The organism is Shewanella sp. SM20 (genome assembly GCF_025654545.1).
Lineage (GTDB): Bacteria > Pseudomonadota > Gammaproteobacteria > Enterobacterales > Shewanellaceae > Shewanella > Shewanella oncorhynchi.
The window spans coordinates 1-85,243 of the sequence record NZ_JAKKRK010000018.1; the positions used below are offsets into that span (position 1 = coordinate 1).

71 protein-coding genes and 3 pseudogenes are annotated in these 85,243 nt (G+C 45.6%); 38 read left to right on the forward strand and 36 right to left on the reverse strand.

The annotated features are described in order from the left end of the window. Both L5M18_RS09305 and L5M18_RS09310 read right to left on the reverse strand, forming a co-directional pair. The coding region (locus L5M18_RS09305; RefSeq protein WP_263196282.1) for a transposase domain-containing protein at positions 1 to 161 on the reverse strand (161 nt) is incomplete at its 3' end. An 83-nt stretch (positions 162 to 244) separates the two neighbouring features. Then, positions 245 to 1,615, reverse strand: a pseudogene (locus tag L5M18_RS09310) (toxin-antitoxin system YwqK family antitoxin); the annotation flags it as partial. Between the two features lie 180 nt (positions 1,616 to 1,795). Here L5M18_RS09310 and L5M18_RS09315 point away from each other — a divergent pair. Next, positions 1,796 to 2,113 (forward strand): cupin domain-containing protein, encoded by a 318-nt coding sequence (locus L5M18_RS09315; protein WP_263196678.1) that lies wholly within the window; start codon positions 1,796 to 1,798, stop codon positions 2,111 to 2,113. Positions 2,114 to 2,132: 19 nt separating this feature from the next. Here L5M18_RS09315 and L5M18_RS09320 read toward each other — a convergent pair whose 3' ends face one another. The 4 genes from L5M18_RS09320 to L5M18_RS09335 form a co-directional block, all read right to left on the reverse strand. Beyond that, entirely contained in the window at positions 2,133 to 3,305 is a 1,173-nt protein-coding gene (locus L5M18_RS09320; protein WP_263196679.1) for an AAA family ATPase, read from the reverse strand. Positions 3,306 to 3,388: 83 nt separating this feature from the next. Then, positions 3,389 to 4,555, reverse strand: a complete 1,167-nt coding sequence (locus tag L5M18_RS09325) for a dipeptidase (protein WP_263196681.1) — start codon at positions 4,553 to 4,555, stop codon at positions 3,389 to 3,391. 176 nt (positions 4,556 to 4,731) lie between these two features. After that, the gene (locus tag L5M18_RS09330) at positions 4,732 to 5,178 is read right to left on the reverse strand and encodes a SufE family protein (protein ID WP_173246655.1); all 447 of its coding nucleotides are present in this window, start codon (positions 5,176 to 5,178) and stop codon (positions 4,732 to 4,734) included. Between the two features lie 69 nt (positions 5,179 to 5,247). Further along, on the reverse strand, positions 5,248 to 6,597 hold the full coding sequence (locus tag L5M18_RS09335; protein ID WP_131523710.1) for a cysteine desulfurase: 1,350 nt from the start codon (positions 6,595 to 6,597) through the stop codon (positions 5,248 to 5,250). Positions 6,598 to 6,944: 347 nt separating this feature from the next. Between L5M18_RS09335 and L5M18_RS09340 the strand changes: the two genes are divergently transcribed. The 5 genes from L5M18_RS09340 (at position 6,945) to L5M18_RS09360 (ending at position 12,159) form a co-directional block, all read left to right on the forward strand. After that, a complete protein-coding gene (locus L5M18_RS09340) occupies positions 6,945 to 8,645 on the forward strand; it encodes a methyl-accepting chemotaxis protein (protein ID WP_263196683.1) in 1,701 nt (566 codons plus the stop codon). Positions 8,646 to 8,925: 280 nt separating this feature from the next. Continuing rightward, positions 8,926 to 9,765 carry a MipA/OmpV family protein gene (locus L5M18_RS09345; RefSeq protein ID WP_173497927.1) on the forward strand — a complete coding sequence of 280 codons (840 nt, stop codon included), beginning with the start codon at positions 8,926 to 8,928 and terminating at the stop codon, positions 9,763 to 9,765. A gap of 9 nt (positions 9,766 to 9,774) precedes the next feature. Next, the gene (locus L5M18_RS09350; RefSeq protein WP_173497302.1) at positions 9,775 to 10,164 is read left to right on the forward strand and encodes a DUF3019 domain-containing protein; all 390 of its coding nucleotides are present in this window, start codon (positions 9,775 to 9,777) and stop codon (positions 10,162 to 10,164) included. A gap of 1 nt (position 10,165) precedes the next feature. Then, positions 10,166 to 10,870, forward strand: a complete 705-nt coding sequence (locus L5M18_RS09355; protein WP_105250123.1) for a response regulator transcription factor — start codon at positions 10,166 to 10,168, stop codon at positions 10,868 to 10,870. Then, positions 10,867 to 12,159 (forward strand): ATP-binding protein, encoded by a 1,293-nt coding sequence (locus L5M18_RS09360; protein WP_263163808.1) that lies wholly within the window; start codon positions 10,867 to 10,869, stop codon positions 12,157 to 12,159. The genes L5M18_RS09355 and L5M18_RS09360 overlap by 4 nt, the downstream gene beginning before the upstream one ends. A 261-nt stretch (positions 12,160 to 12,420) precedes the next feature. Here the strand turns inward: L5M18_RS09360 and L5M18_RS09365 are convergent, their stop codons facing one another. From L5M18_RS09365 to L5M18_RS09375, 3 genes are all read right to left on the reverse strand, one after another. Next, a complete protein-coding gene (locus tag L5M18_RS09365) occupies positions 12,421 to 12,879 on the reverse strand; it encodes a CC0125/CC1285 family lipoprotein (protein WP_219234438.1) in 459 nt (152 codons plus the stop codon). Between the two features lie 21 nt (positions 12,880 to 12,900). Next, entirely contained in the window at positions 12,901 to 13,674 is a 774-nt protein-coding gene (ompV, locus tag L5M18_RS09370; protein WP_168824821.1) for an outer membrane protein OmpV, read from the reverse strand. Between the two features lie 352 nt (positions 13,675 to 14,026). After that, positions 14,027 to 15,067 (reverse strand): NADP(H)-dependent aldo-keto reductase, encoded by a 1,041-nt coding sequence (locus tag L5M18_RS09375; protein WP_263196688.1) that lies wholly within the window; start codon positions 15,065 to 15,067, stop codon positions 14,027 to 14,029. A 454-nt stretch (positions 15,068 to 15,521) separates the two neighbouring features. Here L5M18_RS09375 and L5M18_RS09380 point away from each other — a divergent pair, with 454 nt between their 5' ends. The 6 genes from L5M18_RS09380 to nqrF all read left to right on the forward strand — a co-directional run bounded on the left by L5M18_RS09380 (position 15,522) and on the right by nqrF (position 21,453). Next, entirely contained in the window at positions 15,522 to 16,895 is a 1,374-nt protein-coding gene (locus tag L5M18_RS09380) for a Na(+)-translocating NADH-quinone reductase subunit A (protein WP_105250119.1), read from the forward strand. Next, the gene (locus L5M18_RS09385; RefSeq protein WP_028759366.1) at positions 16,895 to 18,127 is read left to right on the forward strand and encodes an NADH:ubiquinone reductase (Na(+)-transporting) subunit B; all 1,233 of its coding nucleotides are present in this window, start codon (positions 16,895 to 16,897) and stop codon (positions 18,125 to 18,127) included. Before L5M18_RS09380 ends, L5M18_RS09385 begins: the two co-directional genes overlap by 1 nt. Further along, a complete protein-coding gene (locus L5M18_RS09390) occupies positions 18,117 to 18,923 on the forward strand; it encodes a Na(+)-translocating NADH-quinone reductase subunit C (protein ID WP_131523704.1) in 807 nt (268 codons plus the stop codon). Before L5M18_RS09385 ends, L5M18_RS09390 begins: the two co-directional genes overlap by 11 nt. After that, positions 18,920 to 19,540: an NADH:ubiquinone reductase (Na(+)-transporting) subunit D gene (locus L5M18_RS09395; protein ID WP_028761892.1), complete on the forward strand. Its 621-nt coding sequence runs from the start codon at positions 18,920 to 18,922 to the stop codon at positions 19,538 to 19,540. The genes L5M18_RS09390 and L5M18_RS09395 overlap by 4 nt, the downstream gene beginning before the upstream one ends. 9 nt (positions 19,541 to 19,549) lie before the next feature. Then, on the forward strand, positions 19,550 to 20,158 hold the full coding sequence (gene nqrE / locus L5M18_RS09400) for an NADH:ubiquinone reductase (Na(+)-transporting) subunit E (RefSeq protein ID WP_105250116.1): 609 nt from the start codon (positions 19,550 to 19,552) through the stop codon (positions 20,156 to 20,158). Between the two features lie 77 nt (positions 20,159 to 20,235). Further along, positions 20,236 to 21,453 carry an NADH:ubiquinone reductase (Na(+)-transporting) subunit F gene (gene nqrF, locus L5M18_RS09405; protein WP_105250115.1) on the forward strand — a complete coding sequence of 406 codons (1,218 nt, stop codon included), beginning with the start codon at positions 20,236 to 20,238 and terminating at the stop codon, positions 21,451 to 21,453. 99 nt (positions 21,454 to 21,552) lie between these two features. Here the strand turns inward: nqrF and L5M18_RS09410 are convergent, their stop codons facing one another. Continuing rightward, positions 21,553 to 21,945 carry a hypothetical protein gene (locus L5M18_RS09410; RefSeq protein ID WP_263196690.1) on the reverse strand — a complete coding sequence of 131 codons (393 nt, stop codon included), beginning with the start codon at positions 21,943 to 21,945 and terminating at the stop codon, positions 21,553 to 21,555. Between the two features lie 355 nt (positions 21,946 to 22,300). Here L5M18_RS09410 and L5M18_RS09415 point away from each other — a divergent pair, with 355 nt between their 5' ends. Next, on the forward strand, positions 22,301 to 23,497 hold the full coding sequence (locus L5M18_RS09415; protein ID WP_263196692.1) for a serine hydrolase domain-containing protein: 1,197 nt from the start codon (positions 22,301 to 22,303) through the stop codon (positions 23,495 to 23,497). A gap of 118 nt (positions 23,498 to 23,615) precedes the next feature. Here L5M18_RS09415 and L5M18_RS09420 read toward each other — a convergent pair whose 3' ends face one another. The 3 genes from L5M18_RS09420 to yjjX all read right to left on the reverse strand — a co-directional run bounded on the left by L5M18_RS09420 (position 23,616) and on the right by yjjX (position 27,931). After that, positions 23,616 to 26,078, reverse strand: coding sequence for an ankyrin repeat domain-containing protein (locus L5M18_RS09420; RefSeq protein WP_263196694.1), 2,463 nt, complete (start codon positions 26,076 to 26,078; stop codon positions 23,616 to 23,618). A gap of 238 nt (positions 26,079 to 26,316) precedes the next feature. Further along, complete coding sequence (locus L5M18_RS09425; protein ID WP_263196696.1) at positions 26,317 to 27,366, reverse strand: bifunctional helix-turn-helix transcriptional regulator/GNAT family N-acetyltransferase; 1,050 nt, start codon at positions 27,364 to 27,366, stop codon at positions 26,317 to 26,319. Between the two features lie 4 nt (positions 27,367 to 27,370). Continuing rightward, positions 27,371 to 27,931, reverse strand: coding sequence for an inosine/xanthosine triphosphatase (gene yjjX / locus L5M18_RS09430; protein WP_028761642.1), 561 nt, complete (start codon positions 27,929 to 27,931; stop codon positions 27,371 to 27,373). A 258-nt stretch (positions 27,932 to 28,189) separates the two neighbouring features. On the opposite strand from yjjX, the gene L5M18_RS09435 reads away from it, so the two are divergent. Then, the gene (locus L5M18_RS09435) at positions 28,190 to 30,754 is read left to right on the forward strand and encodes an acylase (protein WP_263196697.1); all 2,565 of its coding nucleotides are present in this window, start codon (positions 28,190 to 28,192) and stop codon (positions 30,752 to 30,754) included. A 451-nt stretch (positions 30,755 to 31,205) separates the two neighbouring features. Further along, positions 31,206 to 32,501 carry an aromatic amino acid transport family protein gene (locus L5M18_RS09440; protein WP_263196699.1) on the forward strand — a complete coding sequence of 432 codons (1,296 nt, stop codon included), beginning with the start codon at positions 31,206 to 31,208 and terminating at the stop codon, positions 32,499 to 32,501. 109 nt (positions 32,502 to 32,610) lie between these two features. Here the strand turns inward: L5M18_RS09440 and L5M18_RS09445 are convergent, their stop codons facing one another. Then, on the reverse strand, positions 32,611 to 33,054 hold the full coding sequence (locus L5M18_RS09445; protein WP_105250107.1) for a GNAT family N-acetyltransferase: 444 nt from the start codon (positions 33,052 to 33,054) through the stop codon (positions 32,611 to 32,613). A 213-nt stretch (positions 33,055 to 33,267) separates the two neighbouring features. Here L5M18_RS09445 and L5M18_RS09450 point away from each other — a divergent pair, with 213 nt between their 5' ends. Together L5M18_RS09450 and L5M18_RS09455 are read left to right on the forward strand one after the other, a co-directional pair. Further along, positions 33,268 to 33,564, forward strand: a complete 297-nt coding sequence (locus L5M18_RS09450) for a hypothetical protein (protein ID WP_113939800.1) — start codon at positions 33,268 to 33,270, stop codon at positions 33,562 to 33,564. A gap of 209 nt (positions 33,565 to 33,773) precedes the next feature. After that, positions 33,774 to 35,108, forward strand: coding sequence for a dicarboxylate/amino acid:cation symporter (locus tag L5M18_RS09455; RefSeq protein WP_028761637.1), 1,335 nt, complete (start codon positions 33,774 to 33,776; stop codon positions 35,106 to 35,108). A gap of 72 nt (positions 35,109 to 35,180) precedes the next feature. On the opposite strand, the gene L5M18_RS09460 is transcribed toward L5M18_RS09455, so the two are convergent. Continuing rightward, positions 35,181 to 35,597: an META domain-containing protein gene (locus L5M18_RS09460; protein WP_263196701.1), complete on the reverse strand. Its 417-nt coding sequence runs from the start codon at positions 35,595 to 35,597 to the stop codon at positions 35,181 to 35,183. Positions 35,598 to 35,669: 72 nt separating this feature from the next. Between L5M18_RS09460 and L5M18_RS09465 the strand changes: the two genes are divergently transcribed. Next, positions 35,670 to 35,900 carry a hypothetical protein gene (locus tag L5M18_RS09465; protein ID WP_263196703.1) on the forward strand — a complete coding sequence of 77 codons (231 nt, stop codon included), beginning with the start codon at positions 35,670 to 35,672 and terminating at the stop codon, positions 35,898 to 35,900. 36 nt (positions 35,901 to 35,936) lie between these two features. Here L5M18_RS09465 and L5M18_RS09470 read toward each other — a convergent pair whose 3' ends face one another. Continuing rightward, positions 35,937 to 36,953, reverse strand: coding sequence for a GGDEF domain-containing protein (locus L5M18_RS09470; RefSeq protein ID WP_263196705.1), 1,017 nt, complete (start codon positions 36,951 to 36,953; stop codon positions 35,937 to 35,939). Positions 36,954 to 37,121: 168 nt separating this feature from the next. On the opposite strand from L5M18_RS09470, the gene L5M18_RS09475 reads away from it, so the two are divergent. Next, positions 37,122 to 37,664, forward strand: coding sequence for a GNAT family N-acetyltransferase (locus tag L5M18_RS09475; RefSeq protein ID WP_263196707.1), 543 nt, complete (start codon positions 37,122 to 37,124; stop codon positions 37,662 to 37,664). Positions 37,665 to 37,744: 80 nt separating this feature from the next. Next, positions 37,745 to 38,095 carry a hypothetical protein gene (locus L5M18_RS09480; RefSeq protein WP_263196709.1) on the forward strand — a complete coding sequence of 117 codons (351 nt, stop codon included), beginning with the start codon at positions 37,745 to 37,747 and terminating at the stop codon, positions 38,093 to 38,095. A gap of 38 nt (positions 38,096 to 38,133) precedes the next feature. Here L5M18_RS09480 and L5M18_RS09485 read toward each other — a convergent pair whose 3' ends face one another. After that, the gene (locus L5M18_RS09485) at positions 38,134 to 38,523 is read right to left on the reverse strand and encodes a GNAT family N-acetyltransferase (RefSeq protein ID WP_263196711.1); all 390 of its coding nucleotides are present in this window, start codon (positions 38,521 to 38,523) and stop codon (positions 38,134 to 38,136) included. A gap of 158 nt (positions 38,524 to 38,681) precedes the next feature. Between L5M18_RS09485 and L5M18_RS09490 the strand changes: the two genes are divergently transcribed. Continuing rightward, a complete protein-coding gene (locus L5M18_RS09490) occupies positions 38,682 to 41,096 on the forward strand; it encodes a TonB-dependent receptor domain-containing protein (RefSeq protein WP_263196712.1) in 2,415 nt (804 codons plus the stop codon). Positions 41,097 to 41,233: 137 nt separating this feature from the next. Here L5M18_RS09490 and L5M18_RS09495 read toward each other — a convergent pair. The 3 genes and pseudogenes from L5M18_RS09495 to metK form a co-directional block, all read right to left on the reverse strand. Then, positions 41,234 to 41,559: pseudogene (locus tag L5M18_RS09495) on the reverse strand (transposase); the annotation flags it as partial. A gap of 77 nt (positions 41,560 to 41,636) precedes the next feature. Further along, the gene (locus L5M18_RS09500; RefSeq protein WP_263196713.1) at positions 41,637 to 42,122 is read right to left on the reverse strand and encodes a hypothetical protein; all 486 of its coding nucleotides are present in this window, start codon (positions 42,120 to 42,122) and stop codon (positions 41,637 to 41,639) included. 156 nt (positions 42,123 to 42,278) lie between these two features. Continuing rightward, a complete protein-coding gene (metK, locus tag L5M18_RS09505) occupies positions 42,279 to 43,430 on the reverse strand; it encodes a methionine adenosyltransferase (RefSeq protein ID WP_028761631.1) in 1,152 nt (383 codons plus the stop codon). A gap of 445 nt (positions 43,431 to 43,875) precedes the next feature. Here metK and tkt point away from each other — a divergent pair, with 445 nt between their 5' ends. The 6 genes from tkt (at position 43,876) to nhaD (ending at position 52,247) form a co-directional block, all read left to right on the forward strand. Beyond that, positions 43,876 to 45,870, forward strand: coding sequence for a transketolase (gene tkt, locus L5M18_RS09510; protein ID WP_263196715.1), 1,995 nt, complete (start codon positions 43,876 to 43,878; stop codon positions 45,868 to 45,870). A gap of 116 nt (positions 45,871 to 45,986) precedes the next feature. Further along, positions 45,987 to 47,003, forward strand: coding sequence for an erythrose-4-phosphate dehydrogenase (gene epd, locus L5M18_RS09515; protein ID WP_105250098.1), 1,017 nt, complete (start codon positions 45,987 to 45,989; stop codon positions 47,001 to 47,003). 134 nt (positions 47,004 to 47,137) lie between these two features. Continuing rightward, positions 47,138 to 48,313 carry a phosphoglycerate kinase gene (locus tag L5M18_RS09520; protein ID WP_168824858.1) on the forward strand — a complete coding sequence of 392 codons (1,176 nt, stop codon included), beginning with the start codon at positions 47,138 to 47,140 and terminating at the stop codon, positions 48,311 to 48,313. Positions 48,314 to 48,535: 222 nt separating this feature from the next. Then, positions 48,536 to 49,603, forward strand: a complete 1,068-nt coding sequence (fba, locus tag L5M18_RS09525; protein WP_028761627.1) for a class II fructose-bisphosphate aldolase — start codon at positions 48,536 to 48,538, stop codon at positions 49,601 to 49,603. 205 nt (positions 49,604 to 49,808) lie between these two features. Further along, positions 49,809 to 50,546 carry a YdiY family protein gene (locus tag L5M18_RS09530; protein ID WP_263196716.1) on the forward strand — a complete coding sequence of 246 codons (738 nt, stop codon included), beginning with the start codon at positions 49,809 to 49,811 and terminating at the stop codon, positions 50,544 to 50,546. A gap of 231 nt (positions 50,547 to 50,777) precedes the next feature. Further along, positions 50,778 to 52,247 carry a sodium:proton antiporter NhaD gene (gene nhaD, locus L5M18_RS09535; RefSeq protein ID WP_173246601.1) on the forward strand — a complete coding sequence of 490 codons (1,470 nt, stop codon included), beginning with the start codon at positions 50,778 to 50,780 and terminating at the stop codon, positions 52,245 to 52,247. Between the two features lie 193 nt (positions 52,248 to 52,440). Here the strand turns inward: nhaD and L5M18_RS09540 are convergent, their stop codons facing one another. Both L5M18_RS09540 and L5M18_RS09545 read right to left on the reverse strand, forming a co-directional pair. Further along, on the reverse strand, positions 52,441 to 52,959 hold the full coding sequence (locus tag L5M18_RS09540; protein ID WP_113939812.1) for a hypothetical protein: 519 nt from the start codon (positions 52,957 to 52,959) through the stop codon (positions 52,441 to 52,443). 10 nt (positions 52,960 to 52,969) lie between these two features. Continuing rightward, positions 52,970 to 53,791 (reverse strand): cytochrome C, encoded by an 822-nt coding sequence (locus L5M18_RS09545; protein ID WP_168824862.1) that lies wholly within the window; start codon positions 53,789 to 53,791, stop codon positions 52,970 to 52,972. A 429-nt stretch (positions 53,792 to 54,220) separates the two neighbouring features. Here L5M18_RS09545 and L5M18_RS09550 point away from each other — a divergent pair, with 429 nt between their 5' ends. The 3 genes from L5M18_RS09550 (at position 54,221) to L5M18_RS09560 (ending at position 57,016) form a co-directional block, all read left to right on the forward strand. Further along, complete coding sequence (locus L5M18_RS09550) at positions 54,221 to 54,970, forward strand: transcriptional regulator (protein ID WP_105250092.1); 750 nt, start codon at positions 54,221 to 54,223, stop codon at positions 54,968 to 54,970. Further along, entirely contained in the window at positions 54,963 to 55,517 is a 555-nt protein-coding gene (locus L5M18_RS09555; RefSeq protein WP_113939813.1) for a hypothetical protein, read from the forward strand. Before L5M18_RS09550 ends, L5M18_RS09555 begins: the two co-directional genes overlap by 8 nt. Positions 55,518 to 55,612: 95 nt before the next feature. Beyond that, positions 55,613 to 57,016, forward strand: a complete 1,404-nt coding sequence (locus L5M18_RS09560; RefSeq protein ID WP_028761621.1) for a hypothetical protein — start codon at positions 55,613 to 55,615, stop codon at positions 57,014 to 57,016. Here L5M18_RS09560 and L5M18_RS09565 read toward each other — a convergent pair. The 6 genes from L5M18_RS09565 to L5M18_RS09590 form a co-directional block, all read right to left on the reverse strand. Then, positions 56,997 to 59,234 (reverse strand): PAS domain-containing protein, encoded by a 2,238-nt coding sequence (locus tag L5M18_RS09565; RefSeq protein ID WP_173246598.1) that lies wholly within the window; start codon positions 59,232 to 59,234, stop codon positions 56,997 to 56,999. The genes L5M18_RS09560 and L5M18_RS09565 overlap by 20 nt on opposite strands. A gap of 190 nt (positions 59,235 to 59,424) precedes the next feature. Next, entirely contained in the window at positions 59,425 to 60,132 is a 708-nt protein-coding gene (locus L5M18_RS09570) for a TatD family nuclease-associated radical SAM protein (RefSeq protein WP_263196718.1), read from the reverse strand. 228 nt (positions 60,133 to 60,360) lie between these two features. Next, a complete protein-coding gene (locus L5M18_RS09575; RefSeq protein ID WP_219250351.1) occupies positions 60,361 to 63,552 on the reverse strand; it encodes an efflux RND transporter permease subunit in 3,192 nt (1,063 codons plus the stop codon). After that, positions 63,552 to 64,763 (reverse strand): efflux RND transporter periplasmic adaptor subunit, encoded by a 1,212-nt coding sequence (locus L5M18_RS09580; protein WP_263196720.1) that lies wholly within the window; start codon positions 64,761 to 64,763, stop codon positions 63,552 to 63,554. The genes L5M18_RS09575 and L5M18_RS09580 overlap by 1 nt, the downstream gene beginning before the upstream one ends. Before the next feature lie 362 nt (positions 64,764 to 65,125). After that, complete coding sequence (gene srmB / locus L5M18_RS09585; protein ID WP_263196722.1) at positions 65,126 to 66,385, reverse strand: ATP-dependent RNA helicase SrmB; 1,260 nt, start codon at positions 66,383 to 66,385, stop codon at positions 65,126 to 65,128. A gap of 236 nt (positions 66,386 to 66,621) precedes the next feature. Beyond that, positions 66,622 to 67,338 carry a tRNA1(Val) (adenine(37)-N6)-methyltransferase gene (locus L5M18_RS09590; RefSeq protein WP_263196724.1) on the reverse strand — a complete coding sequence of 239 codons (717 nt, stop codon included), beginning with the start codon at positions 67,336 to 67,338 and terminating at the stop codon, positions 66,622 to 66,624. A gap of 528 nt (positions 67,339 to 67,866) precedes the next feature. On the opposite strand from L5M18_RS09590, the gene brnQ reads away from it, so the two are divergent. From brnQ to L5M18_RS09620, 6 genes are all read left to right on the forward strand, one after another. Then, positions 67,867 to 69,279 carry a branched-chain amino acid transport system II carrier protein gene (brnQ, locus tag L5M18_RS09595; RefSeq protein WP_263196726.1) on the forward strand — a complete coding sequence of 471 codons (1,413 nt, stop codon included), beginning with the start codon at positions 67,867 to 67,869 and terminating at the stop codon, positions 69,277 to 69,279. Between the two features lie 120 nt (positions 69,280 to 69,399). After that, positions 69,400 to 70,302 carry a site-specific tyrosine recombinase XerD gene (xerD, locus tag L5M18_RS09600; RefSeq protein WP_263196728.1) on the forward strand — a complete coding sequence of 301 codons (903 nt, stop codon included), beginning with the start codon at positions 69,400 to 69,402 and terminating at the stop codon, positions 70,300 to 70,302. A 140-nt stretch (positions 70,303 to 70,442) separates the two neighbouring features. Next, entirely contained in the window at positions 70,443 to 71,168 is a 726-nt protein-coding gene (gene dsbC, locus L5M18_RS09605) for a bifunctional protein-disulfide isomerase/oxidoreductase DsbC (protein ID WP_105250085.1), read from the forward strand. Between the two features lie 94 nt (positions 71,169 to 71,262). Continuing rightward, a complete protein-coding gene (gene recJ, locus L5M18_RS09610; RefSeq protein ID WP_263196730.1) occupies positions 71,263 to 72,987 on the forward strand; it encodes a single-stranded-DNA-specific exonuclease RecJ in 1,725 nt (574 codons plus the stop codon). An 11-nt stretch (positions 72,988 to 72,998) separates the two neighbouring features. Next, the gene (locus L5M18_RS09615) at positions 72,999 to 73,334 is read left to right on the forward strand and encodes a hypothetical protein (protein ID WP_263196732.1); all 336 of its coding nucleotides are present in this window, start codon (positions 72,999 to 73,001) and stop codon (positions 73,332 to 73,334) included. Between the two features lie 34 nt (positions 73,335 to 73,368). Continuing rightward, on the forward strand, positions 73,369 to 73,809 hold the full coding sequence (locus L5M18_RS09620; protein ID WP_113939821.1) for a GNAT family N-acetyltransferase: 441 nt from the start codon (positions 73,369 to 73,371) through the stop codon (positions 73,807 to 73,809). Between the two features lie 72 nt (positions 73,810 to 73,881). Here the strand turns inward: L5M18_RS09620 and ahpF are convergent, their stop codons facing one another. The 4 genes from ahpF to L5M18_RS09640 form a co-directional block, all read right to left on the reverse strand. Then, complete coding sequence (ahpF, locus tag L5M18_RS09625) at positions 73,882 to 75,453, reverse strand: alkyl hydroperoxide reductase subunit F (RefSeq protein ID WP_263196734.1); 1,572 nt, start codon at positions 75,451 to 75,453, stop codon at positions 73,882 to 73,884. Between the two features lie 161 nt (positions 75,454 to 75,614). Continuing rightward, a complete protein-coding gene (gene ahpC, locus L5M18_RS09630; protein WP_105250080.1) occupies positions 75,615 to 76,184 on the reverse strand; it encodes an alkyl hydroperoxide reductase subunit C in 570 nt (189 codons plus the stop codon). 392 nt (positions 76,185 to 76,576) lie between these two features. Further along, the gene (locus L5M18_RS09635) at positions 76,577 to 78,112 is read right to left on the reverse strand and encodes a leucyl aminopeptidase (RefSeq protein ID WP_198573862.1); all 1,536 of its coding nucleotides are present in this window, start codon (positions 78,110 to 78,112) and stop codon (positions 76,577 to 76,579) included. Between the two features lie 89 nt (positions 78,113 to 78,201). Beyond that, positions 78,202 to 78,945 (reverse strand): spermidine synthase, encoded by a 744-nt coding sequence (locus tag L5M18_RS09640; protein ID WP_168824883.1) that lies wholly within the window; start codon positions 78,943 to 78,945, stop codon positions 78,202 to 78,204. Positions 78,946 to 79,051: 106 nt separating this feature from the next. Here L5M18_RS09640 and L5M18_RS09645 point away from each other — a divergent pair, with 106 nt between their 5' ends. Next, on the forward strand, positions 79,052 to 79,597 hold the full coding sequence (locus tag L5M18_RS09645; RefSeq protein WP_106651494.1) for a mechanosensitive ion channel family protein: 546 nt from the start codon (positions 79,052 to 79,054) through the stop codon (positions 79,595 to 79,597). Between the two features lie 148 nt (positions 79,598 to 79,745). Here L5M18_RS09645 and L5M18_RS09650 read toward each other — a convergent pair whose 3' ends face one another. The 3 genes from L5M18_RS09650 to L5M18_RS09660 form a co-directional block, all read right to left on the reverse strand. Continuing rightward, positions 79,746 to 80,522 carry a PepSY domain-containing protein gene (locus tag L5M18_RS09650; RefSeq protein WP_263196736.1) on the reverse strand — a complete coding sequence of 259 codons (777 nt, stop codon included), beginning with the start codon at positions 80,520 to 80,522 and terminating at the stop codon, positions 79,746 to 79,748. Continuing rightward, entirely contained in the window at positions 80,519 to 81,184 is a 666-nt protein-coding gene (locus tag L5M18_RS09655) for a peptidase (RefSeq protein WP_317629893.1), read from the reverse strand. Before L5M18_RS09655 ends, L5M18_RS09650 begins: the two co-directional genes overlap by 4 nt. Positions 81,185 to 81,313: 129 nt before the next feature. Continuing rightward, complete coding sequence (locus L5M18_RS09660) at positions 81,314 to 84,028, reverse strand: TonB-dependent receptor (RefSeq protein WP_263196739.1); 2,715 nt, start codon at positions 84,026 to 84,028, stop codon at positions 81,314 to 81,316. Between the two features lie 324 nt (positions 84,029 to 84,352). Here L5M18_RS09660 and L5M18_RS09665 point away from each other — a divergent pair, with 324 nt between their 5' ends. Beyond that, positions 84,353 to 84,505 (forward strand): hypothetical protein, encoded by a 153-nt coding sequence (locus L5M18_RS09665; RefSeq protein WP_263196741.1) that lies wholly within the window; start codon positions 84,353 to 84,355, stop codon positions 84,503 to 84,505. A 504-nt stretch (positions 84,506 to 85,009) separates the two neighbouring features. On the opposite strand, the pseudogene L5M18_RS09670 reads toward L5M18_RS09665, so the two are convergent. Beyond that, positions 85,010 to 85,243, reverse strand: a pseudogene (locus L5M18_RS09670) (IS4 family transposase); the annotation flags it as partial.

An 85,243-nucleotide genomic window follows, 5' to 3' on the forward strand; every position in this document is an offset into this window, starting at 1 on the left:
CAAATCATCGCGTCCATCGGCAATTTACGCCGTCTTAACGTCGCAACGCCCTGAGAGTCTAGACAAGATTGAATTAACTCAGGTTCTAACACATCTGCTAAGCAGGTGAATTCGGTTAGGCGGGTAATATGAGTACGGGCGAGTGCTTCTGAGAGTTGCATAAAAAATCCGATGACATGAGGTCATCGGATTTTGATCTTTTCAGCGAGATCGTCAAGCGATCTGTCTTAACTGATCGGCATTAGGCTACCGAGAGGTTATTTTTATATTGGCCTTCGGCCGAAAGCACGCCACTTTTATAATAGCTTCTAAATAGACCTTCCCTGAGTCCCTTTTCAAGATAGATCTCAAGGGCGAGTTGACCATTGTCATGATACCAAAGGGCCATGCCTTGTTCTTTACCATCCTCAAAATAGATTTTTTCTTCAATTTGACCATTGGGATACCATTTTACATGTTCGCCATGTAATTGGCCTTCGGTATTGAAGGGTTCACGCCATGCAGGCTTACCTGAGTCGTAAAATTCTTCAATGACTTTGCCCGTCACATCGTTAAACACTTTTTGTTTAATCGCTCCATTGGGATGATACCAAACGGCTTCATATTCATAGCCTTGGTTGTAATATCTTTCAGCTTCTAGTGAACCATCAGGGTAATATTGTTTTTCAATTCCGTGGATAACATCTTGCACTAAGGGCCGGATCAGCTGTATTTGTCCAGATTCATAGTAGCGAGTTAACGTATTGATATAATAGCCATTGCTATCTTGTTCGGCGGTTTCTTTAAGCTGACCATTGCCATAAAAGTATTGAATAAATTGACCTTGGGGATGGCGATCTTCTATTTGATTGATCTTGCCCTCATGGTCATACCACGTTTGTGTTCCAAGTTGCTGATCATTAATAAAGTTGCCTTCAAATAACAGGGTACCTAGGGCATTAAATTGGCGGGTCACGCCATTACGTTCGCCAAAATAGTTTGAATCGACGGCTTGGGTAAGCCCTGGGCTTTGGGTGATGATTCTAAGTATACCCGCACCATCTTCAGCAGTGAGTTGGTGAAAAGTGCGGTGCAGTTGGCCTGTTAGGCTGGCGTAATCTTGAATATCGCCTTGCACTATATTGTCAGCATCGAGGGTAAAGTGGCTTATCAATAATGCATCGAGATTGTTAAGCTCAACTTGCCACAACGCCTTTATTTGGCTGTTCTTTTTGGGGGTGATACTGCACACTTTTACCTTGTCGAGCCAAAAGTGCTGCTCGGGGAAAGGGAATTGATTGCTGATTTCGAGGCGGTCGAATTCGGTATGGTGGAATTCGCAGCATTCATTGGCGTTTTCCCAGCCCAAGAGTTCTATGACTTGGGGCGTATCGTAGTGATAGAGAGTTAAGCCGTGGTCGGCATTTTCTTCGCAAGAAGCTGCGTCTGCCTTTGTCGCATGGATTTTTAAGCTGAAGTAGCGCTGGAATAGCGGTGCAGCGACTGACGGCTCCTGCGTTAAATCTTGTTCTTGGCTGAGTGTTTGTGATTCAGTTTGAAGATGAATGTCTTTTGGATCGCGGCTAGTTTGGTTTGAGGGAAATAACTTGGCTTTGAGTGCGCGAAACAACGACATTGGGGGAAATCTCCATATCCATATGTAAAACGATAGGCTTATCTGAGGGATACTCATGGCAACTGAGTATTTCTGTGCGCATATCATAGCGGTTTATGGATTCGTTTCTCAATGCTTGATTGCTCAAAATACCGTTTAATCAGAGTGGCACATTAATAAAAGCAGAGGAATAAAGACAAAATGCTTGATAACTTTTTTGCAAAATTACCCACAGATTTATCGGCCGAAGTGTTTGAAAAACTGGCGGGTAATGACACTGTGACCGTAGAACGCATCGTTTCCAATGGGCAAGCTACGCTCGAAGCTCAATGGTACGATCAAACTCAACATGAATGGGTGATGCTGCTCAAAGGCGAGGCGACGCTTGAATTTGAACAAGGTGAACCCGTTACGCTAACTCCAGGTGACTATTTAACGATTTCGCCACATCAAAAACATCGAGTCGCTTCGACTTCTATAAGTTCAGAAACCCTATGGCTCGCGGTATTTTACGATTGATGAGGGTTAAGGCTACAGGTTAACGATTCTGCCATAGCCAACTGGGCGTATTGAGTAAGTCTTGGCCTTGGATCTGCGTTTGGCCTAAGGTTTTGTCTAAGGCCAAGGTATTGCAGTGTTCAAATTGGCTTAAGGCATTAATAAGCCGATTTGCATGGGAAACCACCCACAACTGGCACTCTTCCGATACCTTAGCGATTAAGCGTGCAAGCGCAGGTAATAAGTCGGGATGTAGGCTAGTTTCTGGCTCATTTAACACCATAAGCTCTGGCGGTCTTGGGGTCAGTAGGGCGGCGATTAACAGCAAATAGCGCAGGGTGCCATCCGACAATTCACTGGCATTGAGTGGCCTTAATAAACCATGCTGATGAAATGCGAGCACTAAAATGCCGCCCTCTTGAGGTTCGATTCGAACCTCAGCACCGGGAAACGCATCGCTGACCGCATGATCAAAAGCCGTTTTATCACCTATCTCAAAAATGGTTTGAATTGCTGATGCAAGGTCGCGCCCATCGTGGTGCAATACTGGCGTGGCTGTACCTAATTGTGGACGACGGGCAGGCGCTTCTGCATCGGTTCTGAAGTGATCGTAAAAGCGCCATGCGCGGATACTATCGCGAAGCTTTAGCACTTCAGGGCAGTGCTCTGGATCGGCAAGTTCGGTAAAAATACTGTCGCCGTTTTGCAGGTGTGCGCCTAAGGTTATCCAGCCTTGTCCGTCAGCAGTGCGACTCTTTACCATAGGACCACGGCGCTCAACCAATACAGTTGAGGGCCGATACTTAGGCCCGTTCCAAATGGCTTCGCGCTTGATTTGTGGATCTAAGCCAAACAGCGTGGTGGCGTCGGGTTTGGGTAAACCGAGTTCAATAAGATAGCTAAAATCTTCGCCAGCAAATCCAAGCTTTAGGCGTTTTGGCGCTTGCCTGACGGTGGCTTCAATGGCGGTGTCGCCCGCTAGCATACTTTTGGTGGGGTTTTCTGGTCCCGCCCAAAAGCTGGAGTCGAGTCCGCCTTCTTGGGCTAAAGCATTGACAACGCCGCCTTGCGCCGTTTGTGCGAGTAAACGTAGTGCCTTGTATAGATTCGATTTACCACTGCCATTTGCCCCTGTGATCAAATTGAGTTGCCCTAGGGGCAAGACGATTTCACGCAGAGAGCGATAATTGAAAATAGCGAGTGTGGTCAGCATAGAATATCCAAGACTGAAATGAGCTGATAAGCCAGTAAATTTATCGACAAAGTAAATTAAACATGACGATAAAACAATGGCATTTACAGTAGCACTTTGTTGAGCACTCTTTGCCAGTTACCACCCATAAAACGGTCGCGGTCAGTAGATTTAAAGCGCGCCTTGGCTAAGGCATCGTCGATACGGCTCATGCGATCGATATGATTCAGCTCGGGGATCACTACATGTCTGGGCTCTGCATCAAAACCTAGCACGCCTTTCGCCCTCAGGCTGTACCACCATTCTTGATATTCTTTAATGCCTTTGGCGTTGTCATTACCCAGTGCCAGTAGGTTTTCTTGGCCTCGGAGCGGGAAGTCATTAGCGATTGCCACGCAGTCCACTCCACCAACACGCATAACGTATTCCAGTTGTCGAATATAATCATCAATCGTGGGCACGGCATTATTGGTAAGCCAGAAACTCATCATAAATACGCCGAATACGCCGCCGCTATCGCCGATGGCGCGGATCACTTCATCGGGGGAACAACGGGCATGGTTTACTATACCGCGCGCTGCGCCGTGGCTTTGCACTATGGGTGATTTAGTGATTTTTGCGATATCTAAAGCGGTTTGAGCGCTGGAGTGACTCACATCGACTAAGATATTGGCGTGATTGAGTTTGGCGATAAGCTCGTGCCCGTGGGCCGTGAGTGGTTTATTGAGTCCGCCACTGGCATCATTATCTAAGGCGCCACCGGCAAAGGTATTGCCGTAATGGTGGGTGAGTTGCAGTACGCGTAGCCCTTGTTGATGAAACTCATCTACCCGCGCCCACTGGTTAGCTTCACTGTCTTCTTCGACACAATCTGCGCCTTGGATTTGAAAGTATACCGCAGTGCGCTGGCTGTCGCGGGCACGTTGAATATCTCGTCCCCTCAGGCCTTGCAACAAAATATCGGGATGATCGCTCACCCGTTTAGCGGCCTGCTTAATGCTTTCCATACAAGCTTTATAAGTGCGTTTGTAGTTTTGAGTGCCATCGGCTTGTTCTATGGTCTCAATAGCCGAAATATCGCAAAGATAGGCATCGAGCTTAGCGGCGGTTACATCACTTAAGTCATCGGGTAGGAAAGATAAACCATCGACATATATCCGCCTTTGTTGGGCGGCAAAGCTAGGTAAACTGGCGAGTGGACTTAACAGAGTTGCTGCGCCAAGACCTTTAAGGAGTGTACGACGGTAGTGATTGACTGCCTTGATGGGCATGCTCGGTTCCTATCAATAACGCAAATGTAACTTCTTTATACCTTTTTAGGGCGTAGAAGTCTTTGATTAAATCCCTTTTTTGGCCTTTGCCCCTGAGCTAGAGTTGTGATTATTTGTTGTTGCCGAGTGGTTTCAATTATCGCTTGTCGCAGTAAATGAAAACCCTCGGGTTATGATTATCGAGTGGCTTCAACCATTGCTTTTGCCAGTGAGTTAAGGCCGTTGGTGCGTGATGGGCTGAGCTGACCTTCTAGGCCCAATTGTTTGAAGTAAGCTGTAGGATCAAATGCTTGGATTTCAGCGCGACTTTTGCCATGGCAGGCACCAAGCAATAATCCGATCAATCCCTTAACGATGCGGGCATCGCTGTCGGCTAAATAATAGTGCCTGCCAGCCTGTTCTAGATGATAAATCCACGCATCACTCTCGCAGCCTTTGACCTGAGCGGCCTCGATGCGAAGCTCAGGGCTTAAACTTGGTAAGTCTTTCCCTAGCAACATAATTTGGCGATATCTTTCCTGCCAGTTAGGTGCATTGGTAAAACGCGCCAGTAAGGTTTCGGCATCTTGCACTAAATAGTGAAAATCGGCCTCATTTGGCATAGGCATGATTGAATCTGTCATAGGGCTAAATCCTGTCTCACTTATTTTGAGCATCGTATGAGTTGGGTAGAGCAGTGGCTAAATGCTGGATTACAGCAGCAAGTCTTTTACCGAGGCTAACGCGGCAATAAAGCGGTCGATATCGTCTTTATTGGTGTAGATACCGATAGAGGCACGGCAACAGCCCTTAAGATTCAGGCTCTGCATTAATGGCATGGCACAATGATGGCCACAACGAACGGCAACCCCTTGTTGGTCCAGCAAAATGCCTACATCTTGGTGATGTTCACCGGCAAGATTAAAGGCGACGACGCCGATATTGTCATCAAAGGCGCCGTATAAATGCACTTCACCGAGCGCGCGCAATTGGCTTTGTAAATAGTTAACTAGTTCAGCTTCATAAGCTTGAACCTGCGGCATGAGTTCGGTTTGTAAAAATGTAATGGCCGCACCCAAACCTATGACTTCAGCAATCGGCGGCGTGCCCGCTTCTAAGCGATTCGGCAGGTTGCCAAATTCTGTCGCTTCAAAACTCACGCGTTTAATCATCTCGCCGCCAGTTAATAGTGGCGCGAGACTATCTAACGCGTCGAAACGGCCGTAAAGCACGCCAACACCAGTGGGACCATACATTTTATGCCCTGAGAAGACGTAAAAATCACAATCGATTTCAGTCACATCCAACGTTAAATGCGCAACTGCCTGTGCGCCATCAACTAAGGTGATAGCACCTTGTTTTTTCGCTAACTGCACTAGCTGAGCCACGGGATTGACTGTACCTAGGGCGTTGGAAACATGGCACAGGGCGACGATTTTAGGCTTTAACTCGAGCAAGGTTTTATAGGCGTTGATATCTAAGCGGCAATCCTGACAGAGCGGGATTGGTTTAATGATTGCCCCTGTGCGTTTCGCCAGTTCCTGCCAAGGCACGATATTGGCGTGGTGAGCGGCGGCGTCGATTAATATCACATCGCCAGCATTTAATTGGGTAGTCAGCCCAAAGGCGACTAAGTTGATTGATTCTGTGGTGCCGTGGGTAAAAATGATTTCTTCGCGGCGTTTTGCCTTCAAAAATTGCTGCAACTGATCGCGCACTTTCTCATAGCTTAAGGTCGAACGCGCTGATAACTGATGCGCTGCACGGTGCACATTGGCATTGTCGTTGGTGTAAAACTGTGCCATGGCATCTAACACCATTTGCGGCTTCTGGCTGGTGGCTGCTGTGTCGAGATAACATAGGGGATAACCATCAAGCATTTGATTTAACGCTGGGAATTGCGACCGAATCTGAGCATTTTGCTGATATGCTTCAGATGAGCCAAGTGTCACTGTGGTATCAGGCATAGCATTCGCCGAGGCATGGGATGTTTCAATGTCAGCCATTGTATTCGTCGCTGTGTTAGTCACAGTATTTGGCGTAGGCGATGCAGGTTGAGTCATGGGCGAGGCTAAGGGCAATGAAAAAGGCCATGGGATCTTCTGTGATCTGCCATGTGAATGCAAGTTTTAGCGGTTTGTTGAGGCGTTGGTATCGGACAGTGGTATTGAACGCCTAATTTCACTAAGGTCTGTTCAAACTGTTGCCTAATAGATATTTCGCACGCCTTAAACGGTTTTAGACTCTAACGCATCATTGAGCTTAGCTATGATGCGATTTTTCTAATGTTTAAGTTTTTCTTTTAAATTCAGCTAATACTTTACGCTTAATTCATCCACCGAAAGTTAAAACTCCGACTATCCTAAATTGGACGTCCTTCGTTGTCAGTGTTTTGCTGGAGAGTAGTTTTATGGTGAAGCTTTTAAAAGACTTACGGATTAAACATAAGATGATCGCCCTCGTTGGGGTGATGTTAGTGCTGATCTTGATTTTGTCTGGATTTAGTTTGTTGAAGATGCAGCGTGTATCGGAGGAAATTCAAGCCATTGCAGAAGAGAATCTTCCGTTAGTGAGATTATCAACTGACGTCACCATTAAGCAGCTTGAAAGCTCTGTCATTTTAGAAAAAGCGTTTCGTGCCGCGGACATTGAAACCGCATCGAGCCAGCAAATTTTAGTGGCTTTTATTGCGGATGTTATCAAGCACAATGAAGACATTAGCAAGGAGTTACTCTCGACTCAGTCTATGCTCAATGAGGCATTAAAAGAGGCTGAAAATCCGCAATTACATGAAAAAACTCAGCAGTTAAATCAAGAGATTGGCACTATTATTCAACGTTTTGGTAATTATGAAGCCCTGCTTACCACTGTGATTACTGGAATACAGCAAAAAGAAGAACCTGCAGCCTTGGCTAAGCGGGTTGAATCTTTAGAGATTGCGCAAAACGAATTTAATACTGAGCTGAGGCAATTCGTTGAGCGTTTAGAGCAAATGACCCAAACTGCGGTTTCTGTGACTGAGGAAGAAGAACTCAGGGCGATTTATGGCTTAACGATTATTTCGATAGTGTCTTTAGTCATAGGATTATTGATTGGCATCGCTTGCAGTCAATACATGGTCAAATCTATCAATCGGTTACGTAATTCTGCCGCCATGATGGAAAAGGGCAACTTTAACCAAGAGTTACGTGTCGATTCCAAGGATGAATTAGGCGAACTTACCGTCAGTATGAATCAAATGGCGTGGACCTTAAGTAAAACTGTTGGCCAAGTGATTGCTCGAAGTGAAGAAATTGCCTCTATGGTGACTGAGCTTAATGCGGTGGCCGAGAATAATCGTGAGGCTATGTTGAGGCAGCAGGATAACACTGACCAAGTCGCCGCCTCTATGACCCAAATGGCAGCAACGATTACTGAAGTGGCGAGTAGTGCAGAAACCGCTTCGTATTCAGCGGGACAAGCCGAGCATAAAGTGAAAGAAAGTTGTGAAGTTGTCGATGCGAGCGAAAAAATCTCGAAGCAGTTGGTTGCCAGCGCCCAGTATTCAAATCAACTTATTCAACAGGTTCAGGCAAGTACGGGAAAAATCCTCAACTTTGTTTCAGTGGTCGATGCGATTGCGGGGCAGACGAACTTATTAGCTTTGAATGCATCGATTGAAGCGGCACGGGCGGGAGATCAAGGTCGTGGTTTTGCTGTCGTTGCCGAAGAAGTGCGGGCATTGGCAACGCGCAGTCAAACGGCCACGCAGGAGATCAGCGATCTTATCCAAACACTCGTGAAAGATGCCAAATCTTCAGTCGAATCCTTCGCCAATAACGATAAGCAAATCAGTGAGTCATCACTGCTCGTTAATCAAGCCAAGCAACACTTATTTGAGATTTTAGATGCGTTGACTGAACTGACTCAGGCTAATACTCAAGTCGCGACCGCCAGTGAGGAGCAAGCCGTGACCGCCGAAGATATTAGTGAGCGCATTAATGCGATTCGTGATTCGGGTGAATTGGTACTCAGCAGCGCTAACGAAACCGCGAAAGCCAGCGAGTCACTGTCTAAGCAGGCGAATTCATTGAGGGAAACGATGCAGCAGTTTAAGGTGCGAGTTGTTTAAATGTATTTGCCCATAATTCAGTGTGCCAACGACTGACAGCGGTTAACTTAACTGCGCCACTTCATCTTAGCTTGAGCCTCATTTGTGTCTTAACTCAATGTGAGGTGTGTGTATCCCCAAACAATTTGAAGATGCAGGATTCAAGTTGTTTGGGATATAGGTCTCTCTTGTTATCCGACACACAATTGCCGTAAAAATGATACTGGTTGTGCAGTGACTTGCAACAAACTGTTGTAATATGTAGCGCTAAATAACGACTAAAAATGTGAATTAAATGGGCATGCGTATTCTTTGGCTTCTTGTGTTAACGCTGAGCATTCTTCCTAGAACCGCTGCAGCATCAGATATTGCGAGCAGTGTTACTGGAGGAGCTAATCGCCTTGCAGACGGCGGTGATTTTGAGCTGGGCATGAGTGTTTACGGAATTAATCAAGTCGATGTTCGGCAAACGGATTCAGGTTCTGCACAGTTGTCGCTGTTAGTCAGTGGCATGTACCAGTACAAAGGGCTGTTTGTTGAGATGATCCATCAATCTCAAGATGGCATTAATTTGGGATTTAATCTTTGGAGCTCAGAGGATTGGTCATTAGAACTGCTATTGGCTAACTTGCAAGGTTCATGGTCCCGTCCTGATGTGGATCCCAGTACGCTGGATGAAGCTGGCCGCAATGCTTATCTACTATCGGAAGATTCTCTCTATATTGGTGCCGGTTTTCGTGCCACACGTTATTGGGGCGATAACTATGTTTTTCAGTATAGGTTAGTATCTGATTATTATGATGATCAAGGTATTCAAAGTTCTGCAAGATTGGGTAAGTCCTGGCAGGTTCGTAATTGGAATTTTCACGTATTGGGGAGCGTAGGTTACTCATCTGCCACCTTGAATCGCTATCTTTTTGGGATCAGTAAGGAAGAAGCCACTGAACGCTTTCCTGAGTATCGGCCGGATAGCTCTTTCAGTTACGGCATGGAGTTAGGAGTTGCTTATCCGCTGAGTGAAAATTTTGTCTTTCGGGCTATGTATCGCTTCAATGTGTTATCCCAAGAAGTGACCGACAGTCCCTTCAATCAAGCGAGTTATACATCGTATTTTAATGCTTCTCTTAGCTATGTATTTTAGGAGGAGGGCATGAACCGATTTAATCCATTGTTAGCGGTAGTGATGCTGAGCGCGCCTTTTTTGGCTTGGAGTCAGGATGATGCCGTTATTTTTACCGCAACCCCAGAACGCTGCATTGCACTGCATAAAGGGCAAACTTGCTATCAAGATGTATTGTTCCGATGGCAGACACCCGCGAGCGGCGAGTACTGCCTCATACTGACAGACCGTCAGCACCAGTTAACCTGCTGGACTGGCAAAGCTTTGCAAGAATATCAATATAGTTTTGAAGGGGATAAAACGGCGACTTTTAGTCTTATCCGTAATGATGATGTGCAACCGCTCGCGCAAGTTAAAGTGGTCGTGACATGGGTTTATAAGGCCCCTAAACAGAGTCAGTCTGGTTGGAGGTTATTCTAATATGTCAGTTGCAAAGCATATCTTAGTCGTAGAGGACGATACCTCACTGGCAGAGTGGATCAGTGATTATTTACTGGATCACGGTTACGGGGTGACGGTTGCCAGCCAAGGCGACTTCGCCTTAGAGATGATAGCCGATGAGATGCCTGACTTAGTGCTACTCGACGTGATGATGCCCGTTAAGAATGGCTTCGATGTGTGTAAGGAGGCCAGGGCATTTTATACTGGGCCCATTTTATTTATGACCGCTTGCGTTGAGGACGGCGATGAAATCCGCGGGTTAGATGCCGGTGCTGATGATTACCTCACTAAGCCGATTCGACCACAGGTGCTGTTAGCGCGGATAAAGGCCCTGTTACGCCGAGTGAGTGATGAGGAGCAAAAGCAGCAATTAGTGTTTGATTCTTTAGTGTTAAATGCGACGGCAAAGTCAGTCACCATTGATAAACAGCCGCTGGATTTGAATGCCAATGAGTTTGATGTTTTGTGGCTGCTGGCATTGAAGGCGGGCACGATAGTGAGTCGCAATGAATTGGTGGCTCAACTGCGGGGCATTGAATACGATGGCCTAGACCGCTCGGTGGATATTCGCATATCGCGCTTACGCAAGAAGTTGCAGGAAGCGTTGAGTCAGCCCTATAAAGTCAAAACCATTCGTGGCAAGGGATATTTGTTTTGCCGCGATGAGGCCGAGCAAGCTTTATGAAGAAGTTAATGACTTCTCTGGTGCTGGTCGTGCTGGTGGCCATTGCCAGCCTAGGCTGGTCGATAAGTGAGTTTGCAACACTTATTGATCCTGATAATGAAACGCCTAGCCCAGCAACTCACCTCGCGGCATTAAAACTGCTGGGCGGTTCACTGGCGCAAACGTTAGATAACGATCCCGCCCCTAATAATGCGTTTATAGACAACTGGAATCAGCGAAATGCAGATCAATTGTCTTTGGTGAATGAAGCGGATTTTGTCTTACCTTCAGCCCTAAAAACAGAGTTTTATTCAGGGGAATCATTACTGCTGGAGTCCGATGATGGCATCTCTTTGCACTATTTATTGCCTAAAACGGGTCAGGTGCTGAATATCAATACCCAGATAGTGACGCCAGCCGATGTGAGTTTTAACGCGAATAAGCTGTATACCATGCTTTTTTATGGCGGTGTGGTGGTGATTTTATTGGTGTGGGTGTCTCCTTTAATCCGCCAACTGGTTAATCTCAGTAAGGTGACTCAAGCATTTGGTATGGGAGAATTACAGCAGCGAATTGTGGTCAGTAAAGCGTCCTATATAGGCACAATAGAAAGCGAATTCAATCGCATGGCAGATCGCATCCAGCAATTGATCGATGACAATAAATTGCTTAGTCGGGCAGTTTCCCATGATTTAAAAACTCCGATTGCGCGGCTGCGATTTGGTATTGCGGCGTTAGAAGAAACCCAAAGCGAACAACTTAGGGTGAAGTATTTTCAGCGATTGAACCGCGATCTGGACACTATGGAAGAGTTGGTCATGACACTGCTCAGCTATGCCCGTCTCGATGAGGCGAATATCCAACCTGATTGGCAACCTATTGAGCTTAATACTTGGTTGCTGGAAAAGTATCAAGGCCAAGTATACTCAGGGTTTTCAGTGGAACTCATCACCTGCCCAATACCGTTGAACATCAAAACAGATCCTAAGTACTTGTCAATGCAGGTGAATAACTTGCTCAGTAATGCGCTGCGTTTTGGCCGTGCCAATATCCGGCTGATGTTGGCATCGGAAGATGGGATTGCGTGGTTACACGTTGACGATGATGGCCCTGGCATAGATGAACAGGAATCTGCTCAAGTGATTAAACCTTTTGTGCGTGGTCAGCATAGCCGCGGAAATTCCGGTCATGGCATGGGTCTGGCGATTGTCGATAGAATTGGTTGTTGGATGGGTTCCCCATTACGTATTGGCCGTGCTCCTGACTTGGGTGGGGCTCGCATGTCACTAAAATTCAAGGCTGAAGTTTAAAGTTGGGGTTTAATACGATTGGTGTAATGCGAGGTTTGAGTCGTTTTTGTCTGTTTCTTTAACATGAGCTGAAGCGAGCAATGCGGCTAAATCTGCGTCATCTAATCTGCTGTGTTGATTTAGAGACAGAGGCGGAATGACTCAATTCACTATACGAATGAGTGCCTAACGAATTGGTGCTAAACAGGGGGGATTTATAAATAAAACGCACCAGCCTTGATACCTAACGAGAATCTAGACTGGTGCATTTTTGATGAGCAATTAACTTTTCACATTGACATTGTTAAGTATGTAATCTGTTTCATAGATGCGGGAATTCGCATTTTCTGGCTTGCTATGTAAACCTGTGACTTCGACCATGACAGAGGTTTCTTGATTCATCGTCGAACTCCCCCACAAGATATCCTTACTCGCGCTCGCTCCTACTCCAAACTGGCCAATTGCATCACGATCGGTTTGTTCGTGAGTAAAAGTGAAGTAGTTATAACCCGCTTGTTTGCATAACTCTGCTGACTTACGCATGACGTACTTTCGGGCCAATGCGCGGTCAGTGTTGGTATTGCCAACAAAGCTTATCTGCCAGCTATCGGGTGCAATCTGTGCGGTTTCAAATCCTTTACCGAAAGACCAAAATTGCTTTTCGGTATCGTAGGAAGTGGCACAAGCTGAAAGCATCAGAGCTAATCCAGCACATAAAAACGTTTTTCTGATAAGTGTCATGGTCTTGTCTCGTCAGGTTGTTTAGAAGCTATAGTTCACGCCCAGGGTAGTAACCCACTGGTTGTTACTGTCTATTAGCGGAGAGTCAGCCATGTTGGCACCTATGTGCGAGTAACCAGTGGCTTGAGTAATATCTAAATGCTTAGTGACTGGAATAACCAAAGCGTAGCCTAGCTTATATGCAAAGGTGCCGTCGGCTTGATAGGCAGGACGCTGCGCCGTAGCTTCAGATGATGTCACACCTGTGTAGTAGTTTGCGAAGTCTTTACTGAAGTAGTGCACACCTGCATAAGGCACCAGATCACCGAAGCCTACATTTATTGGATGGTAATAGGTGATATCAGCCTGAAAACCATCATAAATATTGGTGACATCGTGTTGGAATTTAGTTGATAGCGTGCCATTTCCTAAATGAATGTCGGCGTTTAAACCCAGATCGCCACTGAACTTGCGATCCTTCATGCCCGTTAAAATATCCGCATCATCGGCATCAAAGCCAGGATTGGCAACGGCAAAGATACTGAAATTAACGGCACTATCGTTCGTGCCTAAAAAGCGGTAGTTGATGCCGGACAGATCGGCGTTGAAGTCTTCACCGTGGTAGCCGCCATTGAGGTAGGCACCTGTTTGGTGATCTTGACCCTTATAAAACTGACTACCAGTAGCAACACCTGCGCCAGCAAAGAACTGATCTTGATGACTATAGATATTACCGTTACGAATGTAGGTATTGCTTTCAGCAAGAGCGTGGCTTGACATCAAAACACTTGTGATTACAAAGCAAAGTTTTTTCATTTTTTGATCCTTAAGACATCTGTCTAGTGACTGTGATGCCACTATATTTCACTTCTTAAAAGGACTCTGTATCCGAATGTAACCTAGACCATGTATCGCAGCCTTCTCGCATCGTCTGGCGCTGGTGAGCTCGTGGAGCTGAAGACAATGACCTTTTGCTAAGCCGGAGGGATAAGATAAACAAGACTAGGTCATAGATAGCTTTGATTGAATAGAGGAGAGGGGGCAGTGATGAGGTGATATAAAGGTAAAAAGTTATGCCTCTAAAGCTATTTGAAATCAATAGCATCAGGGGGATTTGACCCGATGCTATTGGTAGTCATTCAAACACCTCGCCGACTAAGCCTAGGGGCTAAGGACAAGGTAATCTAAATTGATCGGACAGTTGGTTTAATCGCACTAATAGCTCTGGCGATAAGGTGACTTTTAAACTGTCGATGTTTTCTTTCAGTTGATATAAGTCGGTGGCGCCTATGATATTGGAGCCGACAAACTTACGTGAGTTAACAAAAGCTAACGCCATTTGTGCGGGCGTGAGTTTGAACTCGCGGGCCAAATCTACATAGGCTTTTGTTGCCTCCAGAGCCATTTGCGAACCTGTATAGCGGGCGAAACGCTTAAACAAGGTCAGGCGCGCGCCTTCAGGCCATTGGTCGTTGCAATATTTTCCCGTCAAGGCGCCAAAGGCCAGTGGTGAATAGGCCAGTAATGGCAAGTTTTCGCGGTGACTGATTTCGCTCATGCCGACTTCGAAACTGCGATTAAGCAAGTTATAGGGATTTTGCACACTCACAATACGCGGCAAGCCATGTTTTTCGGCGAGTTGCAGGTACTTCATCAAGCCCCAAGGCGTTTCGTTCGACACCCCGATATAGCGCACTTTACCTTGGCGGATCACTTCGGCTAGCGCTTCTAGGGTCTCGAGGATCGGCGTTTGATGCTCATGCTCTTGTTGATCGTAAAACAGTTCACCAAAGAAATTGGTATTACGGTCAGGCCAATGGATTTGATAAAGGTCGATAGTGTCTATTTGGAGACGTGCTAAAGACGCATCGACCGCTTGGTGGATGTTGTTCCAGTCCAGCGCCATATTTTTGCGAATGTAATCACTTTTACCCCCCGGTGCGGCAATTTTAGTGGCGATCACTAAGTCGTCTCGGTTACCGCGGGCCTTAATATATTGCCCTAGGATACGCTCGGTTTCCCCTTGGGTCTCCGGCTTAGGTGGTACGGGATACATTTCCGCCGTATCGATAAAGTTGATGCCATTGCCTATGGCGTAGTCCAGCTGTGCAAACGCTTCGACTTGGGTATTTTGTTCGCCCCAAGTCATAGTGCCCAAACAAATTTTACTGACCTCAAGATTAGAATGCGGTATGCGTCTGTATTCCATCTATTTCTCCTACGGAAACTCTCTTAGTTTGAGGCTACCAAGCTTTTGCTGTAAAGCAAAGGTTAAACCATAGGTTGAAATGTTAGTGCGCTAAAAATAGCCAGCAAGTTTAGCCATCCTGCCCCATTTTGAGGCATGCCATTGGTTGAAGTTTGTTCGCTGAGTTGCTCTTTTAACGGTTTTAGCGCTTTACTGCACTGAAATGGAGATTTTTGCTTATTTTTGTAAACCTTAGGTACTACTAAATCAGTAATGACGTATTTATGAATAAATTGTTATAAAACTACATTTGCAGATTACAGTAAGTAAGGATGTGAATCTGCGTCACAAAATTGCGTAAATTTACGTATCTAACTTACGAATTTGCAGCGGAATGTGACGCCAATATCGGAATCTGCGTTAACAAATCTCTACCCTAAATTTATCTAAAAATTTTTCATGGTTGATATTTGTGATGGCAGATTTTTCAAACCAAATTGTAACGATCAAAAAAGGCCTCGACTTGCCGATTGTTGGTGAGCCGCGACAGGTCATTGAACTCGGTGCTAAGCCATCCCAAGTGGCTGTTCTGGGAGAAGAGTTCGTTGGGCTTAAGCCGACGATGTTGGTCGAAGAGGGTGATTTTGTTCAAAAGGGCCAAGCCCTATTTGAAGACAAAAAAACGCCTGGAGTCTTGTTCACTGCACCTGCTAGTGGCCAAGTCGTAGCGATTAACCGCGGCGAGCGTCGAATTCTACAATCAGTCGTCATTCGTTGTGATGACGGTGAAAACCGCGATGGGCAGATTTCTTTCGATATCCATCAAGACATTGCCGCTCTCCCTCGACCAACCGTTCAAGACCAGTTGGTGAAGAGTGGTCTATGGACTGCCCTGCGTACTCGGCCTTTCTCGCGCGTGCCTGCGCTCGATAGCACGCCAGCAGGTATTTTCGTCACCGCTATCGATACTAATCCACTGGCCGCAGATCCCCGTTTGATTATCGCCGAGCAAACCGAGGCTTTTAAAGCTGGCTTGCTGGTGTTGAGCCGCTTAACCGAAGGCAAGGTTTACCTGTGCCAGGATAAGGGCGAAGCGATTGTTAAAGAAGCATTACCACAACTTGAGGTGCGCCGCTTTGATGGTGTTCATCCTGCGGGTTTAGTGGGCACTCATATTCACTTTACCTTGCCAGTGAGTTTAGAACGTCAGGTATGGCATATCGGTTATCAAGATGTGATTGCCTACGGCAAGTTATTCCAAACCGGTGAGTTGTATACCGACCGCATCGTCGCCTTAGGTGGCCCGAGCGTGCTGAACCCGCGTTTACTGCGCACTCAATTGGGCGCTGAGCTAAGTGCCTTAGTGAGTGATGAAATCAAACCTGGCCATAACCGCGTGGTATCGGGATCTGTGTTATCTGGCCATACCGCGGCGGGCGTACATGACTTTTTAGGCCGATTCCACAACCAAGTGTCAGTGTTGAGCGAAGATTCACAGCACCATGTTCTTCCTTGGGTGCGCGGTGGTTCTGACAAATTCTCCATCACTCGTGCCGTAACATCACGTCTGTTTGGTGCGACTAAATTGTTCGAGTTTACGACTCATCAGGGCGGTTCAGCTCGCGCCATGATGGCTTTTGGTCAGTTAGATCGCGTGATGCCACTGGATATTTTACCCACCTTACTCGTTCGAGACTTAGTGGTGCGTGATACCGACGAGGCGCAAGCCTTAGGTGCATTGGAGTTAGATGAAGAAGATCTGGCGCTGTGTACCTTCGTATGTCCCGGCAAATATGACTTTGGTAAAGAATTACGTGCCTGTCTAGATGTTATTGAGAGGGAAGGTTAATGACCAAACAAGTGAAAAAACCTGATTTACAGGACGCCTCTGATTTACAACAAGAGTACTACGCAACGGGTAAGTCGATGAAGGGCTTTTTGCGCTCACTCGTCATTGCCAATGGTCGTAGCACTAAGGGCCAAGTGCATGTGCGTGACGCGATTGACGTGAAACGTACCATGACGCTAGTCGGTTTGTGTTTACTGCCCGCCATTTTATTCGGTCTATATAACATTGGCCTACAGGCACAGCTTGCGCTCGCGGGCGGATTATCGACCCCAGATATTTGGAAGTTAGAAATCTTTAATACCCTGTTTGGCAGCCTTAGCCAAGATACTGGGATATTAGGTTTATTCCTCTATGGTCTTAGTTTTTATCTGCCGATTTACCTGACAGCGCTGCTCACCAGTTTGTTTTGGGAAGTGGTGTTTGCGCGGGTTCGTGGTCAAGAGTTGCACGAAGGCTTCTTCGTGACGGCCCTGCTGTTTACCTTAATCTTGCCAGTATCGACACCGTTGTGGCTGGTGGCCATGGGGATTTCCTTTGGTGTGGTCGTGGCTAAAGAGCTATTTGGTGGCATGGGATATAACTTCCTTAACCCTGCGCTGGCGGGCTTGGCTTTTATCTACTTCGCCTATCCATCTGAAGTTTCAACCATTAAACAGCTCGTTGCCGTTGATGGTTTCTCTGGTGCAACAGCGCTGGCACAAACCGCAGCGGGCAAGTTGAGTTTTGCCGATTACTCTTGGTTTAGCGCCTTTAGCGATCCTAACTGGTGGAACAACTTTTTTGGCTTTACCGTGGGCGCGATTGGCGAAACCAGTACCTTAGCGATTTTGATCGGCGGTTCATTATTGCTGATCAGCCGCTTAGCGGATTGGCGCATTGTGCTCGGTGTGTTGCTGGGCATGATAGCGACTGCAACGTTGTGTAATTACATCGGTTCTAGCAGCAATCAAATGATGGCAATGCCGTGGACTTGGCATCTGGTCACTGGCGGTTTTGCGCTAGCAATGATGTTTATGGCCACCGATCCTGTAACCACTTCGTACACTCGCCAAGGCAAGTTTGCCTACGGTGCTTTGATTGGTTTTATGACTGTGCTTATCCGTGTCGCTAACCCCAAAATGCCTGAGGGCGTGATGTTAGCCATTCTGTTCGCCAACCTTTGGGCGCCGCTGTTCGATTATCTGGTGGCCCGCGCCAACATCAAACGGAGATTAAAACGTCATGGTATTTAAGAAAGATACTGTGGTGGGGACCATGATCTTCACCATCACGCTCTGCCTCCTGTGCTCTTTTATGATCACAGGCACAGCAGGCATATTGAAAGAACGTAAAGTCGCCAAAAAACGTGACGAAGTGCAGCGCTATGTGTTGATGGCCGCCGATGTGAACTTAGGTCAGGGCAATGAGTTTAGAGAGATTTTTGCTAAATCTGTTAAGCCATTATTGATCAACCTAGACACAGGTAAGGTGGACTCAGACGCTAACGTCCTCGATTTCGATGAGCGTATGGCGGCAATTAATCCTGAGACTTCAAGTGCGCCGAAAAAAGATATCGCCAAGATTAAAACCCGTGCGAACGATGCCCGCGTGTTTAAAGTGCTCGATGCCAACGGCAAGTTAGACAGCGTGGTTGTGCCTTTCTATGGCAAAGGTCTGTGGTCGATGATCTACGGTTATGTGGCGGTTGAACCCGATTTCAACACCATTAAAGGGCTAGTCGTGTACGAGCACGGTGAAACCCCTGGTATCGGCGACTTTGTGACCGATCCCCATTGGTTATCGTTGTGGAAGGGTAAGCAATTATTTGATGAAAAAGGCAAATTTGCGATACGTCTTGTAAAGGGTGGCGTTAAAGAAGGCGATCTTCACGGTGTGGATGCGGTGAGTGGCGCGACCATGACGGGCCGCGGCGTGCAGCGCGCAATGGAGTTTTGGTTTGGCGTTGAAGGTTTTCAAACCTTCTTCAACCAGCTGAAAGCGTCGGCAGCGCAGGGTGAATTGCAAGGTGAGTTGGGAGAGGCAAAATGAGCAACACTTTATCCATGCGTGACATGTTAACGGGGCCAGTGTTTGCCAATAACCCCGTCGCAATGCAAGTGCTGGGCGTATGTTCGGCACTGGCGGTCAGTAACTCAATGCAAACCGCTGTGGTGATGACACTGGCAGTGACCTTTGTGTTGGTGTTTTCTAACCTGATTATCTCTGCCATCCGTAACTTTATCCCGACCAGTGTGCGGATTATCGCGCAGATGACGGTTATCGCCTCCTTGGTGATTATCGTCGACATGGTTCTGCAGGATGTAGCCTATGAGTTATCTAAGCAACTTTCTGTATTCGTTGGGTTAATTATCACTAACTGTATCATCATGGGCCGTGCAGAAGCTTTCGCCATGAAGTATCCACCGCATTTAGCGGTCGTCGATGCGCTCGGTAATGCGACAGGTTATGGCTTGATTTTGATCAGTGTCGCCTTTGTACGCGAGCTGTTAGGGACGGGTAATTTATTCGGTCACCCTGTGTTCACCACCATCGAAAATGGCGGCTGGTACTTGCCAAATGAGATGTTCAAGTTACCACCGAGCGCCTTCTTCCTGATTGGTGTGTTGATCTGGACTATCAATGTGATCCAGCGGAAACGGGGTTAAGGAGCAGATATGGAACACTATATAAATCTATTTTTGCAGGCCACTTTTATCGACAACATGGCGCTGTCGTTCTTCTTGGGCATGTGTACTTTCTTGGCCGTGTCTAAAAAGGTGTCAACCGCCTTTGGTTTAGGCGTTGCCGTGATTGTGGTGATGACCTTAGCCGTGCCGTTAAACCAGCTGATTTACGTCAAAGTGCTCGCACCTGGCGCACTGTCTTGGGCGGGATTACCCGGTATCGATTTAAGTTACCTGCAACTGATCACTTTCATTGGTGTGATTGCGGCGTTAGTGCAAATCCTTGAAATGTTTTTGGATAAGTACATTCCTAGCCTGTATGACTCCCTTGGGATCTTCTTACCTTTGCTCACAGTGAACTGCGCGATTTTTGCAGGGGTGATCTTTATGGCGAACCGTGATTACAACTTCGGTGAGTCAGTGGTGTTTGCGATGGGCTCGGGTCTTGGTTGGGCGGTGGCGATTGTACTGCTGGCGGGACTGCGCGAAAGAATGAAATTCAACGCGATTCCCGAAGGCTTACAAGGTATTGGTATCACCTTTATTACTACAGGCTTGATGGCGCTGGGCTTTATGTCTTTCTCAGGGATCTCGCTGTAACGCTACAGTGGGCGAGCCAAGAATTGAGAAAGTGAAACCAGATTCTTTTTAGAAAAGAGCTAGAAAAGGGTAATACGATGGAAATGGCAATTGGCATAGGCATGTTCACGCTAGTGGTCTGTCTATTGGTGATAGTGATTCTAATCGCCAAAAAGAAATTAGTGGCTACGGGTGAAGTGACGATCAGCATCAACGAAGATGCCGAAAAAAGCATTCAAGTTGCCGCGGGTGACAAGTTACTCGGCGCTTTGGCGAGTCAGAGTATTTTTATTCCGTCTGCCTGTGGTGGCGGCGGAACCTGTGGTCAGTGCCGAGTGAAAATCAAATCGGGCGGCGGTGACATTCTGCCGACTGAAATGGGCCATATCACCAAGAAAGAGGCTAAAGAAGGTTGTCGTCTCGCCTGCCAAGTCTCAGTGAAAACCGATATGGAACTTGAGCTCGACGAAGAAATCTTTGGGGTGAAGAAGTGGCAATGTCAGGTGATCTCTAATGATAACAAGGCAACTTTTATCAAAGAGCTATTGCTTGAGTTACCCGAAGGTGAAGATGTTCGCTTTAAAGCGGGGGGTTATATTCAAATTGAAGCACCAGCCCATGTGGTGAAATACGCTGACTTTGATATTCCTGAAAAATACCGTGGCGATTGGGACAAATACGGCCTGTTTGACATTGTCTCTACCGTTAATGAAGAAGTGTTGCGCGCTTACTCTATGGCCAACTATCCCGATGAAAAGGGCCGCATTATGCTGAACGTGCGGATTGCGACGCCGCCATCGGCCAATGTGCCAGCGGGCAAGATGTCATCTTACATCTTCAACCTGAAAGCGGGCGATACAGTGACCATTTCAGGGCCATTCGGTGAGTTCTTTGTGAAGGAAACCGATGCGGAAATGGTGTTTATCGGTGGCGGTGCCGGCATGGCACCTATGCGTTCACACATTTTCGATCAGCTTAAGAGTAAGAAAACCACACGTAAAATGAGCTTCTGGTACGGTGCTCGTTCGACCCGTGAAGTGTTTTATCAAGCGGATTTCGATGCTCTAGCGGCCGAGAATGACAACTTCGTTTGGCATGTGGCGTTATCTGAGCCATTGCCTGAGGATAATTGGACTGGCTACACTGGCTTTATTCATAATGTGATTTATGAGAATTATCTTAAAAATCATAAGGCACCAGAAGACTGCGAGTACTACATGTGTGGTCCTCCAATCATGAACTCTTCAGTGATTAAGATGCTTGAAAGTCTAGGCGTTGAACCAGAAAACATCCTACTCGATGACTTTGGTGATTAGCCGTTAAACTTAAGCTAGAACTTAATCAGAGCTTCAATTAGCGGTTAAAGCTTGAAACTAAAAACTCGCGTTAAGGCAACTTAACGCGAGTTTTGTTTATTACTTGTTAGCGTTTTTAAGTTCAAAGCCTCTAACAATGACATATGCGATAAGGGCAAATATAAATACGATAAGATACATCCATGCGATACTTTGCAAAGTTTCAATAATTGTCCGATAGATCTCAATAGTCCAACGTTCTAGAGTTAGCTGTAGAATTTCAACATCTTTATGTCGAGCGGTAATGTAGCGTTCTAAATCATAAATTCTAACTCCACCAGAAATACCCACAACGTATGTGGCAAAAATAATATATTTTTGCCAAGCGGCACTGATTGAATCTTGAATTATTCGAGAAAATATTTCTCCTAGTGGTCTTTTGAAAATCGAAACAACTAGAAATGAAACGGTTATAGATAGTGCAAATGTAATAAGCAGTAATGTAAAGAACATGCTCTCTCCTTAGAACAGATAATCAAATCGACAATTTTACCAGTCATTTAAAATCAACAACATAATCTGCTTTCGGCTTACGTTCAAGTGAATAGTGATTGAGATCGCTTTAAGGATAGGTGCCGAGTGGGTGTCAATATTTGTGAATGACTTTGCATTTAAAAACAATCAAACGAAGTTTGAAAAGCATAAAGTCGCCTCCTAGTTATCAGTCTGTACTGGTCAACTCCATTCACTTTTAAAGGCTCAGTCCAGACTGTCATTCCAAATTTCAAACACAGCAACACTAAAAAAACTTGTGATATGCTTGCCGCTTTCAAATCTGGCCATTGGCCAATTACGTTAAGGATAACCCATGCGTTTGAGTGTTATCAGTACCCTGTTGACTGGTTTTTTATTATTCCTAAGTGCCAATAGTTTTGGTCTGTTATTAGAAACAGGTGCTGAACAAGAGCAAATCGGGCAAGGCATTAACTCTATTGCCGTTGAAAGCCAAACCGCATCTTCAGTATCGAAGGTGGCGGAGATTAAGACCTTAATCCAAGCCGCGATAAAGGATTCGCCGCAGCCATTTAGTGGCAGTGTTATCCTGCTTGAGCAGGGCAAGCCGCAGCTTGAACTGCAAAAGGGCGAAGGTATTAGTCAAGATTCGCGCTTTGTAATGGCATCGCTCTCTAAACAAATTACCGCAACGCTAGTGTTGCAGGCACTTGATACGGGGAAACTCGATTTAAATCAAACGCTAAATCATTACCTTTTTGGCGATCTTGACGTGGAAGCTAGGGGGCTAAAAGCCACTGAAGCGGCCACAAATACGAGTGTTTTGAACCCCAGTCGTTATGACGCGCGGATTACGCTGCATCAACTGCTGACTCATACATCGGGTGTCGATAAACTGGGTAAGCCCAATCGATTCGAGCCCGGGAGCCAATTTGAATATTCCAACTTAGGTTATTCGCTTTTAGGTCAAGTGCTTGAAAAGATAAATCAGCAATCCTTTGCCAAGCAAGTAGCGCAGTTTGCAACGCGATACCAGCTTAATGGCTTGAGTGCTGAGCTTGGCAGTATTGAGGCGATTCACGCCAAAGTGCCTTCACTCGCCGTAGGTTTACAGGAAAGCGAGGTGATTGCCCCTGCTGACTTAGTGCTTGATGAAGCTTTGTTGCCCGCAGGGGGATTAATTGCTTCAGCGCCAGCTTATGCCGCCTTTCAGCATCTATTACATTCTGGCAAGTTGATGAGCGCAGAGAGTTATCAACGTATGACTATGGCGTATACCGAGATCCAATTCTTATGGCCGAATATGCGCTATGGCTATGGGGTGAGGATCAATAAGGACGATGGCCTCGTCGAATACAGTCACACGGGCTATTTATCTGGTTATATGTCGATGACACTGCATTATCCCGAATTTAATTTGGATCTGGTGATGCTGGAAAATCTATCGCTAAATCTTAATGATCGCGCTCGAGTATTTGAACTGCATAATCAGATACGTCAAATCATTCGTAGCCAGTTACTGCTTGTTAAAGCGTCTAATGTTAAGCCTTAAGTCTCTCCATTATGTTGGCTAATAGGCGGCTAAGTCAGATGGTGTGAGTCTCGAAAGCATAAAGCCCCAAAGTTAGGGCTTTATGCTTGGTACTCGTTGGCAGTTAAGGTGCTAATCGTTACCAAAAGCGCTTTCTAAGTGCGGTCTCGATATCAATCTCAACCCTAAAGTACTGCAAAATCGTCCAAACGGAATCGACTAAGGCTTCGGTAAGCGCTGGATAATCATCCTCGATAATTCCGTTAATTTCTTCGACGGTTTCATCGATATATTCCTGAACACCTTCCTCAAATTCGGTCTTTGTCGCTTGATTGCGGAAAAAGCTAAAGTTGTCGAGCTTTTCTATCAATTGATCAATAAGGACTCTCACTGAATTGAGTTGCTCAACTGTGATCGTCGGATCGGTGGCGATCAGTTTAAAAAAGCTCTGCACTTTGGTTTTGAGATCGAATAGCGTTGGGATTTGATCTCGATTTGCCGCCGCATTACTCACCTCTAATTTGGTTTGCTTGACGGGGGCAGGTATTACATTCACCTCAGATGCTTGCGGTTTGGCCGTCATAGGATCGGCATTGCTCGAAGCTGTTGCTGGTATTGCGCGATTGTGGGCTATGGTTGTGGGGGCTGGCGGTATCTCGCGCCCCAGTGTTTGTAGCAGGCGGCGCTGGAAATAGCTTTGCGGCAGGGCTTTGCTGAGTGCTTGCTCAAGCTGAGTTTCACTGTAGGAGGCTATTTGCAGCAGCGCTTCGAAAATCTCTTTATATTCTTGCTCAATAGCCGCTATTAGCGGGCTATTGCCTAAGCTATTGGTCACGGTTAAGTCGGCGCCATATTGCTGCAAAAGTCTTAAGATCCGCACCGCCGTTGATTCAAAGCGGGGGAACTCGATTGAACTGCCGCCTATCACAGCGCAAAGGGCAGGAGTGGTGTCTTCGGCATTGATGGCATTTGGGTTGGCGCCATGTTCGAGTAGCACCTCTACGCAGGACTGTGCGCCGTAGTAACTGGCGCACATTAATGGTGTAAATTGCTCATCTACTGAGAATTCTTCTAACTTTGCACCATGGCGCAGTAAGAGTTCTACGGTTTTTCGCCGCATAGGGCCGGTAATTTCATCCCACCAATAGGTCGAAATCGCCTTGTGTAGAATGGGTGAGTTATCGTGACCGCAATGGGTAAAAATATCCCCGCCTTGATTAATAAGCCATTCAAGTAGTTGGATTCGACAGGAGATGGCCGCCGCGGACACATAGTTAGTGTTGTAGATATTGGTGAGGCTTAAATCTAGCCCCTTGGTGAGCAGATATTCCATCACTTGGATAAGTGTGGCTTGATCTTCTTTCCCTGAACCACGCTGGCATAGGGTGAGTAAGGTTGGTTCATCCACCGCCCCAAATTTTTTATTGATATCCATACCATATTGCAGGAACAGATCGAAAAACTCGGGCAGAAAGGTTTTCTTTTCGACCATTGGATAAACCAATAGTCGTAAATTCGACCAGACTAACATCTCATAGGGTTTACCCGTATTCACAAATTCGGCATTTGGATTAGCGCCATATTTGAGCAACAGTTCAAGGGCTTGGTAGATGTAGCTCCGTTTATTCGGATCGGTAAATTGGGCATTATTAATATATTGGTTGAGCAAGGGTGAATGGTCGGCATCAGGCGGTGTCATCCTATAGATGCGATTGATATCGACGGTGGCCTTAATCAGTTTTTCGATAATCCTAAGGTCAAATTCTGAGGTCAATGCCGCATAGACCAAACTTTTAGCGTGGGAGTCGGCTTTGAGCTGCGGATAATGGTCTAGCAGATATTCAGTATATTCTTGTGATTTAGCATAAACACAAAGCTCGAGTAAATTGGCATCGTCCCAGAAGCTACTGTCATTTGCCATAATATAACGGGACTTTTTATATTCAGGAAAGCATTTTACTAAAGGAGCAAAGGCTTCAGTCCCCCAAAATTCGCTCGAAGAAATAATGTTTTCAATTAGGCTTAATTTGCCTATGTCTAATGGGATATCTTTATTAATGATATGCAGGAACAGATCTTTATTGCGTTCATCATATAATATTTCTAGTGGGTGATTTAATTCACCATTGGTCCAGAAACTCACCGGTTTATTGATATCTAAGTTAGCTGCAAGTAGAAGGTCGATCATGTCTCTACGTTGATGGTCTTGATAGATATATTGCGGATTAGGATGAAATAGATAGTTGAGCCAGCAATTATTATATTGATTTTGAAAGTAAAGATTGGCACTGGAGTCTAGGTATAGGGTAACGAGTTCTGAGTTGTTATATTCAATAGCCGAATGCAAGGCACTGAAACCATTACATTCGATTTTAGCACCTTTGCTGAGCAAGTATTTTATAAGCACTAAATCGGACTGAGGACTGCAAGATAGGGGAACTAATATATTGCAGGGCGAAACATTGAGATCAATAAAGTTGAGATCTCCACTATCGGCAAGAAATTGATCAACTTTCTTTATTTTAGCCGAGGTCGAAAGCGTGTTATCTAGGCATATTTCCCGAAGTGTGAGTTTCTTATCACTAAAAATCCAACTGAGCATAATGTTCCCTATTTAATGCCGTTAACAAAATGGTATCAAACGCCTTTCAATTTATTAAAAATTGAGTGAGGTAAATTGCCATATTTTAATGCATTTAAGTTAAGAAAAACTATGCCCTAAGACTGATAATTAAAATCATCTTGCTGAATAACATTTGCTGATACAAATTGATAATGCCAAACAAGTTTAATCATGGCTGTTTGGCATTGTTACTTTGATTGGAATTCTGCTTCATATCCTATTGATTAAGATCTAGCAGCATCGGCATTTCGCAGGCGTCGTGGCCTGTGTTCCCTAGGGGAGCCGACAGATGTACAAAGCCTAATTTCTCATAGAGTTTTACGGCTTCATTTAGTACAGCGGTGGTTTCTAAATAGCAGCCTTGATAACCCGTTTCGCGGGCGAAATCGAGTGCCATTAACGCTACGCGTTTTGCGAGTCCTTTGCCGCGGATTTCTGGCATAAAGTACATTTTTTGCAGTTCGCAGACGCCATCATTGTTAGCTAAAGGCGCAATACCGGCGCCGCCTAAAATGCGGCCCTCTAATTCAATAATCCAATAGTTGGCGCCTGCTTGGGAGTAGATCTGGCTTAGGCAATCTAAGGTCGGGTCTGCCACGCTATAGCCTTTATCCGCGGTTAAGCCGTATTCGGCCGAAACATCGCGGATGACTTTGGCAATTGCGGCATCATCTTGGGCTGTGGCTTGGCGAATGTGGCAACCACTTTGCTGCTTGGCGTTATGTACGGCTTGGTTATATAACACGAGGGCCTCTTCGATTTGTGAAGTTTGCAATGGAGTCAGTTGGGCTAAGATCCCTTGGAATAATTGATTCTGCTGAGTATCCAATTTAACGAGTAACTTCTTACCCGCAGGTGTCAGTTGCACAACTAAGCAGCGACTGTCCCGTGGATGTACCTGACTCTGGGCAAGATGTTTATCGATCAAATGCTTGATAGCGCGGCTCGCATTGGACTTATCTATGCTGAGTTTGCTTGCAAGCTCTTTGATGGTCAGGGGCTGCTTGCCTATCTCAAACAGGGCATGGGCTTGCACGGGCGAAAGGGGTAAATCCCCAAAGGCGGCGTTGAGCATGCCTAAATTTCTCACCAGATAGCGAGATAAATGCCTGAGTTGGGCGGATGAGCCTGACTCAGTCGTTTGCTTAGTTTGAGTCACAGGCTTCGCGGGATCTTGAGCCAATGGTGCGTCTGTTTGAGCCATAGTCGAATAAGTTTGGTTGCATGTCACAACTAAGTTAGCGGGCTTTAATTCCTCTTGCAACATATTACTAACAATCTACTGTGTAAATATCAGGATTCAATAATGGCGCCATGGCGAGAATAATCGCTTGGGTGTAATTACTTTCACGGGTCGCATGGCCGTGGGTGAGTAAACCTATGGCACCGCCTTTTTGCTTAATATTGATTGTATTGAACAACCTATCCATGACATCCCCGAGTTCTTCTCCCGCTTCTAATGCCCGATAAACTTGCATTGGTAAAGGTAAAATCGCACTGCGGCCAATGGCAAGCTGGTCTTTATGGCCAATCGCGATATAGGCGAATGTGGCTGGGCCAAAGTCGAAACAATCGACACCGCCTTCCATCGCAAAATAGTAGTCGGCTTTAGTCTCTTGCGGGTCCTGCTGTTGACAATAGCGCACCCGATTTATCGCCCCTTGGCGAGTGTCGAGATCTGTCATTGGCTGCGCCGCAACACCTGAAGGCGCATCCATACCGCTGGCTTCTATGATGCTCTCAGGGAACAGCTGTGCCATGGCGTTAGTTGCCGCGTTGATTTTTACTGGGTTTTTAGAACCCACTTTTATCTTAATAATGTTTTGTTGCATATAAGTTATTTATTTTGGATTTTAATGTGGACGCTCGTTTGAATCATTGCTTAAATGGTCTGAGGTGTCTAAGCGTTTGGGTTTTCTATTCTGCCACAGTCGTCGGCGAAGCTCAGTAAAAAAGCCAACAGTAGGGGAGGCAATAGCCAGCCTTAGGGACTAGGAAGCGACATGCAACTATTGCTCCTTCAGTAATTTGGGCTGGAATAGGCAGTAAGGCTATGTCATTGAAGGAACCAAAACCAAGAGATAATAATAATGAAATTCAACAAACTCGTGATTGCTATGGGAATGGCCTGCGGTGTAATACTGACCGGCTGTAACGATAGCGAAGATAGCACTACGCCTACTGAACCTGAAACTCAACTGCAAACTTTTGCCCCCAATGGTTTACTCAAAGCCAGTATTCGCCGTACTACCTATGGCGTGCCGCATATCCAAGCTGACAACTTAGAAAGTTTAGGTTTTGGCAGCGGTTATGCGCAGGCACAGGACAACTTATGTGTATTAGCCGATGGTTTTATCAAGGCGAACTCACAGCGTTCTATGTACTTTGGTCCCCATGCGTCGATTGACTTCACTACGGGTCAACCCACGGCGGAAGATAACGGTAACCTTATCTCAGATTTTGCCTATAAAGCGCTAAAGATCAGAGCGCAAGCCGAAGAAAAATGGCCGAAATTTAGTGAAAATTCTCGGGCACTTATCCAAGGTTTTACCTCTGGTTATAACCAATATCTTGCTGATGTCGAAGCGGGAACACAAACGGCAGAACCTTTCTGTGGCGGTCAGCCTTGGGTGAAACCCATAGTGCCAGAAGATGTGGTGACTTATTTGTTTTCTATCGCCTTATTACCGGGCGCAGCTAACTTTCTCGATCTGATTTTTTACGCTCACCCAGGAGATGCACAGGAATACATGCCGCGTATCGTTGGGCCCGCGCCTAGCCAAGACCAAACTGCGTTTGTGGCCGATATGCAGTCTAAGTTGATTGCCCGCGCGGCTCGTATCACGACACCAGAAACCAATCCCCGCGATTTAGGTTCAAATGGTTGGGGTTTAGGCAAGGATAAAACCGAAAATGGTAAGGGCATGGTGCTAGGTAATCCGCATTTCCCGCATACGGGTAACCTGCGTTTTTGGCAATCCCATATTACGATCCCAGGGCATTTAGATATGATGGGCGGCTCGTTAGTGGGTATGCCTGGACCGATTAATATTGGTTTCAATAAAGATCTCGCTTGGACTCATACCTTCTCTACCGCTGAGCATTTTGTGATGTTTAACCTTGAGTTAGTCTCGGGTGATCGGATGCAGTATTTGTTTGATGGTAAACCTATGCCGATCACCAAAGAGACGGTATCGGTTCTAGTGAATGCAGGTCCTGCGGGCATGCTGGTCGCCGAGAAAGATATTTATACTACGGCCAAAGGCCCTATGGTCGAAGCTCCTCCCGCTTTAGCGCCTTTTGGTTGGGATGATGGCAGTGCCTTTATGATCCAAGATGCCAATATGGGGACTATGGACCCTGTTGACCATTGGTTAGCCATGAACATGGCCACGAACAAAGAACAGTTCCAACAGGCATTTAAGGACTACGATGGTGTCATCTTCAATAACACTATGTACGCCGATAAAGAGGGCAATGCTTTCTATATCGACGACTCAACTGTGCCAGGATTATCTGAATCGGCAGTTGTGTTGTTAAAAACCTCACCGGATATTAAAGCGGCTAAGGCTAAGGCCGGATTTACGATTTTACCCGGCAACACTTCACTGTTTAGCTTCGATGGTCCAACGCCCTATGAGCGTGCGCCCAAGCTTGAGCGCAGCGACTTTGTGCAAAACTCCAATGACTCCTTTTGGTCGACTAACTTGAATGAACCGCTGACTTACTTCTCGCCTATGTACGGCGCAGAGGCTGGACAGCTATCACTGCGGACACGGATGGGCTTGAGTTTAATGCAGGACGCCGCGGGGGCTGATGGCAAGTTCAGCTTGGAAGAACTCGAAGCGGCTGTGCTGTCGAATCGCAGTTATCTCGCCGAGTTAGTGCTGCCTGACTTGATTGCCCAGTGTGATGCCCAAGGCAGTACACCTGTGGTGGTGTCGGCGAGTTTATCTAAGGATGTCTCTTCGGCTTGTGCGGCATTAAAGGCGTGGAACGGTAAGCAAGATAACGACAGTAAAGGTGGTGCTTTACTACGTGAATTTGCCCATCTATTCAGCCAAACAACCATGTTGACCCAAGGATTCGATCCCGCTAATGCGGCAACGACACCTAAAACCTTGACTACGGATGGTAGTGCCTTAAAGGCCTTGGCGCACAGTGCGCTTAACCTTGAGGCCGCAGGCTTTGCCTTAGATGCGCCATTAGGGGATGTGCAATTTGTGGAGAAATCGCTGCCAGATGGAACGCCAAGCGGGTCGCGTTTACCTTGGCCGGGTAGCCATAATGCTGAAGGTGGATTTAACGTGTTTTCAACCAGTTTGTCGGGGGATGACACTTTGATCCCGCAGCACAAATACGCTGCTGTGATGGATGTGGTCACTGGCAAGGCAATGAGTTCTGGCTTAACGGCGAAAGGGTACCAAGTGCGTTACGGGTCGAGTTGGATGATGGCGGTGAACTTTACCGACGAGGGGCCTGTGGCGCGGGGGATTTTAACTTACTCTGAGTCGAGTAATATCTTAACGCCTGCGTTTGCCGATCAAAGTATCTTGTACTCGAGCGCTAAAAGCTTCCGTCCTTTGTTGTTCAAAGAGTCTGACATCGCCCCTGCTGTAGTATCGACAACGGAGCTGACACTACAAAAACCATAAGTCAGATTTTGCGCTTTAATCGTTAGCGGCTCACTTCGGAGTTGAATCTGGATGAGCCGTTTTTTATGCGTGTTTGCGACTGATAGCGATTTGTAAAAATTTAACATTAATGACTGTGATCTCGATCTACCTTAGGTGTGAGTATGCGGCGACTAGTCTCGTTTTGTTGATTTTTGTGATGCATGCCCGGTTAGCTGTTTTTCTCGGCGCTTATGCGATGTCACTGGATTTGGCTTGAGGTGAATATCTTGTATTTTTAAGTGGCTTTTTATGTATATGTTTTGATGCTGCATTGAAAACTTATTACATTAAATCAGCGATCTAGATCTCAATATCAGTTTATTATGAAATTCCCTTACATAAAGCCGTGTCAGATCAACTTTTATGGGCTTTTTTTGGTTATCCTTAGCGCGAATTTATTATGCTAGTCACACCGTAAGGTAACTTTTATATGCAAAAAGATGCGACCAGTGTTCTTAGAACACCTCAAAGCACACAGAATCTAGATTCAACGAAACACTTACCTTGGACTCGCCAAGACACGACTTGGATGTTGAGTTTGTTCGGCACTGCCGTTGGCGCTGGAATTTTATTTTTACCTATCAATGCGGGCATGGGCGGCTTTTGGCCTCTTGTGTTAATGGCAGTGATCATTGGTCCTATGACCTATCTTGCCCACCGTGGTTTATCTCGTTTTGTTTGTTCATCAAGCATTCCTGGTAGCGACATTACTCAAGTAGTTGAAGAGCATTTTGGTGTTGGCGCGGGTAAAGCCATTACCGTACTGTATTTCTTTGCTATCTACCCGATTGTATTAATTTACGGTGTAGGTATTACCAACACTGTTGATAGCTTTATCGTCAATCAGTTAGGCATGGCATCGCCACCACGCTTCATTCTATCGGGTGTATTGATCCTCGGTATGATGGCTGTCATGGTCGCAGGTGAGAAATTCATGCTCAAAGTGACACAATTGCTGGTGTATCCGCTGGTGGGTATTTTGGCCTTTATGTCTATCTACCTGATCCCTGAATGGAAAATGGATGCTTTACTCGTTGTACCAGAGGCGGGTGCATTTTTAGGCACAGTTTGGTTAACGATTCCAGTTTTAGTGTTTGCCTTTAACCATTCTCCAGCGATTTCACAGTTTTCTGTGTCATTGAAACGTGACCATGGCGCGAATGCTTCTCGCAAAGCTGATGTTATTTTACGTAATACTTCCATGATGTTAGTGGGCTTTGTGATGTTGTTTGTGTTTTCTTGTGTGCTGTCATTATCGCCAGCACAATTGGCCGAAGCGAAAGCTCAGAATCTACCGATTTTGTCTTATCTTGCCAACGTGCATTCAAGTGGTTTTGTGAGCTACTTTGGTCCATTAATCGCCTTTATCGCGATTGTGTCTTCTTTCTTTGGCCATTACATGGGCGCGACAGAAGGCATGAAGGGGATTATTGTTAAGCAGCTAGACACGAATAAAAAAGGTATTTCAGAGCAAAAAATCAACAAATTTATTCTGGTGTTTATGTTTGTGACGATTTGGGCCGTGGCAATCAAAAACCCAAGTATTTTGAATATGATTGAAGCTTTAGGTGGCCCAATTATCGCGGCTATCCTGTACTTGATGCCTATGTACGCTGTATATAAAGTGCCAGCATTAAAAGCGCACCGTGGTCGCATCAGCAATATCTTCGTGGTTATAGCGGGTTTATTGGCAATGACGGCTATTCTGTTTGGCTTCTTTCGTTAAGTTTTAATCTTAGTAGGAACGCGGTTTGAATGTGAATCGTGAGTCGTAAAAAGAAAAGGATCGGGCCATTGGCCCGATCCTTTTTTATTATGTATAAGATTTGAATCGCTTATTTTTCTTCGTACATTAAGTAGTAGCTCTGCTTCATCCCTAACGCTTGATAGGTCTGCTGTGCGGCGAGATTTTCTTGCTCGACATATAAACGGAAGCTTGCGGCACCACCATTGGCTTCGGCCAGTTGTTTGACTTCGCTGTAGAGTTTGGCATATATGCCTTGGCGACGATTTTTCGGGCGAATATACACACTCTGGATCCAGTAATAATCCTTCGCACGCCAATCGCTCCATTCAAATGTCACCATGAGCGAGCCGACTAGCTCACCTGCGATTTCAGCGACCAGGTAAAACCCTTTTTGCGGGCTCTCAAGTAGCGTGCCCACACCTCGAGTCAGTGTCGCTTCATCTAAGGCTAGGCCTTCGGTTTCTTGGGCCATGGCCTGATTAAACTGCACTAAGGCGATTAGGTCTTGAGCCTTAGCTTTACGAATCAACATACTACAACTCCTAGGCGGTTATTTGGCAATACCGCTCTTGTTTAGTAAACAACATTTTGTGATTCACTTTATCATGGAACGACGAGGGATAACGAGTTTGGCAGTGGCAGGTTAGGCACTGATATTATTTATTGCTGTGGATATTTGTACGACTAAAGTCTTATCTGCTAGGCTTATCTCTAGTGTCCTTTCGCTGAACTAAGTGAGTTAATGATGGGATTTATTAAGTCTACTCGCCGCTATAAACTTAAGATTTTACCCGTCTATGATATTGCTGCTGATGAACAGATAAATCATCGTCTGCATTTTATTTTAACGCTGTTGAGCTTCGGTTTATGGGGTTTAGTTTGGTGGTGGTTGGTCTTAAAAGCTAACGGTAAGTCCGACTTTATTTTCAGTGGTTTTGATGACGATTATTGGAGTTATTTGATTGAGCGTGAGCAACCGCCTGCGTCGCTTTATCGTCAGCAAATAGCACCAAAAAAAGTCACAGAATATTTTGATGCTTAAGCAGGAAAACTAACATCTCAGCGGCCAATTTAACAAAGTTGGTTTGGTTAATATTACTGATTTTAAGGCGGTTTAGCTCAACGTGATCCAGATCATCCCTCGATTAAAACCCCTCTGCTAGACTCGGCGATTGCCCCATTTAGACTGAGAAACTAGCGCGCTAGTTTTGGTCTTTGCCCCATCATAGTTTCGAATTCAAGGTTATCAATATGACAAAACAAAAGTCGTCAGCATTAGGCCGTGTTTGGTCTCGCTGGATGTCAGTGCCGCTGTGGCTGCAAATTGTTATCGGTATGGTGCTAGGTATTTTAGTGGGCATCATCTTCGGCGAGCAAGCGACTCACTTAAAACCGATAGGCACCTTGTTTGTTAATTCCATTAAGATGTTGATTGTGCCATTGGTGTTTTGCTCACTGATTGTAGGCGTCACTTCGATGCAAGATACGAACAAGATGGGGCGTATTGGTTTTAAATCTTTTGCGTTTTATCTCTTTACCACGGCTATCGCGATCACTATCGGTTTGATTGTCGGTTATGTTCTTCAACCCGGTGCAGGTTTAGGTTTGTCATTGGCAGATGGCACGGCTCAAACTGCCAAAGAAATACCTTCTTTAGTCGATACTTTGATCGACATAGTACCGACGAACCCTATTGCGGCTTTAGCAAGCGGGCAAATTTTGCAAGTTATAGTATTTGCGATTGTTTTAGGTATCGCCTTAGTGCTGATTGGCGAGCATGGAAAACCTGCAATTAAAGTGTTCGAAAGTTTAGCTGAGGCCATGTATAAAATGGCCGACATGGTGATGAAGCTCGCACCCTACGGTGTATTTGGTCTAATGGCTTGGGTAGCGGGGGAGTATGGGATTGATATGCTCTGGCCACTGATCAAAGTCATTATTGCTGTGTACCTTGGCTGTATTATTCATGTGATTGGATTCTATAGTTTTTTACTGCGCGGATTTGCGAAGTTAAGCCCGCTGCAGTTTTTTAAAGGGATTAGCAATGCCATGTTAGTGGCGTTTACCACGTCGAGCTCTGCGGGCACGCTTCCTGTGAGTATGAAGTGTGCGAGTGAAAATTTGGGAGTTCATAAGAAGATCTCTAGCTTCGTGTTACCGCTAGGCACCACAATCAATATGGATGGCACAGCGTTATACCAAGGGGTCACAGTGCTGTTTGTGGCACAAGCGTTTGGTATCGACCTGACTGTCGTCGATTATCTCACCATTATTTTAACGGCGACGTTGGCCTCTATTGGTACTGCGGGAGTGCCCGGTGCGGGTTTAGTGATGTTGACTTTAGTACTTACAACCGTAGGGCTTCCCTTAGAAGGGGTGGCATTGATTGCGGGAATTGACCGTATTTTAGATATGGTGCGTACTGTGGTAAACGTCTCCGGTGACTTAGTGGCGACGACTGTCATTGCAAAGTCTGAAGATGAGCTGGATATGGCGCATTATAATGCCGACATAGATCAAAGCGCCGTAATAGCCGAACAGAATATCGCCCTCGAAATTGCAGCGGCTAAGAGTGTCAAAGCATAGGGAGCTTTTATTGCTAGTTCGTTAACTAAAAAACCGCCATTGGCGGTTTTTTTATGCTGACAAGTTTTATGGTTACTTCATTTGGCTTAACACTAACACTGGCTTGTCGTCGCTGTTAAGTAAGGTAAGTCGACCTTGTACTAATTTTGCTTTGGTAACTAATGGCATAGCTTGCATCACTTTGTGCTCTTGCTGCATTAGGGCATCCACGCAGGCTTTCATTGTGCTACCGGCAGGAGATAGCTTAAGCTCTTCGCCTTGCTGAGTATATTGACCGAAAAAGTTATTGCAGCTGTTGTTGCCGTGTAATTTACCTTCGGCCTCAAAGGTGATTTGCGCTGGGCTGTAATCGATAGTCGGTTGGCCTTGGACCATTTCAATGTGCCAGCGGCCTTCTAATGGAATGGTATCATTTGGGGTGATATCGGCACTTTGGCAGGCTGTGATGCCTAAGAGTAATGCACCTAAGATGAATGTTTGTTTTAACATCGTTGCGGTTCCTTTTTTCCATGATTATGGCCATAGTGTGACAAGTTTTTCGTAAGATCTAAAGAGGTTTATATGACAGGCTCATTTAAAAGTACTCTGAATTTGTTGAAGTTTTTACATTGGTTAGGTGTATTGATGCTAGTTTGTGGACTTGGGTTTTATATGTTGACGCAATGGAGTCTAGAGATAAGCGGCATGTTATTGATCTCAAGTCTGATTGGTTTAGGATTAGTCTTAATGTCGCCCTATCCTGTGGTGCTGTTTATCCAATGGGCGAAGCGCCAAGATGAGCATCCCAAGTAATTTTGTACTGCCTAATTAAGTCTAAATTTCATTAAATCAAAGCTTTGCCGAATCTGCGGCGGGATTATCGTACAAGCTTGAGTCAATGGCGGGTTCTACTGGCGTGTCTGCGGCTTGGGATACAGGTGGGCGCATTGAATCGAGTTTACCCCGTGCGAGTTCCATCATAGGTGCAAGTTTGGCGCTGGATTCTGGGGTAAAAAAACTGTAGCTCACATCGAGTTTTAGCTGATGGTTTTGTTGTTCTAGCTGCTTTTCTACTCGCTTCATAATATGTAGAACATCCCGTTCACCATCCACAAAGGCCAGTACCACAAATTGAGTGCTGTTGTAATGGGCGGCAACGTCAGCGGTTCTTATCGTATCTTGGATTAACTTGCCTAACAGTCTGTGGTGATTATTTTCGAGTGGTATTGGAGTGTTATCCGTGCTCAGTAATTCAAAGAAGATGATACCTGCATGGGCGCCAAAGCGGCGGCCTAAATTGAGCTGTCTTGGCGCCATCATCAAGAAGCCGTAATGGTTGAGCATGCCCGTTTCTTGATCGCGCATCGAAAGGGATTCAATTCTATGGTTCTGACACAGAAGGGATAATTCCTGTTGCAGTAAAATCTGAAACGGTTCGAGCATAGCGGCATTGACTAGTGGCTCTGTTATATGCGGGTTGAGTACACACAGGGCACCAAATTGGCTACCATCCGGCCAAGCGATAGGACGTGAGAGAATATACTGAATACCATCAAAATCCCTTGGTAAATCCTCTAACATAAAGCTGCCGAGGTTTTGATATAAAACATCAGGTTGGCTGTTTTGTATCTGTGTAAAAAGTTCGAGTTCTGCGGAGTACAAAGTGCCCGCGGTAAATTGTGGTGTTTCAGTGATTGCGCTGACAATGATCTCAAATCCTGCGCTGGTCTTTTGGAATATAAAAACCGTGTTAGCGTTGTAATAGCTTTTGATGAGCTCACATTGGTGCATCCAGCGAGTGAGATTCACTTGTTGATTGTCGCTATCAAGTAAACTCAAGTTGGGATTAATGGTTTCTGGCAACATACAAACGCCTAACTATGGCTAAATATCCATTAAGTTTGGGAAATAAAAGGATATTTAGCAAATCAAAGCCCTAAATATTGCCTTGTTCTTGCTGTGCCTATTAACCCAACCGAGTATACTGGCGGGCTGAAATTGGGCCAAAAGCAGAAATAATGCTGTGAGAATACTGTGAAAATTAGACTAGCCTTACCCCAAGATGTTGATTTATTAGCGATGCTAGAGAAAAAACATCTTAATGATGAATTAGCTTCCGCCAGTATGGGGTTACAAGGGCAAGCTTTTTCCCACGGTGAACTGAGCGAATTAGTGCAGCATCATTGGGTCGTAGTGGCACTGGTAGAACAGCAGATCGTCGGTTATGTGATTGCAGGCCGTTGGGGATTTTTCGAACATTGGCCCATTTACCGCACTTTGTTGAATCGTTTAGGGCAACTCGATTGGGATGGACCTAAATTAACTAAGGTCAATTCTTGCCAATACGGGCCGATATGGGTGCAGCAAGCCTACCGTGGGCAAGGGATTTTCGAGGCATTAGTCCATGAAATTCGTCGCCAAGTTGCTCCGCATTTTAGCTATATGTTGACCTTTATTGCTGAAGATAATGAACGTTCCTTTGCCGCTCACTCGGGTAAAGCGCACATGCAGGTGGTGGATTTTTTCACTGTGTCGGCGCGGGATTACTATTTAATGGCGGCAAAGACCCAAGCTTAGTTGTTCGATGATAGAAATTAAGGATTCAATCTCTACTGTGTAAATAACCCGAGTTCAGGTTAAATAACGGAGATAAATACATGCATGTACAATTTGTTGAGTCACTATTAACGGTCTATGCCGAAGTCAATTTATCGGCTTGGGACAACTTGAGATTGGTCCTATCTGAGTGCACTCACCATGAATGTGAGGCGAGGGGATTTGAAGTCGAGTTTTTATCTGACTTAGGTGCATTGCAGCATTATTGGGTACAAGTGGGGAACATTTGGCTCGATTGTGGCCGAACCAATGCCTATTCAGCGACGTTAACGCAACTGACGGATGAGCAAGTCAGCCGCGCGAATACAAAAAAGGCGCTGGAGTGCGCCATTTTATCCCAAGAGCAAATTGGTCTACTTTGCATGCAAAACGCCCATTTCGACCATTGCTAAGGGCGCTTATTCAGCCAGTTTCTCAATCGCTTTTTTGATCAATACTTCTTCATCAGAAAGATGCGCTGAGGGGTAGTGGTGACTGTGCCTATGATCTCAACCCCTTGTTTTTCATAAAACACAGGTGCTTGAATCGATAAGGTATCCACTTGAGCTACCAAGCAACCCCGCTGTTTCGCCTCAGCTTCGGCAAGTGCCATCAGTTTATGCCCAAGCCCAGAGCCTCTGGTTTGGTCATCAACCCAGACAACATTGATTAAGAAGTTTTTATAGATAGTCCGGCCACCCACACCACCAATCAACTTGCCATTTTCATCACGTGCTATGACAGTCAAAGGCACTGATTGCCCAGCATTAAATTGCCAAACGCCGTCTACCAGCGCATCCACAATCGCGATATTTTCTTCACTAATAACTTCAAAGTTCATGTCAAAAACTCTTTCTGGAATGTGATTACTTTATAAACGTAAATGTTATTTCTGTTGTATTCAACTTTTGATTGATCTCACTAATGTTAATCATTATCATTCGCGAAATCATTTATAAGTTACATTTGTAAACTAAGTTTACTAAACAGGAGAGGTTTATGTTATTTCGTCAAACTTGCTTGGCAGTTGCCATTACCGCTGTATTTACGGGTAATTTTGTCCAAGCCGAAGAGGCTCCCGACAGAAAAATGGAAGTTATGGTTGTTACTGCCTCTGGATATGAACAGAAATTGGTTGATGCACCAGCCAGTATTTCTGTTATCACCCAAGAAGATTTGATGATAAAACCTTATACCACTCTCCTAGATGCAGTGCGTGATTTGGAAGGGGTTGATATTGGTGAAACCCGTGATAAAACAGGGCAAGGTACCATCAGTCTACGCGGTATGGGATCTGACTATACCTTAATCCTTGTCGATGGTAAGCGTCAGAATAACCATGGTGATATTTATCCAAACAGTTTTGGAGGCAATCAATTTGGTCATGTACCACCACTTGATGCTATTGATCGAATTGAAGTTATTCGCGGGCCAGCATCAACGTTATACGGTGCAGATGCTCTCGGTGGTGTGGTGAACATCATCACTAAAAAAGTGGGCGACGAATGGTCTGGCTCTATCACTCACAGCCGAACTCATCAAACCAATGATGCCTATGGCGAAGATATCACTACCGATTTCAGCGTGATGGGTCCCCTCATTAAAGGCGTTCTTGGGTTATCGATTCATGGCAGTATTTATGATCGAATGGGGTCTACACCAGAGTACGCACCAGTAGATTATCCTAATGGAGAAGTACGCACTCGTTCACTCGGTTTTGGTGGTGGCGGTAAAACCGTCGATAACGAAAATCATATGTTAGGTGGGAGTTTAAGTTGGACGCTAAATGAACATCACAAAATTTGGTTTGATTTAGATTCCTCATCTCAAGATTATGATAATACGCCACTGATCAATGATAACGGTGAACGCGAGTATCCGCTTGGTACAGTTGATAATATCGATAGTCTCTGGATTGCCAGTAACTTCTGTAAAGGCGGCGTAGGTTCCCGTGAGGCTGCTTGTCTAGCCAGCGGTGGTGAATGGGCAAGACGCTCAAATCCGCGAGCGGGTTACAGCGAGACTCAAAAATTTACCCGTGATGCTTGGGCGTTAACCCATGAAGGTGCTTGGGATTTTGGTACAAGCTTTGTGTCACTATCCTATGTCGACACACAAAATAATGGCCGCACACTGCCATTTACCACTGCTGAGCGAGTATTACTACTGCAGATGATTGATGGTAAAGGGGATTACATCGGCATGACTGAAGCCGAACGTAAAGCGATTGCTGAATCCACTTTCCTGCCTAGACCTAAACGCGAAATGGCAAGTAATCAATATACGCTTGATATGAAACTCGATATTCCATTTGAAGCTGCAGGAAATCATGTCGCAGTGACGGGGGCGCAGGTGATTCGTGGTGAGTTGAAAGACGGTGTATTTGGTATGGAAGAAGGTACGCCGGGCGCAGTACAAGAACACAATATGTGGTCTGTTTTTGCTGAAGATACATGGAGCATGACTTCTGATTTATCTGTTACTGCGGGTTTACGTCATGATGATCATGAAATATTTGGCAACCAACTCAGCCCACGTCTATACGGCGTTTACACCATTAATAATGAGTGGACTGTAAAGGGTGGGGTGAGCACAGGTTTTAAAACACCTAAAACCACACAATTGTATGATGGTGTCGTTGGCTTTGGTGGCCAAGGAACCTCACCGCAATTTGGTAACCCAGATCTCGAAGCTGAAACCAGTGTGTCCAGCGAAGTCGCCCTGTATTGGTCCCATCCAGATGGCCATAATTTTAACGTCACTATCTTTAAAAATGACTTTGACGATAAGATTGCTTCACAACCCTGTGGTAAAGGTACGAGCATAGAATGTTCCGATGCGGGTGAATATGCTGATTTAGGTTATGCAGTCAGTAGCAAAACAGTCAACATAGATAAAGTTACTATTCAAGGTGCTGAGCTCGCGGGACGTTGGGAAATTCTAGATGCCTTAACGTTAAATGCTAATTATACCTACACAGATAGCGAGCAGAAAAGCGGTGCAGAGCAAGGCCGTCCACTCGGGAACAGTGCCAAGCATATGGCAAACGCGACATTAAAATGGGAGTTGACCGACTCATTTAACGTATTCTTGACCTCAGAATACCGTGCTAAACGTTATCGCTCTTGGGATATCATTAATGATGCTGCACTTTACTATAAAGGTTATGACGTGTTCCATCTTGGTGGTTCTTATCAGGCGAGTGAGTTTGTCACCTTCAACATGCGAGTAAATAACTTATTTGATAAAGATTTTACTTCATACGATATTGTCTTCACCGAATGTAGTGACACTAGCACCACTTGTGTCTCTGACGATAATGGCCAAAACGGATACACAGCATCTTACGTTGATGATTTTAATAACAAAGATAAGGCCCGTAACTTCTGGGTTGGTATGAATGTACGTTTCTAAACGAATACCCTGTGCATTAGCCATTATTTGATATTCATGGGCGATAGATAAAACTGAGAGTTACCCGTTTGATAAAGGTATCCACTATCAATTAAACAATAGGGTAACTCTCATTACTCATTACTCATTACTCATTACTCATTACTCAGTGCACCTGCACTGTGCTGGTGAGTCCGCACTATCGAGCCATCAATAAAGACCCATTCCGTGTCGGCCATTTTCACTAAAGCTTTGAGTAAATAGGCCTGAATGTCTTTTTAGACCATAAATGAAACCCTCTAAAAACCGTACTCCAATGGCCCAACTCTTTGGGTCAATCTTGCTAAGGGGGGCCTGCTAGAAGGCGGTAAAGAATGCCTTCGAATGTTTATCTATGTTCAGGTTTATCATAAACACGGCCTGTGCTGTTCATTAAATGAAATAGCGTTTCCCTGCGTGCATTGGTTAGTATCAATCTTGGCATGCTCTCTAAAAATCATTCTCGAAAGCTCAATAGACCCTAGATGAAGTCAGAAAAATTAAAGGTGCTAGCGTATAAGCCTACAGAATGAGCCATTGCCCGTTTGGGTAAGTACCAATATAACCAAAGGGGATTCTTCCACAGAGATACCAAGATAGGCGTTCACTCGTAAAGGCTGAAAGTTTAACGTCAGCTAGGAGCAGTGTTGCGAGCGTATTAGCGTCATCGGATGTCTGCGCGCATATTTCTGCAACGGGAATAATTTTCCAAGTGGAGAGGTAAGCTGACTTAGCAATTTCATCGACTTCGCTGTCAGAAATCCAAGCATGCACATCATTTACTACTGCCTTTGTTTTTAACGAATTTGCCAAGTCATGATCTGTTACACACAGGCTTTCATAGTGGATTTCGTAAGGTGTTTCAAAAAAGGCTTCAGGATCGGATTCAAGAAAAGCGGCGATCTCCTCTAATGTGCCGTATGTCTTTGCTGTTTCCTCTGGCAGACCTACGTTGGCTGCCCATGCACAAGATTGAAGTTGCTGTAATAAGATGGCGTTATCGGTCATGGGGTCTGTGCACTCTAATGGTCTGTGTATATGCTGCTTTTTATCTTGCCATATTTGTCTTAGCACTATTAATCTAACTAAATGTCAGACATAAAAAAACCGCTGGGTAGCGGTTTTTTTATGGGTCTTAAGTGTAAAAATTGAAATGAATTAAGACTATAGACCCGCGTCAGCACGTAATATTTCGGCTTTATCAGTCGCTTCCCATGGGAATTCGCTGCGACCAAAGTGGCCATAAGCGGCGGTCGCTTGATAAATTGGACGTGCTAAATCTAGCATGGCCGTTAAACCGTATGGGCGCAGTTCAAAGTGTTGACGGACTAACTTGATCAGCACTTCTTCAGACACCTTACCAGTACCGAAGGTCTCGATGCTGATAGAGGTCGGCTCTGCCACACCAATAGCGTAAGACACTTGGATTTCACAGCGATCAGCAAGACCTGCTGCAACTATGTTTTTTGCCACATAACGGGCAGCGTATGCTGCGCTACGGTCCACTTTTGATGGATCTTTACCAGAGAATGCGCCACCACCATGACGGGCCATGCCGCCGTAGGTGTCAACGATGATCTTACGACCCGTTAAGCCGCAATCACCTACTGGACCACCGATAACAAAACGGCCAGTTGGATTGATAAAGAACTTAGTATCTTTGTTTAACCATTGAGCTGGTAATACAGGCTTGATAATGGTTTCCATCACGCCTTCAATTAAGTCGGCTTGTGAAACGTCATCTCTGTGCTGAGTCGATAACACGACTGCATCGATACCGACAATTTTGCCATCATCATAGGCAAAAGTGACTTGGCTTTTCGCATCTGGGCGTAACCAAGGTAGCGTGCCATTTTTACGCACTTCAGACTGACGTTTCACTAATGCGTGAGCATAGGTGATAGGTGCAGGCATCAGAATGTCGGTTTCGTTGTTGGCATAGCCAAACATTAACCCTTGATCGCCAGCACCTTGCTCTGCAGGGTCTGCGCGGTCTACACCTTGATTAATGTCGGGTGATTGCTTACCAATGGCGTTTAATACTGCGCACGAGTCTGCATCAAACCCCATATCTGAATGGGTATAACCAATTTCACGCACCGTTTTACGGGTGATTTCTTCAATATCAACCCAGGCAGAGGTAGTGACTTCACCACCTACTAATACCATGCCGGTTTTGACATAAGTTTCACACGCTACGCGTGCTTTTGGATCTTGAGCCAGAATTGCATCTAGCACAGCATCAGAAATCTGATCTGCAATCTTATCGGGATGACCTTCTGAGACCGACTCAGAAGTAAACAAGTGCTTTGCCATAGTAGGAAAATCTCGTCGTTAGCATTCAAACGTGTAGAAGCATCTACATCTAGACGGCTATTTTAGTTTAAATCCGATTGCCGATCACCCCCGATAATAAAAAATCCTCTCAGATTGTGACCTGAAAACGACTACGCTCTGCCATAAATAGGTTATTTTACTTATATTTCATGGCATTAAGTTTACTATGTTTTTGAGAAATTTATTTCTCCATTATAAGTGATCCTTGCTATGCCCTCTCAAGTAAATGCGAGCAAAGTGACTAGCTTATTTCTGCGACTTATATACTCAAGCGACCAGAATCCTGCATCTTCAGGTTGTTTGGGTACATATTCGCCCATCTTTTGCTGAGTGAATGGCAATTTTAGTTTGCGTCACACTGGCATGTAGGGGAAAATATGCATCCAAATTGCCCGCTAGACCCCACAAACAAGCAGGAGAGAGCATGTCTTCCCGTAAAGTACTCGCAAACGCAATCCGTGCGTTAAGTATGGATGCAGTTCAAAAAGCAAATTCAGGCCATCCCGGCGCCCCAATGGGTATGGCAGATATTGCTGAAGTGCTGTGGAATGATTTCCTTAAGCACAACCCGAACAATCCGAAATGGGTAGATAGAGATCGTTTTATCCTCTCTAACGGTCACGGTTCAATGCTGATTTACTCTTTACTTCACCTGACTGGTTATGAATTACCAATTGAAGAGCTAAAACAGTTCCGTCAATTGCATTCTAAAACCCCGGGTCACCCAGAATACGGTTACACCCCAGGTGTTGAAACCACAACGGGTCCACTCGGTGCGGGCATAAGCAACGCTGTCGGTATGGCGATTGCTGAGAAAACCTTAGCGGCACAGTTTAACCGTGATGGTCACGATATCGTTGATCACTACACTTACTGTTTCCTCGGCGATGGCTGTTTGATGGAAGGTATTTCCCACGAAGCCTGTTCATTAGCCGGTACTTTAGGCTTAGGTAAACTGGTCGCATTTTGGGATGATAACGGTATTTCTATCGATGGCCATGTTGAAGGCTGGTTCACCGATGATACGCCAAAACGTTTTGAAGCTTACGGCTGGCATGTGATTGCCGGTGTCGACGGTCACGATAGCGCGGCAATCCGTGCTGCTATCGAAGCGGCTAAAGCCGTTACCGATAAACCAACAATGATTTGCTGCAAAACCATTATCGGTTTTGGTTCACCCAACAAATCTGGCAGCCACGATTGTCACGGCGCGCCACTAGGCGATGCAGAAATCGCAGCCGCCCGTGAATTCCTTGGCTGGCCACATGCACCATTTGAAATCCCTGCTGACGTTTATGCCGGTTGGGATGCCAAAGAAGCCGGTGCGGCCCGTGAAGCAGCGTGGAACGAGAAGTTTGCAGCATATCGCGCTGCTCACCCAGAACTGGCTGCTGAATATGAGCGTCGCGTTCTGAAAGGTGAATTACCGGCCGATTTCGAAGAAAAAGCGCAGGCATTTATTCAAGCATCACAGGACAAAGCCGAAGGTATTGCGAGCCGTAAAGCCTCACAAAATGCCATCGGTGCATTTGGCGCTATGTTGCCTGAACTGTTAGGTGGCTCTGCTGACTTAGCGGGTTCTAACTTGACACTGTGGTCAGGTTCTAAAGGTATTCAAGACGATCCAGCTGGTAACTACATTTACTACGGCGTGCGTGAATTCGGCATGAGCGGCATTATGAACGGTGCTTCGCTGCATGGTGGTTTCATCAACTACGGCGCAACGTTCATGATGTTCATGGAATATGCTCGTAACGCAGTCCGTATGTCGGCGCTGATGGGTATTCAAAACATCTTCGTTTATACCCATGACTCTATCGGTCAAGGTGAAGATGGCCCAACACATCAACCAGTTGAGCAATTAGCTAACCTGCGTATGACGCCAAATATGGCCGTATGGCGTCCATGTGATGCGGCAGAAACGGCAGTTTCTTGGAAAGCTGCGATTGAGCGCCGTAATGCACCTACGTCACTGATCTTCAGCCGTCAAAACCTGAAAGCTCAAGCGCGTACCGCTGAGCAATTAGCCAACGTGGCTAAAGGTGCTTATGTACTGCAAGACTGTGCGGGTACACCAGAACTGATCCTGATCGCAACTGGTAGCGAAGTACAATTGGCAATGGATGCAGCCGCTGCACTGACTGAGCAAGGTAAACACGTTCGCGTCGTCTCTATGCCATCGACAACTGAGTTCGATAAGCAAGATGCCGCGTATAAAGAATCTGTATTACCACGTGCTGTGACTAAACGTGTGGCTATCGAAGCGGCGCATACCGATTTCTGGTACAAGTATGTCGGTTTTGAAGGCACAGTTGTGGGCATGACTACATTTGGTGAGTCTGCGCCGGGTAACGTGCTATTGAATCACTTCGGTTTCACCGTTGAAAATGTGCTGAATGCTGCAAAATCATTGGGCTAATCGCTCAAGGGATTAGATTCAATACAAAAGGTTAAACTTTTTAAGTGTTAATCTGTATAATGCGGCCTGCAATCGTTTGCAGGCCGTTTTTGTATTAAGAGGAAATTGAGACCTCAATGATCCGAGTCGCTATCAATGGTTATGGCCGTATCGGCCGCTCTATTCTCCGAGCTTTATATGAGTCTGGAAAACGGCAGCAAATGCAGATTGTCGCGATTAATGAATTAGCTAAACCTGAAGCCATTATTCATCTGACCCAGTACGACACCACCCACGGTCGGTTTGCGCACAAAGTGAAGCTTGTTGATGATCATATGCTGATTGGCGACGATGCGATAAAAATCCTCCACGAGCCCGATCCGGCAAAACTCCCTTGGCACGAGATGGACATCGACATTGTCTATGAAGCCACTGGCGTATTAGTCGATCGTCAAAGCTGCGAAGCCCATATTCACGCCGGCGCTAAACAAGTGCTGATAAGTCATCCATCCTCAGCCGATGTCGATGGCACGATTGTCTATGGTGTAAACCACGATTTACTCCGCGCCGAACACACTGTGGTGTCCAACGCTTCTTGCACCACTAACTGTATCGTGCCAGTGATCGATGTGCTCGATCGCCACTTTGGCGTTAAAAGCGGTGCCATTACCACTATCCATTCGGCGATGAACGATCAGCAAGTGATTGATGCTTACCATGATGATTTGCGTCGAACCCGTGCCGCTGGCCAATCGATTATTCCTGTCGATACTAAACTTGCCCGCGGCATTGAGCGGATCTTGCCGCACATGAAAAATAAGTTTGAAGCGATTTCGGTGCGCGTGCCCACCATCAACGTGACCGCCATTGATTTGTCCGTGACCTTAGAAAAAACCGTCGATATTGCCACAGTCAATCAGGTGCTGGAATCAGCCGCCAATGGGCGATTTAACGGCATCTTAGGCTATACTGATGAGCCCTTAGTCTCATGTGATTTCAACCATGATCCGCGCTCCAGTATTGTCGATGGTACCCAGACCCGTGTGAGCGCCGGTCAGTTGGTGAAGCTACTCCTGTGGTGCGATAACGAGTGGGGTTTTGCCAATCGTATGTTAGATACGAGTTTGGCGATGATTGCGGCCAAGCGAGGCTGATAAAAGTAGATTATTCACTTGTGGGTCACTGAATTTATGCCAATTCGACGGGATGTCGAGCGCCGAGCGGCAGTCAATTCATACCGGCTATGTGTGAAACAGTTTGTTTTTTGATTATAAAAGGAAGCGTTACCATGGCAATTATCAATATGTCAGATCTGGATCTACAAGGTAAGCGCGTGCTTATCCGCGAAGATCTCAATGTCCCTGTCAGCAATGGCGTCGTCACCAGTGATGCACGTCTGCGCGCCTCTCTACCGACTATCGAGTTGGCCCTTGAAAAAGGTGCGGCTGTGATGGTGATGTCGCATTTAGGTCGTCCGACCGAAGGCGAATACAATGCTGAATATTCTATGCAACCTGTGGTCGATTATTTGGCAAAAGCCCTGTCTTGTCCTGTGCGTTTAGCGACCGACTATTTAGATGGCGTTGACGTTGCCGTGGGTGAAGTGGTTGTGTTCGAAAATGTGCGTTTCAACGTGGGTGAAGGTAAGAACAACGAAGCCTTATCGAAAAAAATGGCGGCGCTGTGTGATGTCTATGTGATGGACGCCTTCGGTACTGCACATCGTGCCCAAGCATCGACCCATGGCGTGGGCATGTTTGCCCCAATCGCTTGTGCAGGTCCATTACTGGCACAAGAATTAGATGCCTTAGGCAAGGCATTAGATAATCCTGCGCGTCCTATGGTGGCGATTGTTGGTGGCTCTAAAGTGTCGACTAAGCTGACCGTGCTAGAAAGTCTTTCAGGCATAGTCGATCAGTTAGTGGTTGGCGGCGGTATTGCCAACACTTTCATTGCGGCGGCGGGCTACAATGTCGGTAAATCGCTGTATGAGGCGGATTTGATCGACGAAGCTAAGCGTTTAGTGGCTAATGCTAAGAGCCGTGGCGCCGATATTCCTGTGCCGACCGATGTGGTCGTTGCGGGCGAGTTTAGTCCAACAGCAGCGGCAACGTTAAAATCGGTTAGCGAAGTCGCTGATGGCGAAATGATTTTCGATATTGGTCCAGATAGCGCTGAAGCACTGGCTAAAATCATCGAATCTGCTGGCACTATCGTGTGGAACGGCCCTGTGGGCGTGTTCGAATTCGACCAATTCGGTGAAGGTACTAAGCGTATCGCCCAAGCGATTGCTGATTCAAAAGCGTTCTCTATCGCTGGTGGTGGTGATACTTTGGCTGCGGTTGATAAGTACGGTATTGCCGATAAAGTGTCTTACATTTCGACTGGCGGCGGTGCTTTCCTCGAGTTCCTCGAAGGTAAAGAATTACCGGCTGTGGCTATGTTAGAAAAGCGCGGCGCTTAATATTAAGTTTTAAAAAACGCGGCGCATAAGACGCCGCGATAAGCTCTGATAACATCAAAGCTTTGATAAAAAGTAAAAAATTATAAAAAAACCGCCCGTATTCATCTAAGGTACTTAATTTAAGTTGTTTATTTAAGGTACAGAGTTGAATGCGGGTATAAAAATCCATCCAAACGATAGCGACCTCGGTGATAGATATCACCCTATTATTGGAGTTAAAAAATGGCGTTAATTTCCCTACGACAACTACTTGATCACGCAGCAGAACATGGATACGGTGTACCTGCGTTTAACGTTAACAACTTAGAGCAGATGCGTGCCATCATGCAGGCCGCTGAAGCAACAGACAGCCCTGTGATAGTGCAAGCTTCTGCTGGCGCGCGTAAATACGCTCGCCCACAGTTCTTAAAATATTTGATGGCAGCAGCTCTTGAGCAGTACCCAGATATTCCTGTGTGTATTCACCAAGACCACGGTACCGATCCTGATATTTGTCAGCGTTCTATCCAATTAGGCATGTCATCAGTCATGATGGACGGCTCTTTGATGGCTGACGGCAAAACGCCTGCATCGTACGAGTACAACGTTGATGTTACCCGTCGTACAGTGGCATTTGCCCATGCGTGTGGTGTGTCAGTTGAAGGTGAAATCGGCTGTTTAGGCAGCTTAGAAACTGGCCAAGCTGGCGAAGAAGATGGTGTTGGTGCATCAGGTATTTTAAGTCACGATCAAATGCTGACTAGCCCTGAAGAAGCGGCGCGTTTCGTTGCCGATACTCATGTTGATGCACTCGCGATTGCTATCGGTACTAGCCATGGTGCATATAAGTTCAGTCGTAAACCGACGGGCGATGTACTGCGTATCGACCGCATCAAAGAAATTCATGCGCGTATTCCTAACACTCACTTAGTGATGCACGGTTCATCTTCTGTGCCACAAGAGTGGCTAAAGATCATCAACCAATATGGTGGTCAGATCCCAGAAACCTACGGTGTGCCATTAGAAGAAATCGTAGAAGGTATCAAACACGGTGTACGTAAAGTCAACATTGATACCGACTTACGTTTAGCATCAACGGGTGCCGTTCGTAAATTCTTAGCTGAACACCCAAGTGAATTTGATCCACGTAAATTCCTGAAAGCATCAATGGAAGCCATGGCCGATATCTGTACGGTTCGCTATGAAGCTTTCGGCTGTGCAGGTCAAGCATCTAAGATTAAGCCATTGTCTTTACAAGCAATGTATAAAGCGTACCAGTCTGGTGCGTTAGATCCTAAGATCAATATGTAAGCGTTATCGCTGAGATAAAAACCCGCTAAAGCGGGTTTTTTTATACTTAAAATAGCTGCAATTTTCATTTTTTAATCGTAAATGTTAATATCGCGCAGATTTTCAGGGGAAAATACTAACCCTTATTAATATGTGCTTATTCAGCATCGCTGGGACGAACAGATATTTATAGGGATTGGATTTAACGGAACAGGAACGGATAAACATGAAGAAAGTACTGACCGCAGCACTATTAATGACTGCACCTTTTATGGCGACAGCTGGGGCCGATTTTGTAAAAGGCGATGAGACATTCGCAGGTGAAGCTGAGCTTGGTGCAACCTTAACCACAGGTAACACTGAAACCTCATCATTCAAAGGGCGTTTAAATCTTAAGCATGAGCTTGGCGATTGGGAGAATCAGTACTTACTCGAAGGTTTATATAAAGAGGATACAGGTTCTGTTACCGCGAAACGCTATTTAGCGGGCGCACAAGGTAACTACAAGATGACAGATCGTAGCTACTTGTTTGCTAACGGTAATTATGAAGTTGATCCGTTCACCGGTTATGATTACACGCTATCTGGCGCAGCGGGTTATGGTTATAGATTCTATGATACTAACAAGACCTTTTTAGATGTCGAAGTCGGTCCAGGTTATATCTATCAGCGTCTTGATACAGAGCAAGCACTTATCGAAGGCCATGATACCAATGACAGCGTCGTTGCTCACGGCGTGATCAACTTTGAAACCGAAATCACTGACACCTCTAAATTCCAACAACGTTTCGTTGCCGATTACGGTGATAAGCTCGATGCCCGTTCTGAAACTTCGTTAACGGCGAATATTATCGGCGCATTAGCAATGAAGTTTGCCATTATTGTGCGCTACAACAGCGAGCCGTTGGATAATAAGAAAAGTACAGATACAGAAACCAATATGACCTTGTTATATTCCTTCTAATGCAGTGACGCTGATTAGAAACTAAAAAGCACCTTTGAGGTGCTTTTTTATTGGCTCTTTTTAGACTAAGTTAAATGTTTCTTTATTAGTTATCGCTGTAGTTATACAAAAATTAATGTTTTAAATGCCTTTGGTTATAGGGTAATGCATAGAAAGTTGCGTTTTATCAACATTTACTATGCTGAAGCTATGGTAATTTTCGACTAATTTCCTACGTAGAGATGAACTTTAATGAAATTACAGCGGTTGTTTAAAGGCAGTGGAATGGCGTTATGGAGTCTATTCTGCGTTGCAATATTGAGCGGATTCTCACCTGCAGCATGGGCTATGACAGAAGGGATAGAACGGCTTAATTTAACCGCCTCGAGTGTGGGTTATGTTGCCGTCTTTGTGTTTGTACTTGCATACATAATGGTGATGGCTGAGGAGTCGTTACATTTACGCAAGTCGAAACCTGTGCTGGTCGCGGCAGGGATTATCTGGGGCATGATAGGTTTTGTGTATGTACAAAATGGTATGTCTGAAGTGTCGGAAGCGGCATTCAAACATAACTTGCTTGAATATGCTGAGCTTCTACTCTTCTTACTCGTGGCGATGACTTATATCAATGCTATGGAAGAGCGAAATTTGTTTGATGCCATTCGTGGTTGGCTTGTCGGCCGTGGTTTTAGTCTAAGAACCGTTTTTTGGTTGACTGGGTTTATGGCGTTCTTTATCTCACCCGTGGCAGATAATTTAACGACTGCGCTATTGATGTGTGCCGTGGTGATGAAGGTGGGGGCAGGGCAACGCAAGTTTATCACCCTAGCCTGTATCAACATTGTTGTTGCGGCTAATGCGGGTGGCGCGTTTAGCCCGTTTGGTGATATCACGACCTTAATGGTGTGGCAAAAAGGATTAGTGCACTTTAGCGATTTCTTCCATCTGTTTATTCCAGCTTTAGTGAACTTTGCATTACCCGCTGCCATTATGAGTGTGTTTATTCCACATTTCGTGCCAGAGCCAGAAAAAGAGCATGTTTATACTAAGCCGGGTGCTAAGCGAATTGTTGCGTTGTTTTTACTCACAATCGCTACGGCAGTGTGTGCTCATTCCTTCTTAGGTATGCCGCCTGTATTGGGTATGATGACGGGATTAGGTTTCTTACAATTCTTTGGTTTTTATCTGCGTAAAACCTTCAATCGTTCCGTTGCCCGCGAACGTGCAAAGGCTGAATTGCGTCAGGACGAGCAGCGTCTTCAGCAGCTTGGTAGTGTGGTGCCCTTCGATGTGTTTAGCAGGATCTCCCGCGCTGAATGGGATACCCTGTTGTTCTTTTATGGTGTAGTGCTATGTGTGGGTGGCCTTGGCTTTATGGGGTACTTGAGCTTAGTATCTGAGGCTTTGTATTCCAATTGGGATACGACCTATGCCAACGTGGCTATCGGTCTGTTGTCTTCGGTTGTTGATAATATTCCGGTGATGTTTGCTGTGTTGACGATGAACCCTGAGATGGCCTTAGGCCAATGGTTACTGGTAACGTTAACCGCAGGAGTTGGGGGCAGTTTATTGTCAATTGGCAGTGCTGCAGGGGTCGCGTTAATGGGACAAGCTAGGGGGATTTACACCTTTGGTGCCCATTTGCGTTGGACACCTGTCATTGCGCTGGGTTATATCGCGAGCATTTTAGTACATATGTGGCTCAATGCTGCGATGTTCTAAATAAAAGTACTGCTCATTCACCTTTTGGACTGTATTGACGTTTGTGAGTCGTTTTGTAGCGGATAATATCGCGAATTATTTAGCGAACAACATCGATCTAACAAAATTCAATCGCATAACGTCTAGATATCAATGAATAAAATAGAGGCATCCGATGGATGCCTCTATTTGTTTGGATATGTCATTGGAAGGATTATTGCGGTAGCACTTGAATTAAATCCAGCTCGTTATTGGCTTTTGCGCCGTAGATCTGAATCGCGACTTTAATTTGTGTTACTGAACCACTTGGATCCTGCTGAGCCCAATCTAAGCCTGCTATCTCAAATTGATATTGACCGCTTGTGACTTCGGTTAATTTACCGCTGCATTCTCCAAGACTTTGGCAACGATAATTTTGGGTAACATGCCAGTGTTTCCATGCCTTCGGATTCGAGGATTCCTTGGCTTTGTCGGGGAACCCAAAATAGTAAATATCATAGGTTTTAGCCGCAGTGATCGCCTCTTGTTGCGCATCCGTCAGTGAAAATTGAATTGTCCCTGTACTCGAGTCAAATTGCTCAAGCTTGAGATTTATTTGCGTTGCTTCATCAATGTTTACTGCATTTTCGACGGGAGGTGGCTGCGGAGTTTCAGGCTCAGTGTTATTGCTGTCACTGCCACATCCTACGAGCATTAATGTCGCGAGGGTCAATGTGAGTAATGGGTATTTCATCACAGTCTCCTTAATTGAAATGTCCTGTATGGCAAGTGGTGCATTCCATGTCTGTTTTTACACTTGCCGCTGAGCCTAATGTGCTAGTACTACCGTGACAAGTTTGGCAATCTTGTGCATCTGGTGTTGGCTTACTACCAACAAGGGCGCCGATATTCTCCCCTTGATAGGCACGATTCAATACATCGACTAAGTAATAAGCCATAGACGCGGATAAGCGGTAACAGCGTTCACCTTTTTTCGCGAATGGTAAGCCAGAAGCCTTTGACCAGTTACTGATAGATGAGTGACATAACACGCTCTTGGCTTTTGATGAACTGCCCACAAGAGCCGTTTTTTCTGCTGTCGAGCCAATACCAGTAACAAATTCAGGTGAAGATAAAGGGAGCGTTGTATTTTCGTAGTAGCGGAAGGTATTGGCTATCACGGCGTTATTGTGACCATTAATGTCATCTAAAATATTCACTAACATGCCTATCGCATTAAGATTACCGCAGAGTGTGCCTTGACCCGTTACCCCTGCAAAACCATATGCGGCTAATGCCGTTGGAATTGTTTTGAACTTGTCTGCATCGGCACTATTAGATTGGGCTAGCATAGTCACAACGGCATGAAAAACTTGGTGCATACAACCACCACCCGTTTCATAGGCCAGTTTTGCTGTTGCCATTGCATCAAGTGGAACGTATTTAAGTTTCTCTCCTATCGCTAATTGATATTGACCATCGGCATTCGTTGCCGCGAGAACCGATGTCCCCATGAGTGTTGCACCTGCCGCTGCGGTGCTAATACCAATAATACGGGTTAATGCTTGACGTCTATTTATGCTCATTATGTATTTCCTCTATGTAGGATTACTTCTATTTATCAAATGCTAAAGATAAATTGATGACGTAAATTCTAAGCATGCTTGAGATAAATATTGTGATTTACGCCGGAGGATATTTGCCTTTTACATGAGCGGTAAATAGCGTTACTACAATAGAATTAACCGACTTAAATTCTGCATTTTAATTAACTAAACAGATTGTAAGGTGCTCATCGTCCCGATATTTATTATATTTATGTAAATTTATGCCGAATTTTCCATGTGCTAAATGGTATTTATTCCTGTGAGTTAACGCATGTTTTTGCCTAATAGCGCTGAACTTGGGGGTCGTCTCACGAAAATTAACTATTTGCTGACTTGGGTTAGCAAGATCACATTAATCATTAGTTAGTTTGCATAGACTTAACTTTGTGTTTTTATGGAGTTGAGTGGATGTTGATGCAATTGGGAGACTGCAGGTTTGATCGGGAACGAGGCATACTGATTGAGTTGTCTCGCGATGAATCTTGGCATCTTCCTCGAGCCGAGTTACAAGTGCTTAATTTGCTTGTTGAGCATCAAGGTAAGTTGGTTTCTAAGCACATGCTGAAGACGGGGGATGGAAAGCATCCGCCGCTAACTGATACCTCTGTGGCCCGTGCTGTTTTTATGCTTCGCAGCTTTCTTGGACCTCAATATGAGGGCTTGATTGAAACCGTGAAAGGCCAAGGTTATTTACTCCAACCATCTAATGGGACTGAGTTTAGAGGTGTTAATTACCTCAGATTGCACACAGTGCCTTTGTGGAGTGCCTTAGTGTTATTCGGGTTTATGTTAGCGTTTTCGGTGTTTTATTTGAATCATACGGATCACAGCAAGCCAACCCAAGCACTTATGACCTCAATATTACCTTTGGCTTCAGGCCAGCAAGTACGATTACACTTATTTGCTGATTCCAATACTAATAACACTTTACTCTTCGAATTAGGTGAGCGCTTAAGTGCAGGATTAATCGCCTGCGGTCAAAGTGATTGGGCTGATGTTTATGCTTCTTTGTCCCATGATAAACAAGTGCTTAATATTACTTTTCGAGGCGAAAAACTCGGTCAGTCAGTGATCCGTAATATTAAAATCAGTGATTTCACTCGACCGAAAACCTTCATCGATGCTGCTTGGCTGCAGGAGGTTAACATCTGTGGCTAAATGGCTAAAGTGGACGATTAATATTGTTATCTTGTCGGCATTGATTATGGCCTGCGGTGTGATATACAAACAGTCGGCTACCAATCAGACGATGATTTTAAATTGCAGCTCTGAATTATTCGACCGCCATTCTAGTGCCAATCCTAGCGGCAGCTCGAGTGTTAGCAGTGACGGTAAATTTTACCTACTCGTGGATGTTTTGATTGCCGCTGACAATACGCAGATCAATTATCGTTACTTTAATATTGACGGTACGAGTGCGGGCAATATTTTAATGCAAGGCAAAGTCGACAGTATTGAGGCCAATAGCATGACCTATAAAGTTACCGTTAAAACGAAAACGGAATCTGAAATTGAAAAGCAAAAAAATTGGCCAGAACATATGAAATATCTATCCTATATCAGCAGCTTACATTTTAATGACTCGGAAATGCACAATCTCAGTATCGAGGTGTTAGATATGGATGACACCAAAGATTATGCAGTGGTCCTTTTTCAGCCTAGCAATACCATTTGTGGATGCAGAATCGTAAATAGTCGAATTTAATCAGTGAATTTGAGTTTATTTCAGTTAAGATTAGTGCTCATTGATTTGTGATTACTGTGGTGAGTCTCCTGTGAGGGATTCATGAAAAGGGTGTTGTGTCTAAGATACGTGTAAAGCAAGAAGAATCCCTGTCGATTAAGTTCAGCCATCAGATGGAAAAGGGCGATAATCGTCAACTCGATCTCTATTTCTTTTTACCTAAGGAAATGGGCATAGGCTCGCGCACGCTCAATGAAGAAGAGTACTACTACAGCTCAATAGTTGGACGTCGCTCATACTATTCAGAAGGCTTGCACTTACCTCTGGTGCAGGGGCGTTTTGCCAGTTTAAATCGCCGTACTGTTGAAGAATTCAGATTGTACCTAAATCTCTTCGCCTATCAGTTTGCGGTTGCGGTTGAAAACGATGTTAAAGAACTCAATCAAATCACAGATGTAACCCATTTTTATTTTGCCCTCGACGAATTACGCGAACAAATTGCCCAGTTGCTGAAAAAGTTTCGCCGTAACGAACCGGGTGATCCTAAATGGAAATCTTACTTTGAAAATGCTGATAACTACTTGTCTTGGTTTTGTGAGCAGCAGTTACTCAAAGTGCTCGCTTATGCCACTCGAACCAGTGATTTCAACGATATTTTAGAGCGGGTACTCACGCTCTGCCGTAATGAATGTGCCTATCGTGATGAGCATAAGTACAACTCAGCGCAAACTAAGCAAGATCCTAACCGTATCTCTAACAAGATGTTGTTGTTGCGCCGTTTAATCCAACAAGGTGTGGTACTCAAAGAAGAGTTAAAGCCTTTAGGGATTGGCCTTAAAAAGTTTACGACAGGACTGGCGACCGCGTTAGTGATGTTGGTGGTGTCTGCGTTGATAATTCAAGCGCAGGGCGCCTTTAGTGGTTTTACTATTGCGCTAGTGCTGACCTTAGCCGTGATCTACGGTTTCAGGGAAATCTTTAAGGACGATGTGCGCAATGCCATGTGGCGATTTATTCAGCGGGGTCGACCACGTTGGAGCCGCATTTTACGGGATACTACGAGTCAGGCGGTTATCGCTAAGCAGTTGGTATGGCTTGAGTTTATGCGTCAGCAAGATCTACCCGAAAAAGTCAGTGACATTCTAAAGCACAGACATAGCCAAAATAAGGTCGATGCGGAAATTCTGCACTATAAAATCGCCACTAAGGTGAATCAGAGTGAATTCCAAGCGGGATATTCGACTATTCAAGAGCAAGTGAGCTTTAGCTTAGTGCCTTTTGCCCGTTATTTAGAACGGGGTAAAGCGAAGATTTATAAGGAAGTTGAAGGCAAAATTAGTTATGAATCTGTTGAGCGGCGCTATCAAGTCAACCTGATTTTAGTGTTGCGTGATGGGCGCGAAGCCCCGCAGTATATTCGCTATAAAATCACCATGAACCGCTCGGCAATCATAGAAATTACCCAGAGTCAGTTGCCTGACTCAGTTAATGCACCCGAATCTACGATTGATGACGAGTAAAGGCTTGACCGATATTCTGATCGTTATTTTGCTTCGCCCGTTTTAGGGCGATTTCGGCATTATTCAGATATTGCTCTAATGTCTGGCCTTCTTGATAACCCGCAATACCAATACTAATACCTTCCCCTAAGCCATTACCATTGAGCTTTTCCATCATATTGAGGGCAAAGTTGTGCGCATGGGTGGCGTCTGTGTCAGGTAACATCACAATGAGCTTCCCTAGCTGCCAATGCAGAATTTGATAATTAGCTGGAATTTCAAGCAATAATTGCACTTCTATTTCTTGCTGACGATTTGCCAGTTGGTCGATATCACTCATGTGGCTTAGCATGCCCTCTGGATTGATATCCATTAACAGTAAGCTTGAACTGAGACGGCTTGGTGGCGGCAGAGAGTTAAAGTAACGTTCTAAATCTGCCAAATTCAGCAGAATAGTACTGCGATGGGGCACAAGGTTACGCTTCTCTGTGCCTCGACCACGCTCGGCGGCTTGCTCTAAAGTGCAGACGATATAATCAATCTCACCATCGGCGGCCACATGGCCCTTCAAGGTGGCTTGCAAACAATTGGAATGCGCCTGTTTAGGTGAGCATAGAATTTGCCCTTGCCACTGACCTTGCATGGCAATTTGGGCGCTGATCCTCTGCCATTGATTGCCCAAATCATTCGCGAGTAATGACGCTAAATCTTGATTTAAATCGCCATTGAGTTGCATTAGCGCATCGAATACTGGATTGATTTTAATCAGTTTACCGTTAGCATCCGTGAGGGCTGTCGCGACTGTGTTATCGCATAAAAGCTCACTGAGAAAAGCATTTTGTTTGCTGCTGATTAACTCACTGATGTCCTCAAGGGTGATTAATAGATGTGGTGAGCCTCGGCTCGCCCTTGGTGCTTGGCGGATATGAACGCGTAAAGTAGGGCCATCGATACTCTCTAGACTGATTTCACCAGACCATTGACCGGTTTTATGTACCTGCTCCATTAACTCCGTGTAGGTTTTATCATCGAGGCATAAGGTACGCTGTAGGCTTCGGTCTGTCAGTTCATCTAATGGTACTAAGGTCGCTTGTGCCGCTTTAGTATTGGCACTGATGACTCTGGCATTTTCGTTTACCATCATAAAGCCGATGTCACTATTAAATAAGCCATTAGCAACATCAATACTGTATTGGCGTGAACGCTGTTGTAAGCGATACATGTGGCTGAGTAGTACAACCCAAGCGGCTAAAACCGTTAATATTAACGATGCCACAATGACAATGTTTTGCCATTGTGAGAAACGAGCAGCTATGTCTGAGTTGCGCACATAGGAGAGTAAAAAATATTCTCTGTGAGTCTCAGGTTGGGCAGTGAGTTCGATTTTAAGGTAAACATAAGTGGCTTCTTCACCGTGGAATTGTCCAAAGTTGCTCATGGACATATCGCGCCACAGGGCCGGATAGCTCTGTCTTAAACTTGCTCCTAAGGTTTCTGGCATATTGCTTAGAGGGGCGAGATCGCTCGCGCCAGCATAGAGTAATCCTTGAGTATCAAGCACTAACATAGGGGACTTATTGCTTGAAAAGGCTGGTTTTATGGCCTCCAGCATTTTTACCATAGAGTTGTACGTCACCAGATAACCGATAGAACTCTGATCGGGCTTCTCGAGCCACGCCATTTGATACATATAAGGTTCAAGCATGCCGTCTATCGGAACAAATTCCAGTGGCGAGGTATAGACCTCCTTGCCACCCATGCTCCGACTCGCTCCAAGTAAGGTCGGTGGTAAGGCATCTTTATTGAAATTAGGGGGCGTTGAGAATTTATAGTTACCTTGGGGATCGTACAGTGCAATACCGAGTAACTCAGGAATATGTTTTACTAGATCTTGCCAGTTTTCCTGCAATTTAAGTTGTTGCTTGGCGGTAGGATTGCTTAAGTATTGTTTTAGCAGTTCCCCATTGGCGAAAATTTGGGTTCGAAATTGCTGAAAAGACACTTTATCTGCGATCAATGAGCCTATGGTTTGCAGTTCACTGTATCTTTGCGTTGCCCACTCTTCTTGCAGGCGTCGTTCACCTAACGTAATGATTAAGTGAGTTAAAATAATCATGCCAATCACCAGCATAGAAAGCTGGCTTGCAATAGCGAGTAAGCGTTGATGCGACCAATAGATCCCTTGGGTTAAAGAGAGCAGTGGCGCAGCGGGATACGTGCTTGGGTTATTCTTCAGCATGAACCGATTATGAGTGGGTGAACTGTTAATTTCGCTATGTTAACACGAAAGAATTGTTACGACAGTGCCAAGTTACTCAGCAAGATTCCTTGAGTAAAAGTTAAGACGATTCACACATGTACCACTCAGGTAATCGACAGTGTTATCTGCTTGGGTATTTCAGTCGATTTTGGCTGTATTAGAATGCCGTTTAGCCTAAGGCGCCTAATATGCGATGCTTGAATTCGCAGCCGTAGGACTCAACTTGTTCACGACAGATGTCGATATCAACCCCCGCCAATCCTTCGATGGCTGAAACTTGTACCGTTTCAATATAGTGTGGCGCTAATGCGATGAAAGCATGTACGGCGGCATAAGAACCGGCGAGTTTGGGGCGACAATGTTCCATATAGGCGGCTTCATTATCCGCATTGAGGGAAATGGATAAACTATCAACGCAGTTGGCCAGTTCTGGCAAAATATTGCGCCTATGGACTAAATTACCTAAACCATCGGTATTAATGCGTACTCGCCCGCCTCTTTGTTTAATTTCTTTCGCCACCTCAAGCAAAGTTGGAAGATTTAAGGTCGGTTCGCCATAGCCACAAAACACATATTCTTCGAAGTCTTTAACATCGCCAAGCAGTGGAATAATTTCTTCGGGCTTAGGTTGGTGACACAGTGCCAGTTGATATTCGTGGATCTGTTTACTGCCATTATGTTTTGGACAAAACGCGCAGCGCAGGGTGCAGCGACCCGTAATATTAAGGTAGCGACTGCGACGAATATCATAGACAAGCGTTTCAGTCACACAGGTTTCATTTGTGCAAACTTCATCTGTTATGTGACCGTTCGCTAGGGTTTCTGTGGTGACAACTTGTGGTTTATCAATATTTTGCTTGTGCAGATGCTCAGACATAATGATGGGTTTCATTCTAACGATAGCTGACGACTTAAACACAGTGTAGCGAAAGCCTGATGCGATAACTGTCAACTAGATCGCAACTTGAAAGCTCAAGCCACTCGCGGCAGACTCAAAATGACATAGATGATTGAGAGGTTATTGACTCGCACTGAGGATTAAAAAGAGAGCCTAAGCTCTCTTTTTAAGGTTCAAGACATTGATTAACTGCTTCTAGTTAACTTCCTATAGATAGTCTTTTTTATAGTCAGTGGGGACTGGCGGCTCTAAATGCTCAGGTGTAAAGTCCACTTCATGGTCTTTTTTAGGCTGCCACCACCAATGGAAGAAGCGGCTGCTAGTGCGCTTAACGTCGTCGAGTATGATGTACAGCAAGGGCACTAAAATTAGCGTCACAAGGGTCGAGAACAGGATACCGAAAGCGAGGGATGTCGCCATAGGGATCACTATTTGCGCCTGCAAACTACGCTCGAGAATAATAGGTACTAAGCCGACGAAGGTGGTGAGTGACGTCAGGATGATCGCCCTAAAACGATAACAGCCTGAATCGACCGCCGCCTGTCTGACCGACTGCCCTTGCTCCCGCGCACGGTTCACAAAGTCCACCAAAATCAAGGAGTCGTTCACCACCACTCCCGCTAATGCCACTATGCCGCAGAGACTTAACACGCTCATCGCGAGTCCCTGAATTAAGTGACCAAACAGGGCGCCGATAATCCCGAAGGGGATCACAGACATGATGATTAACGGCTGACTGTAGGATTTAAGTGGCACGGCCATCAAAGCATAAATGGTGAACAGCGCAAAGAAGAAGCCTTGCATCAAACCGACCATGGCATTCTGTTCATCCAAGCTGCCACCGTCCAGTGCAGTTTGGATTTTAGGGTACTTGGCCTGTAATTGTGGCAGGTAATCTTTTTGGATTTCTTGCACTACTTTTGAAGGTTCAACGATGTTTTTGTTGGCATTTGCCGTGATGGTAATCGCTCGCTTGCCGTCAACACGGGTAATTGAGGCGTAGGATTCACCTTTTTCAATTTGTGCCACAGTCGAGAAGGGAACCGAAGTGCCCGTTGGCGTGCGGATCAGCATATTTTCAAGATAACCCACAGTACGACGTTGTTCTAATGGGTAGCGCACCATCACCTTGATTTCTTCTTTATTACGTAAAATACGTTGGGCTTCATAACCATAGAAACCGTAACGCACTTGGCGAGCTAAATCGGAAAGGGTCAGGCCAAGGGCTTCAGCCTCTGGACGTATCTTCAGGCGAATTTCATGACTGCCCGAGGAGAAGTTGTCGGCAATATCGTACACGCCTTCGTAGCTGGCGAGTTTTTGCTTCAACTCTTTAGAGGCCGCGGACAGTTCATCGAGGTCACTCGAGGTTAGTCTGAAGGAAATATCGCCACCGGCATCGTTGGTGCTCGCGTTAAAGCTGAGTTTTTTAACCGACAAAAGCTCAGGCAATTGTTCACGCCACGCGGCAGCAATCGTCACGCCATCGACTTCACGGTCTTCACCTTTCGTCAGTTCGGCAAAAATGAAGGCAGAGGTACGGGAGCTCATATTGATAAAGCTATGCTTCACCACTTGATAGCCGTTATCTTTCTCCATTTTTTCGTTCATCTTGTACAGGGCTTCTTCTATGCTCTGTACCACTTTTAAGGTGTTACCTTCGGAGCTGCCTTCATCCATTTCAAGTTCAACTTGAATAAAGTCTGAGGGAATGTCTGGGAAAAATACCCAGCGCACTTTGCCACTGGCGACTAAGGCAATCGACAGAATCAATACACCGATAAAGGCAGCGACCACGTTGTATCTGTGTTTGATACAGCGCTCGAGGAAGTTGCGATAGCTGTGGTGAATAAAGTATTGCACTCTGTCGTTAAAATTGGCTTTTAGGTGGCCAAAGAATCCCTTTGGTGCGCCAGGTTTTTTAAACTTCATGTGCGCTAAATGCGCTGGCAGAATGAACTTAGACTCTACCAGTGAGAAGGCTAAACAGAGGATGACCACCATACCGATGGATTTCCAGATAATCCCCATAGGGCCAGAAACCATTAACATGGGAATAAATGCCGCAATTGTAGTTAAGACCCCGAAGGTCGCGGGCATCGCCACTTTTTGCGCGCCGCGGATCACGTTCTCAACCGAGTGACCGTGGCGTTCGACCTCTGTGTAGGCACTCTCGCCGATGACAATAGCATCATCCACCACTATTCCGAGCACCAAGATAAAAGCGAATAGGGTCAACATGTTGATCGTCATGGAGAAAGGTTCGAGCGGCATGACCAACATAGTGCCGAGGAAACACACGGGTATCCCCATCATGACCCAAAATGCTAACTTCAGATCGAGGAACATGGCTAAGATGATAAACACCAACAAGGCACCGTAAAACATGTTCGACATCATCATGTCTAAGCGGCCCTGGAGATAGTGGGTCATATCACCCCAAGTATCGAGTTGAGCGTTAGCTGGCAGTGTGGCGCGGCGCTGTTCTACGTACTGTTTAACTTGGTCTGCAATGTCTAAGGCGTTTTGATCATCAATGCTGGTAACTTCAATAATCGCAGCGGGTTTGCCGTTAAAGCGGGTATATTCCAAACGTTCTTCGAAATCATCTTTGATGGTAGCTACTTGTGGCAGCATCACGCGGCTACCGTCGGCGCGAGTTGTGACGACTATATTGGCAAAGTCATCGCCCGTGTAGGCTTGGCCTTTGGTGCGCAATAGGATATCGCCATCTTGAGCACGAATAGAGCCGCCTGGTAAGTCTAAGGAAGAGTTTTGCACTGCTAATGCGACCTGCGAGAAGGTCAAACCGTACTCTCGTAACTTATTCTCAGAAACTTCAATACCGATTTCATAATCGCGCACCCCAGTCACTTTCGCACGGGTTACCGCGGGGAGTTGGGTTAAATCGTCACGAACCGACTTAGCCAATTCTTTCATATCGTGGAGTGTCATATCGCCATAAACAGACACCCAAATGACGTTATTCTCAGGTTTGATTTGAGAGATATTCGGTTTTTCGATGTTCACTGGGAAGGTTGAAATTGCATCTAACCGCAGTTTGGCTTCATCGAGAATGGTCTGCACTTCGTAACCGTCTTCAACTTCAACGGTAATCGAGCCAACGCCTTCGCTAGCCACAGAAGTCACTTTCTTGATGCCGTTGATATCTTGGATGGCTTCTTCAATCTTGATGTTGATGCCTTCTTCGATTTCCTGTGGCGCCGCACCTGGATAGGCGACGGAAATATTTAATAAATTGAGTTCGAAAGAAGGAAAAACCTCTTTATTAATCAAAATACTGCTGAACAGGCCGCCGATGAGTAGAACACACATTAATAAGTTCGCGGCCACACTGTTGCGGGCGAACCAAGCTAAGATCCCTTTTTGAGTGTCCATTATTTAACTCCAGCGGCCGCAAGACTCGATTCAGGAGTATTTTCTTTTGGTGTCTCAGTAGGCAATGCCGCTTCACCTAAGATTTTGACCATTTGCCCATTTGCCATACTGTTGAAGTGGGTCGTAGCGACGCGTTCACCCGTTTTTAGACTGTCTTTGATGAACACATTTTCTAAATCACTACGAACCACATTTACTTGGCGCATTTCAATGATATTTTTGTCGTTGACTAGGGCGACTTGGTCGTTACGAACCACATGGCGGGGTAATTTAACTATGCCATCGACAGTGCGGCCCTTGATGACTGCATTGACGAAGCTACCGTATTTAAGTGGTAAGCTACCTGGCACTTTATTCGCGCGCAGATAGGGATCTTTGATTTCTGCGACTAAATACACCATGCGATTTTCGGCATCGATAACACCTTCACTGCGGATAATATTGCCTTCCCAAGTATTTTCTTTGCCCGCCAAAGAGGCGCTAAGCGTGACTTGGGTATCGGGATTATCGACAGACTCTAAATAGGCTAAATCATCATTAGAAATGGGTAAGCGGATTTCGGCAACGCTAGTGTCATAGAGCTCACCTAGATTAGTGCCTAAGCTAACGTATTGACCTAAATCGACATTTCTAACTTTGATTATGCCATCAAAGGGCGCGCGAATAACCGTGCGCTCAAGGTTACGTTGGGCTCGCGCCAGTGCTGCCTGCGCATATTTTACGTTAGCTTGTTCTTTTTTGAGTTGCGGGATACGTAGACCTAACTCAGGGGGCAAGCCCTTGTCGTAGCCTTTGAATTCGATTTTAGCGACTTCACCACGGGCTATTTCTTCGTTCAGTGCGGCGGTGGCTTGGGCCAGCGTCGCTTCGGCTTGCATTAAGTCAGCCTCGTAATCTGAGGGCTCGATTTGCGCTAATTGGTCGCCTTTCATGACTATGCCACCTGCAACAAAATGAGGGGAGATAGTGAGCATTCTGCCTTGAACTTCGGTCACGAGTTGGGTTTTATACTTTGGGGTAACCACGCCGTAGGAAGGTAAATTTAGCGATACTGTTTGCTGAGTCACTTGCGTGACATCAACGATAGGAATGGGCATCTCTTCAGGTTTTTGTTCTGGCGCCTCCTTCGTTTGCATTAATAAGGCTGCGCCAAATACAAACAGCAGCAGAATAAGAAAAGGAGACAGTCTCCTCAGTAGGGTCTTCATCATATAATGGTTAAATCCATGCTAATCGCGTAATGGGGTTAAAGTAGCAGAGTCGGCCACGCCAATAAATTTATTTTTGTAAATTAAATGTTTCTAAAAGTGATGCCGCGACAGATATGCTCATCATGCATCGATATTTGGGCGAAAATTAGAGCAGAAAGGTGATGAAAGGTTCAGTTAGGTGATTGGAATATATTGAAATAAGAATGAATCCGCATTGGGGTTAACCGCTCTAAATCCGCCGCATTTCATTCTATATAATTAAACATAGCAGGATATTTTTAGTAAAATCACCCACGTAAGTTATATTTTGGTAATAAAAAAGCCGCATATAGCGGCTTTAGTTTGGTGAATTTAAGCGGGTGTTACTTTTTCTTACGGGCGATTTTACTCGCTTTCTTTGCCGCTTCTTTCTTGCTCGTTTTCTTCGCAGCTTCTTTCGCTTTCACTTTGGCTTTTTTCTTACCCGGTGTGCGCGCTTCTTTATTCTTTGGACGCAGCTCTTCGATCACGCGGCGTTTCAACGGTTGCTCGATATAACGTTCGATTTTACCGACGATACGCATGTCGTGGGCTTCGGCAAGCGAAATCGCGGTACCTTTTGCGCCAGCGCGGCCAGTACGGCCAATGCGGTGGATATAAGTGTCGGCAGAACGTGGCATATCGAAGTTGATCACATGGGTGATATCGTCGATATCGATACCGCGTGCAGCCACATCGGTCGCCAACAAGACATTGACTTCACCTTTAGTAAAGCGACTCAAGGCTTGGAAGCGTTTCTTCTGTTCCATATCGCCACGCATAAAGGCGCAGGGAATACCGACTTTAAGTAACTGGCCTTCTAGGCTAGAAACGATGTCGCGGGTTTTCACAAATACGATAGTCCGTTTGACATCCTCTTGGCGTAGCAGATGACACAACAGCGCAAATTTATGCTCTTTATCATCGGCTAAGTGGATCCATTGGTGGATCTTGGCTTTTTCACTGCGAGGGGCTTCAACATCGATTTCAATCGGGTCGTTTAACACTTCACGGGCAAAACGTTGTACACCGCCGCCTTCTAAGGTGGCAGAAAACAGCATGTTCTGTTTGCGGCCTTGGGCCTCAATAGCAATGGCTTGCACCACAGAAGAGAAGCCCATGTCTAACATGCGATCGGCTTCGTCGATAATTAAGATATCGACTTCTTGGGCATTGAAATTGCCTTTGTCTAAATATTCCATCAGGCGGCCTGGGGTCGCGACCAGAATATCGACGTTGCCTGCTAAGGCCTCTTCCTGTGGTCTATAAGGAACGCCACCAGTAACGATAGCAATATCTAAACCTTGGCCCGTGGCTAGGTGACTCGCATAACGGTGGATTTGGCTAGCTAACTCACGGGTTGGCGTGAGGATTAGCACCCTTGCTTGTCCCGCAAAACGACGGGGGAAGTCGATCAAATGTTGTAGCGATGGCAGTAAAAAGCTCGCTGTTTTACCTGTTCCTGTCGGGGCGCGCGCAAGAATATCTCTTTGCTCTAGGGCGTAAGGAATCGTTTCTTGCTGAATCGTTGTGGGTGAATGATGCCCCATGGCATTAAGCGACTCTAATAAGCTAGGGTCAAGCTGGAAATCTTCAAATTGCATGCGCAGCGTCTCGACGGATAATAGCGAAGCATTATAAAGGTTATGGCGGTTAACTTAAATAACTTATCTAGATCTCCTGTGTTTATCTTCTGTGTCAGTAAAGTTTTATGGTAATTGGCATAAGTTAATTACTTTTAGGTCAATGTATTAGCATTTAATTTGTGGGAAATTGGAGCTTTCGTTAAATTTGCCAAACTTAGCTAGCTTTACTTAATGTGTCAGGATTGGACTCGATATCAGTATTTAAGGTAAAAATCTCGAACCAATTGCACCATGGTTTGTGTGTATTGGCCTGAACGTTCACGAATAGTGATATCACTGAGCTTTGGAGCCATTTGTGGATGAGTCTTGTGGGCGAGTACGCAGAGTACTCGATTAGCGCTTTTTCCTACAATGCTGATAAGGTTGGTTATTTCAATCAAATTGAGCTGAGAGTGCGTTAAGATTTCGTCGAAACGGGCCATACTCTGCATTGGTAATATGAGACTTGCCTTTCCTTGTGGTGCTAGGCACACATGAATGGCATCGAGTAGTGCGGTAAAGCTTAAGCTATCTGTGTGGCGGGCCATAGCGCGCTGGGATTGTATCGCTTGCGTGCCTTGCTCAAAATAGGGCGGATTACAAATTATGTGATCAAAATACTCTTGATACTCAGTTTGTTGGCAAAAGTCTTGGATGCTGCAATTAACTAAGGTCAGTCGATTAGCCCAAGGACTATTGTGGAAGTTATGTTGGCAAGCATGGGCGGCATTGGTGTCTAATTCGACACTGGTGATATGTGCTTGACTGCGCTGAGCTGCCATTAAACTGAGTAAGCCGCTGCCTGCGCCTATATCTAAGATTGATTTCGCGGTGGTCAGTTGTGCCCATGCCCCAAGGACGACGCTGTCTGTGCCTACGGCCATGCCGCAATTCATGTCATCGATATGAAATTGTTTAAAAGTGAATGCCATGGGGAGTTAATTTTGCCGTTCTAAAGTGATTTAGGCCCAATATTGGGCGCGCAATATTCTAATTCTAGCCCTCGTTTTTAGCTAATGTTTTTAAACAGTCGCATCTGTCCTAGCTGTATGAATTTGTGTCGCCAAATCATTTACTATTTTACGTGGTAATACTGATTTCACTTAATTAACGCTTTAATTTATTGCCTTAGAAACCTTTTATTAGCAGTTAATTAGCATTATTTCGCTTTTTTTGCCTGAACGGACTTGTTGTCTTGTATTGATGCTTTAAGTCTGGTATTAGTTTCGCCCCCATTTTTAATCACTTTTAAGATTAACGGATAGGTAAACGAGTTTGTTGGTGAATTAGTCGTCAGTTAGGCTACATAAACGTTCGCCATCGTTTATAAACTCGGCAGATATCGAACATATTTACCACGGAATTGTGTAAACATAGATTTGCACTCCGGATGGGCTTTGTTTTAGCTATGGCTAATCGACACATAATCACTTAAGTTTGTAAAAAAACAATAAGACAAGATGGGGCTTCCAGTGCAAGACAATCAGATGAGTATCGGAGATACATTAGGCTTAGGTTTTATGACCTTTGCGTTCTTTTTAGGTGCGGGAAACCTAATTTTTCCACCATTCGCGGGTATGTTAGCGGGCGAAAATATGCCCCTCGCCATGTTGGGTTTTTTGATTACCGCCGTAGGTTTACCTTTAGTTGGACTGATTGCTGTCGCTAAGGCTCAAGGTAAGGTTATGGCTATGCTGCCAGTATTTGCAGCAACGACATTGGCTGTCGCGATTTACATTATTATCGGCCCTGCTTTTGCTGCGCCGCGTACGGGATTAGTGGCTTACGAGATTGGCGCTAAGCCATTTATCGATGACACCACGGCAACGTTTTTGCTGGGCAGTTTAGAATTAAACCTGACGCAACTGCTATACACATTAGGTTTCTTCGCTGTCACTATGTTGCTGGCGCTTTTCCCTGGTAAGTTGCTCGATAGCGTAGGTAAAGTATTAACGCCTATTTTATTGATTTTGTTGGTCGGATTAGCCGTTTCAGTGCTGTTTTTACCTGCATCCGAAGTGGGCCAAGCAGTGGGGGATTACCAACAGCATCCGCTGACCAAAGGTATTTTGGAAGGCTATAACACTATGGATACGTTAGCATCCTTGATGTTTGGTATGTTGATTATTGATATCCTGCGTAAAAAGGGCATTGACCAACCCAGTGATCAAACTAAGTATCTAATCCGTGCAGCCTTTATTGCCGCCACTGGTTTAACTTTTGTGTATGTGTCCTTGTTCTTTTTAGGTGCAACCGCCGGCGATATCGCTATCGGCACTAAAAATGGCGGCGAAATATTAACAAATTACGTGACCCGCGAGTTTGGGGAACTAGGCTCAGTCTTGTTGTCATCCGTCGTGACTTTAGCTTGTTTAACCACTGCGGTTGGGCTAGTGAGTGCGTGTTCTGAGTTCTTTAATGAGCTGATGCCTAAACTGCCTTACCGTTTCCTCGTGATCTTTTTAAGCTTGATATGCGCAGTGATTGCGAACGTGGGCCTAAGTCAGTTGATTGCTATTAGTATTCCCGTATTAATGACGATTTATCCTGTGGCTATTGCTCTTGTGGTTGTGACTTTCCTGACCGCTTATTTTGCGAATCCACAGTTTGCACATCGTGCAGTACTGAGCGTGGCACTGTTTTTCGGCATCTTCGATGGTCTTAAAGTGGCAGCGAAAAGTTTGACTGACGCTGATGGTCAAGCCATGAATGGCTTAGCACAGGTTTTTATCCATATAGTGAATGTTATGTCTCCAGTGTTATCTAAGCTGCCACTCTATGAAGAAGGTATGGCTTGGTTATTGCCGACCATTGCGACGATTGCACTGTGTTTAGTATTCGGTCGTGGCCGTGGTCAAACGGCTGCAGCCTAGGCTTTGCATTCTAGTTCTCGTCTTTATGCTTAACTCAGTTAAGCTTATGCAGGCTTAGACATATTTAAATTAATATCAACGGCGTATCATTTGATTACGCCGTTTTTTTATGGAGTATTTGTGCCTAAAACCTATATGCCAGATCCACTTATCGATGCTTTTCTTGATGATCTTTGGTCAAGCAAGGGACTGAGTGATAACACGCTATCGGCCTATCGTACCGATCTACGCCATTTTGATCGTTATCAAGGTCAGCAAGGAGTGACGTTACTCGCGGTTTCTCAGGCCGATGTTAGGGCATATCTGGCCTTTAGAGTTGAGCAGAATTTTGCGCGTACCAGTAGCGCTCGGCTGCTCAGCAGTTTACGGCGTTTCTATACTTATTTGGTGCAGACCAAGCAGATTTCAGCCGATCCTATGGCCTTAGTCGAGTCACCTAAGTTAACGCGCCATTTGCCGGATTCTCTGAGTGAGTCGCAGGTTGACCGTTTACTGTCTGAGCCCAATGTGGATGATGCCGTCGAATGCCGTGACAAGGCAATGCTAGAGCTTTTGTATGCAACTGGCCTCAGGGTGAGTGAACTTGTCGGCTTGACCATGGAGCAAATGAGTTTGCGCCAAGGCTTAGTACGTATTGTGGGCAAGGGTGGCAAAGAGCGTCTTGTGCCGCTGGGGGAATTGGCTATTACCGAAGTGGAGGGCTACATGAAATTTGCTCGCCAAGAGTTGCTCGGTAATAAACAATCTGATGTGGTATTTCCGTCGAAACGCGGGCAGATGATGACGCGGCAAACTTTTTGGCATCGGATTAAACTTTATGCTCTGCGTGCGGGGATTGAAATTGCATTATCACCGCACACTTTACGACATGCTTTTGCCACTCATTTGCTCAATCACGGTGCCGATCTGCGGGTTGTCCAACTGTTATTAGGTCACAGCGACTTATCGACCACGCAGATTTATACCCATGTCGCACGGGCAAGATTGCAGGAATTGCATCAACAGCATCATCCTAGAGGCTAAAAAAGGATTTAGTTACAGCATAAATTTGCTTTCCGCGCGGCTTGTCTGTAACTTTTTGCCCCTATACAGGGTCTATTGAATATCTCGAGTTAGAACGGCCCCAATATCTCGTTGTAGTGACACAATTTATAGGATGTCCCATGAAGTTGACCCCAGCATTATCATTAGTTTTTGCCCTCCTAGTTGCACCACTTGCCAGCGCTGCCACTGCGACGTCTCCCGATACCGCTGCGATTAAGCAAAAACTCGGTGAGATGTTAGATGTTGAAGTCATTTCTATGCAGGACTCACCAATTGAGGGCTTGTATCAAGCCATGACCAACCGCGGCGTGCTCTATATTAGCCGTGATGGTTCAAAACTATTCCACGGTAGTGTGTATGATATCGATAAGGGCATGAAAAACTTAACCGAAGCCGCATTAGCGGGTCCGCGTTTAGAAATGATGAAGCCGCTTGAAGAGAATATGCTTGTCTATAAAGCGAAAAACGAAAAACACGTGGTCACTGTATTTACCGATGTTAGCTGTGGTTATTGCCGTAAATTGCATAGCCAAATGTCTGACTACAATAAACTTGGTATTACAGTGCGTTACTTAGCCTTCCCGCGCGCGGGTGTGCCATCAGCTAATGCCGATGAGATGCAAGCTATCTGGTGTGCTAAAGATCCATTAAAAGCCATGACTGATGCTAAAGCGGGCAGCAAAGTTGCCGCGGCAACATGTGATGCTAAAATTGCCGAGCAATATGCGTTAGGTACAACCTTTGGTGTCAATGGTACGCCTGCAATCGTATTAGAAGATGGCAATATGATCCCTGGCTATCAACCGCCTGAAGACTTATTACGCACCTTAGAGGCACGTCAGTAACAGCCTAAAATGTAAAATTTATCCCACGAAAGGTGAGCTTAAGGCTCACCTTTTTGTTATCTTATTGCCACGATTTCATGAGAGTTTGAGTCCCTTGATCCATAAGATAGTCCGTCGCCCAACCGTTGATGATAGCCATTTACCCGCTCATCTTTCGCCGCTATTGAAACAGCTTTACGCTCGCCGTGGTGCGCTAACCCACGAATGCGAGCTTGTCCTTAAGGGTCTATTAAGACCTGAAACCATGAAAGGGTTGCCCGAAGCCGCGGCGCTTATCGCCGATGCAATGCAGGCGAATAAGTCGATTCTGATCGTGGGTGACTTTGACGCAGACGGCGCGACCTCAACCAGTGTGTGTATGTTGGCGCTGCGGATGATGGGCGCGGTGAAAGTCGATTATTTGATCCCCAATCGCTTCGATTACGGCTACGGCTTAAGCCCTGAAATTGTTGCGGTTGCGGCGTCTAAACAGGCTGAAATGCTGATCACTGTCGATAATGGTATTTCATCAATTGACGGTGTTGCGGCGGCCAAAGCCTTTGGTATGCAAGTGGTGATTACCGACCATCATTTACCCGGCCATGAGTTACCCGCTGCCGATGCGATAGTGAACCCTAACCAACCGGGCTGTCCATTTGCCAGTAAATCGATAGCGGGTGTCGGCGTGGCCTTTTATTTGATGACGGCATTAAGGGCTGAATTACGGACGCGAAACTGGTATCAAACCCATAGTATTGCTGAGCCTAATTTAGGCACATTACTCGATATCGTTGCCCTTGGCACCGTTGCCGATGTGGTGTCACTCGATGCCAATAATCGTATTTTGGTTGAAGCAGGTTTGCAGCGCGTGCGAGCCGGGCGTTGCCGTGTGGGGATTACTGCGTTGCTTGAAGTGGCGAAGCGAAATCCGGCGCGGATTGTCGCATCTGACTTTGGTTTTGCCGTGGGCCCAAGACTGAATGCCGCAGGCCGGTTGGATGAAATGGCACTTGGGGTTGAAACCTTACTCTGCGAAGACATGATGTATGCACGGCGCATGGCGGCAGAGCTTGACGGATTGAATCAAGAACGCCGTGAGCTGGAAGTCGGCATGCAGCAGGAAGCCTTAAAAAGCCTTGAGCACTTAAAGCTCAACGAAGCCGAGTTACCTTGGGGTATAGCGCTATTTCAAGAGGATTGGCATCAAGGCGTGATCGGGATTTTGGCCTCGCGCATTAAAGACAAATACCATAGACCCGTGATTGCCTTTGCCGATGCGGGCAATGGTGAAATTAAAGGCTCGGCGCGTTCGATCAAAGGCTTGCATATGCGCGACTTATTGGAGTTAGTGAACACTCGCCATCCGGGACTGATTATTAAATTTGGTGGTCATGCAATGGCGGCGGGTTTATCGCTCAAAGCGGGCAGTTTTGCGATATTTGCCAAAGCCTATGATGATGCGGTGCGTGAGCAGCTTAAACCTGAGTTGTTAACGGGCGAGCTTTGGTCCGATGGCGAACTCACTCCCGCAGAGTTGAATCTTGAAATGGCTCAGTTACTGCGTAATGCGGGACCTTGGGGACAAGCTTTCGAAGAGCCGTTATTCGATGGTTACTTTACGATAGTGCAACAACGTCTTGTCGGTGAGCGCCACCTTAAGCTCGTACTCGAAACCCAATGCGGCACTGTGATGCTCGATGCCATTGCCTTTAATGTGGATTTGCACACTTGGCCAGATGCGACGATTAATCATGCTCGTGTTGTGTATAAACTCGATGTGAATGAGTATCGCGGCAATTTTTCGCTGCAACTTATGGTTGAGCAAATCGAAGCTATGTAAGATGACAAGGAGTGAAGTTGAAATCATTATCCGATAAAAAAATCCGCCAGCTACTTAAGCGTTTTGCTTGGATATATGTTGTCTGCTTAAGCATACCGTTTATCTCAACCTTACTCACCACTAAGGCTCAGGGGCAAATGCTGCTTATGGGGATTTGGCCAGCAGCCTCCTTGTTTTACTTTCTCGCTTACCGTTATTTAGCTAAATCCTTTAAGTATGAAATCAATCGCCACTTAGCCTTTAGTTATCATGGCGGTGGTACTTTAGCGGGGGCTTTGTATTCGTTAGCTAAAGTGGTGTTATTAGCGATGGCATTTATGATATTTATGAGTGCCAAGAACACCTGAACTGACGTTAACGGAAAATTTCGGAGAAAGGAAAATGCAGCAGGAAACAGGATACAGAGTCAGTACAGATCAAGCTGAAATGAATCTTGAGGTTATCCATGGCTTTATTAGTAATAGTTATTGGGCGCAGGGCATGCCAAAGGCACTGCTACAAAAAGCGTTAGCCAATAGTCTGTGTTTTGGGGTATTTGATAAGGACAATCAACAAGTGGCTTTTGGTCGCTTAATCACAGATAAAGCCACTTTTGCCTATCTTGCCGATGTGTTTGTACTTGAGTCGCACCGCGGCTTAGGTTTAAGCAAGTTGATGATAACAGCAATTCTTGAACATCCTGAATTACAAGGTTTAAGACGGATAATGTTAGCCACCCGCGATGCCCATGGACTCTACGCCCAGTTTGGATTTAAAGCGGTCGACACCCCTGAAATGCTCATGCAAATTAGGCCTGCTAAGCCTTATCAATGCCTTAGTTAACATCAAAAAAATAGCCAGCAAATGCTGGCTATTTTTTTGCGTTAGCTTTGATGTCTGTTGACTAGTTAAGCTTTAAGCGGCTTTGGTCGCGGTGGTTTCTTCATCGCTGTGGCGAATTAAGTAATCAAATGCGCCCAGTGATGCGGTCGCGCCGCTGCCCATGGCAATGATAATTTGCTTGAAAGGTGAGTTAGTGACATCACCTGCGGCAAAAATACCTGGGACTGAGGTTTGGCCGCGCTCATCGACTATGATTTCGCCCCTTGGGGTTAAATCGATAGTGCCCTTTAACCATTCCGCATTCGGTACTAGCCCAATCTGCACGAAGATACCTGCAAGTGCGACATGGTGACTCTCGCCAGTGGCTCTGTCTGTGTAGTTCAGGCCATTAACCCGAGTACCATCGCCAGTCACTTCAGTGGTCATGGCTTGGGTAATGATTTTAATGTTACCCATAGAAGCCGCTTTACGTTGCAGTACATCGTCAGCGCGCAGGGTTTTATCAAATTCCAGCACAGTCACATGTTCTACTATGTTCGCAAGATCGATAGCCGCTTCGATACCTGAGTTACCGCCGCCGATCACCGCCACACGTTTGCCCTTAAATAACGGGCCATCACAATGTGGGCAGTATGCGACGCCTTTGCCACGGTATTCTTTCTCGCCCGGGACGTTCATTTCACGCCAGCGGGCACCTGTGGCTAACAATACGGTACGGCTACGTAATTTAGCACCGCTTGCCAGTTCAAGCTCGAATAAACCGTCAGTCGTCAATGACACGGCTTTTTGGTTGTCCATGATGTCAACTTCGTAGTCTCGTACATGGGCTTCAAGGTTTGCCACTAGTTTTGGACCTTCGGTCGCTTTGACCGAAATAAAGTTCTCGATACCGACGGTTTCAGCGACTTGTCCGCCAAACTTGTCGGCAACAATACCGGTGCGAAGTCCTTTACGTGCTGCATAAATGGCTGCTGCTGCGCCGGCTGGGCCGCCGCCGACGACTAAGACTTCGAATGGCGCTTTTTCATTAATTTCATCGGCCTTACGGCTTGCGGCATTGGTATCTAGTTTATTGAGGATCTCGCTAATGCTGATACGGCCGGCTGCAAACACTTCGCCATTTAAGTAGACAGAAGGCACCGCCATAATGTTTTTGCTGGTTACTTCTTCTTGGAACAGGGCACCGTCGATCATCACGTTGGTGATATTCGGGTTAATGGCCGCCATCATGTTCAGTGCCTGTACTACGTCTGGGCAGTTTTGGCAGGTCAGTGAGACGTAAGTTTCAAAGGCATATTTGCCTGGCAGATTGCGGATCTGCTCAATAATATCATCGCTGAGTTTGATTGGGTGTCCACCCGTGTGCAGTAATGCCAGCACGAGTGAGGTAAATTCGTGACCCATAGGCAGACCAGCAAAGCTGATTTGCGTATTAAGCTCTGGGTTAATCACTGTCATCGCCGGGGTGCGTTCGCCCTGAACTTCTTTCAGGCTCACCAGAGAACATAGGCTGACAATGTCTTGCGCTAAGCTTTTTAATTCTTGAGACTTTCTACTCTCATCTGCAGACACGACAAGTTCAACTGGTCTCTTGAGGTTTTGCAGATAGGTTTGCAGTTGATTTTTTAAATTCGCATCTAACATGTGATGACTCCAAAATCGCTTAAAAGGGAGAAAAGGGGGCCAGTCTAGGCCCTTGCAGGGGCGGGCTTAATCCTTTGCTGCGTGGCGCTACAACTGTGTTGGCTGTAACGCCAATCAGCTTGGGACGCTAGACTGGCGGGGTTGACGCTTTGCAGGCTAAATTAGATTTTGCCAACGAGGTCTAAAGACGGTGCTAATGTTTCGTCACCTGGTTGCCATTTAGCTGGGCAAACTTCGCCATCGTGAGTAGCAACATATTGAGCTGCTTGAATTTTACGAACTAGCTCTTGAGCGCTACGGCCGATGCCTAAATCGTGAACTTCGCTGACCTTGATTTGGCCTTCTGGGTTAATCACGAAAGTACCACGTAGTGCTAAACCGTCTTCTTCAATCATCACGCCGAAGTTACGGCTGATAGTGCCTGTTGGGTCAGCCAGCATTGGGAAGTTGATCTTCTTGATGGTGTCTGACGTGTCATGCCATGCTTTGTGAGTGAAGTGAGTGTCAGTTGATACTGAGTAAACTTCAACACCCATTCCTTGCAGTTTTTCGTAGTGATCAGCCATGTCGCCTAATTCAGTTGGGCAAACAAAGGTAAAATCTGCTGGGTAGAAGAAGACAACAGACCATTTACCTAACAGGTCTTGTTCAGTTACTGGAACGAACTCACCATTGTGGAATGCAGTGGCTTTGAATGGTTTGATTGTGCTGTTGATAATTGATTGAGTCATTTTATGCTTCCATTTAGTTGATGATGGCTTAAGTTCATAACGAGGACATTTGCTTGCGTCCTGTCGATGTGAAGCATATTACCGACTCGATTAAAATTAAGATAACGGATAAAAACTATTATCTTAATCGGTTTAGTAGAATGATGATGCGATTAGGTCGGACTCAATCGGTTTTTCTGCGACTGCTGCGGGTTTGGCGTGATTGGGTGTAGTTTGGATTTAGCCGGCTGGTCTTTGGTCTTTGGTGATTGAGATAAGATAAATTTCGAGCATAAAAAAGGGATATCAATGATATCCCTTAAAGTGTAAATACAATTAAAACAAGATACTGAGGTTCTAGGTTCTAGGTTCTAGGTTCTAGGTTCTAGGTTCTAGGTTCTCGGTTCTCGGTTCTAGTTCTGTGCTTTGGGTTGAGTTAACCAAGTGCTGAGTAAGCGCACGCCGTAACCTGTTGCCCCCGCAGGCACAACAGCGGTATCGGTGGCGGTTAAGGCATTACCCGCGATATCGATATGTGCCCAAGGCTGTTCGCCCGCAAAGCGTTTTAAGAACATGGCCGCAGAGGAAGCGCCTGCGCTGCCTTCTTTACCTGTGTTTGTGAGATCCGCGATAGTGGATTTAAGCTCATCCGCATAGGCTTGATCTAACGGTAAGCGCCAGACCTTTTCGCCAACCTGTTGACCTGCATAAGTTAGCTGCTGCACTAAAGGCTCAGAATCGGTAAACAAGCCTGCGTAAACATTGCCTAACGCACTCACTTTTGAGCCAGTCAGTGTCGCAACATCGATAATCACAGATGGCTTATAATTTTCTCTGGCATACCAGAGGCCATCGGCCAGCACTAGGCGACCTTCGGCATCGGTATTGAGCACTTCAACGGTGAGACCTTGGGCGGTTTTAATCACATCACCTGGGATCATTGCATGACCCGATACCATGTTCTCCGCCATGGGCATAATCGCCACTACGTTGACTGGCGCTTTTTGAATCGCCATGGCTTTAATAGTGCCAAGCACAGTGGCTGCACCCGCCATATCTGACTTCATCCGCGCGATTGAAGTACCTGTCGCCTTAATATTGTAACCACCCGAGTCGAAGGTGATGCCTTTACCGACCAGTGCGATTGGCGCGTCTTTGCTACCAGGCCAATGGGCGACCACTAACTTAGGTGGGCGCTCGCTGCCTTTACCTACAGCAGCTAAGGCGCCCAGTTGTAGACGTTCGATATCTTTGGCTTCTAATACCGTGACTTTAACGCCGAGGGATTTGAGTTTTCTGGCTTCGTTAGCAAAGCTGTCGGGATACATAATGTCTGCAGGTGCGTTTGTCAGATCGCGTGCTAAAAACACACCTGCTTCAACCGCTTGCAGATTTTTATGGTGTTTTTGGTTGCGACTTAAATCATCGACAGCGATTTGGTAATTCTTCTCGGCACGGGGGCTCGCTTTGAACTGAGTATAACGATAACTGCGTAGTTCAATTCCGTGGGCAAGCTCAGAGGCAAATAGCGGCGCGGCAGTTAAGCCTTGGGTGAGTACACGCACTGTGGCTTGGGGAACCGTATCGAGTTTAGCCGCAACATTGCCACCGATGGTATTAATGTCGCCGGGCGTTAAGTTTTTTGCATCGCCAATGCCGACCAGTAAGACCCGTTTAGCATCAATTTCGCTGGGTACCAAAATCTCGAGGATTTCCCCCCGTTTGCCGGAAAAAATATTATCCGCCGTTGCTAGGTTTAATTGATCTTGGGTCGACTGAGGTAAAAAGTCGATCCCATAGGTAGTGGAGTCAGCACTTTGGAATAGCACTAATGTATCTGAATTCAGTGAGCTACGAGTGTCAAAACTAAAACTTTCGGCGTTAGCATTGAGAGAGTTAAGGCACGCCAGAGCCATAACGCTTAACATCAATTTATTATTATTTTTCATGGTGACAGCTCATATCATGGAAGTGTGAGAAGAATATCAAAGCTCAGCCTTAGGGTTAACTAATTTACGCTATTTTGCTGATATTAGTATTAAATCCAAGGCCCAAAGCGTGTCAATGATCGATCAAGGGCAAAACCCAATTGTTGCGATAAAGATTGAGCACTACTTTTAAGGGCCGAGGTGCCTAAAAGCTGTGGCGATTGGCTCGCAAAAATCACCCAATTCCCGCCGCCTGTGAGACAAGCGTTCACATGGGCAAAGTGTTGTTGTAAGTCGGCTAACAACTCGCGATTTTGGCTATGTTCTTTCCAGCAGTTCAGCACTAAATATCCATTGGGTTTGATGAGGTTAGTGCACTGCTCAAGGAATATTGGCGAAAGCTGCCCTGTTTCAACGCCTTTGGCTGTGTAAATATCGGCAAAAATTACATCCACTTTTTTATGATCGCCAGCAGCTAAAAAAGCAATAGCATCATCATTGATAAGATTGAGCTTTTTACCTATCGGCAGCTGAAAATAGCGCTTAGCTAACTCAATCACCGCGGGGCGTAATTCCACCGCTGTTAACTTTATTGCCGCGTCGAAATTGCGCAGTGAGTGAATAATCGAGCCGCCGCCTAAACCTAAAACAATAGCGCTCTTAGGCTTACAAAACAGTAAAACCAACAACATGGCTTGCACATAAGTGTGCTGGGGAATATAGGGCGCCGCCTTGAGGATCTTACTCTGCTCATCGTTATCCCCAAAGGACAGGATCCGTGAGTCGTCGTAATCGATTACACGAATCGGGCCTAGTGCGTCTTGGGTTTCATGTAAGAGGGTCGAATCGGCCATATTGGATTAATTACTCGGTTTAGCTGTTTGGCTTGTTTGCACGGGCTATAACTGCTCGCGCAAAAAAGTTAGAATTCAGACAGTTTTAGTTAATTGAGCCGCTATTATGACAAATCAAATCCTGCTTGCCTGTATTTATCTTGCAGTGTTTATCTTTTTACAGCGCGCCTTAACCCATTGGGTTAGAAAACTCGCGCAAATGAAGCAAGTGAGTGTTGCACGGACCAGTTTAGTGACCCGTTTTATTTCCTATGTGATGTTTTTTATTACTCTGTCATTGATGGCGGTCTCGCTCGGATTGGGCTATCAGGATGTGTCGCTATTTGTGTCATCTGCCTTTGCAGTGATGGGCGTTGCATTGGTTGCTCAATGGTCGATATTGAGTAATTTAACCGCTGGCGTGCTGATCTTTTTCGTGTTTCCTTACCGTATCGGCGAGCGCATTCGGGTGGTTGATAAGGATGAAGATATTAGCGGCGTGATCATCGAAATCGCTTTATTCCATGTGCTTATTCACCGCGATAACGGTGATACCATCACTTATCCTAATAACCTCATGCTGCAAAAGGCAGTGTTAAAGCTGGCTGATCAAACCCCCTTAGCCGAACGTCAGGCGTTACTCGAAGGCAAAAAGAAGTTTGATCCTGAGTAGTTTGGATAGTTGCGCAGCGCTATATTGATTATCAAACTGTGCTGAGCGTTCGTGGGCGTGTCTGAGTCGTTTGGCAGGCTTATAGGGTCTATTAACCCATCGCGGTGTACGATGAGATGAATGAAATAGCTCTTGCCGTTCTAGCCATTCAACTCAGACTTAACCGATAGCGCTTGAGTACAAGATTATCAATAACCCAATACAGACCAGATAGGGATAACAATAAGGTCAGTATCCCCAGCAGCCAGCTAAAGGGGTTGTTAAAACTACCTTGATTGAGGTAATCCATAAAATGCAATTTGAACATTAAGTCGGCGATGTCTGTGTGGTCATTTTTATGGCCAACTAATTCGCCATTAACTGCATTGATATAAATCCGCGTCGACAGGTCATCATCCATACCTATTTGCCAAAGTGAATTGCACTGGGTTGGCCACTCGCTAATGGGGGCTGATATTTGCTTAACTTGGGTAATTTCCCCAGGCCCAGTATAACTTTCAAGCGCCAGTTGTTGGGCGCTTTGTTTATCAATGAGTAAGACATTGCCTGTGTAGGCATCAATCAAGGTTTGCTGCTGGCACTGGTGTGCATAGCGCTGCACCTTTGCATCGAGTACATAAACGGGCTTACCCGCGAGCGCCATTAATGTCAGGCTTTCTACCTGAGTATGCTTAGCCAGTAAGGGAGCGATATCCACGAGCTTTTGTGGATCAAACTCTTGCTTTTGCGGTGCAGGACTATGGCTAAGCTGGTACTCCATTCCCTTGAGTTCATCATGGGGCGTTAAATTGAAATAGACCCCAGTAACAAGCCAAAGTAGCAGTTGAATGCTGACTATGGCACCGAGCCAATAGTGGGCGATTTTGACCCAGCGTTTGAAGTGTTTACTTTGGAGCTTAGGTTTAAGTTTAAGATTCGGCATCATCTCAGATACTTCCTTCTACGCTGCCACAGTAAAACAAAGCCGGCTAACACAGCCACAATAGAGACGAGAGCCGTAGTCAGCAGCAGAAGATTGTCGATGGCTTCCCCTTCGTCGTAATCCATAATGTGCCATTTCCAAAAGAGATCGAATAAACGCCAATAGTCATGTCTGCGCGTGACTAACTCACCCGTTGTCGCTGACAGGTAAAGGCTTGTGGCAGCGCTATCGTTAAAATCCATTCTCCAAACGGGCAAGTATCGCGGCGCTAATTCCGCAGGGGCGATATCGGTGAGCAGGGTTGCACTAACAAGCTTAGCCTCGACGGCTAAAGACCCGTGATGCTGATAGTTTGAAGCGATTATTCGGGCTTGTTTCTCCGTTATCGAAGGCAATAACTCACCCGAATCTGCATTAACGAGAATGGATTTATCGCTCAGTTTAATTCGGTAGTATAGGGTATCAGTGACTGAGGTTAACGCGATTGCTTGAGCCTTAGGGAAACGTTCATAAACCGCTGCCATTGGGTAATGGATCTGGCTGGGATCGATATGCTTTATGTCTTGCACTTTAATATGATCGCCACGGATAAACCCAAGATCCATTAAGACAAAATAGCTGCCGGTGACTGACCAGATCCCAATCGGCAGTACCAGCAATAGCATCAACCATCGGTGCAGAAAGTGTGCCGATGAGACTCGTTTAAGTGTGTTAACCCGCTTCAAATTGATGACTCACCTTTTATTTAATTTAGCCAACTTGCTTAAGGGGATTGCCCCCTTAAGCCCAAAGCATTACAGAACCCATTTCATCCCGACATAGTAACGACGTCCCATTAGGTCGTACGTCATAGTGTTGGTATTCCCGTCGGTAAAGCTTTGATGATATGGCGCTGGTTTGTCGAACAGATTATCGATACCTGCCGTTAAGGCGATGTTGTTGTCCATTTGATAATGAACCTGTGCGTTATGGTAAGTGAGCGCATCAACTGAGTCACCTATCTCTGCGGCATTGGCATATTGATCATCCGCCGCGCCAATATACTGAATGTTGTAGCTAAAGCGCCAATTGTCATTGGTGATATCAAAATAGAGGTTTGAGCGCCATTTGGTGTAGCTACCATCATAACCTATGGTGCCTGCTCGAGACTCAACGGGGGCGCCGGCGTAGGTTTGCAGATCGTATTGATCTAAATAGCTCAGCTCCCAAGTCGTATTCGTCACCAAGCCTGCCATCTCTTTCTGGTAAAACATCGCCATATCAACACCTGAAACCACTTCGTTGGCGGCGTTGCCCAGTTGTGTTTGTAAATAGGTGATGTTGCCTGTCATTGCGTCTCGCACAAAATGTTCGTCGCTACAGAAAGGATGTGTCATCCCTTTGCTGTCGTAACAGGCGGCTAATTTGCTCGAACCATTGACTGAGTTAATGGCGTTATCAATCTCAATTTTGTAGTAATCGAGCGTGATATTGAGCCCTTCAATAAACCCCAAATCCCAAACAATACCCGCAGTAAAGGTATTGGCTTCTTCTGGTTCAAGTTCAGCATTGCCACCACGGTCGGTTAATATTGTGCCTTCTTGTTTATAATTCGTTGGCACGTTTGATGCCATACAATTAGCGTATCGATTCGAGCTAGGGTCGAGCTTGGCCCACTCGCTACAAGGATCTGTGGTATTCATGGAACCTTGATCTATGCCGCCAAACAACTCAGGAATATTAGGTACTCTGAATGCCGTGGATTGCGTGGCCCGCAGCGTCACTGCGTCATTGACGACCCACAGTAGCCCAATTTTATAATTGGTATCGCCACCGAAGGTATCAAAATAGGAATATCGCAACGCCGCAGTTAATTCGACCGACTTGGCAAAGGGCAGGCCGCTTAAAATAGGTAACAAGGTTTCAAGATAGATTTCGTCGGCAGTGTAACGACCATCAATCGGATCTTGCTGGGCAGTGTTTGCTTCACCACTGATTTTAAGTGGGTCTGGATCATTCCATCCTTTCTCGTTTCTGTGCTCTAGTCCTGCGGCAAAACTCATCATGCCCGCGGGTAACTGCCATAGATCGCCTGTGATATTCGTTGTGAGGCTAAACTGCTCATTACCGCCGCTATCACGCATGTTAAACAGAAAATAGTCCAGCATTGCAGGTGTGAGTGAGCCAGCTCCCCAAAAGTTTGCGCAAGGTACATTGGGATCAATATTACAATTGCTATAGTCTGTCGCGTCGGCAAGACGAACCTTATTAATGACATTGGTCACTTCATAGGAACCACGATTACTGCCGAAGTTAACGGCAGCATCCCATTGCCAACCGTTGTCTAAATCACCTCTAAAACCTGTCACTAAGCGCCAAGTATCCGCTTGAATATTAAATTGTCGGGGAGCTTCTGCCAGTCTGCGACTCTGGAGAAGGAAGTCTGCATCGGTCGGATTTGATTCATGCCAAGCAGGGATCACGATACCTGACACCGATTGCGGAGTAGCGGGTAATTGTGAGCTACGGTGAGTGTACATAGCCTCAGCAAACACTTGGCTGCTCGCCGTTAAGTCATATTCACCGTAGGCAAACAGATTGACTCGCTCGTTAGGTTGAACCGCATTAAAATACTGATAAGTATTATCCTTATGGCTACTGGTGTAAGGGGCACTTCCTGTTGGCAATAGCATTAATTCATTGCCGATTTGATTGCCATTTGCATCAATGAAATGGCCTCTGCCTCCCGGCAGCGCCGAGCTACCGCCACACACTAGCTCACCATTCACTTCCTCAAGCGGACAAGGTGCGCGACTCAGCATATCGACGGCTTGGGTTTTATCGTAACTCATCGCCACATATGCACTGCCACGCTCACCTATATGACCGAGGGCAAGGTCGAGCTTGTACTGTTCACCATCATTTTGCTCGGTTATGCCCGTTCTCGCTTGAAATTCAACCCCTTCGATTTGTTGCCGAGTGATGATATTGACCACGCCAGCAACCGCATCTGCACCATAAATGGCGGATGCACCATCTTTTAATACCTCGATTCGTTCAACCACGCTAATGGGAATAGTATTAAGATCCACGGAGGAGTTTGCCCCTGTGCCACTGTTCACCATACGTCGACCATTGAGCAGTACGAGTGTGCGATTTACCCCTAATCCGCGCAGGTTAACTTGGGTTGAACCATAGCCCCCCTCAGTCCAATAGGCATTCGTTTGATTACCCGCAAACCCCGCAGAAGCCGTCATTCTTTGCAGCAATACTTCAACTGAGGTGGCACCGGTTTTCTCGATATCTTGCGCGGTAAAAACGGTCATCGGCGCTGTGGAAGCCATCTCTTCCCTTTGAATTCGGCTCCCTGTAATGGCAATCCTTTCGATAGCAGTGGGAGTCGATAATTGAGGTTTAATTGCAGATGCTGGAAACATTGCTTCAGTTTCGGCTTCGGCTGCTATCCCTGAAAAAGTGGCCATACTTGTTAGGGATATTGCAATTGAAGTCATTACTGCAGAGCGGGACATAATAAGCCTATGAAAGGTTTGTTTAAATAATGAGATGTTTTATAAAGGATTAAGCTGATATCTCAATAAAAACTCAACGACCTGCGACACTGTGTCACACCCCTAATACGCGGTTTATAATAAAGTGCTGATATAATCGACACTTTTGATATGGAAAAATAAAATTACGCTTGTTTCTGCTTATTTCCACTATCTCTATATTTCCACTAAGTGATAAATCACCAATGACTAAGGGTTTGGAAGTTCAACCATGTGGGCCCGCTGCATAGTTTTTTGTTTTACAGATATGATGATTCGGCATTGCATAAATTGGAGGATGAGAGCATGCAAGCGGAAGTACAGAACAAGTTTGAAGGCTATTCTGCGCATATAGCGCCCTTGCTATTGCGGATTCGAATTTTGATTTTTTCGATTGCCGAAGTGCAGGATTTAGGTGCGGTGGAAGAGAGCTTAAAATGGGAGCACAGTGAGATTTGACTGGAAGCCTAAATATCCCGAACAATATTACCTATTCTTTAATTGTAAAACTCAGCTGGTTGATACATTTCGAGAGCTCTATTCAGACATACTGCAGTTTGAAGGGAATCGAGCCATAGTGTTGAATATCCATGATCCCTTGCCAGAATCCGCAATTTCCAATGTATTGAATTATCTTTGAATGCAAAAGTATCAAATATCTACCTTTACTAGGCGCTTAGTTTAATTAAATAAAAAGATGATGAATCACTAAAACTATAATGTTAGTTTTAGTGATTCACTTGATTCGAACAATTCTGAACTTAGATCATTAGGTGTATTTTAGATAATTACTGAACGCTATTTTAACGAGGCGATAAAGGCTTCAGACTTTTGGCGGTAGGATTCTTCAAATGCAATGATAGCAGCTATGATGCCAGAGCCCAAAAGCACTTGTAGAGAGGGGATAAGAGTAGCTATACCCATTGTCGACCAAAAGTTAAGGCTAAATCCTGAAGGATCCCCTCATAAATCAGCCATAGCATAGCCATATTTGAGCAACTGATTGGCGAATAATACCCAGGCCGCCAGCAATTCTTTCTCCGTGATTTGATAATCAGGCCGCCTGAGTACCTCCAATCCCAAGCGAATCGTTGAGAGTACCGTTCGATGCCCAATGGTATTGGCCTGAAAATGCTTATCCCAGCCCTGTTGCTGTGCGTGTAAACCAACTAGCCACAACAGGCATTGAACCATCAA

Coding starts and splice junctions, on each gene's coding strand:
- L5M18_RS09315 (WP_263196678.1), top strand. CDS start 1,796: ATGCTTGATAACTTTTTTGCAAAATTACCCACAGATTTATCGGCCGAA.
- L5M18_RS09320 (WP_263196679.1), bottom strand. CDS start 3,305: ATGCTGACCACACTCGCTATTTTCAATTATCGCTCTCTGCGTGAAATC.
- L5M18_RS09325 (WP_263196681.1), bottom strand. CDS start 4,555: ATGCCCATCAAGGCAGTCAATCACTACCGTCGTACACTCCTTAAAGGT.
- L5M18_RS09330 (WP_173246655.1), bottom strand. CDS start 5,178: ATGACAGATTCAATCATGCCTATGCCAAATGAGGCCGATTTTCACTAT.
- L5M18_RS09335 (WP_131523710.1), bottom strand. CDS start 6,597: ATGACTCAACCTGCATCGCCTACGCCAAATACTGTGACTAACACAGCG.
- L5M18_RS09340 (WP_263196683.1), top strand. CDS start 6,945: ATGGTGAAGCTTTTAAAAGACTTACGGATTAAACATAAGATGATCGCC.
- L5M18_RS09345 (WP_173497927.1), top strand. CDS start 8,926: ATGCGTATTCTTTGGCTTCTTGTGTTAACGCTGAGCATTCTTCCTAGA.
- L5M18_RS09350 (WP_173497302.1), top strand. CDS start 9,775: ATGAACCGATTTAATCCATTGTTAGCGGTAGTGATGCTGAGCGCGCCT.
- L5M18_RS09355 (WP_105250123.1), top strand. CDS start 10,166: ATGTCAGTTGCAAAGCATATCTTAGTCGTAGAGGACGATACCTCACTG.
- L5M18_RS09360 (WP_263163808.1), top strand. CDS start 10,867: ATGAAGAAGTTAATGACTTCTCTGGTGCTGGTCGTGCTGGTGGCCATT.
- L5M18_RS09365 (WP_219234438.1), bottom strand. CDS start 12,879: ATGACACTTATCAGAAAAACGTTTTTATGTGCTGGATTAGCTCTGATG.
- ompV (WP_168824821.1), bottom strand. CDS start 13,674: ATGAAAAAACTTTGCTTTGTAATCACAAGTGTTTTGATGTCAAGCCAC.
- L5M18_RS09375 (WP_263196688.1), bottom strand. CDS start 15,067: ATGGAATACAGACGCATACCGCATTCTAATCTTGAGGTCAGTAAAATT.
- L5M18_RS09380 (WP_105250119.1), top strand. CDS start 15,522: ATGGCAGATTTTTCAAACCAAATTGTAACGATCAAAAAAGGCCTCGAC.
- L5M18_RS09385 (WP_028759366.1), top strand. CDS start 16,895: ATGACCAAACAAGTGAAAAAACCTGATTTACAGGACGCCTCTGATTTA.
- L5M18_RS09390 (WP_131523704.1), top strand. CDS start 18,117: ATGGTATTTAAGAAAGATACTGTGGTGGGGACCATGATCTTCACCATC.
- L5M18_RS09395 (WP_028761892.1), top strand. CDS start 18,920: ATGAGCAACACTTTATCCATGCGTGACATGTTAACGGGGCCAGTGTTT.
- nqrE (WP_105250116.1), top strand. CDS start 19,550: ATGGAACACTATATAAATCTATTTTTGCAGGCCACTTTTATCGACAAC.
- nqrF (WP_105250115.1), top strand. CDS start 20,236: ATGGAAATGGCAATTGGCATAGGCATGTTCACGCTAGTGGTCTGTCTA.
- L5M18_RS09410 (WP_263196690.1), bottom strand. CDS start 21,945: ATGTTCTTTACATTACTGCTTATTACATTTGCACTATCTATAACCGTT.
- L5M18_RS09415 (WP_263196692.1), top strand. CDS start 22,301: ATGCGTTTGAGTGTTATCAGTACCCTGTTGACTGGTTTTTTATTATTC.
- L5M18_RS09420 (WP_263196694.1), bottom strand. CDS start 26,078: ATGCTCAGTTGGATTTTTAGTGATAAGAAACTCACACTTCGGGAAATA.
- L5M18_RS09425 (WP_263196696.1), bottom strand. CDS start 27,366: ATGTTGCAAGAGGAATTAAAGCCCGCTAACTTAGTTGTGACATGCAAC.
- yjjX (WP_028761642.1), bottom strand. CDS start 27,931: ATGCAACAAAACATTATTAAGATAAAAGTGGGTTCTAAAAACCCAGTA.
- L5M18_RS09435 (WP_263196697.1), top strand. CDS start 28,190: ATGAAATTCAACAAACTCGTGATTGCTATGGGAATGGCCTGCGGTGTA.
- L5M18_RS09440 (WP_263196699.1), top strand. CDS start 31,206: ATGCAAAAAGATGCGACCAGTGTTCTTAGAACACCTCAAAGCACACAG.
- L5M18_RS09445 (WP_105250107.1), bottom strand. CDS start 33,054: ATGTTGATTCGTAAAGCTAAGGCTCAAGACCTAATCGCCTTAGTGCAG.
- L5M18_RS09450 (WP_113939800.1), top strand. CDS start 33,268: ATGGGATTTATTAAGTCTACTCGCCGCTATAAACTTAAGATTTTACCC.
- L5M18_RS09455 (WP_028761637.1), top strand. CDS start 33,774: ATGACAAAACAAAAGTCGTCAGCATTAGGCCGTGTTTGGTCTCGCTGG.
- L5M18_RS09460 (WP_263196701.1), bottom strand. CDS start 35,597: ATGTTAAAACAAACATTCATCTTAGGTGCATTACTCTTAGGCATCACA.
- L5M18_RS09465 (WP_263196703.1), top strand. CDS start 35,670: ATGACAGGCTCATTTAAAAGTACTCTGAATTTGTTGAAGTTTTTACAT.
- L5M18_RS09470 (WP_263196705.1), bottom strand. CDS start 36,953: ATGTTGCCAGAAACCATTAATCCCAACTTGAGTTTACTTGATAGCGAC.
- L5M18_RS09480 (WP_263196709.1), top strand. CDS start 37,745: ATGCATGTACAATTTGTTGAGTCACTATTAACGGTCTATGCCGAAGTC.
- L5M18_RS09485 (WP_263196711.1), bottom strand. CDS start 38,523: ATGAACTTTGAAGTTATTAGTGAAGAAAATATCGCGATTGTGGATGCG.
- L5M18_RS09490 (WP_263196712.1), top strand. CDS start 38,682: ATGTTATTTCGTCAAACTTGCTTGGCAGTTGCCATTACCGCTGTATTT.
- L5M18_RS09500 (WP_263196713.1), bottom strand. CDS start 42,122: ATGACCGATAACGCCATCTTATTACAGCAACTTCAATCTTGTGCATGG.
- metK (WP_028761631.1), bottom strand. CDS start 43,430: ATGGCAAAGCACTTGTTTACTTCTGAGTCGGTCTCAGAAGGTCATCCC.
- tkt (WP_263196715.1), top strand. CDS start 43,876: ATGTCTTCCCGTAAAGTACTCGCAAACGCAATCCGTGCGTTAAGTATG.
- epd (WP_105250098.1), top strand. CDS start 45,987: ATGATCCGAGTCGCTATCAATGGTTATGGCCGTATCGGCCGCTCTATT.
- L5M18_RS09520 (WP_168824858.1), top strand. CDS start 47,138: ATGGCAATTATCAATATGTCAGATCTGGATCTACAAGGTAAGCGCGTG.
- fba (WP_028761627.1), top strand. CDS start 48,536: ATGGCGTTAATTTCCCTACGACAACTACTTGATCACGCAGCAGAACAT.
- L5M18_RS09530 (WP_263196716.1), top strand. CDS start 49,809: ATGAAGAAAGTACTGACCGCAGCACTATTAATGACTGCACCTTTTATG.
- nhaD (WP_173246601.1), top strand. CDS start 50,778: ATGAAATTACAGCGGTTGTTTAAAGGCAGTGGAATGGCGTTATGGAGT.
- L5M18_RS09540 (WP_113939812.1), bottom strand. CDS start 52,959: ATGAAATACCCATTACTCACATTGACCCTCGCGACATTAATGCTCGTA.
- L5M18_RS09545 (WP_168824862.1), bottom strand. CDS start 53,791: ATGAGCATAAATAGACGTCAAGCATTAACCCGTATTATTGGTATTAGC.
- L5M18_RS09550 (WP_105250092.1), top strand. CDS start 54,221: ATGTTGATGCAATTGGGAGACTGCAGGTTTGATCGGGAACGAGGCATA.
- L5M18_RS09565 (WP_173246598.1), bottom strand. CDS start 59,234: ATGCTGAAGAATAACCCAAGCACGTATCCCGCTGCGCCACTGCTCTCT.
- L5M18_RS09570 (WP_263196718.1), bottom strand. CDS start 60,132: ATGTCTGAGCATCTGCACAAGCAAAATATTGATAAACCACAAGTTGTC.
- L5M18_RS09575 (WP_219250351.1), bottom strand. CDS start 63,552: ATGGACACTCAAAAAGGGATCTTAGCTTGGTTCGCCCGCAACAGTGTG.
- L5M18_RS09580 (WP_263196720.1), bottom strand. CDS start 64,763: ATGATGAAGACCCTACTGAGGAGACTGTCTCCTTTTCTTATTCTGCTG.
- srmB (WP_263196722.1), bottom strand. CDS start 66,385: ATGCAATTTGAAGATTTCCAGCTTGACCCTAGCTTATTAGAGTCGCTT.
- L5M18_RS09590 (WP_263196724.1), bottom strand. CDS start 67,338: ATGGCATTCACTTTTAAACAATTTCATATCGATGACATGAATTGCGGC.
- brnQ (WP_263196726.1), top strand. CDS start 67,867: ATGGGGCTTCCAGTGCAAGACAATCAGATGAGTATCGGAGATACATTA.
- dsbC (WP_105250085.1), top strand. CDS start 70,443: ATGAAGTTGACCCCAGCATTATCATTAGTTTTTGCCCTCCTAGTTGCA.
- L5M18_RS09620 (WP_113939821.1), top strand. CDS start 73,369: ATGCAGCAGGAAACAGGATACAGAGTCAGTACAGATCAAGCTGAAATG.
- ahpF (WP_263196734.1), bottom strand. CDS start 75,453: ATGTTAGATGCGAATTTAAAAAATCAACTGCAAACCTATCTGCAAAAC.
- ahpC (WP_105250080.1), bottom strand. CDS start 76,184: ATGACTCAATCAATTATCAACAGCACAATCAAACCATTCAAAGCCACT.
- L5M18_RS09635 (WP_198573862.1), bottom strand. CDS start 78,112: ATGAAAAATAATAATAAATTGATGTTAAGCGTTATGGCTCTGGCGTGC.
- L5M18_RS09640 (WP_168824883.1), bottom strand. CDS start 78,945: ATGGCCGATTCGACCCTCTTACATGAAACCCAAGACGCACTAGGCCCG.
- L5M18_RS09645 (WP_106651494.1), top strand. CDS start 79,052: ATGACAAATCAAATCCTGCTTGCCTGTATTTATCTTGCAGTGTTTATC.
- L5M18_RS09650 (WP_263196736.1), bottom strand. CDS start 80,522: ATGATGCCGAATCTTAAACTTAAACCTAAGCTCCAAAGTAAACACTTC.
- L5M18_RS09655 (WP_317629893.1), bottom strand. CDS start 81,184: ATGCTATTGCTGGTACTGCCGATTGGGATCTGGTCAGTCACCGGCAGC.
- L5M18_RS09660 (WP_263196739.1), bottom strand. CDS start 84,028: ATGTCCCGCTCTGCAGTAATGACTTCAATTGCAATATCCCTAACAAGT.
- L5M18_RS09665 (WP_263196741.1), top strand. CDS start 84,353: ATGCAAGCGGAAGTACAGAACAAGTTTGAAGGCTATTCTGCGCATATA.